The 115343-nt window shown below is 42.8% G+C and carries 111 protein-coding genes (2 of these 111 cut by a window edge); 48 read left to right on the top strand and 63 right to left on the bottom strand.

The annotated features are described in order from the left end of the window. Nucleotides 1-406: the beginning of an ABC transporter substrate-binding protein gene (locus PSU72_RS08640; protein ID WP_300431928.1), read on the bottom strand. Its footprint begins 1013 nt before the window's first position; 406 of the gene's 1419 nt are visible here — the first part of the coding sequence; it begins with the start codon at nt 404-406; the stop codon falls past the left edge of the window. A 557-nt stretch (nt 407-963) separates the two neighbouring features. Here PSU72_RS08640 and ccoN point away from each other — a divergent pair. From ccoN to ubiM, 7 genes are all read left to right on the top strand, one after another. Then, on the top strand, nt 964-2400 hold the full coding sequence (gene ccoN, locus PSU72_RS08635; protein ID WP_300431927.1) for a cytochrome-c oxidase, cbb3-type subunit I: 1437 nt from the start codon (nt 964-966) through the stop codon (nt 2398-2400). A 9-nt stretch (nt 2401-2409) separates the two neighbouring features. Beyond that, nucleotides 2410-3048, top strand: a complete 639-nt coding sequence (gene ccoO, locus PSU72_RS08630; RefSeq protein ID WP_300431925.1) for a cytochrome-c oxidase, cbb3-type subunit II — start codon at nt 2410-2412, stop codon at nt 3046-3048. Between the two features lie 43 nt (nt 3049-3091). Further along, nucleotides 3092-3229, top strand: coding sequence for a cbb3-type cytochrome c oxidase subunit 3 (locus tag PSU72_RS08625; RefSeq protein WP_013148599.1), 138 nt, complete (start codon nt 3092-3094; stop codon nt 3227-3229). Nucleotides 3230-3271: 42 nt separating this feature from the next. Continuing rightward, nucleotides 3272-4177, top strand: coding sequence for a cytochrome-c oxidase, cbb3-type subunit III (gene ccoP, locus PSU72_RS08620; RefSeq protein ID WP_300431924.1), 906 nt, complete (start codon nt 3272-3274; stop codon nt 4175-4177). Nucleotides 4178-4297: 120 nt separating this feature from the next. Beyond that, on the top strand, nt 4298-5815 hold the full coding sequence (gene ccoG, locus PSU72_RS08615) for a cytochrome c oxidase accessory protein CcoG (RefSeq protein WP_300431922.1): 1518 nt from the start codon (nt 4298-4300) through the stop codon (nt 5813-5815). 37 nt (nt 5816-5852) lie between these two features. Continuing rightward, nucleotides 5853-6107: a FixH family protein gene (locus PSU72_RS08610; RefSeq protein WP_300431920.1), complete on the top strand. Its 255-nt coding sequence runs from the start codon at nt 5853-5855 to the stop codon at nt 6105-6107. A 14-nt stretch (nt 6108-6121) separates the two neighbouring features. Continuing rightward, nucleotides 6122-7300 (top strand): 5-demethoxyubiquinol-8 5-hydroxylase UbiM, encoded by a 1179-nt coding sequence (ubiM, locus tag PSU72_RS08605; protein ID WP_300431919.1) that lies wholly within the window; start codon nt 6122-6124, stop codon nt 7298-7300. Here ubiM and PSU72_RS08600 read toward each other — a convergent pair whose 3' ends face one another. Together PSU72_RS08600 and fnr are read right to left on the bottom strand one after the other, a co-directional pair. After that, nucleotides 7301-8176, bottom strand: coding sequence for a radical SAM protein (locus PSU72_RS08600; protein ID WP_300431917.1), 876 nt, complete (start codon nt 8174-8176; stop codon nt 7301-7303). Between the two features lie 56 nt (nt 8177-8232). Continuing rightward, nucleotides 8233-8964, bottom strand: a complete 732-nt coding sequence (gene fnr / locus PSU72_RS08595; RefSeq protein WP_300431916.1) for a fumarate/nitrate reduction transcriptional regulator Fnr — start codon at nt 8962-8964, stop codon at nt 8233-8235. A 215-nt stretch (nt 8965-9179) separates the two neighbouring features. Between fnr and hemN the strand changes: the two genes are divergently transcribed. After that, a complete protein-coding gene (gene hemN / locus PSU72_RS08590; RefSeq protein ID WP_300431915.1) occupies nt 9180-10646 on the top strand; it encodes an oxygen-independent coproporphyrinogen III oxidase in 1467 nt (488 codons plus the stop codon). A 162-nt stretch (nt 10647-10808) separates the two neighbouring features. Here the strand turns inward: hemN and PSU72_RS08585 are convergent, their stop codons facing one another. From PSU72_RS08585 to PSU72_RS08545, 9 genes are all read right to left on the bottom strand, one after another. Further along, a complete protein-coding gene (locus tag PSU72_RS08585) occupies nt 10809-11483 on the bottom strand; it encodes an OmpW family outer membrane protein (protein WP_300431913.1) in 675 nt (224 codons plus the stop codon). 180 nt (nt 11484-11663) lie between these two features. Continuing rightward, entirely contained in the window at nt 11664-13040 is a 1377-nt protein-coding gene (gene rlmD, locus PSU72_RS08580) for a 23S rRNA (uracil(1939)-C(5))-methyltransferase RlmD (protein WP_300431912.1), read from the bottom strand. A gap of 103 nt (nt 13041-13143) precedes the next feature. Next, a complete protein-coding gene (locus PSU72_RS08575; RefSeq protein ID WP_300431911.1) occupies nt 13144-13914 on the bottom strand; it encodes a 3'-5' exonuclease in 771 nt (256 codons plus the stop codon). A gap of 53 nt (nt 13915-13967) precedes the next feature. Beyond that, nucleotides 13968-14477 (bottom strand): hypothetical protein, encoded by a 510-nt coding sequence (locus PSU72_RS08570; RefSeq protein ID WP_300431910.1) that lies wholly within the window; start codon nt 14475-14477, stop codon nt 13968-13970. A 151-nt stretch (nt 14478-14628) separates the two neighbouring features. Beyond that, entirely contained in the window at nt 14629-15048 is a 420-nt protein-coding gene (locus PSU72_RS08565) for a YdbL family protein (protein ID WP_300431909.1), read from the bottom strand. 83 nt (nt 15049-15131) lie between these two features. Then, entirely contained in the window at nt 15132-15326 is a 195-nt protein-coding gene (locus PSU72_RS08560; protein WP_300431908.1) for a hypothetical protein, read from the bottom strand. A gap of 97 nt (nt 15327-15423) precedes the next feature. Beyond that, nucleotides 15424-17217: a hypothetical protein gene (locus PSU72_RS08555; RefSeq protein WP_300431907.1), complete on the bottom strand. Its 1794-nt coding sequence runs from the start codon at nt 17215-17217 to the stop codon at nt 15424-15426. 30 nt (nt 17218-17247) lie between these two features. Beyond that, nucleotides 17248-18135 carry a cysteine synthase CysM gene (gene cysM / locus PSU72_RS08550; protein ID WP_300431906.1) on the bottom strand — a complete coding sequence of 296 codons (888 nt, stop codon included), beginning with the start codon at nt 18133-18135 and terminating at the stop codon, nt 17248-17250. Nucleotides 18136-18164: 29 nt separating this feature from the next. Further along, nucleotides 18165-18674, bottom strand: coding sequence for a disulfide bond formation protein B (locus tag PSU72_RS08545; protein WP_300431905.1), 510 nt, complete (start codon nt 18672-18674; stop codon nt 18165-18167). Nucleotides 18675-18779: 105 nt separating this feature from the next. Between PSU72_RS08545 and xseA the strand changes: the two genes are divergently transcribed. From xseA to PSU72_RS08530, 3 genes are all read left to right on the top strand, one after another. Continuing rightward, nucleotides 18780-20006, top strand: a complete 1227-nt coding sequence (gene xseA, locus PSU72_RS08540) for an exodeoxyribonuclease VII large subunit (protein WP_300431904.1) — start codon at nt 18780-18782, stop codon at nt 20004-20006. 98 nt (nt 20007-20104) lie between these two features. Then, nucleotides 20105-21634: a Ppx/GppA phosphatase family protein gene (locus PSU72_RS08535; RefSeq protein ID WP_300431903.1), complete on the top strand. Its 1530-nt coding sequence runs from the start codon at nt 20105-20107 to the stop codon at nt 21632-21634. Between the two features lie 78 nt (nt 21635-21712). After that, the gene (locus PSU72_RS08530; RefSeq protein ID WP_300431902.1) at nt 21713-22165 is read left to right on the top strand and encodes a hypothetical protein; all 453 of its coding nucleotides are present in this window, start codon (nt 21713-21715) and stop codon (nt 22163-22165) included. Between the two features lie 6 nt (nt 22166-22171). Here the strand turns inward: PSU72_RS08530 and PSU72_RS08525 are convergent, their stop codons facing one another. Then, nucleotides 22172-22645 carry a histidine phosphatase family protein gene (locus tag PSU72_RS08525; RefSeq protein ID WP_300431901.1) on the bottom strand — a complete coding sequence of 158 codons (474 nt, stop codon included), beginning with the start codon at nt 22643-22645 and terminating at the stop codon, nt 22172-22174. 54 nt (nt 22646-22699) lie between these two features. Then, nucleotides 22700-24769: a polyphosphate kinase 1 gene (gene ppk1, locus PSU72_RS08520; RefSeq protein ID WP_300432509.1), complete on the bottom strand. Its 2070-nt coding sequence runs from the start codon at nt 24767-24769 to the stop codon at nt 22700-22702. Nucleotides 24770-24937: 168 nt separating this feature from the next. On the opposite strand from ppk1, the gene PSU72_RS08515 reads away from it, so the two are divergent. Beyond that, complete coding sequence (locus PSU72_RS08515; protein WP_300431900.1) at nt 24938-25483, top strand: hypothetical protein; 546 nt, start codon at nt 24938-24940, stop codon at nt 25481-25483. 11 nt (nt 25484-25494) lie between these two features. Here PSU72_RS08515 and PSU72_RS08510 read toward each other — a convergent pair whose 3' ends face one another. The 11 genes from PSU72_RS08510 to PSU72_RS08460 all read right to left on the bottom strand — a co-directional run bounded on the left by PSU72_RS08510 (nt 25495) and on the right by PSU72_RS08460 (nt 34223). Next, nucleotides 25495-26277, bottom strand: a complete 783-nt coding sequence (locus tag PSU72_RS08510) for a tRNA threonylcarbamoyladenosine dehydratase (protein ID WP_300431899.1) — start codon at nt 26275-26277, stop codon at nt 25495-25497. Further along, nucleotides 26274-26663, bottom strand: coding sequence for a holo-ACP synthase (gene acpS, locus PSU72_RS08505; RefSeq protein ID WP_300431898.1), 390 nt, complete (start codon nt 26661-26663; stop codon nt 26274-26276). The genes PSU72_RS08510 and acpS overlap by 4 nt, the downstream gene beginning before the upstream one ends. 24 nt (nt 26664-26687) lie before the next feature. Then, nucleotides 26688-27416 carry a pyridoxine 5'-phosphate synthase gene (gene pdxJ, locus PSU72_RS08500; protein ID WP_300431897.1) on the bottom strand — a complete coding sequence of 243 codons (729 nt, stop codon included), beginning with the start codon at nt 27414-27416 and terminating at the stop codon, nt 26688-26690. A 30-nt stretch (nt 27417-27446) separates the two neighbouring features. Next, the gene (gene recO / locus PSU72_RS08495) at nt 27447-28184 is read right to left on the bottom strand and encodes a DNA repair protein RecO (RefSeq protein ID WP_300431896.1); all 738 of its coding nucleotides are present in this window, start codon (nt 28182-28184) and stop codon (nt 27447-27449) included. After that, on the bottom strand, nt 28184-28660 hold the full coding sequence (locus tag PSU72_RS08490; protein WP_300431895.1) for a hypothetical protein: 477 nt from the start codon (nt 28658-28660) through the stop codon (nt 28184-28186). The genes recO and PSU72_RS08490 overlap by 1 nt, the downstream gene beginning before the upstream one ends. 39 nt (nt 28661-28699) lie before the next feature. Then, nucleotides 28700-29623, bottom strand: a complete 924-nt coding sequence (gene era / locus PSU72_RS08485) for a GTPase Era (protein ID WP_300431894.1) — start codon at nt 29621-29623, stop codon at nt 28700-28702. A 21-nt stretch (nt 29624-29644) separates the two neighbouring features. Next, nucleotides 29645-30340: a ribonuclease III gene (gene rnc / locus PSU72_RS08480; RefSeq protein ID WP_300431893.1), complete on the bottom strand. Its 696-nt coding sequence runs from the start codon at nt 30338-30340 to the stop codon at nt 29645-29647. A gap of 29 nt (nt 30341-30369) precedes the next feature. After that, nucleotides 30370-30774 carry a DUF4845 domain-containing protein gene (locus PSU72_RS08475; protein ID WP_300431892.1) on the bottom strand — a complete coding sequence of 135 codons (405 nt, stop codon included), beginning with the start codon at nt 30772-30774 and terminating at the stop codon, nt 30370-30372. Between the two features lie 37 nt (nt 30775-30811). After that, a complete protein-coding gene (lepB, locus tag PSU72_RS08470; protein ID WP_300431891.1) occupies nt 30812-31591 on the bottom strand; it encodes a signal peptidase I in 780 nt (259 codons plus the stop codon). A gap of 33 nt (nt 31592-31624) precedes the next feature. Further along, nucleotides 31625-33415, bottom strand: coding sequence for a translation elongation factor 4 (gene lepA, locus PSU72_RS08465; RefSeq protein ID WP_300431890.1), 1791 nt, complete (start codon nt 33413-33415; stop codon nt 31625-31627). Between the two features lie 175 nt (nt 33416-33590). Continuing rightward, nucleotides 33591-34223 carry a hypothetical protein gene (locus PSU72_RS08460; protein ID WP_300431889.1) on the bottom strand — a complete coding sequence of 211 codons (633 nt, stop codon included), beginning with the start codon at nt 34221-34223 and terminating at the stop codon, nt 33591-33593. Nucleotides 34224-34448: 225 nt separating this feature from the next. Between PSU72_RS08460 and PSU72_RS08455 the strand changes: the two genes are divergently transcribed. Together PSU72_RS08455 and clsB are read left to right on the top strand one after the other, a co-directional pair. After that, complete coding sequence (locus PSU72_RS08455; protein ID WP_300431888.1) at nt 34449-35201, top strand: endonuclease/exonuclease/phosphatase family protein; 753 nt, start codon at nt 34449-34451, stop codon at nt 35199-35201. After that, nucleotides 35198-36376 (top strand): cardiolipin synthase ClsB, encoded by a 1179-nt coding sequence (gene clsB / locus PSU72_RS08450; RefSeq protein ID WP_300431887.1) that lies wholly within the window; start codon nt 35198-35200, stop codon nt 36374-36376. Before PSU72_RS08455 ends, clsB begins: the two co-directional genes overlap by 4 nt. A 92-nt stretch (nt 36377-36468) precedes the next feature. On the opposite strand, the gene PSU72_RS08445 is transcribed toward clsB, so the two are convergent. The 5 genes from PSU72_RS08445 to rpoE form a co-directional block, all read right to left on the bottom strand. Then, the gene (locus tag PSU72_RS08445; protein WP_300431886.1) at nt 36469-37881 is read right to left on the bottom strand and encodes a DegQ family serine endoprotease; all 1413 of its coding nucleotides are present in this window, start codon (nt 37879-37881) and stop codon (nt 36469-36471) included. Between the two features lie 100 nt (nt 37882-37981). Beyond that, a complete protein-coding gene (locus PSU72_RS08440) occupies nt 37982-38467 on the bottom strand; it encodes a SoxR reducing system RseC family protein (protein ID WP_300431885.1) in 486 nt (161 codons plus the stop codon). 72 nt (nt 38468-38539) lie between these two features. Further along, entirely contained in the window at nt 38540-39520 is a 981-nt protein-coding gene (locus PSU72_RS08435) for a MucB/RseB C-terminal domain-containing protein (RefSeq protein WP_300431884.1), read from the bottom strand. Then, nucleotides 39520-40095, bottom strand: a complete 576-nt coding sequence (locus PSU72_RS08430) for a sigma-E factor negative regulatory protein (RefSeq protein WP_300431883.1) — start codon at nt 40093-40095, stop codon at nt 39520-39522. The genes PSU72_RS08435 and PSU72_RS08430 overlap by 1 nt, the downstream gene beginning before the upstream one ends. A gap of 100 nt (nt 40096-40195) precedes the next feature. Beyond that, nucleotides 40196-40981, bottom strand: a complete 786-nt coding sequence (gene rpoE / locus PSU72_RS08425; protein WP_300431882.1) for an RNA polymerase sigma factor RpoE — start codon at nt 40979-40981, stop codon at nt 40196-40198. A 186-nt stretch (nt 40982-41167) separates the two neighbouring features. Between rpoE and nadB the strand changes: the two genes are divergently transcribed. Next, entirely contained in the window at nt 41168-42799 is a 1632-nt protein-coding gene (nadB, locus tag PSU72_RS08420) for an L-aspartate oxidase (RefSeq protein ID WP_300431881.1), read from the top strand. Between the two features lie 21 nt (nt 42800-42820). Then, nucleotides 42821-43318 carry a thermonuclease family protein gene (locus tag PSU72_RS08415; protein WP_300431880.1) on the top strand — a complete coding sequence of 166 codons (498 nt, stop codon included), beginning with the start codon at nt 42821-42823 and terminating at the stop codon, nt 43316-43318. Between the two features lie 493 nt (nt 43319-43811). On the opposite strand, the gene PSU72_RS08410 is transcribed toward PSU72_RS08415, so the two are convergent. Continuing rightward, nucleotides 43812-43964 (bottom strand): hypothetical protein, encoded by a 153-nt coding sequence (locus tag PSU72_RS08410; protein ID WP_300431879.1) that lies wholly within the window; start codon nt 43962-43964, stop codon nt 43812-43814. Here PSU72_RS08410 and PSU72_RS08405 point away from each other — a divergent pair. Both PSU72_RS08405 and PSU72_RS08400 read left to right on the top strand, forming a co-directional pair. Beyond that, nucleotides 43958-45556 (top strand): DEAD/DEAH box helicase, encoded by a 1599-nt coding sequence (locus tag PSU72_RS08405; RefSeq protein WP_300431878.1) that lies wholly within the window; start codon nt 43958-43960, stop codon nt 45554-45556. The genes PSU72_RS08410 and PSU72_RS08405 overlap by 7 nt on opposite strands. A 119-nt stretch (nt 45557-45675) precedes the next feature. Continuing rightward, nucleotides 45676-46155: a peptidylprolyl isomerase gene (locus PSU72_RS08400; RefSeq protein WP_300431876.1), complete on the top strand. Its 480-nt coding sequence runs from the start codon at nt 45676-45678 to the stop codon at nt 46153-46155. 98 nt (nt 46156-46253) lie between these two features. Here the strand turns inward: PSU72_RS08400 and PSU72_RS08395 are convergent, their stop codons facing one another. From PSU72_RS08395 to PSU72_RS08370, 6 genes are all read right to left on the bottom strand, one after another. Next, complete coding sequence (locus tag PSU72_RS08395; protein WP_300431875.1) at nt 46254-49889, bottom strand: DUF748 domain-containing protein; 3636 nt, start codon at nt 49887-49889, stop codon at nt 46254-46256. A gap of 126 nt (nt 49890-50015) precedes the next feature. After that, entirely contained in the window at nt 50016-52535 is a 2520-nt protein-coding gene (mutS, locus tag PSU72_RS08390; RefSeq protein WP_300432508.1) for a DNA mismatch repair protein MutS, read from the bottom strand. Between the two features lie 64 nt (nt 52536-52599). Further along, nucleotides 52600-54648, bottom strand: a complete 2049-nt coding sequence (locus tag PSU72_RS08385) for a site-specific recombinase (RefSeq protein WP_300431874.1) — start codon at nt 54646-54648, stop codon at nt 52600-52602. A gap of 29 nt (nt 54649-54677) precedes the next feature. Further along, nucleotides 54678-55484 (bottom strand): inositol monophosphatase family protein, encoded by an 807-nt coding sequence (locus tag PSU72_RS08380; RefSeq protein ID WP_013148648.1) that lies wholly within the window; start codon nt 55482-55484, stop codon nt 54678-54680. 230 nt (nt 55485-55714) lie between these two features. Further along, the gene (locus PSU72_RS08375; RefSeq protein WP_300431873.1) at nt 55715-56755 is read right to left on the bottom strand and encodes a rhomboid family intramembrane serine protease; all 1041 of its coding nucleotides are present in this window, start codon (nt 56753-56755) and stop codon (nt 55715-55717) included. Nucleotides 56756-56804: 49 nt separating this feature from the next. Continuing rightward, nucleotides 56805-57821, bottom strand: coding sequence for a TIGR03790 family protein (locus PSU72_RS08370; RefSeq protein ID WP_300431872.1), 1017 nt, complete (start codon nt 57819-57821; stop codon nt 56805-56807). 227 nt (nt 57822-58048) lie between these two features. Here PSU72_RS08370 and PSU72_RS08365 point away from each other — a divergent pair, with 227 nt between their 5' ends. The 10 genes from PSU72_RS08365 (at nt 58049) to fdx (ending at nt 66474) form a co-directional block, all read left to right on the top strand. After that, nucleotides 58049-58822 carry an RNA methyltransferase gene (locus PSU72_RS08365; RefSeq protein ID WP_300431871.1) on the top strand — a complete coding sequence of 258 codons (774 nt, stop codon included), beginning with the start codon at nt 58049-58051 and terminating at the stop codon, nt 58820-58822. Between the two features lie 100 nt (nt 58823-58922). Then, nucleotides 58923-59705 (top strand): serine O-acetyltransferase, encoded by a 783-nt coding sequence (cysE, locus tag PSU72_RS08360; protein ID WP_300431870.1) that lies wholly within the window; start codon nt 58923-58925, stop codon nt 59703-59705. Nucleotides 59706-59866: 161 nt separating this feature from the next. Continuing rightward, complete coding sequence (locus tag PSU72_RS08355) at nt 59867-60397, top strand: Rrf2 family transcriptional regulator (protein ID WP_300431869.1); 531 nt, start codon at nt 59867-59869, stop codon at nt 60395-60397. A 19-nt stretch (nt 60398-60416) separates the two neighbouring features. After that, nucleotides 60417-61571 carry a cysteine desulfurase family protein gene (locus PSU72_RS08350; protein WP_300431868.1) on the top strand — a complete coding sequence of 385 codons (1155 nt, stop codon included), beginning with the start codon at nt 60417-60419 and terminating at the stop codon, nt 61569-61571. Nucleotides 61572-61652: 81 nt separating this feature from the next. Further along, the gene (locus PSU72_RS08345; protein ID WP_300431867.1) at nt 61653-62906 is read left to right on the top strand and encodes an IscS subfamily cysteine desulfurase; all 1254 of its coding nucleotides are present in this window, start codon (nt 61653-61655) and stop codon (nt 62904-62906) included. Between the two features lie 12 nt (nt 62907-62918). Further along, nucleotides 62919-63314 (top strand): Fe-S cluster assembly scaffold IscU, encoded by a 396-nt coding sequence (iscU, locus tag PSU72_RS08340; protein WP_013148656.1) that lies wholly within the window; start codon nt 62919-62921, stop codon nt 63312-63314. A gap of 3 nt (nt 63315-63317) precedes the next feature. Next, entirely contained in the window at nt 63318-63641 is a 324-nt protein-coding gene (gene iscA, locus PSU72_RS08335) for an iron-sulfur cluster assembly protein IscA (RefSeq protein WP_300431866.1), read from the top strand. Beyond that, entirely contained in the window at nt 63638-64159 is a 522-nt protein-coding gene (gene hscB / locus PSU72_RS08330; RefSeq protein ID WP_300431865.1) for a Fe-S protein assembly co-chaperone HscB, read from the top strand. Before iscA ends, hscB begins: the two co-directional genes overlap by 4 nt. Before the next feature lie 29 nt (nt 64160-64188). Continuing rightward, nucleotides 64189-66078, top strand: a complete 1890-nt coding sequence (gene hscA, locus PSU72_RS08325; protein ID WP_300431864.1) for a Fe-S protein assembly chaperone HscA — start codon at nt 64189-64191, stop codon at nt 66076-66078. Between the two features lie 54 nt (nt 66079-66132). After that, nucleotides 66133-66474 (top strand): ISC system 2Fe-2S type ferredoxin, encoded by a 342-nt coding sequence (gene fdx / locus PSU72_RS08320; RefSeq protein ID WP_300431863.1) that lies wholly within the window; start codon nt 66133-66135, stop codon nt 66472-66474. Nucleotides 66475-66520: 46 nt separating this feature from the next. Here the strand turns inward: fdx and PSU72_RS08315 are convergent, their stop codons facing one another. From PSU72_RS08315 to PSU72_RS08280, 8 genes are all read right to left on the bottom strand, one after another. Then, complete coding sequence (locus PSU72_RS08315; RefSeq protein WP_300431862.1) at nt 66521-67159, bottom strand: carbonic anhydrase; 639 nt, start codon at nt 67157-67159, stop codon at nt 66521-66523. A 128-nt stretch (nt 67160-67287) separates the two neighbouring features. Continuing rightward, nucleotides 67288-68760, bottom strand: coding sequence for a putative porin (locus PSU72_RS08310; protein ID WP_300431861.1), 1473 nt, complete (start codon nt 68758-68760; stop codon nt 67288-67290). A gap of 294 nt (nt 68761-69054) precedes the next feature. Beyond that, nucleotides 69055-70428 carry an esterase-like activity of phytase family protein gene (locus PSU72_RS08305; RefSeq protein WP_300431860.1) on the bottom strand — a complete coding sequence of 458 codons (1374 nt, stop codon included), beginning with the start codon at nt 70426-70428 and terminating at the stop codon, nt 69055-69057. A 140-nt stretch (nt 70429-70568) separates the two neighbouring features. Next, nucleotides 70569-72113: a lysine--tRNA ligase gene (lysS, locus tag PSU72_RS08300; RefSeq protein WP_300431859.1), complete on the bottom strand. Its 1545-nt coding sequence runs from the start codon at nt 72111-72113 to the stop codon at nt 70569-70571. A gap of 2 nt (nt 72114-72115) precedes the next feature. Further along, nucleotides 72116-73220 (bottom strand): peptide chain release factor 2 gene (prfB, locus tag PSU72_RS08295; protein WP_300431858.1). Its coding sequence is split into 2 segments (ribosomal slippage): nt 72116-73138 and nt 73140-73220, totalling 1104 coding nucleotides; the frame shifts between segments, so codons are not numbered across the junction. A gap of 67 nt (nt 73221-73287) precedes the next feature. Next, nucleotides 73288-74382: a hypothetical protein gene (locus PSU72_RS08290; RefSeq protein ID WP_300431857.1), complete on the bottom strand. Its 1095-nt coding sequence runs from the start codon at nt 74380-74382 to the stop codon at nt 73288-73290. Next, nucleotides 74376-74792 (bottom strand): arsenate reductase (glutaredoxin), encoded by a 417-nt coding sequence (gene arsC, locus PSU72_RS08285; protein WP_300431856.1) that lies wholly within the window; start codon nt 74790-74792, stop codon nt 74376-74378. The genes PSU72_RS08290 and arsC overlap by 7 nt, the downstream gene beginning before the upstream one ends. Then, nucleotides 74789-75442 (bottom strand): MIP/aquaporin family protein, encoded by a 654-nt coding sequence (locus PSU72_RS08280; RefSeq protein WP_300431855.1) that lies wholly within the window; start codon nt 75440-75442, stop codon nt 74789-74791. The genes arsC and PSU72_RS08280 overlap by 4 nt, the downstream gene beginning before the upstream one ends. Before the next feature lie 184 nt (nt 75443-75626). On the opposite strand from PSU72_RS08280, the gene PSU72_RS08275 reads away from it, so the two are divergent. The 7 genes from PSU72_RS08275 to phoU all read left to right on the top strand — a co-directional run bounded on the left by PSU72_RS08275 (nt 75627) and on the right by phoU (nt 82068). Beyond that, complete coding sequence (locus PSU72_RS08275; protein WP_300431854.1) at nt 75627-76283, top strand: DUF47 domain-containing protein; 657 nt, start codon at nt 75627-75629, stop codon at nt 76281-76283. A gap of 10 nt (nt 76284-76293) precedes the next feature. Further along, the gene (locus tag PSU72_RS08270) at nt 76294-77295 is read left to right on the top strand and encodes an inorganic phosphate transporter (protein ID WP_300431853.1); all 1002 of its coding nucleotides are present in this window, start codon (nt 76294-76296) and stop codon (nt 77293-77295) included. A gap of 150 nt (nt 77296-77445) precedes the next feature. Further along, entirely contained in the window at nt 77446-78495 is a 1050-nt protein-coding gene (pstS, locus tag PSU72_RS08265) for a phosphate ABC transporter substrate-binding protein PstS (RefSeq protein WP_300431852.1), read from the top strand. A 103-nt stretch (nt 78496-78598) separates the two neighbouring features. Then, entirely contained in the window at nt 78599-79618 is a 1020-nt protein-coding gene (gene pstC / locus PSU72_RS08260; protein ID WP_300431851.1) for a phosphate ABC transporter permease subunit PstC, read from the top strand. Next, nucleotides 79615-80472: a phosphate ABC transporter permease PstA gene (gene pstA, locus PSU72_RS08255; RefSeq protein WP_300431850.1), complete on the top strand. Its 858-nt coding sequence runs from the start codon at nt 79615-79617 to the stop codon at nt 80470-80472. Before pstC ends, pstA begins: the two co-directional genes overlap by 4 nt. Before the next feature lie 17 nt (nt 80473-80489). Then, nucleotides 80490-81272 (top strand): phosphate ABC transporter ATP-binding protein PstB, encoded by a 783-nt coding sequence (gene pstB, locus PSU72_RS08250; protein ID WP_300431849.1) that lies wholly within the window; start codon nt 80490-80492, stop codon nt 81270-81272. 91 nt (nt 81273-81363) lie between these two features. Continuing rightward, a complete protein-coding gene (gene phoU, locus PSU72_RS08245) occupies nt 81364-82068 on the top strand; it encodes a phosphate signaling complex protein PhoU (RefSeq protein WP_300431848.1) in 705 nt (234 codons plus the stop codon). Nucleotides 82069-82144: 76 nt separating this feature from the next. On the opposite strand, the gene glmM is transcribed toward phoU, so the two are convergent. The 4 genes from glmM to rlmE form a co-directional block, all read right to left on the bottom strand. Further along, nucleotides 82145-83500, bottom strand: a complete 1356-nt coding sequence (gene glmM, locus PSU72_RS08240) for a phosphoglucosamine mutase (RefSeq protein WP_300431847.1) — start codon at nt 83498-83500, stop codon at nt 82145-82147. 53 nt (nt 83501-83553) lie between these two features. After that, nucleotides 83554-84411, bottom strand: coding sequence for a dihydropteroate synthase (folP, locus tag PSU72_RS08235; protein WP_300431846.1), 858 nt, complete (start codon nt 84409-84411; stop codon nt 83554-83556). Between the two features lie 69 nt (nt 84412-84480). Further along, nucleotides 84481-86376 carry an ATP-dependent zinc metalloprotease FtsH gene (gene ftsH / locus PSU72_RS08230; RefSeq protein WP_300431845.1) on the bottom strand — a complete coding sequence of 632 codons (1896 nt, stop codon included), beginning with the start codon at nt 86374-86376 and terminating at the stop codon, nt 84481-84483. 155 nt (nt 86377-86531) lie between these two features. Continuing rightward, a complete protein-coding gene (gene rlmE, locus PSU72_RS08225) occupies nt 86532-87152 on the bottom strand; it encodes a 23S rRNA (uridine(2552)-2'-O)-methyltransferase RlmE (RefSeq protein ID WP_300431844.1) in 621 nt (206 codons plus the stop codon). Nucleotides 87153-87208: 56 nt separating this feature from the next. Between rlmE and PSU72_RS08220 the strand changes: the two genes are divergently transcribed. After that, nucleotides 87209-87502: a YhbY family RNA-binding protein gene (locus PSU72_RS08220; protein WP_300431843.1), complete on the top strand. Its 294-nt coding sequence runs from the start codon at nt 87209-87211 to the stop codon at nt 87500-87502. Nucleotides 87503-87585: 83 nt separating this feature from the next. Here the strand turns inward: PSU72_RS08220 and PSU72_RS08215 are convergent, their stop codons facing one another. From PSU72_RS08215 to carA, 5 genes are all read right to left on the bottom strand, one after another. Beyond that, on the bottom strand, nt 87586-88032 hold the full coding sequence (locus tag PSU72_RS08215) for a DUF4149 domain-containing protein (protein WP_300431842.1): 447 nt from the start codon (nt 88030-88032) through the stop codon (nt 87586-87588). After that, on the bottom strand, nt 88032-88514 hold the full coding sequence (gene greA / locus PSU72_RS08210) for a transcription elongation factor GreA (protein WP_300431841.1): 483 nt from the start codon (nt 88512-88514) through the stop codon (nt 88032-88034). The genes PSU72_RS08215 and greA overlap by 1 nt, the downstream gene beginning before the upstream one ends. A gap of 121 nt (nt 88515-88635) precedes the next feature. After that, nucleotides 88636-91842 carry a carbamoyl-phosphate synthase large subunit gene (gene carB, locus PSU72_RS08205; RefSeq protein WP_300431840.1) on the bottom strand — a complete coding sequence of 1069 codons (3207 nt, stop codon included), beginning with the start codon at nt 91840-91842 and terminating at the stop codon, nt 88636-88638. A gap of 38 nt (nt 91843-91880) precedes the next feature. Beyond that, nucleotides 91881-92345: a hypothetical protein gene (locus PSU72_RS08200; protein ID WP_300431839.1), complete on the bottom strand. Its 465-nt coding sequence runs from the start codon at nt 92343-92345 to the stop codon at nt 91881-91883. 9 nt (nt 92346-92354) lie between these two features. Further along, complete coding sequence (gene carA, locus PSU72_RS08195; RefSeq protein ID WP_300431838.1) at nt 92355-93512, bottom strand: glutamine-hydrolyzing carbamoyl-phosphate synthase small subunit; 1158 nt, start codon at nt 93510-93512, stop codon at nt 92355-92357. A gap of 235 nt (nt 93513-93747) precedes the next feature. Here carA and PSU72_RS08190 point away from each other — a divergent pair, with 235 nt between their 5' ends. Beyond that, nucleotides 93748-95082, top strand: coding sequence for a glutamine synthetase family protein (locus PSU72_RS08190; protein WP_300431837.1), 1335 nt, complete (start codon nt 93748-93750; stop codon nt 95080-95082). Between the two features lie 25 nt (nt 95083-95107). On the opposite strand, the gene PSU72_RS08185 is transcribed toward PSU72_RS08190, so the two are convergent. From PSU72_RS08185 to bamE, 3 genes are all read right to left on the bottom strand, one after another. After that, nucleotides 95108-96349 (bottom strand): GGDEF domain-containing protein, encoded by a 1242-nt coding sequence (locus PSU72_RS08185; protein WP_300431836.1) that lies wholly within the window; start codon nt 96347-96349, stop codon nt 95108-95110. Between the two features lie 109 nt (nt 96350-96458). Beyond that, nucleotides 96459-97268 carry a 4-hydroxy-tetrahydrodipicolinate reductase gene (gene dapB / locus PSU72_RS08180; RefSeq protein WP_300431835.1) on the bottom strand — a complete coding sequence of 270 codons (810 nt, stop codon included), beginning with the start codon at nt 97266-97268 and terminating at the stop codon, nt 96459-96461. 92 nt (nt 97269-97360) lie between these two features. Further along, on the bottom strand, nt 97361-98395 hold the full coding sequence (gene bamE / locus PSU72_RS08175; RefSeq protein ID WP_300431834.1) for an outer membrane protein assembly factor BamE: 1035 nt from the start codon (nt 98393-98395) through the stop codon (nt 97361-97363). Nucleotides 98396-98483: 88 nt separating this feature from the next. Here bamE and fur point away from each other — a divergent pair, with 88 nt between their 5' ends. Continuing rightward, nucleotides 98484-98903: a ferric iron uptake transcriptional regulator gene (gene fur / locus PSU72_RS08170; RefSeq protein WP_300431833.1), complete on the top strand. Its 420-nt coding sequence runs from the start codon at nt 98484-98486 to the stop codon at nt 98901-98903. A 17-nt stretch (nt 98904-98920) separates the two neighbouring features. Here fur and recN read toward each other — a convergent pair whose 3' ends face one another. Together recN and PSU72_RS08160 are read right to left on the bottom strand one after the other, a co-directional pair. Further along, a complete protein-coding gene (recN, locus tag PSU72_RS08165; protein ID WP_300431832.1) occupies nt 98921-100597 on the bottom strand; it encodes a DNA repair protein RecN in 1677 nt (558 codons plus the stop codon). A gap of 7 nt (nt 100598-100604) precedes the next feature. Beyond that, complete coding sequence (locus tag PSU72_RS08160; protein ID WP_300431831.1) at nt 100605-101474, bottom strand: NAD(+) kinase; 870 nt, start codon at nt 101472-101474, stop codon at nt 100605-100607. Nucleotides 101475-101623: 149 nt separating this feature from the next. Here PSU72_RS08160 and hrcA point away from each other — a divergent pair, with 149 nt between their 5' ends. From hrcA to PSU72_RS08120, 8 genes are all read left to right on the top strand, one after another. Beyond that, entirely contained in the window at nt 101624-102640 is a 1017-nt protein-coding gene (hrcA, locus tag PSU72_RS08155) for a heat-inducible transcriptional repressor HrcA (RefSeq protein ID WP_300431830.1), read from the top strand. A gap of 26 nt (nt 102641-102666) precedes the next feature. Continuing rightward, nucleotides 102667-103773, top strand: coding sequence for a ferrochelatase (hemH, locus tag PSU72_RS08150; protein WP_300431829.1), 1107 nt, complete (start codon nt 102667-102669; stop codon nt 103771-103773). Nucleotides 103774-103809: 36 nt separating this feature from the next. After that, a complete protein-coding gene (rfaD, locus tag PSU72_RS08145; protein WP_300431828.1) occupies nt 103810-104799 on the top strand; it encodes an ADP-glyceromanno-heptose 6-epimerase in 990 nt (329 codons plus the stop codon). A 19-nt stretch (nt 104800-104818) separates the two neighbouring features. Beyond that, nucleotides 104819-106282 carry a bifunctional D-glycero-beta-D-manno-heptose-7-phosphate kinase/D-glycero-beta-D-manno-heptose 1-phosphate adenylyltransferase HldE gene (gene hldE / locus PSU72_RS08140; protein WP_300432507.1) on the top strand — a complete coding sequence of 488 codons (1464 nt, stop codon included), beginning with the start codon at nt 104819-104821 and terminating at the stop codon, nt 106280-106282. Further along, the gene (waaF, locus tag PSU72_RS08135) at nt 106282-107307 is read left to right on the top strand and encodes a lipopolysaccharide heptosyltransferase II (RefSeq protein ID WP_300431827.1); all 1026 of its coding nucleotides are present in this window, start codon (nt 106282-106284) and stop codon (nt 107305-107307) included. Before hldE ends, waaF begins: the two co-directional genes overlap by 1 nt. Nucleotides 107308-107477: 170 nt before the next feature. After that, nucleotides 107478-107699 (top strand): hypothetical protein, encoded by a 222-nt coding sequence (locus tag PSU72_RS08130; protein ID WP_300431826.1) that lies wholly within the window; start codon nt 107478-107480, stop codon nt 107697-107699. 17 nt (nt 107700-107716) lie between these two features. Next, nucleotides 107717-108283, top strand: a complete 567-nt coding sequence (locus tag PSU72_RS08125) for a DUF4337 domain-containing protein (protein WP_300431825.1) — start codon at nt 107717-107719, stop codon at nt 108281-108283. 19 nt (nt 108284-108302) lie between these two features. Next, nucleotides 108303-108989: a DUF1345 domain-containing protein gene (locus PSU72_RS08120; RefSeq protein ID WP_300431824.1), complete on the top strand. Its 687-nt coding sequence runs from the start codon at nt 108303-108305 to the stop codon at nt 108987-108989. 93 nt (nt 108990-109082) lie between these two features. On the opposite strand, the gene lpxO is transcribed toward PSU72_RS08120, so the two are convergent. From lpxO to edd, 4 genes are all read right to left on the bottom strand, one after another. Further along, on the bottom strand, nt 109083-109982 hold the full coding sequence (gene lpxO, locus PSU72_RS08115; protein ID WP_300431823.1) for a lipid A hydroxylase LpxO: 900 nt from the start codon (nt 109980-109982) through the stop codon (nt 109083-109085). A 111-nt stretch (nt 109983-110093) separates the two neighbouring features. Beyond that, the gene (locus PSU72_RS08110) at nt 110094-110756 is read right to left on the bottom strand and encodes an HAD family hydrolase (RefSeq protein WP_300431822.1); all 663 of its coding nucleotides are present in this window, start codon (nt 110754-110756) and stop codon (nt 110094-110096) included. A gap of 89 nt (nt 110757-110845) precedes the next feature. Next, nucleotides 110846-111472: a bifunctional 4-hydroxy-2-oxoglutarate aldolase/2-dehydro-3-deoxy-phosphogluconate aldolase gene (gene eda, locus PSU72_RS08105; protein WP_300431821.1), complete on the bottom strand. Its 627-nt coding sequence runs from the start codon at nt 111470-111472 to the stop codon at nt 110846-110848. 242 nt (nt 111473-111714) lie between these two features. Then, nucleotides 111715-113529 (bottom strand): phosphogluconate dehydratase, encoded by a 1815-nt coding sequence (edd, locus tag PSU72_RS08100; RefSeq protein WP_300431820.1) that lies wholly within the window; start codon nt 113527-113529, stop codon nt 111715-111717. A 176-nt stretch (nt 113530-113705) separates the two neighbouring features. Here edd and PSU72_RS08095 point away from each other — a divergent pair, with 176 nt between their 5' ends. Both PSU72_RS08095 and PSU72_RS08090 read left to right on the top strand, forming a co-directional pair. Continuing rightward, nucleotides 113706-114344, top strand: coding sequence for a CatB-related O-acetyltransferase (locus PSU72_RS08095; protein WP_300431819.1), 639 nt, complete (start codon nt 113706-113708; stop codon nt 114342-114344). 24 nt (nt 114345-114368) lie between these two features. Continuing rightward, nucleotides 114369-115343, top strand: the 5' portion of a protein-coding gene (locus PSU72_RS08090) for an O-antigen ligase (RefSeq protein ID WP_300431818.1). It continues 345 nt past the right edge of the window; the window shows 975 of its 1320 coding nt (coding positions 1-975); its start codon is at nt 114369-114371; its stop codon lies off the right edge, out of view.

Below are 115343 nucleotides of genomic sequence, written 5' to 3'. Positions count from 1 at the left end.
GATTCAGCTGAAACTCAACTGTGTCATTATCAATGACCGTAATATTTTTAATATTGGCAAACTCAGCAGTATTGGGCGAGTCTTTTAAAGTGGCTAATGAATCGTAAGTGGCTTTTACGTCATTGGCTGTCAGCGGCATTTGATTATGAAACGATGCGCGATTTTTATTCAAAGCAAATCGGAACACTGTCGGACTGAGCTCTACCCAAGTAGACAAGCTGGCGACCGGCTTTGATTGCGTATCAAAATCTACCAAGCTTTGATACACCAATCGGTTCACGCGCTCCGAAGCGGCGTCTGTGGCATAACGCGGATCTAAGTTAAGAGGCATTTGCCCAATGGCAAATACAATTTCATGTGAAGAAGTGGACGAATTTTGTTGAGTACAGGAGCCTGTACTCAACATTAGTAAAATCAAACAAAACTGCGCTAAAACTTTCAATGCCTTCATAGCATCGAAGTTTACTAGATTATGCGCTTCTTAGATGCTTAGGCTAAATGAATATTTAAGCTTAGCATTATTATCAAGCAGTATTATGATGAGCTAGCTTGGCTTTTACAGCACAACGCCTAAAAGCAAAACTTAGCAGAATGCTAATGAACAAATAGTTTTTATTTTTTAAGTACATATCGTAGCAATTCTTAAGCAGCCTCAATATAAACCGTCAGTTTTTAGTGGCTTTAAACAAATTATACTTAATTTAAAAAATCACTGAAACTTTGCAGTGAAAATTGTATCTATTTGTAACAGTTTTACTTGGGCTTAAATTCAAAAATCTTCTACGTTATCAAGCAACTAATTCTAGCTAAGAACATCCAACAGGGCTAGAATATCGACCTTTTAGAAACTAAGCTCAATTTCAATCTAATTGACATAAATCAATTAGATTTACTGGAATGTGCGACAAAATGTCACGTGTGAAACTCACAAAGAATTATCAATAAGTGCTATAGGGGAAACAAATGCAAGACCTTAAAACTCAAGCAATTACGTATGAAGATGGCGTCATACGGCAATTTTCAATCATGGCCGTAGTTTGGGGCGTTTTTGGCATGTTAATGGGCGTTATCATCGCCTCACAACTTGTCTGGCCAGAACTTAATCTAGGCTTACCTTGGACCAGTTTTGGGCGTTTGCGTCCACTACATACCAACGCGGTCATTTTTGCATTTGGTGGCTGTACATTGTTTGCCACTTCTTACTATGTAGTACAACGCACGTGTCAAACTAAGCTGTTTATGCCTAAGTTGGCATCTTTTACATTCTGGGGCTGGCAATTAGTGATTGTAGCTGCGGCAATTTCACTACCGTTGGGTTACACGCAAGGTAAAGAGTACGCTGAACTAGAATGGCCTATCGACATTTTGATTGCCATCGTTTGGGTGTCTTACGCGATTGTGTTCTTTGGTACGATTGGTACACGTAAAGTGAAACATATTTATGTCGCCAACTGGTTCTTTGGTGCATTTATCCTGACAGTTGCTTTGCTACACATTGTAAACAGCGCGGCAATTCCTGCTGGCTTCATGAAATCTTACTCAGCATACGCTGGCGTGCAAGATGCGATGGTGCAATGGTGGTACGGTCACAATGCCGTTGGTTTCTTCCTTACAGCGGGTTTCTTAGGCATCATGTATTACTTTGTACCTAAACAAGCTGAACGTCCTGTGTACTCATATAGCTTGTCTATCGTGCATTTCTGGGCATTGATTTTCACTTACATGTGGGCGGGTCCTCACCACTTGCATTACACAGCATTACCTGACTGGACTCAATCTCTAGGTATGGCATTCTCCTTGATTCTGTTGGCGCCAAGTTGGGGCGGTATGATTAACGGTATGATGACAATGTCTGGCGCATGGCACAAATTGCGTACAGATCCTATCTTACGCTTCTTAATTGTTTCATTATCTTTCTACGGTATGAGTACCTTTGAAGGTCCAATGATGGCGATTAAAACGGTCAACTCACTTTCACACTACACAGACTGGACAGTTGGTCACGTTCACTCAGGCGCATTAGGCTGGGTTGGTTTAGTCTCAATGGGTGCGCTTTATTACATGGTTCCACGTTTGTTTGGTCAAAAACAAATGTACAGCATTAAAGCCATTGAGTTGCATTTCTGGTTAGCGACTATCGGTATCGTGCTTTACATCTCATCACTTTGGATTTCAGGCGTGATGGAAGGTTTAATGTGGCGTGCAATTAACACTGATGGCACATTGACATACACATTCGTGGAAAGCGTAAAAGCAAAACATCCGTACTACATGATTCGTGCGCTAGGTGGCTTACTCTACCTTAGCGGCATGACGATTATGTTGTGGAATGTACTCAAAACGGCAAGCAGCGGTAAAGCTGCTGTTGTGAACATTCCAGCTGTTACTGCTCACGCTTAAGGAAAAACCATGTCTGACTTAAATAAAAACAGTGAAACAAAAAGTGGTTTTAGCCACGAAAAAATTGAGACCAATAACTTTCTAATGATTGTGTTGATTTTGCTCACAGTGGCGTTTGGTGGTTTAGTGGAAATCGTTCCACTGTTCTTTCAAAAATCAACAACAGAGCCTATCACTGGTCTACAGCCATACACGGCATTGCAATTGGCTGGTCGCGACATCTACACGCGTGAAGGTTGCTACAACTGCCATTCACAAATGATTCGTCCGTTCCGCGCTGAAACTTTGCGCTATGGACACTACTCAGTAGCTGGTGAATCAGTGTATGACCACCCTTTCCAATGGGGTAGTAAACGTACAGGTCCAGACTTAGCACGTGTTGGTGGTAAGTATAGTGATGACTGGCAACGTATTCATTTGAATAACCCACGTGATCTTGTGCCTGAATCTATCATGCCAGCATATCCATGGTTAGAAAAAACGCTTGTTGATGCGGATGCAATGCCAGCTCATATGCGTGCGCTTCGCACTGTAGGCGTACCTTACACTGACGCACAAATTGCGAGTGCTGTAGAAGATGTCAAAGGCAAAACTGAACAAGATGCTTTGGTTGCATTCCTGCAAGTTTTAGGTATTCACTTGAAATAAGCAAAATATCTTGAAGTAACCTCAATATAAGGAAGAACCCAAAATGGATATAACCACACTGCGCATTGCTGCGACAATTATTAGTTTTATTGTATTTGTTGGCATTCTCATCTGGGTTTGGCGAAATCGAAATACTTCAGACTTTAAAGAGGCAGCTAACCTGCCTTTTAAAGAAGATTAAAGTTAATAAAACTTCATACACTGAAGAATAAAGGAAAATAAAATGAGTGATTTTACTAGTGGCTTTTGGCCCATTTTCATTACAGTGATTGCACTAGGCGGCATACTTTTTTGCGTAATCATGCTATTGATTGCAAGCAGAATTAAAGTCGCGACTTCTGGCGTTGATAACACCAGTGATCATGTTTGGGATGGTGATCTTCGTGAAATGAACAACCCATTACCACGCTGGTGGGTTGGGATGTTTATTCTCACTGTAATCTTTGCCTTGTTTTATCTTGCGGCTTATCCTGGTTTAGGCAGTTTTGCAGGTAAATTAGGCTGGACTGCAACGAAACAATACGAGCAAGAAGTTGCAGCAGCAAACAAAGCGCTAGAACCAATGTACGCCAAATTTGCCGTGATGAAAACCGAAGACCTTGCAAAGAACCCTGAAGCTAGAGCCATTGGCGAGCGTATATTTATGAACAACTGCGCTCAGTGTCATGGTTCAGATGCTAAAGGCAGCCGTGGCTTTCCAAATCTAACTGACAACGACTGGTTACACGGTGGTAGTCCAGCTAAGATTGAAGAAACCATCACTGGTGGCCGTATCGGTATGATGCCACCAATGGCAGCAGCTGTAGGCACACCAGAAGATGTTAAAAACGTTGCTAACTATGTACTTAGCCTATCTGGCAGTATTTATGATTCTGGTCGCGCAGGTTTAGGTAAAGATAAGTTTGCAGCTTGCGCTGCCTGCCATGGCCCTGAAGGTAAAGGCAACACAGACATTGGATCAGCAAATCTGACTGACAATATTTGGCTGCATGGCGCAGGTGAAGCATCCATTATCAAACGTATCAATGAAGGTAAAGTCAACCAAATGCCAGCGTGGAAAGAAAAATTCACACCAGCTCAGATTCATGTTTTAGCGGCTTATGTTTGGGGTTTTTCAAACAATAAATAAGCTTAGCGATATTAAGCACAGTAACAAACGGTATTAAAGCACCCCCTTTAATACCGTGTAGTTTCAATACAGCGTAGTAAAAAACAAAGCAATTTAAGCTAGTTTTAGAAAGTTGGATGCATGAAAAAAGCACCAAGCGTTAAAACAACAGAGGCAACGATTCCTTTAAATGAAGTCGTGATTTCTTTGTACCAATCAGAAGATAAAATCTATCCTCGCAGTGTTTCAGGTTTTTTCACTCAATGGCGCTGGGTCATGATCTGGTTGACTCAGCTCTTCTTTTACGGCGTGCCTTGGTTAGAATGGGGTAATCGCCAAGCGCTATTATTCGATCTTGAAGCCAAACGCTTTTATATATTTAAATTAGTCTTGTATCCGCAAGATTTGATTTATCTCACTGCAATTCTAATTATCTCAGCGCTATCTCTATTCCTCTTTACTGCGATTGCTGGTCGCTTATGGTGTGGCTATGCCTGCCCTCAAACCGTGTATACGGAAATATTTCTTTGGATAGAGAAAAAAATTGAAGGTGACCGTGCGGCACGCATGAAGCTTGATGCAGCAGGAATGTCATCAAAAAAACTCAGCAGAAAAGTGGCTAAACATTTTGCTTGGATTGCATTTGCATTGTGGACTGGCTTTACCTTCGTAGGTTACTTCACGCCAATTCGTGAGCTTGCACACTCGGTGGTCAACGTGAGTTTAGGCCCATGGGAAACGTTTTGGGTTTGCTTCTACGGTTTTGCAACTTATGGCAATGCTGGCTTCATGCGCGAGCAAGTCTGCAAATATATGTGTCCATATGCGCGCTTTCAAAGCGCCATGTTTGATGACGATACGCTAATTGTTACCTATGATGAAGCACGCGGCGAACCTCGTGGTGGTCGCTCACGTAAGGCTGAAGTTAACACCAAAGCATTAGGCTCGTGTATTGATTGCAGCTTATGTGTGCAGGTATGTCCTACTGGCATTGATATTCGAGATGGCTTGCAATACGAATGCATAGGTTGTGGTGCATGTGCAGATGTATGCGATACCGTAATGGATAAAATGGGCTATGAGCGCGGCTTAGTAAAATACTCTACGCAAAATGCGCTAACAAATAATTGGTCTCATCAACAAATGTTTAAGCGCATACTCCGTCCGCGCGTACTCATTTACTCCGCAGTGCTTCTACTACTCATTACTGGCTTGTTAGCAAGCTTATGGTTTCGAACACCTTTCAGAGTTGATGTCATGCGCGACAACGCTGTGGTAGGACGCTTGAGCGATGATGGCATGTTAGAAAATGTCTACCGCATGCAGATTATGAATGGTACGGAAGAAACCCAGCATTATCGTATCAATGTAACGGGCTTAAAAGGTCTTGAAATAGACGCGAAAGATACTAAAGAAACTCAAGGCGATAAAAATAAATCCATAAGTAAAGAGTCTGAATCTGCTGAAAACACCAAACAAGCCAATGAAAATGATCATACATTTATAGTAAAACCTACAGAATCGCGCTGGGTAATCGTTGCTTTAAAAATGCCTGATGGTGCCGCCGAGTCTGGCTCGCATAAAATTCAATTTGTAATTGAAGCTATTGAAAGTAAAGAAATTGTCACTGAAAAATCTGTTTTTCTAGTGCCTAGGTAATCACTTAAGCCATTAAATTAAATATAAAGGATATGCTGTGGAAAAATTAGATACGAAACCTTGGTGGAAATATGGCTATGTTTGGCTAGTGATTGGAGGGCCTTTAGTGGTTGTTATCGCCTCTTTCATTACTTTATATCTAGCTATTACACGACCTGATGCGGTCATTGATGATTACTATCGCAAAGGGATGGAAATCAATAAAACCTTAAGCGCTGAGCATGATGGCATGGCGCCCGCAATGCAAGCACGCAACCATGCTGCAACTGGCATGAAACCAATAGAAAACTAATAACCAGTCCTGTCATGGTGACTAATGTGGATGTTGTTGTGATAGGTGCTGGTCCAGCTGGGTTATGCTTTGCTAAGTCGCTTGCTGACTCAGGATTACAAACAATAGTCATTGAACGCCAATCTGAACATAGCTTATCTTCTCCTGCTTTTGATGGTCGCGAAATCGCGCTAACGCATCACTCAGCACAACTCATGCATGAGCTAGGTATATGGTCATTTATATCGCCTGATGCGGTTTCACCTTTGCGAGATGCACGTGTTTTTAATGGCTCTTCATTATTTTCAATGGATATTGGTCACCGCGATACGCAAAAAGCTGAACTAGGCTATTTAGTTTCAAACCACCTCATTCGTAAAGCCGCATACGAGGCAGTTAAATCAGGCTCAGCCATCAGTCTTAGAACAGATGTAGAAGTCACTAACGTCAAAACTAACCCAAACAACACCCAAATTTCACTGAATAACGGCGAGGTTATTCAAGCTAAATTATTAATAGGTGCTGATAGCCGATTCTCCGAAACCCGTCGAACAATGGGTATCGCGGCTGACATGCATGATTTCGGTAAAACTATGATGGTCTGCGTCATGGAACACCCTATTTCTCATGAACATACGGCATGGGAATGGTTTGATTACGGACAAACCTTGGCATTGTTACCTATGAATGGATCGCGTTCGTCTGTGGTGATTACACTAGCACCGGATGAAATGAATCCTTTGATGAAAATGGATGAGGAAGATTTTAACCGCGAAGTCTCAGCCAGATTCAAGCATAGACTTGGTGCAATGCGCCTAGTTTCAACCAAACACGCTTATCCATTAGTCACGGTATATTCCAAGCGCCTTATCGGGCAACGCTTTGCGTTAATAGGCGATGCTGCGGTTGGTATGCACCCAGTCACTGCGCATGGCTTTAACTTTGGTTTAAAGGGCGTTGCAACTTTGTCGGCTGAAATCAAAGCAGCAATAGCATCAGGCAAAGACTTTGCCTCTGATACACTACTTCTACGCTATGAACAAAAGCATAGACGTGACACGCGCCCACTGTTTCTTGCTACTCATGCGATTGCTAAAATTTATAGCAGCAATAGCCCACCAGCACGACTATTCAGAGCTGGCGCGTTACACCTAGGAAATCGTATTGCACCGCTCAAACGTGCAGTAGCCGGTTTTCTAGCAGACGCGCGCTAACTATGGACTTACGTATACGGTGAGACCTAGCTGGCGTATACGTTGCGCCACGCCCTCCAGCCACTCTTCTGATAAACGGCTTAATCGTTCAGCTTCAGCCTGGTATGACGGGCGTGCAAGTCCGTAAAGATGGACGCCCGGCACAACATCCTTAACTTGGCTAATTAGCGCTAAATAAGCCAAAACATCAGCCTCAGCTGGAGGCTCGCCATCTAATCCAAACATGCAAGTTTGTATAAAAGTTGGGCACGCTGCCGCGCACTTTTTAAGCCGTTGAATATGACTTTCTGGATTCAGATTCACATCATTAACTCTTGCAATACCTTCTTTAGTACCCGCATCAAGCTTAAACCAAACCTCACCATTACACTTGGCTAGGTGGCTCACACTATCGAGTACAGCTTGTTTATCCATCAAACTACCATTAGTAATCAACCTCACTTTGATAGGATTTATTTGCTTGGTATTGCCGATTTCACCAAGCAAATTAAAGTCTCTCAAGACGTTATCCACCAATGTCACTACTTCGGGAAACTCTTTGGCGCTAGTAGGCTCGCCATTGCCTGAAAAAGCAATGTCTTTCAGATGTCTATCACCTTCAGCAACATAGCGCTCCATAAAGTCGCCATCCAGCGCATAGGTCAAAAAAGATCTGAGTTCTTTTTCCAATAGATCCAGTTCAATTGGCAGCGGCGTGCCGCGCGCAAGATTGGGTACTTGGCAATAGACGCAGCGCCAGTTACAAGCATTATTGACATTAAGATTAATACCAATTGAAACGCCGCCAGCGCGCCGAGAAACGACAGGGTAGATATACTTCATACCGCTAACATCACGGTTATGGTCAGATACGGTAAGTGTGTGTTGTAAAGTCATTCTAGGATTTGGAAGCTAGCGTTATCAATATTTATAACGCTAGAAATAATAAGATTTTAACTACAGGTTTCTGGGTTGAATATCTTTTTGAGCGCGTCAGTATTTAAAATACGTACATAACGTTGCTTCACTTCAATGATGCCATCGTCACTAAATTTAGAAAAAGCGCGGCTAACTGTTTCTAGTTTCATACCAAGATAACTGCCTATTTCCTCTCGTGACATTCTGAGCGTCAACTCTGTCTGCGAGAACCCACGGGCATGTAAGCGTTGTGTTAAATTCAGTAAAAACGCGGCTAAGCGCTCTTCTGCGCGCATATTGCCGAGCAACATCATCACACTATTTTCGCGCACAATTTCGCGGCTCATAATTTTATGCACATGGCGCTGCAATAAGGGAAACTCGCGGGATAAATCTTCTACGTTGGCAAAAGGCATCACACAGACTTCGGCATCTTCCAAGGCCACAGCATTACAGCTATGGTGGTCTGTAACAATGCCATCTAAGCCGATAATTTCACCTGCCATTTGAAAACCCGTCACTTGTTCGCGACCATCCTCAGTTGAAACACAAGTTTTGAAAAAACCTGTTCTAATCGCGTACAGTGAGGTGAATACATCGCCATTACTAAAAAGCATCTCACCTTGCTTCACTCTGCGACGCGTGGCGACCACTTCGTCTAGCTTCTTCATGTCATCGGTATTAAACCCGGTAGGCATACACAGCTCACGCAAGTTACAGTTTGAGCAAGCGACTTTTACAGATTCTGGGGTAATGGGTAGATTCATATTTTGATAAAACTTAAGGTGGCAGCATAAGCATAGCGCCAATCCCATCTGGTTACTAGGGATAATTCAAGATAATTATATTTTATCAACATGCCAATATTTCTAGTAAGCAAGGTTTCGTAAATATCACGTGTCATCGTTTGATTTGCATCAAGGAGTTACTCAAACAAAGCTGGCATAGTTCTATGCCTGAACTAGATTGTAGGAGTGGAATAATGTGCGCAAATAACATTTCAATTAAGCCTGTTGAAAATATAACGAGTATGAACCAGACAGCAAACACTAGTTATATCATGCCAGGCGTGACAACAGATATGTTGCAGAAATATGATGTGTCAGGCCCACGTTATACGTCTTACCCTACTGCGGATAGATTTGTAGAGGCCTTTACTGAAGACGCTTACAAATTAGCGCTGGAACAAAGAAGTGTTGCTGGCGCTGCCCTACCGCTATCGATTTATGTGCATATTCCATTTTGTGAATCCCTTTGTTTTTTCTGTGCTTGCAATAAAATCGTGACCAAACATCATGAACGTAGCGCAGAATATTTACGCTATCTAAACCGCGAAATTGATTTGCATATGGAGCATTTAGGTAGTAAAAGAGGCTCAGTACAAACCATTTCACAATTGCATTTAGGTGGCGGCACACCTACTTTTTTCTCAGATGATGAGCTGACTGAACTGATGAACATGCTGAAGCGCAACTTTGTTTTTACGCCAAACGGTGAGTATTCAATTGAAGTTGATCCACGCACCGTCAACGAACATCGCCTAAAGCATCTAGCCGAATTAGGCTTTAACCGCTTAAGTTTTGGCGTGCAAGATTTTGACCCAGAAGTACAAAAAGCTGTGCATCGCATTCAGCCTGCAGAACAGGTATTTTCTCTAGTTGAAGCCGCGCGCCGTCTTAAATTTGATTCTATCAATGTAGATTTAATCTACGGGCTACCAATGCAAACGCCAGAGTCATTTACTCGCACTTTAAACCAAATCGTTGAGCTTAGGCCTAATAGAATAGCGTTATACGGCTACGCACACTTGCCAGAGAGGTTCAAGCCACAGCGACGCATCAGCGAATATGAGTTACCTGCAGCGCAAGATAAAATCGCCATGTTATCGAATGCCCTAAAAACATTTATCGAGGCTGGGTATGTGTATGTTGGCATGGATCACTTTGCCTTACCAGATGATGATTTAGCCATCGCAAAACGACAAGGCAGACTGCATCGTAATTTCCAAGGTTATAGTACGCAACCAGATTGTGATTTAATCAGCCTAGGCGTTTCTGCAATAGGTCGCGTGGGGGCTACTTATAGCCAGAATGCTAAAACGATTGAAGAGTATTATGACTATCTAAACCAAGGTCGCTTCCCTGTGGTTCGTGGATTAGCACTATCTAGGGACGATTTAATACGCCGTGCAGTGATTATGGCCATTATGTGCCAAGGCGCATTGCAATATGAATCGATTGAGCTTGCCTATGTGATTGACTTCAAAACTTACTTCGCAAATGAACTAGCGCCATTAAAAGAGCAGCAAGCCATAGGCATGGTAGAACTGGATGATAGCAGTTTACAGGTAACCGATACTGGTTGGTTCTTTGTACGAGCGATTGCCATGCTATTTGATAAATACTTACAGACTGACCGTAATCGGGCACGCTTCTCAAAAATCATCTAATACTTTTTAATGATAAATATCCGATAGCATTTTCCTATCGGCTATTTTTTTGTCTACACTTTGTAAAATTTAATGATAAAAGTTTAATACATAAAAAAAGCCCCTACCGAGAACGATAGAGGCAAAGGTGGAGCCTTAAAATCTTTGTATTAATACTTGTTCTTAGAATTTTTTACCGATACCGATACCGAATACCCATGGGTTAATATCTAAATCATCGATTTTTGTCCATGTGTTAGGAGCAAGTTGTGCTTCTACATCTGTATTCATTGTCACGTACTTAACATCAGCATTAATTAACCAGCCATCTTTAAGGTTTATATCAAAGCCAGCTTGGGCAACGAAACCAAACATATTACGATCAATTCTAATTGGAACAACTCCACTTGCTGTCAAGTTATGATCAAAACTATGTGTGTAATTTACACCTGCACCAACATAAGGATCGAAAGTTTGATCTGGCATAAAGTGCCATTGAGCAGTTAATGTTGGAGGCAACATATTCACCGAACCTAAGTTTTGATTTCCTAATGCACCAGTATTGTTAGCAATATTTACATCATGGCGTGTACCAAGTGCCAAAATCAATTCAGCTGCAATATTTTTAGTAAAATAATAAGAAATATCCAGCTCAGGAATAACATTATTATCTACAGTTAACTCCGCATTCGGCGAAACCGCAACGCCAGCTGCATTAGCAATCTTACCCAAATCACTGCTTTCATTAGGTGCAACATCTACAGCGCGTAAACGTACAGCCCAATCACCCGCTTCTGCTTGAGCTAACGCAGGTGCAAAAGTAGCTGCAAGTGCTAACACCAATAATGTTTTTTTCATTTCAAAACTCTCCACATAAAAATAAATTGATTCGATGTGTGAATTTTACGAGGCGCTATGGATAAGCAATTTGATGTGTATCAACTAGGCATACAAAAATAGTTAAGCGTTGCTTTTTTACAACAACGCTTAACTCACCAAGACAAGCATGTCAGCTGAAGTTTTTATGGACTAAGGTTTTTATATACCGCGCGTAAATAGTGCAATAGACTCAACATGAGCCGTATGCGGAAACATATTAATGACGCCTGCCGCAGCTAAGGTGTAGCCTTTTTCATTGACTAACACCCCAGCATCACGCGCAAGTGTGGCAGGGTTACATGACACGTAAACAATTAATTTTGGTGCGGTTTCAGGCGTAATCGCTTTGACTAATTCAAAAGCGCCATCGCGCGGTGGGTCTACTAACCATTTATCAAAATGGCCAAGTTCAGCTAAGCTTGATTCCGTCATTTTAAATAAATCGGCGACGCCAAATTTCACATGTTCGATACTATTTAGAGCTGCACTTTCATTGGCTCTATCGACTAAATTCGCTAAGCCTTCTAGGCCTAATACCTTAGCACCACTGCGAGCAATTGGTAAAGTGAAATTGCCAATTCCGCAGAAGAAGTCTGCGATTCTTTCATTTTCTTCCGGAGCTAATAACTGCATGGCACGGCGTAACATGACTCGATTGATCTGTGGGTTCACTTGCGTGAACTCATTAGGCTTGAACGGGTAAGTTAAATCGAACTCTGGCAAGCTGTATTTAAGCACGGATCCGGCCAATGGATAAAATGGCTTAATCGTGTCAGGGCCTTTAGTCTGTGTCCAAATTTGGACAGCATGTACATCTGCGAAAGCTTTTAACAATATTTCATCATCAGTGTTTAGAGCATCCATAATGCGCAAGATCAGCACGATTACAGGGTGATCTTTTCCTGCTTCTAAGTCAGCTTCGCCAACTGCCAGCTCAATTTGAGGTAACTTGTCACGTATGCTTAATTGCAAAATCATATGCTGCAATGGTGCTATCAGTGCAGAAACTTCTGGCACTAATACCTCGCATGAATTCATATCCGCCACATATCGTGTGGCTTTTTCATTAAAACCAACCAATACGCGTTCTTTTTTTTCTACATATTTAACGCTTAAACGTGCTTTGTGGCGGTAGCCCCAGGTAGGACCATATAAAGGCGGTAGCATGTTCTCGGCCTTTACTTTGCCGATATGCCATAAGTCGTTTTCAAGTAACCGCTGCTTTGCCGCCACTTGCGCTGCAAAATCTAAATGCTGCAATTTACAACCGCCGCACAATCCAAAATGCGGACATTTAGGTGTCACGCGTTGATTGGATTGTTTTAATATCTCGACGACATTAGCAACTTCGTAACTCGGTTTAATGCGGATGGATTGATAGGTGACTTTTTCATTCGGCAGTGCGCCATCAATAAAAATAGTTTTACCTTCGACATGCGCAACACCGCGTCCCTCTTGGTCTAGCGACTCAATAGTCGCATGTTTTGTTTCGAGGATGGCTGGAGGTTTATTGCGATTTCTAGCGTGACGTGCCATGTGAAAGCCTGTATTTCTGAGTGAGGTGTGATTTTAACGCATTATTGGCACATTGTTAAAAGCTCAATGATATATGTAGTAGCTCCGCAGCTACAAAAGAGTACTACCAAGCCGCTAGAAACTCTGTCCAATGCGGTGCGCTGTAACTCGTCAATGTCTCACGAACAAGCTTAATCTCTGCTTCGTAGGCTGCCTGTGTCAGATTTCCACGCATGAGTTGAAATCGTAAAAATACCAAGTGCGTATTGGCGACGTCCGTCTCACAGTAATTGCGGATTTCTTCAATCTTGCCTGCTTTATAGGCATCCCACACTTTACTACCATCCATACCCAGCTTACCTGGGAAGCCGCACAACTTAGCTAAATCATCTAAGGGGGCATTAGCGCGTGCGTTGTACATCGCCATCACATCCATTAAATCTAAATGGCGCATGTGGTAACGGCTAATGTAGTTATTCCATTTGAATTCTTTGTCGTCTTCCCCCAAATCCCAATAGCGACTGGCGTTAATGCCGTGTATCAGTCCGCGATAATGCAACACCGGCAAATCAAAGCCACTGCCATTCCATGAGATGATTTGCGGGGTGAACTTATCGATACCATCAAAGAAACGTTGGATGATTTCAGCTTCTGTGGCATCTGCATCGCCAAGTGTCCAAACTTTAAAGTTATTACCTTCACGCAAGGCACATGAAATGGCGCAGATGCGATGTTGATGCAATGGTAAAAAGTCTGTGCCATTTTGCTGGCGACGTTGATGCAAGGCGATATTGGCAACATCGTCTGCTGAAGTTTCCGGTGGCAGGTTATACAAAACTCGCAGGCCATCCGTATCAGGAATAGTCTCGATATCAAATACTAAGGTAGGCGTCATGCCAAAAGCATACACGATACAACAACTAATGAGCAACCAGCCCGTGTGACTATTTAGGCAAACTCTGCTGCGTCTAATGTTGGGGCTTGTTCAGATTCTGCTGACTCTTCAGCTTTATGTATCAGTATTGGTGTCAGCATTTCACCGTCTACAAATGCTAGCATTGCGTAACGTACTGGCTCATCGGCTTGAACTGGCGTAAATTTACCAAAACCAAATTTTGAGTTTTTAATCACTTGCCATGCACCTCTGGGTTCGGCATATTCAGGCTTTGAAAAGTGCTGCCTAATTTGTGCGGAGGTCATGCTATGAAGCACGTAATCTGTACTTCCTATCAAAAGTGACCAGCGTGTCTCATCTTCATTCTCGGCGCTCTCCAACTGATATAAATACCAATCATCATGCTGATAAACCAATTGAAATATGCTGTGGATAGCCTGCGTTCGCGTATTGATGGCATAGTAAACACCTTGATCATCCAAGGTAATAGCCTTACCAAAAGAGGGAAAGTTAATCACGTTATTTGAGACACTGCTTGGCATGCTTGAAGAATGACTTGGCATTTTGCACTCCATTAACTTATCAAAGTTAAGCTTAGTGTATGCCTGTCATCATGAAGTCTAAACTGAAAATAACATTAGATTAATAGCTTATTTCAATCAAAACTAAACTGACTATAATAAATAAAGGCTGTCTAAGCAGCCTAGAAATTGACTATTTTTTCACCCAACCGCTGTCGCTTTGATAATACCAGCCGCTCTGCGCTTTATCTATCCAGCGGCCAGCAAACGTACCTTGAATATCGCCACGCCACTCTGGGTGACCGTTACCTGCGGCGATTTCTTTGTACAAAGCATTGCGATCAGCATTCTCAGCAGCCACTAGCGCATTAATGCCTTGTCTATCCTTGAGTGGCACAGCGGTGGTATCACGCACTGCAATCATGCCATCTTTGGTTAAACCAATAGCACCGCTGGCATAATGAGGCGCCAATTGATTGTGGCGCGCTTGCATGCTGTTTTTAATCGCCGAAATCGCAGGCGTATTAACCTCTAAATCTGGCACAGCATTTGCCAAACTGCTTGATAAAAACATCGCCATCATCACTATTAAGATATTCATTAGTTTTTGCATGTTATTTCCTTTTTTATCGGTTCGTTTCCAAGTGAATCTGTATAGATCCAACTTGAGTCGTGCATGTCGGGTTGAAACCCGACCTACTTAGCAATAGGAGCATCTGTAGGCTTGGTCGTTGTTTGCGCGTCATCTTTGAGTTGCCAGACATCGTCGATAATCTTATCGGCTGCTTTTTCTGCAGCTGCGGCGGGAAAGTAAATATTGATAGTCACGCAGGCAGATAAGCCTGCAATGACTGCTAACAAACTTATACTTTTGTTTAAATTACTTTTCATTGTTGTTCCTTATTCGATAGCACAATTCTAAATAAACCTAATTAATGCGCAAAACACTACCATTTGCACCTACTTCACTATTACTGCTTCATAATGACTACTTAACTATCACTTTGGTATTACCGTCAGTAATACGTTTTATTCTACCTAACAAATCAGACAAACTGATTCTTTGTGTATAACCATTTACATTCACCGCTGGTATACCTTTACCTTTAACGATGACATACCCTGTTGCGGTTGACTCAACGCCACCCATTTCGCAAACATCTTGACGCAACTTGCAGCTTAACCCTATTTTTTCGTAATTAAACTCTTTAAAGAAACGTAAAAAAGTCCGCTGCAAAGCTGCTGCTGTACCTTCACCACCTAAAGCGGCAATATTTTCAACCGCGCGTTGCGAGATTTTTTTAAGATGTTTGCCTTCGCTGGTTTGGATGGAGGCATCTAAACGAACAGGCTTCCAGTTTTCTAGCACCATACTTTTAACGTCACCATCCAATTTACCTTCAATATCGCCGAAGCTAAAGGTGCGCGTTAAATCACCCAAATCTAAATCACGCATCTGCAAATCTGCTTGCAACCTTGGCACCACGCCTAGCGGATCCTCAATTTTAAGGTTATCCATCCCAATAGTGCCATCAAATACATTAAAAACCATCGCCCCATCCATCACCAGCAGCTTACCTGCATAGGTCAATTGCGGTACGTGACCAGAAATTTTACCTTGCATGATAGGCCAACCCAGCGCCTTGCTAAACTCACTCATTGAAATTGGCGCAACATTCATGCCTACGTGCCAATACCAGTTATCGGCAATCATCGCCGCAGATAAATCGGTAAAGTTTAGGGCGCCATCTAGAATCGGCAATGTGAGTTGTGGTGTGGTGAATGAATATCGGTTAATCACCGCACTTAACTTCGTATCCCCCAAAGGCATTTTGAGCAAATGTCCGCCTTCATATTCAATGTTCACAGTTTTAGCGTTGTTGTAATCCCATGGCAAATGCGCATTCATGTGTTTGAAAGCAAACTTGCCGTTTTTATCCTCAATATTGGCATCGCGCAGATTCAACTCAAAACTACTCGGTTCTAAATTTTTAATCTCGAACTGCCAATCAGCTTTGCCCGATACCTCCAAATTACCAAACACAGATTTTTCAGCCATAGGCTTCAAAAATATGGCATAAAGCCCTGCAAAATCAACGTCTTTAGCGGTGACTTTAATATCCTCGACCACTTTAGTATCAGTGTTAATTTGCACACTTGAGCTCATCTTACCGACCTCATTCACCAGTAAGCTAGCATTCTCAATATTCAGCATAGGCTGCTTAAAAGTACCGTTAACTTCAAACCTATTACCCGCTTTGCCAAAATAAAATGGTTGCCAAAACAACTCGCCTTTGTCCCAGCTAATCAGGCCGTTCCATTGCCAAATTTTGTTGATATTTTTTGCGGCAAGCTTAATTTGACCAGTGAGATTTTCACCCGCATGCAAGCCTGACTCATCACTAAAACTAGCTGAGTTAAAGGCAACGTCGATTGCAAAATCGTTAGGATAACTCACAAAATTTACTGAAAATGGCGCCTTTACTTGCTTGGCTATAAAACTGCCATTCAAACAATCTATTTGCCCAATTTTTTCAGTATTGAATTGCGCACATTGCAGGCTGAAGGGAATGAACTCTTTTTCGTTGGTCGGCTTTACTTCTGCTTTCAAGCTTAGCGTCGGTTTCGTGCCTTTTAAATCTACCTGAAACTGTGCATTCTTGAGTTTACCCGCAGGTGCATCAACCTCGCCGACTTGAATTTGAATAGCACTAATGGCATAAGCCTGCTGATAAAACAAACTGATGCATACACTAAAAACAATGGCTAGCTGACGAAACATTTAAGCTGGAGGCATTGATGAAAGATATATTTACGAAGGAAACACGCCTGTAGATAAGTAACGATCGCCCCTATCGCAAACAATAGTGACGATCACTGCATTTTCTAGCTCTTTAGAAAGCTGTAGCGCCGTATATAAAGCACCGCCACTTGAGATTCCTGCGAATACGCCCTCTTCAGTAGCTAACTTTCTAGTGATATTTTCGGCATTTTTTTGATTCACATAGCGCAACTCATCTACACGGTTAGCCTCGTAAATCTCAGGTAAATACTCAACCGGCCACTTACGTATACCTGGAATCTGGCTACCGTCCTCTGGCTGTACTCCAACAATTTGGATATTTGGATTTTTCTCTTTTAAATAGCGCGAAACGCCCATAATTGTGCCTGTGGTGCCCATGCTCGATACAAAATGCGTCACTTTACCGCCAGTATCGCGCCAAATCTCAGGACCAGTGCCTTCATAATGCGCTAGAGGATTATCACTATTACCAAACTGATCTAATACGATGCCCTCGCCCTCTGCTTGCAGCTTCATCGCCACATCACGTGCAAGTTCCATGCTGCCATCTTTAGGCGTTAATATCAGCTCTGCGCCATAGGCTTTCATGCTTTGACGGCGCTCCATGCTTTGGTTATCTGGCATGACTAATATCATTTTATAACCGCGCATCGCCGCCACCATCGCCAACGCAATGCCCGTGTTGCCACTGGTCGCTTCAATTAGCGTATCCCCAGGTTTAATATCACCGCGTGCCTCAGCTCGAGCAATCATGCTGTAAGCTGGCCTATCTTTTACCGAGCCTGCAGGGTTATTGCCTTCGAGCTTAAGTAATATCGTGTTGCTGGTCTTGCCAGCCATGCGTTGCAGTTTAACTAAAGGGGTATTGCCGACAAAATTATCTAATGTTTTATACATTTACTTAGGTTTCTTTATGTGTGGTTTTATTATTTGTTTAGCTTGGCTAGATATAAAGCATAAACAGCCATGCTAATAAAGGCGATAAGTGCCATTTGCGGTATGCTCAAGCCAAGAAAAGTCCAATCGATTGAGGCGCAATCCCCTGTTCCGCGAAACACCAATTTAAGCGCTTTTTGTAATGGAAAATTCTCAAACATATAGTCGAAACCAACACCGCAATCGGCAATCATCGTATCGCGATGCGCTTGTAACCACCAATGTCTAATTGCCACGCCAGCGCCACCGAGTGCCGTTAGCACCTGTAATAAAGTAAATAACTTACTAAGAATAGTGGCAGGTTTAATGAATGCTGCAATTAAAAAAAGTACGCCCAAACCCATAAATACCATGCGCTGAGATATGCACAACGGGCAAGGATTTAGTTGATAGTGCGTTTGTATCGCCAATGCCAAACCGACTAAGCCAAAACAAGCCACAAAACCTAGCAAATAGCCGCGTTTACCACTGAGTAATTTATTTACCATTTCACATTTCATTTCAAACACCTTATATTTTGTTAGCTGCGCGATTTTGCTAGCTGTGCGATTTGTTAGCTGTCGCTTATAATTGACCCAATAAAACATTGTAATAGATAACGCCTGATGACTGAACCTACTTTATTGAATGAAAAGCAAATTCGTAACGGGAAAATTTTGACCGTGAGCGAACTAAATCGTTTAGCCAATCAGGTATTAACGCAAAGTTTTCCGCTTTTCTGGGTATCTGGCGAAGTTTCTAACTTAACGCGTGCAGCAAGCGGGCATTGGTATTTTTCACTTAAAGACAGCAGTGCTCAAGTACGCTGTGTGATGTTTAAAGGCCGCAACAGCTATTTAGATTGGGTGCCAAAAGAAGGTGATAAAGTTGAAGCCCGTTGCACTGTCACGCTGTATGAAGCACGTGGTGACTTTCAACTCACCATCGAGTTTTTACAGCGCGCAGGTTTGGGTGTTCTATTCGAGGCATTTGAAAAGCTAAAATCCAAGCTTCAACAAGAAGGTTTATTTGATGCTGCGTTTAAAAAGTCGCTGCCAACACACCCCAAAAAAATCGGCATAGTGACATCTCCTGATGCTGCAGCCTTACGCGATGTACTCACCACATTCAAACGCCGCATGCCTAGTATTCCGATTGTGATTTACCCCACACCAGTACAAGGTAAAGGTGTAGCAATACAGATTGCTGATGCAATTCAATTGGCTAATGAACGTGCTGAGTGTGACGTGCTGATTATTTGTCGGGGCGGCGGTAGCATTGAAGACTTATGGCAATTCAACGAAGAAATCGTTGCTAGAGCCATTGCAGAGTGCTCGATACCTACCATTAGTGGCGTCGGTCATGAAACTGACTTTACCATTTGCGACTTTGTAGCCGATGTGCGTGCCGCAACGCCAACAGCTGCTGCCGAGCTAGCCACTCCTTCCAGAGAAAATATACTAGCCGCACTCAATCAACTAAAGCAGCAATTAAGCCGAATGATGCAATATCAACTTAATCAGCGCGCGCAAGCCCTAGATTACTTATCGCGTAGGCTAATTTCACCGTCTCAACAAATTGAGCAGCAAAAATCGCAACTCGCGCAAATGACTTTGCGTTTGAATACTGCCATGAATCAGCAAGTAAAAAATAAGCAGCAAAATTTATTACGTGCGAGCCAGAATTTAACCCATCTTAACCCACAAGCCGTACTCACCCGCGGTTACGCTTTTGTACAAAATAAACTAGGAACGATCATCAGTTCAAGCCAGCAACTTCGACAGGGTGACGATGTGACGCTGACATTCGGTGCTGGTTCTGCCGAAGCCACTATCGATAAAACAAATCCCTGATATTTAATTTTACAATTGTCATCAAACTTTCAAACTATAATTACAAAATAAACAATAATATTGTTTTATAGAACATTCTAAAGTTTAAGTTGGCGACCATGCAAAATAACCTAATTAATTTACCAGTAATACCTGCCGACAAAACCTTGCTCGCGGCGATTGATTTAGGTTCAAACAGCTTCAGACTTGAAATCGGTCGATTGGATAGCGGCCATATTCAACGCGTAGAATACCTAAAAGAGGCCGTACGACAAGGTGGAGATTTAGACGAAAACCGCAATTTAACAGCCGAATCGATGGAACGTGGAATTCGCTGCCTAGCTAGATTTGGGGAGCGCCTACAAGGTTTTGACCCATCACATGTTCGTGCAGTTGCCACCCAAACCTTACGTGAAGCTAATAATCGTGATGTATTTATTAAGCTAGCTAAAAAAGCGTTGGGCTTTGATGTAGAAGTCATTTCGGGTGTGGAAGAAGCCCGCCTCATATACAAAGGCGTGAGCAGATTTTTACCGCAATCGAATGAGCGACGTTTAGTCATAGACATTGGCGGCCGCTCTACTGAGTTTATTTTAGGTCAAGGCTTTACATCACAGCATACAGCGTCACTGCATGTGGGGTCAGTTGCGTGGTCACTCAAGCATTTTGGTTCAGGTGAATACACCGAAAATGCTTTTACCCGCGCAGAAATTGCTGCTGAATCTATTTTTGATACATTAGGTACACACTTTAACCACACACAATGGGACATTGCCTACGGCGCCTCTGGCACTGTGGGCGCGGTAGCTGACGTGTTAGTGCAATATGGGCGACCAGTTAATACCATCACTAAAGAAGGTCTATATTGGCTTAGAGATGAATTATTACGAACTAAGCACGTAGATAAATTACGGCTACTAGGTTTAAAAGAAGATAGAAAGCCTGTCATTGCAGGTGGCTTATCTATTCTCATCGGTATATTTGACTTCTTAAAAATTGAAACGTTAAACGTAGCTCAGGGCGCATTGCGACATGGTTTGCTGTATGACATGCTCGCACGTGACAACGAAATGGTCGATTTAAGAAACGCCTCTGTTCAGCGTTTAGCACGTAAGTTTGATGTAGATGAACCGCACGCAAAAACTGTGGCCGACGTCGCTGGTAAGTTATTCGAGAAAATTAGTGAGAATATACATTTTGCAGCTGGCGAACAACAAGTGCACGCTCGTAAATTACACTGGGCTAGCTTACTGCATGAGATTGGCTGCGCAGTTTCGCCAATTGACGCGAATTTACATGGCGCATATATTCTAGAACATACAGAGCCAGCAGGGTTCTCCCAAAGCGAGCTTCATTGTTTAAGTCTGTTAACGCTGGGTTATAAAGGTAAATTAAAGCGCCTGGAAACTGACTTTTCTGACCGTATTTTCGTTATGCAGCTCGTGTGTTTACGTCTTGCAGTTATTTTGTGCCATGCGCGTCAGATGCCTAACCTACGTGGGTTCCAACTGCACTTCAAACAAAACAGTATTCAATTAATCATACCAAAATATTGGCCTGAAAAATTTCCGCAATCTTATTACCTATTAGATGAAGAAACTATCGCGTGGCAGAAAATTAACTGGCATCTAGAAATTTCAAATATTTAACATTTTGTCATAAAAAATTCACATTCAAACATTCTGTAACGGTATAAACTGTTTATACCGTTTATTTAGGAGACCATAATGTCAAAAATCAATCAGCTACAAGCTGCAGCACTAAAAGGGCCTGTTGAAAAAAACACTCCAGTGAAAACTGCAGTTAAAAAAACTGTTACCCCAAAACCATTAGCAGCTAAGGCTGTTACCGCAAAAGTAGCAACGCCTAAACCAGTTGCGACTAGTCCAGCTAAAGTTACACCAAAAGCAGTTGCGCCAAAAGTTGTAAAGACCAAACCAGTTACAAAAGAAAAAGCACCTAAATTAAAAATGGAACGTGACAGCTTTACAATGCCGAAAGCTGAATATGCACAGCTTTACGTGTTGAAAGAACGTTTAGCCAAACTAGGCAATCCTGCGAAAAAAAGTGAGTTATTACGCGCGGGCATTATGCAATTAGCTGCGATGACTGATGCCGCCTTAAAAGTGGCTATGAGCAAAGTGCCTACGATTAAAACAGGCCGTCCAAAAAAGAAATAATATCGCCTATAAATTAGGGTGTTTAACTGCGTATAAATAGTTTTGCATAACACCCTCATTCACACGTTGGCGCAGCCACCAAACTGCGCCCTTCTTGACTGCGCATGCACTCTCATTCATGCCAAGTAGCTTTGTAATTAACGTACCTAAATTGGGCTGGTGTCCAATAATTAAGATGGTGCGGCTACTATCATCATTGCTAACTTTGCTAGCAATGATCTCTGGCGTGCTATCTACACTCAGAAAGTCAGCCACTTCAACGTGAATTGAACACAGTGCTTGCAAAGCAGCTGCAGTCTGCAAGCAACGTATTGCCGGGCTGCAGTACACCTCAGTATTCTTAGGTAAATGCTGATTCAACCACTTCGCTATTTTAACGGCATCTTTATGCCCGCTCTTTGTTAAAGCTCTGTCAAAATCTGCGCCACTTTTACTTTGCACTTCAGCTTCGGCATGTCGCCATAAAATCAAATTTTCCATTGTATTTTCTGTGCTACGTTTTTACGCCACGTTCTCTATATTAAATCTTCTACATTAGTTTTCGTATTTTTTTAGTAACTGTTGCTGCGCGCTGAATTCGTTCTCTTTCGCTTTAGATTGAGGCAACGCAGGTATGCTCAAAGTATAAGTTCCGTCTGCGTTAAGTAACCATGAATTTTTGCTGTCATCCAAGTACATCTGGCAACATTCAAGCAAAATTCGCGCGCGATTATCAGCATCGACAATAGGCCAAGCAATTTCTACACGGCGCATCATATTACGGTTCATCCAATCGGCACTTGAAAGCCACATATTTTCTACTTCATCTACTTTAAAATAGAAAACGCGAGAGTGTTCCAGCAACCTTCCTATAATTGACCGCACCCTGATACGTCCATCTAGGCCAGGCGCATCTACAGGCAAGATACAGGCGCCACGCAATATCAAATCGATTTCAACGCCAGCACGCCCAGCATTGACTAAGGCTTGTACCAATGCAACATCGGTCAGTGCGTTCATTTTCAGAATAATACGTGCAGTTTTACCTGCTTTCGCAGCAAGCTCGGCAGTTCTAATTTTAGCTAACATTTGTCTATGCAAATTAAACGGCGCAACAAGTAGCTTTTGCATGCGAGGTAATTGTATTTGACTAGCAATGTGTCTAAACAAATACTCCATATCGCGAGTGATTTGCACATCGGACGTTAGCATACTTACATCGGTATATAAACGCGCTGTTCTTGGGTTGTAATTGCCAGTAGAAACATGGCCGTAGTGCTTTAAATGTGCCCCCTCACGTCGCATGACTAGCAACATCTTAGCGTGTGTCTTTAAACCCACGACGCCGTATACCACTTGCGCACCAACTGATTCTAAGTCTTCAGCCCAGTTGATATTGGCTTCTTCGTCAAAGCGCGCTTTAAGCTCAACCACAGCCATCACTTCTTTGCCACGCCTAACGGCTTCTTGCAGCAATTTAAGCATGCGTGGATCAGAACCTGTACGATAAATAGTTTGCTGAATTGACAATACATCTGGGTCATAAACCGCTTCACGCAGGAAATCAATGACTGACTCGAAGCTCTCGTAAGGCTGGTGAATCAATATATCTTTTTGTTTTAACTGGGTAAAAAATGATTGTCCAGAAACCAACTGCTCACTGCGCTTAGGCTCAAACGGCTTGAATTTTAAATCATCGCCTTCGGCTAAATCCGCTAACTGCATCAATCGAGCGAGATTCACAAGACCATTAACGCGATATAAAGACTGCTTAGGCAAGTCGAATTGCTGCAATAAGAACTTAGCGAGCTTTTCATCACAACCATGTGACACTTCTAAACGAACCGCATCGCCAAAGTTACGTTGCACTAAGCCTTGCCTTAGAGCTGTACGCAAGTTCTTCACATCATCTTCATCTACAGCCAAGTCGGAGTGCCTAGTAACCCTGAACTGTGAAAAATTAAGCACTTCGCGCCCAGTGAACAAGCTAGCCAAATGCGCTCTAATAACGCTAGATAAAGAAACAAATTTTTGCTGCTTATCACTTAGATTTTTAGGGAATTTAATTAAGCGCGGTAATACTCTTGGCACTTTAACAATAGCAATATTGTTATCACGGCCAAATGCATCGTTGCCGCCCAACAACACGATAAAGTTGAGTGATTTATTAGCAACTAAGGGAAATGGATGTGAAGGATCAAGCGCTACAGGCACTAGCAACGGGCGCACTTCAGTTTCAAAATACTTGGCCACCCATTTACGTTGCTCCGCAGTACGATCGCCATGCGAAACCAAATATACGCCGTGCTTTGCCAGCGCTGGCATCACCTCATGATTGAAAATTTGATATTGCTTATCAACTAAAGCATGAGCGGCTTCTGATATGGCCTCATAACTTTGCACATTAATCTCGCTTTTGCGCTCATCTTCACGCATTGCGTCAACATGCGGCGCAGCCCGTACTTCAAAGAACTCATCTAGATTCGAAGAAACAATACAAAGAAAGCGTAAGCGCTCTAGCAATGGATAATCAGGATTCTGTGCAAGACTTAATACACGTTGATTGAACGCTAGAATGCTAATGTCGCGATTAAGTAGTTTTAACGGTGGGTAGGTTGAGCGCATATGTTTTTCAGTATTAATATGCATAGGATATTATGCGCCGATTGTGACAAATTGATGAAATTTTGATGAAAAACAATCTACACGATAGAACTAGATTTACTGACATTTTTTTGTAATATTTCTACACCAAAATCCTTCTGTAGATTTTTATATAGAAAAATAATAAATATGGTGTATGAAAAATCAGCACTTGGATTCAATGAATTTATCAATCAAAATCGCACGCTAAGTGTAAGAGAGCGGCAAGTTTTGCTACTGGTCAATGGGGTTCGTAATGTTGATGAGCTTGAAAAGTTTTTTAAAAAAGAGCAATTAACAATCACTCTAAGTAAACTAATTTCAGATGGTTACATCCATCAATTCAACAACATAAACTCGTTAACTAAGAATAAAGCATCCAGTCATTCAACACTGACTACACTATCGTTCATCAACGCAATCAATGATGAGTTGCCTATCGACTCAGCAAAAATTGCGGCAATTAAAACCATACTTCTAGAGTCGACGGACGATTATTTAGGGTTGATGGGACACAGCATCAAGGTGTGCGTTAACTCGTGTAGCAATGAGTACGACTTGAGAAGTTGCATCTCTATGTGGCATATGGCAATGCGAGAATCAAAACTAGGTCGGGAATCTACAAGTTTTTTGCTAGAGCAAATTCACCAAACACTCGAAAACAAAATGTTAGATTCTGACATGAATACTCATTAGCTTCAGGCTCATTAACTCTTTAACAAGTCTCGAATTAGCAAGCCCGCTGCTGCAAATCCAAATGGCGCGGTCACACATACGCTAGAACCATATCCTGCACAGTTTAAGCCTGTGATTGCCGCATCATTTTTTTCACATACACGATCGGGCATGATAACTTCTTCATCTGAATAGATGCATTGAATGCCAAGCTTTGAAGGCTTATTTTTACCTGTATCGGCTTTTGCAAAACCATATTCACGGCGTAACAAGTTACGTACTTTTGCCAACAACTTATCGTGACTGACTTGGCTTAAATCTGCCTGCTTGATGCGGCTTGCATCCAAACGTCCACCTGCTGCGCCAGTCATGACTAATGGAATGTTCTTTTGCTGACAGAATGCAGCAATAGCGGCTTTGGCTTTCGCATCATCTATGCAATCGATGATGCCATGAAAATTGCAATTGAGTATTTCATTAGCGTTCTCAGTTGTCACAAAATCTTCAACTTCATGCACCACCGCTGCTGGGTTAATCAGTCGAATACGCTCGGCCATTGCGGTCACTTTGGCTTTTCCAAATACACCCTCTACAGCATGTAATTGGCGATTTACATTGGACTCAGCAATATTATCTAAATCAATCAATGTAATCGTACCCACAGCATTGCGCGCAACTGCCTCCGCGGCCCAACTACCCACACCACCGATACCGATGACACATAGGTGCATCGCTTGTAATTTAGCTAAGCTATCAACACCGTATAACCTTGAAACACCGCCAAATCGGCGTGCTGTATCTATCGTCTCTATCATGCTGTGTTATCCACTTCCAGCACCACAAATGCGGCGGCTAGATTCTTCTCGTCACTAATACTAATATGCATTTGCGTGATATTTTTAGATTTCAATAACGCTTGCAACTCGGACGCTAAAACCAACAAGGGCTTGCCTAAATCATCATGAGAAACTGCAATGTTTTGGAAGGTTGCAGGCGCTCGCAACCCCGTGCCTAAAGCCTTAGAAAAAGCTTCTTTTGCAGCAAAACGCTTAGCTAGAAAACGTGCTTTGATATGCGACTCAAAATAGCTGGCTAACTCACTCTCAGCCAAGATGCGTTTAGCGAAATCATCGCCAAACTGCTGAATCGAAGCCTCGATTCGAGCGACTTCTACGATGTCAGTGCCAATTCCAAAAATCATTTACTTGAGCTTCAATCCGTTGAGTTATTTATAACTAAACTCTTTAACCAGTGCCTTCATTTCACGCACCGCATTATCCCAGCCAACAAATAATGCATGAGCAACAATTGCATGCCCAATGTTAAGCTCGTCTATTCCTTCAATGGATGCGATTTCATGCACATTATGGTAATGCAAGCCGTGGCCTGCATTCACTACCAAACCTAATTTCAAACCGTGGCTCACGGCATCTTTGATGCGCTGCAACTCACGGGCTTTATCAGCTGAATTCTCCGCATCGGCAAATGTACCTGTATGCAGTTCAATGACTGGCGCACCAGCTTTTTTTGCTGCGTCAATTTGTGCTGCATCTGGGCCAATAAACAAGGACACGCGGATGCCAGCATCACTTAATTTTTTTACTGCTTTATGCACATTTGCAAAATTACCAATGACATCTAAGCCACCTTCTGTAGTGCGCTCTTCACGACGCTCTGGAACTAGGCAGACATCTTGCGGTGCAACTTCCAAAGCAATCTCTATCATTTCATCAGTTACAGCACATTCCAAATTCATGCGAGTTTGCAACAAGTTACGCAAAGCGTGGACATCCGCATCTTGCATATGGCGGCGATCTTCACGCAAATGTAACGTGATGCTATCTGCTCCCGATTGCTCTGCGCGCAAAGCTGCCTGAACCACGCTTGGATATTTGGTACCACGCGCTTGGCGGATGGTCGCTACGTGGTCGATGTTGACACCTAATTTAATCATGATTAACTTCTATCTTTAAACTTTATAAAATTATAAACCCTGCAAATCAATGAGCAACTGCCGCGTATGCAATGGTTTATCGCCTAAGTAATGGGCTAATAAGTAACGCATCAGTTGTTTACTCTGTTGCTGCGTTTGTCCATTACTGTAATCGTCACTCGCCATATCTATTAAGGTTTTGCCGAACAATTGTATGCCATTATTTATACGCGTTGGCGACCCATTTAGCCTTGTTGCACCATATTCGGCAACATAACGGTAATTGGCATCTTCTAAAATCTGTGCATTACTCACATCATGCTGTAGCGGAATTGCATAACCTAACTCTTGCAACAACTTCAGTTCAAAACGCCTAAGCGTAGTGGCTAAATCCTCACCGTTAGCTAGTATCTTTAAGGTTGCGCTGTAATACTCAAATAAGCTTTCATGCGGATCTTCACGTGGGAGCAATCGTAACAACAATTCATTCAGATAAAAGCCGCACATCAGCGCATCACCTTTAAGCAGCAACAAGCCTCCACCCCACTCTAGGCTATGCAACGTTTTAAGCTCTAACTTGCCAGACCAAGTGGCGAGTAAAGGCTGAAAAGACTGCAACATGCCACGCATGGCAGAGCGTGGCCGCCTTGCCCCTTTTGCCGTAGTGGCCACACGGCCAAAGCCGTGTGCAAATAACTCTACAACTAAGCTGGTTTCTTTAAACGGGTAGGTGTGAAGCACATAGACAGGTTGGTTATCTTGGCGATGTGAATTAGCACTAACCGCCATTATTGTTCAGGCTCAGCTAAACTTTGCAAGCTCTGATCATCCGCCTTTAAAATCAATAATGGCACCAACATTTCTGCACCTGAAAAAAGAATAAACGCAAAACGCACGTTCTCATCTGCGTTGATGGGGGTGAATTTGCCAAATCCATATCGTGAATTTCGCATAAGTTGCCAGGCGCCTTTAGGCTCCGCATATTCGGGCTTATCAAAATGATGCTTAATCTCTTCGGTAGAAACACTTTTTAAAGGGTAGTCACCATTGTCTGCCAGTATCACCCAGCCCATTTCGCCATTTTTACCAGTATTTTTTAACTGATATAGATACCAATCTTGGTCCTCTTTAGCATCACCTTCATAAACCAGCTGGAATACATTATTGATATCACCGGTTTTACGATTGATTGCGTAATAAATGCCTTGTTCATCTAGCTCGATTGGCTTGCCATAAACAGGAATGTTATAGACATTATTCGGCATACTGAATACTCTAAACTAATTAGCTTAATTACCGCCTAGTTAATAACCCAGACTTTTTAGTGCTCTTTCGTCATCGGCCCAACCGCCTTTAACTTTCACCCAAGTTTCTAGGTAAACTTTACCGCCAAATAATTTCTCCATATCTTGGCGGGCTTCAGTAGAAATCTGCTTCATTTTTTCGCCACTTTTACCAATGAGCATTGGTTTTTGGCTATCTTTATCGACAATAATGGCGACAAAAATACGGCGTAAGTTACCAACCACTTCAAATTTTTCAATTTCTACCGCGACGGCATAAGGAAGTTCATCACCAACCAATCTGAAAATCTTCTCACGCACTAGCTCGGCAGCTAGAAAACGTTCATTTTTATCGGTCAGTTCATCTTCAGCATAAATCGCTGCTTGCTCAGGTAAATATTTGCGAATCGTATGTAACAACTCATCTAAATTGAGACTCTTTTTTGCACTCACAGGCACGATGTCTGTAAATGGAAATTCTAAATCAAAGTCTTGAATCAGTGGTAACAAATTACCTTTATCACCCATCAAATCTGATTTATTCACCACCAAAATTGTCGGGGTTTTATCTGACAATAATGCTAATACTTTGCGGTCAGCTTCACCTAATTTCATAGGCTCAATCACAAACAGCACCACATCAACCTCTGTGAGTACTTGTGTCACGGTTTTATTCAAACCTTTATTCAGCGTATTAAGATGCTTTTGTTGAAAGCCTGGCGTATCTACAAACAAGAACTGGGTATCTTCTGTAGTATGAATGCCCAGCAAACGATGGCGCGTAGTTTGCGCTTTGCGCGAAGTAATGGCTAACTTCATTCCTAAAATATGATTTAACAACGTAGATTTCCCTACGTTAGGGCGGCCTACAATTGCAATGGTGCCGCATTTGAATGCAGACAAGGTGTCCACATCCAAATCTGAATCCAAGTTTGAGTCTGTCATTTTGGGGTATCCAATAATAATTTATGCGATTTGGCTTTTACCAAATCGAATTTTTTCTAACGCGAGTAATGCAAGTTGAGCTGCTTGTTGCTCAGCGATGCGGCGGCTAGTGCCTTCGCCTACGGTACGAATATCGAGTTTTTGTATGAAACATTCTACAATAAATACCTGTGCATGCGCTTCACCGCTAGTGTGAACAACAGCATATTCTGGCACAGCAATCTTTTTGCCTTGTAGAACTTCTTGTAATAAAGACTTAGGATCTTTATCAATAATTTTAGGGTCTATCGTGCTAAGTTTTTCAGTATAAAGCTCCAAAACCAAAGCCTCTGCCGCAAAAAATCCACCATCAAGATACACCGCGCCAATAATGGCTTCCAAAGCATCCGCCAGTATAGACGGCCTTCTCCAGCCGGCGCTTTTCAATTCGCCTTCGCCTAGCTTCAGTGCGTCACCAATATCTAATGAAAATGCAATTTCGCTGATGGTGGCTTCTTTTACTAATTGCGCTCGCAAGCGACTTAAATCGCCTTCAGCCAAACTTGGAAAGCGCTGATATAGCTGATTAGCTATAATGAAATTAAGCGCGCCATCTCCCAAATACTCGAGCCTCTCATTATTCTGAGAAGCGTAACTACGATGAGTCAGTGCTTGAGTCAGCAGATTTTTGTCTACAAACTTGTAACTAAGGCGTTTTGATAAATCCTGCTGAGTCATTGAATATGTTTGATACCTGTGTTTCTAACTTACTTACCGTCTGCCGAAGCATTAAAATCCATCATGACACTAATATTGCCAAAAAGCGGAGTGATGACTTGGTACTGCGCAGCAACTGTTGTTTCACCTGAGCTACTCTTGCCCATGATTAGATCTGTGCCGTGAATGACTGTGATATATGAGGTATTAGCTCGTCTATCAAAAGAATCCTGAATTTCTTTTTTGCTCATGCCACTTAAAGATTCTTTGTTCATAGCGCGTATAACTGTTTTAACCGAAAAATACTCTTGGTAAGCAGGAAAAATTTTCATTGCAATAATCGCAACAAAAAACAACATTGCCCCGACAAACAACATGCCGAGCAACGTCGCACCAGCTTGCTTCTTATGACTAGCCTGATGTTTCATTGGGTTTTTTATTTGAGGATTATGCATAAATTTCTCCATGTTTTAGAAAATTGAATGTTATAAACTAATGAATTGGATTACCGATTCGAGAACCTTTATCAAAATTCATCCAGATAAAAAACGCTTTGCCGACTAAGTTTTTCTCTGGTACAAATCCCCACACGCGGCTGTCTGAACTGTCATCACGATTATCACCCATCGCTAAATAATGTCCAGCAGGCACAGTAACTTCCTCATCATTTGCAAATTTTGCACCAATTGCATCAGAATCGTAACTATTCACCCATTCATTAATCAAAATATCATGCGTTACGTTACCTAACTGTTCATGATATTGCTTAGCTGTCACCATATTTAAACCTGGTTTCACATAGGCGTAATCACCAACATCCTGCACATCTAAAAACTTTCCATTAATCGTTAGTCGTTTATCTTGATAACGAATTTTGTCACCAGGCAATCCAACGACACGTTTGATATAGTCTACTGACGGTTCAGGCGGATAATGAAATACGAACACATCACCACGAGTCGGGTGGTTAATCTCAAAGAACGTATTATTTAAAATTGGCACACGTAGGCCATAGGTAAATTTATTCACCAAAATATAATCGCCTGCCAACAGCGTTGGCATCATAGAGCCTGAAGGAATTTTGAAAGGCTCAACGATAAAAGAGCGTACGAAAAACACTACAAAAATCACAGGAAAGAAGCTTTTAGCATACTCAACAGCGACAGGCTCTGCCGCGCCGACTGGACGTTTTTTCTTTAAGACCAAACTATCAAGTAACCAAATAAAGCCAGTTACTAAGAGTATCGCCACCATGAATAAAGCAAAATACATTATTTATCCTTATCGCCTATTATTTAGACTTACTTAATCTTCAATACGTAAAATAGCTAAAAACGCTTCTTGTGGAATCTCTACGTTACCCACTTGCTTCATGCGCTTTTTACCTTCTTTTTGCTTATCAAGCAGTTTGCGTTTACGCGAAACGTCCCCACCATAACATTTCGCAATCACGTTTTTACGCATCGCTTTAACGGTTTCACGCGCAATAATATTTGCACCTATCGAAGCCTGAATGGCTACATCAAACATTTGGCGAGGAATCAGTTCACGCATTTTAGCTGCCACTTCGCGACCACGACGCACGCTATTGCCTCGGTGAACAATCATGCTCAACGCATCGACTCGTTCGCCGTTCACCATAATATCAAGCTTGACTAAATCTGCCGCACGGAATTCCAAAAATTCGTAGTCCATTGAAGCATAGCCACGTGACACTGATTTTAATTTATCAAAGAAATCTAGCACCACTTCATTCAGTGGCATCTCGTAGCTAAGCATCACTTGCCTACCCATGTACTGCATATTCTTTTGTAAACCGCGTTTATTGTTACACAAGGTCATCACCGGCCCTACGTAATCTTGTGGCATTAATAGATTTACATTAATGACCGGTTCACGCGTTTCTTCGACACGCGACAACTCAGGTAAGCGTGACGGATTCTCAATTTGCACCACTTCACCACTTTTGAGTAATAACTCATACACCACAGTTGGCGCAGTGGTAATCAAATCCATATCGTACTCGCGCTCTAAACGCTCTTGTACGATTTCCATGTGTAGCAAACCTAAGAAGCCACATCTAAAACCAAAACCTAATGCAGTAGAGTTTTCTGGCTCAAATAGCAAACTGGCATCATTCAAGCTTAGTTTTTCGAGCGCGGTACGTAGCGCTTCGAATTGGCTTGATTCAACTGGATATAGCCCAGCAAACACCTGTGGTTTCACTTCTTTAAAACCTGCCAAAGCCTCTGTAGCTGGCTTACCCGCCAGTGTCACAGTATCACCAACCTTTGCAGCAGCGAGCTCTTTAATACCTGAAATCACAAAGCCTACCTCACCTGCAGAAAGCGAAGTTTTTTGTAATGATTTTGGCGTAAATACGCCGACTTGTTCGCACAAATACTCTGCGTGTGTTGCCATTAATCTAATTTTATCTTTTGGCTTTAATACGCCATCTATCACACGCACTAACATTACCACGCCAACGTAATTATCGAACCACGCATCAATTACCAAGGCTTTTAACGGTTTAGTCACATCGCCTACTGGCGGCGGTACTTTTTTGATAACAGCTTCCAACACATCACGCACGCCCAAACCAGTTTTGGCTGAGCAACGCACCGCATCACTTGCATCGATACCAATTACATCTTCAATTTCCTGCATCACGCGCTCAGGGTCGGCAGATGGCAAGTCGATTTTATTTAACACGGCAGTCACTTCAACGCCTAAATCAAGCGCGGTATAGCAGTTAGCAACACTTTGCGCTTCAACGCCTTGACTGGCATCCACTACTAATAGCGCACCTTCACAAGCTGAAAGTGAACGTGACACTTCATAGCTAAAATCCACATGACCTGGAGTATCAATCAGGTTAAGGTGATAAATTTGACCATCATCTGCTTTGTATTCTAGTGCCGCTGTTTGAGCTTTAATCGTAATGCCACGCTCACGCTCAATATCCATAGAATCAAGCACTTGCGCCTCCATTTCGCGATCAGCTAGCCCGCCACAGAGGTGAATAATGCGATCCGCTAGTGTAGATTTACCATGGTCAATATGGGCAATAATGGAGAAGTTACGAATATTTTTCATTTAGTCTTTTTTAAGCTTTTTAAAACTTTTAATGTTGCTTTATTAGGTTAATCCTGCTTTATAAATAAAGATAAGGCGCCAGAAGCGCCTTTTCACAATAGCCGTGATTTTACAACAAATGCTTGATTAGTTTGTAATTAATTGTGGAGTTACCTTCAAAATTGGCAATATGGACTTAATTTTTCACTTTTGCATTTTTTCGACCGTTGACCTGCATGACTTGTGTTAATTGTTTTATGCAAGCAGCCTCACTCTGACAAGAAGCAATTAAATCATCGTCGGCAAAAACACCTTCGACAATATAGTAATTACCAATCCATTTACCAGAATCTGCAAAGTCTTTGATATATGGATTATTGAGTACTAAGCTTAATTTGCCAAAACCGAATTTTTTATCTTGCTGAAACTCACCCGCATAAAAACTACCATCTACCCAGTAAATAGTGCCTTTGCCATCCATCAGATTATTTTGATAGTCGCCTTCGTAGCGTGTACCATCCGCCCATAGATAAGCACCTCTACCACTACGCAGATTATTCTGAAATTCACCTATATAGCGACTGCCATCATCCATGGCATAAGTGCCATGGCCTTGCATCTTACCAAGGACATAATCACCATCGTAACGACCTTCTGGGCGCTTGTTGAAAAACCATTGCAGACTGCCCGTGCCGTCAGCTTTACCGTTTTTGCATTGCCCAGTCCAGCTGATGGTATAGCCCACTAGGATTTTTGAGTTCCAAATTTTGCAGCCTGTTTCTTTATCACTAATTTCGCTATCTGCATAACTCAAAGAGTTCGCTGACATTAATATCAAAGCGAAAAGAAAAATTAAAGGATTTATTTTCATCATTTACCTCACGCCGTATATTGATAGATATATCTATGGATATATCCATGAAAGATATTTTATAACTTTTATATAGATAAACACAGAATATTCACTTATAGCAAATGTTCGCTAGCCAACCAACGCTGCCACGCTTTTAGAGTATGATAAAACTCATGAATAATATCAGTCGTAAAGTCAATTTTGCATAACACACTGCGTATCGCTACCTTCAACATTCACAAGGGTTTTACTCACTTTAACGCCCGTTTTTCTTTGCATCTTCAACGTGATATGTTACGAAAGCTACAGGCCGATGTGATTTTTTTGCAAGAAGTACAAGATGCACACACCAAACACACCGAGCGCTTTGCGTCTATGTCTACTTCAGGGCAAATGGAGTTTTTAGCTGATGAGGTTTGGTCTGATTACTCTTACGGTAAGAATTCAGTTTATCCTGCAGGTCATCATGGCAATGCAGTACTTTCCAAATTTCCCATTATTAAAACCAATAACCAAGATATTTCTGCGCATGCCACTGAACAACGAGGCATGTTACATTGTGAAATCAACATCCCGAATTGGGATGTGCCTTTACATGCAGTTTGCGTACATCTAGGGCTATTTGCACAATGGCGACGCAAGCAGTTAGTGGCTGTCTCCGAGTATATTGAACAACATATTCCAGCCGATGCCCCATTAATTATTGCGGGTGATTTTAACGATTGGGGCATGCGTACGGGGCAAGTTTTCGCCAAACGCTTACACATGCATGAGGTATTTGAACACCACGCAGGAAAACCTGCGAAGAGCTTTCCAGCTTGGTTACCCATGCTCAGGCTAGACCGAATTTACGTGCGTGGCTTTAACGTAAAGCATGTAGAAGTACATTCAGGTGCGCACTTTTTAAAAGTTTCCGACCATGCGATTCTTACTGCAACACTCAATAAAATATGACCTATTTTGTTGATGGCAATCAAATTCAATTATTACGCAGTGGGACGGAGTATTTCCCTGCGCTTTTGGCTGCCATTGAGAGCTCAACTCGAGAAATATACTTACAAAGTTATATTTATAAGGACGATGTCACCGGTATACAGATTGGTGAGGCTCTAAAAAATGCAGCTAGACGTGGCGTATCGGTCAACATTTTATTGGATGGCTTCGGCAGCAAAGATTTACCCAAAAGCTATGTAGAAGCGCTTGAAAAAACAGGTGTGCAAGTGATGTTTTACCGTCCAAAAATATCACCTTGGTCACTAAAAAAGAAGCGTCTGCGGCGATTGCACCAAAAAATTGCCGTAATTGATGGGCATATTGGCTTCGTTGGCGGTATTAATATTATTGACGATTACGACCTACCTAATAATGCTCCAAACAACGTGCCGCCTCGCGTTGATTACGCTGTGCGAATTGAAGGAAAGTTATTACCTATCATCCTTGCTAGCTTGCAAAAGCTTTGGCGCAGAATTGCTTGGATACATATACGAAGACCTAATCTAGTCATAACTAAAACCGTAAATTTGGTGAACTCGTCTAATCCTCAACAATACAATATTAAAGCGGCACTTGTACTACGCGATAATGTGTTGCATAGAAGTGATATTGAAGATGCCTACCTAGATGCCATCGACCACGCTAAATCTGAAATTATCATCGCCAATGCTTACTTTGTGCCTGGTAGACGATTTCGCCTAGCATTACTAGCCGCAGTTAAACGCGGCGTTAAGGTTAGATTATTATTGCAAGGACGTATGGAGTATTTCCTGATGTTCGCTACACATGCTTTTTATAGTGAGTTTTTAAGATCGGGGATTGAGATTTTCGAATATCGCAAAAGCTTTATGCACAGCAAAGTGGCGGTGATTGATAATACTTGGGCGACAGTTGGCTCTTCAAATATAGACCCTTTTAGCCTGTTATTAGCGCGGGAGGCTAATGTGGTAGTAAAAGATGCAGCATTTGCTCAAGAACTAAGAACCGACATTCAAGCAAGTATCGAAGATGGGGCAATTCGTATTGACCCACAACATTGGACGCGAGGCAATATATTCAAACGCTTTGCTTCTTGGATTGCCTACGGATTAGTGAGAGCATTTTTAGGTGTAATTGGTCACTCGAATGAAAAATAACCACCTATAAAATTAACTTGATTCTGGATTTCATCAGAATAAAAAAGCCGCTTGAAGCGGCTTTTTTATTGAAAAAACTAATAACTTACAAACTATTTAGTCACCTTTATTGGTACATACAGAGTGTTTTCACCCCTCAAGACTAATACAGCAATTGTCTTACCAACAGCGACAGCATTAATTTGCTTGTTGAATAAATCTACACTTTGCGATTCGCTATTATTTAAGCCTAACACTACATCACCACGGCGAATACCTGCTTGAGCAGCTGCCCCAGCGCTTTCCATCACTAACAGACCATTTTTTCCGTTTAGCTTTTTCTTTTGCTGTGGAGTTAACTCTTTTAAAGTGAGTCCAATCCTGTTAGCTTCAGCTTTTGGTACAGGTTTACTGTTTTGTACAGCTTCAGCTGTCTCAGTTGGCATTTCACCTACGCCCATACTAAACGTTTTAACTGCACCTTTACGCAACACTTCAACAGCGGCAATCTTACCTGGCTTAGTCGCACCCACAGCACGTGGTAAATCAGCTGAAGATGTAATCGCTTTACCGTCAAACTTAGTAATGATGTCACCCGCTTCTAAACCACCTTTATCGGCAGGACCGTTTTTCTCAACACTTGCGACCAATGCACCATTGGTGTTTTTCATGCCGAAAGATTCAGCAAGCTCTTTAGTAATCTCTTGAATAGCGATGCCTAGCCAGCCACGAGTAATTTTTCCTGAAGCTTTCAGCTGATTTGAAATATCAATCGCGACATCAATTGGAATACTGAACGACAAACCCATAGAGCCACCACTACGGCTGTAAATTTGTGAATTAATACCTACAACCTCACCAGCCAAGTTAAATAGAGGGCCACCTGAATTACCTGGGTTAATCGCGACGTCTGTTTGAATAAATGGTACAAAATTTTCTTGAGGTAAAGCACGCCCTTTCGCGCTGACAATCCCGGCTGTCATGGTATTTTCTAGACCAAATGGCGAGCCGATCGCAGCTACCCATTCACCCACTTTTAATTTAGCAGGATCGCCCACATTTACTTTAGGTAAACCAGTCGCTTCGATTTTTACCAAAGCTACATCTGTGCGCTTATCCACGCCGATAATCTTGGCTTTGAACTCACGTTTATCATACAACTTAACGATGACTTCATCCGCTTCATTGACCACATGCGCATTAGTCAGTATGTAGCCATCACTACTAATAATGAAACCTGAACCCAGCGACTGCGATTTGTAATCCTGCTGAGGGGCACCTTGCCCAGGCATACCTGGAATACCAAAACGCTTAAAGAATTCTTGCATCTGCTCATCACCTTCCATACCTGGGAAAGGCATGGCGCTAGGATCAGCATGTACATTTTGAGTGACGCTAATATTCACCACTTCAGCACCGTGCTTTTCAGCGAGCTCAGTAAAGTCTGGTAGGTCTTTTGCATAGGCGCTGGTATTTATCGCGGTAATTAATCCAAAACCAATGACAGTAATCCAATTTCTTAACATCTATTCACCTCGTTTAATATTTAGAAACATCATGAAACTTAATAACTTTAATTTTAAGTTACCAAACTCCAACTTACTCACAACTATAATTGGGGTAGCTTTAAGTTTTATCAAGCTTTGAATGATCAACCCCAGCCTCATCATCAGCTAAACGCAAAATAACCGCTTGATACTTTTTACTAAATGCCACGCCAGATTTATCATGGCCAATCAGATGACCTTTAACCCATAAGAAGCCCAGCACTAAACCCAACGCCGCACCAAGGATCACATAAAATTGATTTTTGAATAAGTAATCTGCGGCAAGCGTACCTATTAACAAACCGACTAATGGCACTACATAAAGAAAAAAAGCAGAACTAAGTACGGCTTGTTCATCAATTCCCACCACAACGCTATCACCCACCTTCGCGTTGATTTGATTTTCAGCAACAAAATCATGGCTATCATGCCCAAGCATCTTGCCCCAAGTGGCGTTACCACAACCATGCTTTTGGCCGCAAAGCCCGCATGCGGTACGCCGTTCTATCTCTAGCGTAGCTGTGGCACCTGCGGACTTTGTGACTATTGCGTATTCTTCTATCATGGCAATATTTTATTACTTTTTAATGAATTTTAACGAGGATTTAAGCTGTATTGATGGTGGATGGGTAATGAATTATTTAACAAATACTACCGAGTTTGCAATTGCTGCAACGGTAGCTTCTGGCACTTCGCCCAATACGGTAATTTGCAAATAACCTGCAACACTAGAATAAAAACTAGTATTGCCAACTACGCTATGACCCGCTCTAGGTTTCACACCGCTAGTTATAGGTTCGATAAACAGCGACACCGAAGCTAAACCATCTGAAAACACTACATGCGTGACCGGTAAAGGCTTACCATGCACCGTACGCAGCATCTGATCCACTTTACGATAGCCTGCTGGTAACTGCTTTAGCATCCAATGCGGACTAGGATTGTAATCAGCTTGCGCTGGCACCTCATCCTCCATCACATAATTTTTCTTACTGTCAATTTTCGGTTTAAACCAATCTAAATCAACAGTGTTCACTAAATTGAGCTGAGTAAACGAAATACTGTCCATCATTTCATTTCGACTGTTAAACATCACCGATTTTAATATAAGGCCATATTCAGTATCTATCCAAAAGCGGTAACTGTAACGTAAGTCATCTTTTGGCTCTAAAAATAGTATTTGTGCTTCACGGCCTGCAACACGCTCAATATCGCCAGTACGCACGGTGTAACTCTGTTTCACAGCCGCTAGATTTGCAGGCAAAACTGCCGGAAACATATTTTGCCCCCTGCGTTTCTCTATGACTATTTTTTCATTTTTAGGGTTATAAATGATTAAATCACCGCCTTGGCTAAGCACCTCACGAGGAGAGCCATCAAGCAGAACATTGCGGGCAAATTCATTTTGCCCATCAAAAAAATGTTTAATTTGAACAGATTTAGATTGTTGTCCAGACTGGCAAACGAAGATACCTTGATAACTTAGTGCATGAGCAGCTAAAGCCGCTTTTTGCAATATCTGCCACTTGTCATCATCGCTGGCAGCGAGTACGGTCTGACTCGCGCTAGACAAAGTGCTTGCGAACAAGCAAGCTAAAACAAACCCTTTAATGCGCATTACTCTGTATAACTCGCTGATTGAATATAATATGAACTCGCAGAAGGCGCAGAAGCTTGATGTGCCATTAAATACTCAGCTGGAACACCTTGCTCACTTGTTGCGGGTAATGTAGCCACCTCTTGTGAAAGTGCCGCTTGAGCAACCATAGCAGGTGCCGCTTGGTTGCCAACTTGAGTTTGCAATACCATCCAGCCCACCACCATTACCGCTGCACATGATGCCGCAACTGACCATACAACAGGCAAATGAGTCGCAGGTAATTTACTTTTCACATCTAAAGCTTGCTTCTTACTTCGCGCTTCGTTCAACTCATTTGCCTCGCTTAACACTTTCGGTTCGTTAACCCAAGCGGCATTGGGAGACAACACAGTAGGCTCTAAATCAATTTTTGCCATTAAGTTTTGTTTAAAGTTAGGGCTCAACGCATTTGCACCGCGCATTACGTCACCTATTAAATGGTACTGACTCCAGACCTCGCCCGCGTGGCCATTGGTTTGCATGCCTGCCATCAAATGCTCGGCATCTTCCAGAGCAATTTCATCATCTAATAGTGCGGATATTTGTTCGGTCATTTTTTACTCCAAAATCTCATGCGTTAATCTCAACCCTTGTATCTTAAAAAGCTATTTCACTTAATGCTAATTTTATGCTTTTTAAAATCTAAAAATCTCACTACCATCTTTTATTATCAGGCGTATCTAAAAGTGGCTTTAATTTAAGTGAAATTGTATCGCGTGCCCTGAAAATACGTGATCTTACCGTGCCGATAGGGCAGTTCATAATCGTTGCGATTTCTTCATAACTTAGGCCTTCAATCTCACGCAAGGTAATGGCTGTTCGCAACTCTTCAGGCAAACTGGCGACAGTGTCATTCACAGTTTGCGCAATTTGCTTAGTCATCATGGATGACTCTGGCGTTTCCATTGTGCGTAACTCATCGCCATCTTCAAAGTTTTCAGCATCTTCAATTTCGACGCCTGTACTTACGGTTGGCCTGCGACCCATAGAAACTAAGTAATTTTTTGCAGTATTAATACCGATGCGGTACAGCCAAGTATAAAAGGCACTATCGCCACGAAAGTTCGGTAATGCTCGATACGCTTTGATAAAGGTGTCTTGCACAATATCTTCAATTTCAGATTGATCGCGCACCATGCGAGATAGTAGACGCGCCAATTTACGCTGATACTTGTCGACCAACATACCAAACGCGCGCTTATCTCCACGCTGTGCACGTAGCACCAGCTCATGGTCAATTTCGCGATTTCCAGATATTGGATTAACGGACACTACGCTTAGGCTTCCTTTAGGTTTGGTCTGCTCAATTGCAAGCTCATTTGTGTTTTTCTTACTCACACTCTTTTCACTCTGCGCAGTATAACCTTGCACAGCGGGTTGTACTAAACTTTGTACCAAGTTTAGTTGAGTGAATTCGACTATATTACCTATACGCATCATTAAGTTTCCTCTCAGCAACGACACAAAACTACAATTCAATTGTTGACTACTGTTTTCCTATTGCTTTTACTAGGTTTATTTGAGCTTATCTATTGCCTATTTTAAAGACAGCGATACACTCTCATTAGTTCCAGAGTTTGTTTCAAAACAGCATTTCATTTATTCAAAATTTATACTAAAAATACTATGCAGCAATTTGATGTACTGATTATTGGCAGCGGCCTTGCGGGCTTAACTTTAGCGCTGCGAACCGCAGAACATAAGAATGTCTGCTTGGTCAGCAAACGTAGTATTAACGATACCGCCAGTGATTGGGCGCAAGGCGGTATTGCTGCAGTACTTAATGATGAAGATTCAATAGAAAATCACGTACGAGATACTTTAGTCGCAGGTGGCGGCTTATGTGATGAAGCCGTGACAAGAATGGTCGCGGAGCATGCTAAAGAGTCTGTTGAATGGCTAATTGAACAGGGTGTTGGTTTTACACGCGAACATGATAATTCTGGTTACCATTTAACCCGTGAAGGCGGGCATAGTCACCGCCGCATTATTCATGCGGCTGATGCGACTGGCCACGCAGTGCAAATGACGCTTTCAGATAAAGTGAAGCAGCATCCAAACATCACTTTAATGGAATATCACATTGCCGTTGATTTGATTACCACAAGCAAAATCAATCAAAATAAAGTGGATAGTTCCAAGATTGAACCCACAGATGACAACACCTGCCTAGGCGCATACGTGCTGGATAAAAGCACAGGCAAAGTACTGACCATTGCTGCACAAAACACTATTTTAGCCACAGGTGGCGCAGGTAAAGTATACCTTTACACCACGAATCCAGACATTAGTACAGGTGATGGCATTGCCATGGCATGGCGCGCCGGTTGCCGTGTGGCGAATATGGAGTTTATACAATTTCACCCCACCTGCTTATTCCACCCTCATGCCAAATCATTTCTGATTAGCGAGGCGGTGCGCGGTGAAGGTGGATTATTAAAACTTGCCGATGGTACGCGATTCATGTTTGATCATGATGAGCGCTTAGAGCTCGCGCCACGTGATGTGGTAGCCCGCGCCATTGACTTTGAAATGAAAAAGCGCGGTTTAGATTGTGTCTATTTAGACATTACCGATAAACCTTTATCTTTCATCAAAGAGCATTTTCCCAATATCTACAAACGCTGTTTAGAATTCGGCATCGACATCAGCAAGACACCCATTCCAGTGGTACCAGCCGCGCATTACACCTGCGGCGGCGTCATGACAGATGACAAAGGCCGCACAGACATTGCAAACTTGTACGCTGTGGGTGAAACCGCTTGTACTGGCTTACATGGTGCCAATCGCCTTGCTAGTAACTCGCTACTTGAATGCTTGGTATTCGGTCAAATGGCGGCAAAAGACATTCTCAGCCAGCCAACAAAACCATCGCCACAATTACCTTATTGGGATGAAAGTCGCGTAACCGATGCGGACGAAGAAGTGCTGATTACACATACTTGGGACGAGCTGCGTCGCTTTATGTGGAACTACGTGGGTATTGTACGTACCGACAAGCGACTAAGTCGCGCCCTACATCGCATTCACATGCTGCGTGATGAAGTCTATGAGTTCTACAGCAACTTCAAAATCAGCAACGACTTAATCGAACTACGTAACCTATTACAGGTGGCTGAACTCATTGTTGAAAGCGCCATTTCACGCAAAGAGAGTCGCGGCTTGCATTACAGTAAAGACCATACAAACTTGGAAGCAGAACCTATTCCCACAGTGCTTGAACCTTCCAACTATGACAGCCTACTAGACAATGAGTGAGTCACGCAAAGAGTCTCCACGTTGATTTCTAGAATTTGCTTCACCTGTATTTGCCTATGTCTTTCTATCACAACATGCCAAGCTGAAGAAAGCACTTACACAGTCACTTACGTGTATGACGGCGATACGGTTAAGTTGCGCCCTATCGCTTCTAACGACTCACAAGATGAATTCAAATTACGCCTAACTGGCATAGATGCCCCAGAGCGCAACCAAAGTTACGGTTTAAAATCCCGCCGCGCACTCATGAAACTATGTAAAGGCAAAAATATCATTGTCGCCGTACAAATATCTGGCATAGACAAATACCAGCGTTCGCTAGGCAAACTAGAGTGCAATGGCATTGATGCTAGTTATTATTTAGCCGAACATGGCTTAGCTTGGTTTTACACCCAATACTCTAGCGACACGACAATTGAGAACGCTGAAAAAAATGCACGTCGACACATGCTAGGGCTTTGGGCGGATAAAAAGCCTATTGCACCTTGGAATTGGCGACACGAACATCGATACTACTAATATTTAAACTTAATAATACTTGAACTTAGTGACAGATTTAGAGTTGTAACAATCAAGTAAATAGTTTGTAAGTGGTTGATATTACTAGAAGCCATTTTTTGAAAATTAATCAAAATTTTGCTAAGTTATTCACACCACTTAAAGTTTTACATTAAGTGTGCAAGATAAATCGTAGTAATCTAAACTATAAACGTAACACATTGATTTTATTGTATAAAATTAAATGATTACTATTTATACGATTTTTACAAAACCCTTATAGAACGCCATGTTACGATTGCATTTCACAGATAATCACAGAGTTATCCACAGATATTGTGGAAAGCACTTTTGTTACAAATGCAGATAAATTAGTCAATCATTTAATTAAACGATTTGCTAAATTTAAATGTTGATTTTTAAAAAAACTACATTTTCTTATACAAAAAACTAAACCAACATCTCGCTAGCTTTAATTGAAATTCACCGTATAATGCCTGTAGAAATACTAGCCCTATGCCAACCAATCAGCGTAGCGGTCCTGACGCTTAATCTTCTTGATTTTCAAATCACCTGAATGATTATTACATTTGCCTACCTCGATTGGTGTTGCTTCATAAGTAATAGGTCGGCTTAAATTCCAAGCTGGAGCTTTATACTTTGACAACTGAAACAATCCTTAACTTTAACGAGTTAGGCTTATCTGAACCCATTTTGCGTGCAATTAACGATGCAGGCTATACCACCCCAACCCCAATTCAATCTAAAGCGATACCGCAAGTATTAAGCGGTGGCGATTTACTGGCTGGTGCGCAAACCGGCACAGGTAAAACAGCAGGCTTTACCTTGCCGATTTTACATTTGCTTAGCCAAAAACCTTTGAGTGAAGTCGTAAAGAGTCGCCCGCGCTGCTTGATGCTCACACCAACGCGTGAACTTGCGGCACAGATTGAAGAATCTGTAAAAGTGTACGGCAAATATCTGCCGCTGACTTCTACCGTGATATTTGGTGGTGTGAATGCTAATCCGCAAATCGCACGTTTGAAAAAACCACTGGATATTCTAGTTGCTACACCAGGTCGACTGCTTGATCACGCCAACCAAAAGAACGTTGATTTGTCAGGCATTGAGATTTTAGTGCTAGATGAAGCTGATCGCATGTTGGACATGGGGTTTATTCGCGACATCAAAAAAATATTGGCGATGCTGCCTAAGCAACGCCAGAACTTATTATTCTCTGCAACTTTCTCTGACGAAATCAAAGCCTTAGCCGATGGCTTATTGCACAATCCTGGCTTTGTTGAAGTGGCTCGCCGCAATACTGCATCTGAGTTAGTAGAACAAACTGTACACATGGTTGCGCAAGGCCATAAACGCGAGTTAATGAGCCATCTCATTCAGCAAAATGATTGGCAGCAAGTATTAATATTCACTCGCACCAAACATGGCGCGAATCGTTTGGCTGAAAAACTGGTGAAAGATGGTATTCAATCCGCAGCCATTCACGGCAACAAGAGCCAAAGCGCACGGACTAAAGCATTAGCGCAATTTAAAGACGGCACGATGCGCGTGCTTGTAGCGACTGATATCGCGGCACGCGGATTAGACATTGACCAATTACCGCAAGTCGTGAATTTTGAATTGCCTAACGTACCAGAGGATTATGTACATCGCATTGGTCGTACAGGCCGAGCAGGTAGCAGTGGTGCTGCGGTTTCATTAGTAGATCGCGAAGAATTGAAGCTGCTTAAAGATATTGAAAAGCTGATTAAACGCGAGATTCCAAAGGTGCAAGTTGAAGGCTTCACGCCATCTGACAAGCCTGAACCAGAAGCGCCTCGTTCAACGCAAGCTCACGGTAGACCGCCACGCGGACATGGCCAAGGTCAGCAACGTAAGGCGCATGTGCCAGCTAGTACTGAAGGCAATGGCGCGACCCCTAATGCTGGTCGCAATCAAAACCGAGGCAATGGTCAGCGTAACGGCCAAGCACCAAGAAACGATGCAAGAACAAATACAGAGGGTCGCCCAGCACAAGGCAACAAAGCTAGACCTGCGCAAGGCGAAAACACAAGGAATATGTCAGAAGCTGCGCGCCACCAAGCAATGCCACAACCAGCTTTATTTGTTCCGCCAAGTCCAAGTCGTCATCAACCTAATCGACAAAATGCTGCACGCCCTAATGAAGGCCGCGGTAATGCCGGCAGAACGAACACTAACCCAAACAGCACACACAGAAGCGGTGGCCGAGGTCGTTAAGTTTAACTGTCACATTCAACACTTAAAATTAAACACGCTTTACAAAAATAGATTAAAATCTTACCCAATATTTTTTACAAACTTTGATTTAGAACTTTAGCTTAGGACAAGGATACACCATGCAAATTGCCATGAACACTGTAGTAACAATGACTTATGAACTTAAAGATGCTGATGGCAACGTGCTTGAATCCAGCACAGATCCAGTAGCTTACCTGCACGGCGGGTACGATAATATTTTCCCAAAAGTGGAAGAAGCCATGCACGGTAAAAATGTGGGCGACTCTGTGGTTGTGGATTTACAACCTGTAGATGGCTTTGGTGAGTACGACGAAGAGTTAGTGCAAATCGAACCAGCTAGCGCTTTTCCAGCGGATGAATTAAAAGTCGGCATGCAGTTTGAAGGTGAAGACGAAACTGGTGAAGTGATTCTATACACAGTCACTGAAATCGCAGATGGCAAAGTTGTGGTTGATGGTAACCATCCTTGGGCTGGTGAGCGTTTGATCTTTACAGCAACCGTCACTGATGTTCGCGTAGCAAATAAAGAAGAAGTAACGCATCAACACGTGCACGGCGCTGGCGGTCATCACCACTAAGAAGTTTTTAGACTTTGATGTTATAAAGTAGGAACAAATAAAAAAGCACTCTTGATGAGTGCTTTTTTTATTGCTGTTTAATATTAGCGAGACTTTTGCTACTCTGCTTTGACTGACACTTTTTGATTAACATCTAAGGTTAGCCTAGTATTTACATCTTTTGCATTCCCATCACCCTTGTGTTTTTCTGGTGCGTCTATATGCATTCTGTCTACACTAACGCCAGCCGCTAACAAGGCTCTTTGTATTGCTTCTCCACGAGATTTAGCTAATGTTTTTAAGTCAGCGTCTGATACTTGTATGCTGGCCGTCAGTTTCTCTAAAGCCTCTTCGTAATGCCCTTCTTTGGGTTTTTCTAACTTTGAGGCCAGTTTTTTCAATAAGCTCTTTTTAGTAAGCGTATCGTAAAGATTATCAATAGCTTTTTGTACCTTAGCATTATTCAAATCGATTGGTCCTGCAGCCTGACCTTCTGCCAATGTAAGTCCCATTTCTTCCGCCACCTTGCCACGCACTGCATGTTCTTGTATTGCAGGTATATCTAAGGCTTCATCATAAGCAGGCACGATGCCAAGTGCTAAGCCTTGTCTTTTTGCTAATGCAGTGCTGACCATTTTAATTTTTTCAAGCTCTGGCGGGCTAAGCACCGCCCCGCCAGCTTCAAAAGTAATCGCTTCTAGCTTATCACCACTACCGCCAAACAATTTACCTAAAGCGCGAAATGGCGCAGTGACGATTTTGCCAAGCACATTTCTAATGGCTTTCCATACGATACTTCCATAGCTAAATTGTGGATCATCCAAACTACCTGTGATAGGTAATTCTAAGTCGATGACACCGTCACTATCTTCTAAAATGGCAATGGCTAAATCCAGCGGTAAATCAGCAGCATCTGCACTTTTGATTTTTTCACCTAATTTTAATTTGTTAATCACAAATTTGTTTTCGCCTGCTAATTGGCGCTGCTTGATTTTGTATTCCAAATCAACCGAAAGCTTGCCTGAATCAATACGCCGACCTGCAAACTTTCCAGAATATGGCGTGAGCCGGTTCATTTCTATGTTGGTGAACGATAATTTCAAATCAGTAAAATTAGTGACGTTAAATGGTTGTAGAGAACCACGAATACGCGCCGCACCATAGTCGTCCACGCGACCGTCTAACTCCACTTGTGCGGTAGAAGCAGCGTTAGTTGACACTCCATTAATCACACCAGTGAGCGAATGAATATTAGTACCAAATTGAGGAACCAGTGACAGATCGGCAAACTCTAGTGCGGCATTGTCAATTCTGATTGTTTCGATATTGATAGGAAAGGCTTCCGCTTGCGCAGTAGCTGATAAAGGCGGTGGTGCAAACGATTTGTCATCTGCAGTTTTTCCTTTACTCGCAATCGAAGATTTAGCACTATCTAGCATACCGTCGCTAGCAGGCAATGCTTTATGTTCAGCTGCTACTACAGCGACTTTCGTCGGCGCAACTAGCACAGTAGCAGGCTGATTGCGCAGAAATTTTGTCACATTCAAACTTTTATCTTGATTGATAATAAACTTGCCTACAGGTTTGACTATTTGCAATTCAGCCAACTGTAGACGGTTGGGTGCCAGCGAAACTTGCAGACTACGACTGCCAAGACGATCCCAGCTTAAGAATGGTGCGCCGCTTGCCTCTTCCACAACATTCAGATGATTAACATCAAAGCCGCCATTAAAGCTAAGCGCTAGGACTTTACTATTTTTTACTGCGAGCTTACCTGTTAAATCTGCCGCACCTTGATTGAGTGTCAGCAAAGCAAATTGATTGACATACGGCGCAAATGGAATAAGTGAAAGCTGATTGAGTTTTACATCAAGATTAGCAGAAAATGGCAATGGCGTGAGCTTACCTTGCGTACTAAATTGACCACCTTGCTTAACTTTAAAATCAGCTTTTATAGGTAATACTCGCGTTAAGTCCAACGAACCATCACGCACCTCTACGTTAATTTTCTCAACATCCATCACTACTGGCGTAGTTAAACTGCGATCTTCAATATGAAGATTTGCATTTTCAAGTGCAACCTTTTTAAGCGATACGGCCCAATCAGCTTTATTACTTGTTTTATTTGCGACTGTATTATTAGCACTACTTGTTGCTGGTGCAAGTATCGTTTGCCAGTTAAGCGGCTTATTGGTTTCTTTAATAATCTGGGTTTTAAGGCCGCTAAAAATCACTGAAGGGATGCTTACTTTTTGTTCAGCCATCTTAACTTCGCCATCATAGAGCTGAATATTATCCAAGCTCACCACTTGCTTATTTGCAGCTGACTTCGCGCTAATACCCGTCGCTTTACTTTGAATCTGTGTGATTGCCACCTCACCTTTGGGCATAGCGAGTGCTAGGCTCAAATTAAAGTCCGCTACATTCGCTTGCAATGGATTTAAGTATGTTTGATCTAGATATGCAAGTTTCCAATGTTGCAACTGCACATCGGCTATTTCTAGTGTGAACGGCGCTTCAATGTCAGTGGTGTTAGCAGTTTTTGCTAGACTTGGCTGCGAACTAACTGCTTTAGCAGGCTCGCTTTCATTAGTAGGGGCAGCAAACGCTTGCTGCCAATTGACTGTGCCAGTTTTACCCATCACAGCACTAACTGAGCCTTGTGGCAGAAGAACTTGTCCTACCTTAGCATTACGTGCAGCTAAATCTAAACTGACATGATTAACCGCTACTTGCGGCAAAACTAGTAAAGACTGACTGCCGCTCTTGATCTCAAAATCTGCAAACTTCATGTTTAAATCTTGAAACTGTAGTTGCGGCGCATTGTTCATCACAAAATCTAAGCGCGGTATAGTAAGATTAGCCTGCTTTAAGCTGATTTTTGCATTGGGAGCATCGCCAACTATGTTATTCAAATTTAATGCAACGTTATTCAGTACAAGCTTAGGTTTATCGTTTGGTAGTGAGAAGTTATATTCAAAGCTCGTCTGCGCATCGCCTTGGCTCACTGTTAACGGCAAGTTAACGCCTTTAACTATGTTCATAAGCTTGGCTAGTTTAACGCCATCAAGCGCAACTAAACCCTTTGAAGCCACTGGATTTACGCCGATATTGCCTTTCCATTTAAGCGTACCACCCTGCTCCGGAAAATTAGCGGCGATCAAGTAATTACCTCTATCCTGCGGCAAGGTCGAAAATTGACCAAGTTCAAAATCTAAAGGGGTGATTGCAGCTTTAAGTGGTGTGGCTCGGCTAGCATCCACATAGTCGATATTACCCAGCTTGACAGAAAGCTGCTGAATAATTAATCGTGGAACCGTATCGTCAGGGGGCGTTTTATCTTCATTTAACTTGGCAATTAAATCTGTCCAATTAAGCTTGCCTTGTGGGGAGATGGCAATAAGTGCTTGAGGATCAACAAGATTGATTTCTTTGAATTTCCAAGCCCTTTTAAAGATGCCACTCGCTTCAAAATCAACAACCAGCTTAGTGAAACCAGCTAGAGGTGCCCCACTTTTCTCTGTTAGTTTGAAGTTTTCAATAGTCGCTTTTAAACGCAAAGGGTCAAAAGTCACCTTGCCAACACTGCCTATACTCGCTAATTTCTTTTCCGCTACCCAAGGAACAAGCTTCTTAGCCAAAGGGTTCACAGCAAAGTAGCCAAACAAACAATAAAATATGAACAATCCAGCAAAAATCTTGGCTGGAAGAGTCACTAAAAATTGTAATATTTTTTGTTTTACTAGGCTGAGCATGCGGAACCAAATTTTAGTTAAAGTAATTAAGGCGTAGATTCTGCGATTTACATAAAGATTCTAGTCATTTTTGAACAACATTACTAATGATTAAAAGCGTGTTATCAAAAAATTACAATTACACACTTAAACAAAGGTTTTTAGGTGATAAAGTACTTCCAAAGCCTGCTTAGGCGTCAAGTCGTCTGGATTAACGCCTTCTAATGCATTAACCACTGGATGCAACACTATTTCTGGCGCAATTGTTTCGCTTGCAAACAAATCTACTTGAGAATGGTTATTCCCCACATTTTGACTCTCAAGTTGCAGTAGTTTGCGCTTCGCACTTGCTACGACCGATTTAGGAATACCCGCCAACTGCGCCACTTGCAGGCCATAACTTTGATTAGCAGCACCCTCTTCAACCTTATGCATGAAGACTATATTATGACCATGCTCAACCGCGTCTAGATGCACATTAGCAGCTTGTTTAAACTCATCCACAATGCGCGTAAGTTCAAAATAGTGGGTTGCAAATAGCGTGTAACTGCGGTTCTTCTCTAGCAACTGCTTAGCCACAGCCCAGGCCAAACTTAAACCATCAAAGGTTGAAGTACCTCGACCAATTTCATCTAGCAGAACCAAGCTTTTATCAGTCGCATTATGCAAAATGTTAGCGGTCTCTGTCATTTCCACCATAAAGGTAGAACGACCACCCGCCAAATCATCAGATGCGCCGATTCGTGTCATAATGCGATCAATTTCGCCGATTTTAGCCGAACTTGCCGGAACATAACATCCGCAATGCGCCAGCAATACAATCAACGCGGTTTGCCGCATAAAGGTTGATTTACCACCCATGTTTGGGCCGGTAATGAGCAACAACTGGCGATAGGGATTTAACGCCACATCATTGGCAATAAAGGGCTGGGCGATACTTTCAACCACAGGATGGCGACCATTTACAATTTGAATGCCCGCTTCTGTAATGAATTCAGGAGCTACATAATTGAGCGTTTCGGCTCGTTCTGCAAAGCAACTTAATACATCTAAGCTAGCAACCGCACCAGCATTGGTCTGCAGGGCGACGATAAACGGCATTAGCTTCTCTAGCACTTCGGCAAAAAGCAGCTTCTCGCGCGCGAGTGCGCGGTCATTCGCGCTCAGTACTTTGTCTTCAAACGCTTTAAGCTCGGGCGTGATGAAGCGCTCAACATTTTTAAGCGTTTGGCGACGTCGATATTCTGCAGGGGCGGTTTCCGCTTGCGTACGACTCATTTCAATATAAAAGCCATGCACACTGTTGTACTCAACTTTTAAATTAGTGATGCCTGTGCGGGCTTTTTCGGCCGCTTCATATTGCAATAGAAATTCGCCATGGTTATTTTGCAAGGCCCGTAACTCATCCAACTCAGCATCGTATCCATCAGCAATCACGCCACCTTCACGCAACACAACGCTAGGCTCAGCTTTAATCGCAGTAATCAGCAAACTTACAACCGCGTTCGGTGCCGTTAAACTTGAACCCAGTGTTTGCAACAAACTGGTTTGTGAGCTTTGCAATTGTTCTTGCAGTAAAGGTAGTTGCTGCAAACTTGCAGTCAAGCCCGATAAATCTCTCGGCCTAGCTGTCTTAAGGGCAATGCGGGCTGTGATGCGCTCTATATCGCCCATATTCTTTAGCGGCAACATTGTGTAACTATTATTCTGAATCAGCTCAGCCACTGCTTCATGGCGTTTCATCACCAAATTTCTATCTTGCAATGGGTGATGCAACCAGTGGCGCAAAAGCCGTGCGCCCATGGCAGTTTGCGTGGTATTAAGCAATGAGTATAAGGTGGGACTAGCTTCTCCACGCAAAGTCATGTCAATTTCTAAATTACGGCGCGTGGCAGCATCTAGTTGAACGTAAGCACTTGTCACTTCAACCGAAATGGCGTTGATATGCGGTAAGGTGGTGCGTTGCGTGTGTTTCACATAATCAAGTAAAGCACCCGCCGCACAAATGGCTGGATTAAGACTGCCGCAGCCAAAACCATTCAGATCATAAGTGTTGAACTGTTTGGTGAGGGTATTAAACGCGCTGTCAAAATCAAACTGCCATGGGCTTAAACGCTTTTTAGCCACTTTGCTTAAAGCAATTGCCGTATGCTGAAAATCATCCGCCAGCAAAATCTCACTGGGGGCAATGCGCTCAATCTCTTGGCCTAATAACCCGACTGCAATCTCGCTTAAAATAAACGTACCAGAAGCAAGGTTCAAACGCGCCAAACCAATCACGCCTTCTGCTTGAAAGATGCTGAGTAACTGGTTATCGCGAGATTCGTCTAACAGCGCAGTATCGGTTAAAGTACCTGGCGTTAAAATACGAGCGACTTGTCTATCAACAGGGCCTTTGCTAGTTGCGGGATCACCTATTTGCTCACAAATTGCAACCGCTTCGCCTAACTTGGCTAACTTAGCCAAATAGCCTTCAGCCGCATGATACGGCACGCCCGCCATTTTAATAGGCTGACCGTTGCTACTACCGCGATGCGTTAATGTAATGCCAAGTAAGCGCGAGGCTTTTTCAGCATCTTCAAAAAACAATTCATAAAAATCACCCATGCGATAAAACAACAACATGTCTGGATGTTGTGCTTTTAAGCCAAGATATTGGCGCATCATTGGAGTGTGAGTCGAGGCGGTGTGACTAGCTACTGAATCCGCAGGGCTGGCAATTTGTTGAGTTTTACTCATGATGAGCAATAGTGTTATCAGTCGATTTTTTAGGCGGAAAAATGAATTCGCCTGGATGTTGATTTAATCTGGTTGCCAAATTACCCAACAATAATCGCCATTGCTTAAAACGAACCTTACGCGACTTCATAGCCACATAAAGCGCCAAACTGAAACTTACTGCAAGATTTACAAAACCGATTAACACCAAACTCAATGCAATATAGGCAACTGCTTGCCAACTTAACATAAAGTCTAAGCCAACAGCGGCATAACCAGCAAAAGCTGACGAGAAGGCAATGTGTCGAATATCAAACGGCAAACCAAATAACACGCCTATTGCGCTCATGCCACCTAACAAACAACCAAAATAAAAGTTACCAGCCAATGCGCCTAAGTTGTTTTCTACGTAATTCGCAATGCGATTAAGCCGTGCGACACCCAAAAGTTTTTGCATCCACGTCACGGCACGTAAGCGCTGAGGGATTTTGTTATAAATCGCTAAATTATCATGGTAGCCAGCAATTAAACCCGATAAAAACAAGCAAACACCCGCCACAGCAGCATAAAGTAAGGCGCCACTATGCAAAGGATCAATATCAGCCAATAGGCTGTGTGCTTTTTCTGGCGTAATAAAGTGTTGGCCAGTTAAGTGCAATGTGCCAAAAGCAATCAACATTGCGATAGGTATTGCTAATACAACGTTGCCACAAATTGCGACGACCTGGCTACGCATAGTGTTAGCAATCATCGCGACCAGATTATCCATTTCCTTAGACTTAATATCAGTCGCATCAATGCTGGCGGCAATCGCAGCGGCCGTCATAGCAGGCTGCTTAGTCGCTACAGTGAAATGTAATATATGGATTAAAATAAAACCCAAGCCATAATTTAAACTAAATGAAATGGCCTCAGTCAGCGGCGCCATGTGCTGTTTGGCAAGTGTGATTTTAATCATTGCCATGAAGGCAATAATAACGCCCGCTCCCATTGCTGAGCGCATTAATGCAAAGTATTCGCTACGATTGCCTGTGATGTAATGTTCACCTGTACGGCTTGCATTTTCAGTCACACGTAGCGCCATCACTTCCATATTCTCACGCCAGTGTTCACTAACGTCGTTTTTATGGCATTCGCTATAAACCAGCTCTTTGAAAAGCTGAACGATTTTTAGATTCGCTTTAGAGTGAGCATCTTTAGGCCTTGTCTCTTGATTTTTGTCACTAACATCACTGCTGGTGTGGTCAAGAATCTCTAATAGCGTTTCTAATCGGCTCACTTGTTGCGCCATTCTCTGCAACATAAAAGTCAATTGTATGCTGGTACCAACAACCGCACTATTACGTCGAATTTTCATGACCACTTCACTACACTGATTCAGCATCACTAAAATATGCTTGATATCAGTCTCGTTACTTTTTGAATTTAACTCATGAGTATCTGCATCTGGCGATGCCAGAAATTCAGCCAACTCTATTTGTTGCGCTATAAATGGTGAAGTATGTTGCTCAAGTTCAGGGTGATTGCGTAACAGCTCAGGCTCTAAGCCTAAAGCCGCTATTCGGTATGAAAGCACCTGAGTCGCGGCCAAAAAATTCTGTCGGCATGATTCAATAATAGGTTCCGTAATATCAGTAGTAGCCTCATTGAACCTTATTGCTACGATAAGCTGCTCCCAAACCTCATCAGGTACAGCCTGCACCCATAACTCATCGCTGGTTTTAGTGAAAAAACATGCGAATAAATCAATGAGATAAGACTCATCAACCGCTTCAGGTAAGAGCTTATGCCCTATGCGCCTCCGCATTTCAGTAAAGAACCCCGAAAAAGCGGAATGACGGGTTACTAAGAAGAGTGAAATAGGTTTATGTTCGCTTAATAGTCTTAATATCGCCTCACGCAACTGGCGCGCTTTTTCAGGGTGACTGTTGAGCAAATAACACAGCGCTTGAATCGCTTTGATGGCCGCTTCCACCTGATTTGGCTTTGACGGCCTAATTTCTGCAATTAAGCTTGCAATAAACTTAGCGGTTGATTGCGGCGAATGAACAGATTCACTCATATGCCGCTCGAACACGTGTTCTATCATCGTTATTTAGGTGTTTTTAAATCGTCAGTTAAATGCGGGCTTAAGGTTTGCAGCATTTGAGAGAATATTTTTGGGTTGGCAGCAACGATATTGCCTGTTTTAAGCCATGACTCATTACCTTCAAAGTCTCCCACAATACCGCCCGCTTCTTGCACGATTAAACCGCCTGCGGCGACGTCCCAAGTTGACAGGTCAATTTCCCAAAAACCATCATACCAACCTGCAGCCACGTAAGCCAAATCTAATGCGGCTGAACCTGGACGGCGAATCCCTGTGGTCTTTTTAATCATGTCTTTCAGCATATCTAAGTAGGTATCTAGATGCGTGAAATCACGGAATGGAAAGCCTGTACCGATAATAGTATCTTGCAGCTTTGTACGTTGCGACACACGAATACGCTTGTCATTTAAGAATGCACCGCGACCTTTGGTTGCGGTAAACAAGTCATTGCGATTTGGGTCATACACTACCGCGTGCGTCAATACGCCGCGTTCTTGCAAGGCGATTGAGATGCAATATTGCGGCATGCCATGTAAAAAGTTGGTAGTGCCGTCTAACGGATCAATAATCCAAATGAAATCAGCTTCAGAATTCGATTCGCCGCTTTCTTCACCCAAAAATCCGTGCGTTGGATACAAATCCTTCAGCATGTCGATAATGGCACCCTCTGCAGCTTTATCTACTTCAGTGACAAAATCATTGTAAGTTTTGGTTTGAATTTTGAGTGAGCCTACGTCTTCAGAGGCACGTGTAATAATATTGCCAGCGCGGCGTGCAGCTTTCACTGCATTGGATAACATAGGATGCATATTTTCTCGAATCTTTGTTGGTAGTCTGTTGCTTTAACCTGTATTGAATAAAATTTAGGCTAAGTATGGCTTGACCATTACTTAACCTTGAATACTTAAGTAATGACTCAAGCTTTAAATTCATGTTAAAGAACTGATAAGTCAGCATTTTAATACTATTTCACGTATTCACCAATTGCCATGAACGATATTGACCTGAGTAATTTAAAGTTTTGGCGCAAACAGATATTTTAAGGTTGCGGCAGCTGCATAATAGGTTTACTTCGCATTTTATCCGCCAGCACTTGTGACTCAGACTTTCTTTTTTCAACATACTGCAATATGTTTTTAAGTTTAGCGGCTGAGGGCAATGCCGGGTCACTCGGCAATTGTGATAATTGCTCAAAACTTTGTTCATAAGGCTCGCTAATCTCCTCATCTATATGATTCGCCAATGAATCAAACGTAGCTTCGCCTTTATTACCCTCATGCATAATTTGTAGCCAAGAGCGATTAATGGCCTGGTCTTTCAATAAAAACTCATCCACTTTCTTACGCAATAGCAACTCATCACTCCAGCGATACTTAGGTGCTGGAATATTCAGCACCAAAACCACACAGGCGAGCACAATAACGCCAGCAGCTAACAACTTAGTATTGCGCGATACAGGCTTAACCTCAATGGATTGCGAAAGTAAAATACTACTGAAAATACCCGTTAAAAAACCACCTATGTGGGCGGAATTATCAATCCCTGGCACAATAAAACCAAACACGATAGTCGCCACAGAAAACACCGAAGCGCCCCAGAACAACCAGCGAAACTCATAACGCGCAATCGATTCTCGTTCACGCCAGAGGAAAGTCAGCAGTGCGCCATAAACGCCAAAAATAGCGCCTGACGCACCGCCAGACACCGCAGCATTCCCTTGAATAACCAGTGACACTAAGTTGCCAGTTAACCCACTCAATACGTAAATGCCAGCAAACCGAAGATGCCCATACATGCGCTCAACCAGTTGCCCCGCATCCCAAAGCGACCATACATTTACCAGCAGGTGAATGATGCCAAAGTGCAGAAACATCGCCGTACATAAACGCCACCACTCGCCATCTTGCGTTGCTGGGCCGAAATTAGCCCCCCAAGCAAGTTGAATAGCATTGGGCGAATGCCAAAAACCTGCGCCTTTGGACAGCATGGCCACAAAAACTATAATGTTTGCCGCAATGATCAGCTTGGTAATCGTGACTTGTGGCACGCGTGATTTCAGCGTTAAGTGTAATGGCTGCAAATGGAGTCCTATGTGTCTAATGCTAATAACTCAAATACCAACTCAAACCTCACTGAACATTTTGCAACACTCTGCAAGAGTTACAGTATGGACTCGCTAAAGGCTCACCAATAAACAACCCCTGCGCTGGCCATGCAACACTTTTCCAGTAAGCTTCCACGGCACTTTCGCCTGAAAGATAATGCGCAAGCAGCACGGTAGGGTTAGGAAACTTTTGCCAATAATTACAAGGCTCTGACACGGTACCATAGCTAGCTGTAGCGCCAGCTTCCAGCCATTTCAAGCTACTCATTTGACCGCCTCCGAGCAGGTCTCCACCAAATGAAGTCAAATGGTCCGCAAGCGCGCCAGGAATAAATCCCAATGTATCCAGCTTTGGCACATGCGCAAGACCAGTTTCATACACCATGATGTCTTTCATATTTTCAATTGCGTCTAATTGCAAAGTTTGTATCTGTAGCTTTCTCTCAGGAATCTGCATAGATTTTGGGAAAAACTCAGCTCTAGAACTGCGCAGCTTGTCTGAGGTATTTAAATAATAAGCGCTCGCTTCACTCATCATAAATCCGCTTAATACGCCGCGATCAATCAATGCTTTTGCCTCATCCACCGATTCCGTGGGCATTATCATTGATAGCCTCAAACCCGCATCAACAGGCTGTGTCGTAGCACTATCAAAATAAGGACTCATTTTGCCAGGGTCGCAAGTTTTTTTGCACTGCTGCGCATCAAAACCTAATGTCAGTGCAGACGTAATTGCGTTACACTCCACCGCATAAGGCGCAGTCCAAACCAGCAGGATTACTTGCATCTCCGGTTTCAGTTTTTCATCAATAGCTTGCTTGAGCTGATTAAACTGCTCAACCGTGAGCTTTTTAGGATTTCCAGGGATGTTGACTTGAATAAGATTGCTCGACGGAATGCCGCGTGCTTTTAAATAATACTGGCCGATAGCCAGACTATTCTTATTAGCCGTATTTACGACTACCGCGACATTGCTTGGTCTAATCAGAGAGTCCGCTGCGAGTACCTTATTCACAAACAACGTACTTGAAAACATAATCATCGCAACGCTTAATAAAAAAATAAGTTTCTTCATCATCCTATGACTAAAATATTTGCACGAACCATACCCCAGTATACCTTTAACATTTAAACAATTTAATTTTTACAATATCTTTGCTGCATTAAAGTTTTAATCACGCTTCATGACCATACAGCAGATTTAAATGTTCAAAATCCATATAGTGCAGAGTTTAGAATGATAAAATGACACTTTAATGGTGATATGTCATGACAGCAAATTTAGACGCAATAAAATCAGACTCAGCAAAAGCTGAACCCTTACACAATGTACGTGTAGTGCTATGCCAAACCAGTCATCCTGGGAATATTGGCTCAGCAGCACGCGCAATGAAAACCATGGGGTTGAAGCATTTATATTTGGTCAAACCAGATAAGTTTCCAGACGCCCATGCCACTGCCCTTTCAGCTGGCGCGGCAGATTTACTCGAAAATGCAATCGTAACCGAAACTTTAAGCGAAGCATTGCAAGGCTGCGTGCTAGCTATCGGCATGAGTGCACGTAAACGTCAAATTTCGCATGAACTTGTAAATGTGCGTGAAGCCGCGCTGCGAGCCAGTAAAATAGCGGCTACTCAGCCTATTGCTTTGGTATTCGGCACAGAAATGAGCGGTCTTTCGAACGCTGAATTGGATTGCTGCCAACTACTTGCCATGATTCCAGCAAACCCTGAATATTCTTCGCTGAATCTAGCCGCCGCAGTGCAAGTCATGTGTTACGAAATACGTATGGCTGTGCTTGAAGGTAAGCTGGATGAAACCACGCCAACCGAATACGCCACCAATGAAGCGTTAGAAGGTTTATATGCGCATCTGGAAGATACCCTCATTAAAATCGGCTACCTCAACCCCAACGCTCCCAAGAAACTCAGCGAGCGTATACGTCGTATCTATGCCCGCGCCAAGCTAGAAAAAGAAGAAGTTAACTTGCTTAGAGGTATTCTAACGTTAACGATAGAACCGAAAAAACATACTAAGTATTAATTAAATCTGAGTTACACATCACTCAACATAAGTTCATCAATGCCAGCATATTCATTGCTTTTAAAGCAATCGACATTACAAGTTATGGCATAATATCGCTATGTTCAATCACTTAAAAGAAGACATCTCCATCGTGTTCGAGCGCGACCCTGCGGCGCGCACACATTGGGAAATCCTTACAACTTACCCTGGCGTACATGCGTTGCTGATGCACCGCCTATCACATTGGCTATGGAAGCAGCACTTATATTGGCTTGCGCGCTTTAATTCGCATCTAGCTCGCTGGCTCACAGGTATTGAGATTCACCCAGGCGCCACAATTGGTCGCCGTGTATTTATTGACCACGGCATGGGCGTAGTCGTTGGCGAAACGGCAGTGATTGGTGATGATTGCACGCTTTACCATGGTGTCACATTAGGAGGCACTTCATGGAACAAAGGTAAACGTCACCCGACGCTTGAAAGTGGCGTGGTGATTGGTGCTGGCGCAAAAGTGCTCGGTCCAATTACCGTAGGAACTGGTGCGAAAATCGGCTCAAATGCAGTTGTGGTTAAAGATGTACCTGCCAATGCTACAGCTGTTGGTATACCAGCGCGGATTTTAGAAGAAGAGAAAGCCAATAAAGAAGAGTCTAGCAAAAGCGCCAGCTTTACGGCTTATGCGGTAATTGACGATAACGATAAGTTTAATCATGAAGCAATGTCTAAGGCGCTACAGGTATTGCTAGAACACAGTGCAGCACAAGATGCTAAATTAGCTGAATTAACATTGCAGCTACAAGCGCTTAGTAATGATGAAACTAGTGATACTAAGGTTGCTACGGCATTTGATGTAAATCAACCAATAAAAAGCAGAGCCACTAAGAAAATCACGTCAGAATAATCACCTAGAAAAGTCACTAGTCATCAATAAATTTCCTTACATTTGGATTATTAAGCAACTTAAATGAGTTGTGTAATCGAGTGAACTTAAATGGGCTAATAGTTGACTAAAGTTATCAGGTATTATAAAATTGCCTGTAATTATATAGGTGCTATTTACTAATGAAACTTACAACAAAAGGTCGTTTTGCTGTGACTGCGATGCTGGACTTAGCCTTGCACGAGGCGCTAGCTAATAGCGAGAGTAAGATTGCAGGTAGTGAGCTTAATGAAATTAAACCCGTGACACTCGCAGGTATTAGCGAACGTCAAAGCATTTCACTTTCATATTTAGAGCAACTATTCAGCCGCTTGCGCCGTCAAGGCTTAGTGAACAGTGTGCGCGGACCTGGCGGCGGCTACAAGCTTGCAAAAAACTATGCAGATATTTCAGTAGCTGAAATCATCAATGCGGTAGATGAACAAATCGACGCAACGCACTGCGGTGGCCAAGAAAACTGTAAAGATGAAGGTCGCTGTATGACGCACGACTTATGGTCTACGCTCAACACGAAGATTTTAGATTACCTTGCCGGCGTAAGCTTAGCCGATATGGTTGCGTCACAGACATCAGATAAAAAAGTTACCATTATGCCGCGCACGAACAGCGCTTGCAGCCAGAAAGGTTCAGCTATCGAGGCTGCAGTCGTTTAGCACTCACGATACTTTAGCAATGGCCAATATCTATTTTGATCATAATGCGACTACTGCGCTTGATAATCGCGTATTGGAAGCCATGTTACCTTGGATGACAAACCAAGCAGGCAACCCAACCAGTCGCCATGTTTTTGGTCGTTCAGCGCGTGATGCCGTGGAACATGCAAGAGCTCAAGTAGCTGAAGCCTGTGGCGCCTATACCTCGCAAGTAGTATTTACTTCGTGTGGCACTGAAGCTAATAATTTTGCAGTAAAAGGCATTGCAGCAATTAAATCAGCGGCGACTGCACGACAAATTTTAACTAGCGCCATTGAGCATCCATGCGTGACTCGACCAGCGATAGCGATGCAACAACATGGCTATGTCAGTCAAAAAATTGTAGTCGATGCAAACGGAAAAGTGGATTTAGAGAAATTTAAACTACAGTTAAACACACCAACTGGCTTGGTTTCAGTCATGTTGGCAAACAATGAAACAGGTGTCATACAGGAGCTTGGCTCTATTACTGAAATGGCTCGAAGTGCAGGTGCGTTCATGCATACGGACGCAGTTCAAGCACTTGGTAAGATTGATCTGAATTTTGCAGATTTAAATGTAAATGCAATGACTATTTCCAGTCATAAGATTCATGGCCCACAAGGTGCCGCAGCACTGATAGTAGATAAGAAAATGGATATACAGCCACTATTGCATGGTGGTGGGCAAGAAAAAGGTTTACGCAGCGGCACAGAAAACGTTGCGGCAATTGTTGGCTTTGGTGCAGCCTGTGAATTAGCCATGAGTAATCGGGCGAATTTTGCGGCTCACACTCCAGCGTTACGCAATCAGCTTGAGCAAGGTTTACAAGCATTAGATGTCAGTATTTTCGGCAAACAAGTAGCACGCATACCGAATACGAGTTTTTTTGCGATTGACAATATTGAAGGTGAAACACTGGTCATGGCCTTAGATCGTAAAGGTTACGCGGTTGCTAGCGGCTCAGCTTGCTCTAGCGACAGTACTGAACCTAGCCACGTACTTTTGGCGATGGGCATACCGGCAGATTTGGCACGTGGCGCAGTAAGAGTTAGTTTTGGTGCACACAACACTGCAGCACAAGTGGCAAGTTTTTTGGCCACATTGAATAATGAAATTTTGAGATTAAAACAATTGACGGCGATAGCCGCTTAATTAAGGTTTTGTAGGTCGAATTTTTTAGCCGGCACTACACAACCCAAACCGATTTAATAAAATGCAAGGATAAATAAAAGAATGTCAGCTTCACTAGAAATGCCAGTTTCAAAACACGCAGAGGATAGTATGCATCCGATTTATTTGGATTATTCAGCAACTACACCTGTGGATCCACGCGTTGCCGCAAAAATGATTCCATATTTAACGGAAGATTTTGGCAACCCAGCTTCACGTAGCCATCCGTATGGTTGGACTGCTGAAAAAGCCGTTGAAAATGCACGTGAAGAAGTCGCCAAATTAGTGGGTGCAGACCCGCGCGAAATCGTATGGACGTCTGGTGCGACTGAATCAAACAACCTTGCAATCAAAGGCGCAGCTAATTTTTACAGCGGCAAAGGCAAACACATTATCACCGTAGCAACTGAGCATAAAGCGGTGATTGACCCAATACGTGAACTTGAGCGCCAAGGTTTTGAAGCTACCTTTTTAGAACCAGAACCAAATGGTTTAGTAGATTTAGAGAAATTCAAAGCAGCGATTCGTCCTGATACTGTGTTAGCGTCTGTGATGTTGGTCAACAATGAAATTGGCGTGATTCAAGACATTACTGCAATCGGCAATATCTGTCGTGAAAATGGCGTGATTTTTCACGTAGATGCGGCGCAAGCCACAGGTAAAATACATATTGATCTAGAAAAATTACCTGTCGACTTAATGAGCTTCAGTGCACATAAAACTTACGGCCCTAAAGGCATTGGCGCTTTGTATGTTCGCCGTAAACCACGTATTCGTATTGAAGCGCAAATGCACGGTGGTGGTCATGAGCGTGGAATGCGTTCAGGTACATTAGCAACGCATCAAATCGTTGGTATGGGCGAAGCGTTTAGAATTGCTCGCGAAGAAATGGATTTGGAAAACGCACGCATTCGCCGCTTACGCGATAAATTGTTGCATGGACTAGAAACCATGGAAGAAGTTTACGTGAATGGTGATTTAGAACACCGCGTGCCACATAACTTGAATATCAGTTTCAACTATGTAGAAGGTGAATCTCTGATTATGGCCGTGAAAGGCATTGCTGTTTCAAGCGGCTCTGCATGTACATCTGCCAGTTTAGAGCCAAGCTATGTATTGCGTGCGTTAGGTCGTACTGATGAGTTAGCACACAGTTCAATTCGCTTCTCAATTGGCCGCTTCACGACTGAAGAAGACGTTGATTACACAATCAACTTGATGAAAAGCAAAATTGATAAATTAAGAGAATTATCCCCGCTTTGGGAAATGTTTAAGGATGGCGTTGATCTTTCTAAAGTTCAATGGGCTGCCCACTAGAGGAGTACGAAAATGGCATATTCAGACAAAGTTTTAGACCACTACGAAAACCCGCGTAACGTTGGTACGTTAGACAAAAACGATCCAAACGTAGGTACTGGTATGGTTGGCGCGCCAGCTTGTGGCGATGTAATGAAATTAATGATTAAAGTGAATGATAGCGGCATTATTGAAGATGCTAAATTCAAGACTTACGGTTGTGGTTCAGCCATTGCGTCTAGCTCTTTGGTAACAGAGTGGCTTAAAGGCCGCACCATAGAAGAAGCTTATGCGATTAAGAATTCAGAAATCGCTGAAGAGTTAGCATTGCCACCAGTAAAAATTCACTGTTCAGTATTGGCAGAAGATGCAATTAAAGCAGCTGTTGCTGACATTAAAGCAAAACAAGCCGCGAAAGTGACTGCGTAATCTATGGCAATATCACTGACAGAAACCGCGGCTAACCGCGTAGAAAAATTCCTTGCCAATCGCGGCAAAGGCATTGGCCTACGTTTGGGCGTGAAAACTACAGGCTGTTCAGGTATGGCGTATACACTGGAGTTTGTAGATGAGATGCATCCAGAAGACACCACGTTTGAAAGTCACGGCGTTAAAGTGATTGTTGACCCTAAGAGCCTTGTTTACATCGATGGTACAGAATTAGACTTTACCAAAGAAGGCTTAAATGAAGGCTTTAAGTTTAACAATCCCAACGTGAAAGACGAATGTGGTTGCGGTGAAAGCTTTACAGTGTGAGTTTGAATTACTTTGAGTTGTTTGGACTTGAACCAATTTTTAATATTGAGTTAGCCGCACTAGAAAGCAATTTTCGCAAGATACAATCTGAGTCTCACCCAGACAGGTTTGTGACTGCTCCAGCAGCAGAAAAGTTAAGTGCCATGCAACAAGCAACGCTAGCAAATGAAGCTTATCTAAGCCTTAAAAATCCGGCTAATCGCGCTAAATATCTATTAGAATTGCAAGGCATCACTGCGATTAGCGAAACTAATACAGCCATGCCTACAGACTTTTTGATGCAGCAAATGGAATGGCGTGAAGCGACGGAAGATGCAGTATCGGCTAAAGATATCACTGCTTTAGATAGCTTATTAGCTGAAATTCGAGTTGAAGCAAAAAGCTTGCAAGATAGCTTAACTAGTTTGCTAGATGTGCAGAAAGATTATACCGCTGCCACTGATGCCACTCGTAAGCTCATTTTTATCGATAAAGTGTCTGAAGACATTAATCGCGCAATAGAACAAATAGACATTTAAGATAGCAATAAACTGATGGCAATTATCTAATGGCATTACTGCAAATATCCGAACCTGGCATGAGTGCCGCACCACACCAACACAAGTTGGCAGTGGGTATAGACCTTGGCACCACAAACTCTCTAGTGGCCACAGTTAAAAGTGGGATGGCTACTGTACTGCAAGATGAGCATGGTCATGCGCTATTGCCGTCCGTAGTGCGTTATATGCCCGAGGGTGACGTAGTTGTTGGACACGATGCGCAAGCTCAACAAAGTGCGGATCCTGTCAATACCATTGCCTCAGCCAAGCGTTTTATGGGACGCAGTCTAAAGGATATTGCAGACAGAGCACACATTCCATATAACTTTGTAGATAGCTCAAACGCCACCAAACTATTACAAATTCAAACCCGCGCTGGTTTAAAAACGCCAGTAGAAATCTCTGCTGAAATCTTGAAAACACTTAAAGCCCGCGCTGAGAAATCACTTGGCGGCGATTTAATTGGTGTAGTGATTACAGTGCCAGCCTACTTTGATGATGCACAGCGCCAAGCTACAAAAGATGCCGCACGCTTAGCTGGATTGAATGTGTTACGTCTACTGAATGAACCTACCGCTGCTGCTGTGGCTTATGGCTTAGACAACGCTGCGGAAGGCACATTTGTCATTTATGATTTAGGTGGAGGCACCTTTGATGTATCGATACTCAAGCTGACCAAAGGCGTGTTTGAAGTGCTTGCGACAAATGGTGATTCTGCACTTGGTGGTGACGATTTCGACCACCGCATTTATTGCTGGGTATTAGATAGAATTAGAGAAAGTACCAGTGACTTTAATCCTCTAAGTGAGAACGACACACGCTTGCTATTGACCAAGGCGCGTCAGGCAAAAGAATGGTTAACAGATAACCATGAAGCGCAGATTGTGTGCCGCTTGAATAATGGGTTGTTAGTTGATGTAACGCTTAGCGCGACTCAATTTGTAGAGTTCACACAGCAGTTGGTGATTAAAACGCTTGCACCTACTCGTAAAGCCATGCGCGATGCACAACTTACGCTCGAAGATATTAAAGGCGTTGTATTAGTTGGCGGTGCTACACGCATGCCACAAGTGAGACATGCTGTTGAAGAGTACTTTAAACAAACGCCTCTGACAAATTTAGACCCAGACAAAGTGGTTGCACTCGGTGCAGCAATTCAAGCGAATGCCTTAGTAGGTAACCGCAGCGAAGATGACTTGTTGTTATTGGATGTGACCCCGCTTTCTTTAGGTTTAGAAACTATGGGCGGCTTGGTGGAAAGAATTATCCCACGCAATAGCACGTTGCCCGTTGCCCGTGCGCAAGACTTTACCACTTACAAAGATGGTCAAACGGCCATGAGCATACAAGTGGTGCAAGGCGAGCGCGAGTTGGTAGCCGACTGTCGTTCCCTAGCACGTTTTGAGCTACGCGGCATTCCACCAATGGCGGCAGGCGCAGCACGTATACGCGTGACTTTTCAGGTAGATGCTGATGGCTTACTTTCCGTCAGTGCTCGTGAGCAAACGAACGGTGTTGAAGCGCATGTAGTCGTTAAACCATCGTATGGACTGAGCGAAGATGAAATCACGCATATGCTGAAATCATCATTCGGCAGTGCAGAAGCTGACAAAGTGGCACGTATGCTGGCTGAGGCTCGCGTATCGGCAGGTGCCATTATTAATTCAGTCACGTTAGCACTAGCAGCGGACAGCCACTTGATAAGTGAACAGGAAAAGCAAGCCATAGAAACTGAAATACAAAATCTGCAAACGATTAGCCAAGCTGAAGATGCTGCCGCCATTAATAAAGCTGTAGATGCTTTAAATCACGCGACCGAAGCATTTGCTGCAGCTCGCATGAATGCTAGCGTGAGCCATGCATTAAGCGGTAAAAACTTAGATTCAATCAACTTATAACGCCTTCATTTCCGCGCAGGTGGAAATAATGAAAAAATTTAGCAAGGAAACAAAATGCCTCAAATTATCATACTGCCACATGTAGAACTCTGCCCATATGGTGCAGCGATTGAAGCTAAAACAGGCGATTCGATATGTGAGGTATTGTTAAAAAACCATATTGATATTGACCACGCCTGTGACCAAGCCTGCGCTTGCACTACTTGCCATGTGATTGTGCGCGAAGGTTTTAAATCACTCAATCCATCAGATGATCAAGAAGATGACTTATTAGATAAAGCTTGGGGATTAGAACCTAACTCGCGCTTATCTTGCCAAGCGCTTGTAGGTACTGAAGATTTGGTGGTTGAAATACCTAAGTACTCAATCAATATGGCTAAAGAAGGCCACCGCTAGGCCTTCTATTTATTTGGCACCTTTTTCAGCTAAAAGCTTCAAGCTTTTAGAGTTTTAAGGTTTCTTCTAGAAAGTTAACTTGGCCTGTAGATATATCGTAAACAGCGCCAATCAAGCCTATTTTCTTCTCGTTGAGCATATCTTCAATAATGTCGCTGCTATGCAAAATTTGCTTAATTTGCACTCTAACATTCTGCGCACATACTTTAGCTACAAAATCTTCATTACTTGAATCACGCGACTCCAGCACCGTTTTCTCTTGACGAACAGCTGGACGAATATGATTAATAATCTCGCCAATATGGCCTTCCCTGAAATTATCGCAAGCCGCTTTTATCGCGCCGCAACTCGTATGGCCAAGCACCACAATTAGTTTAGAACCTAAATATTTACTTGCGAACTCTAAGCTACCAATCCCTTTATCTGAAGCAATATTACCCGCCAAACGCACACTAAACACATCACCCAAAGCTTGATCAAACAATAATTCCACAGGTGCGCGAGAGTCACTGCAACTTAAAAATGAAGTAAATGGATGTTGCTTATCTTTCGTAATTTCAATTAAAGACTGGTAATCTTTTTTTGAAGTTTGGTTATGAGTAAAGCGATGATTACCTTCAATCAAAATATCCAAAGCCTCTTGTGGAGACATCTTATCGCGATTAAGTAACGGGTGTTGGTACATGCGGTTTACCTTTCAAAACTATGTACGCGAATTATACCTGATTGTACTTTTTGAGATGTACATACGGTATGTCGCCAAACGAAAAAAAGCCCGTCACGAGAACGGGCTTTATATACTTAACTAACTAATTAGAATTTGTATGTTAGATCTAATTGAACTAAATCAAAATCTTTTAAGTTTAAAGCTAAGTCTTGTGCAGCACCAGCAGCGCCGTAAGTGTTATTTTTACGTGTTGCGTGGCCGTATGCAAAGTTAGCATAAACATTATCTGTGAAGTTATATTGTGTCTTTAAGATAGTACCTTTCATGTTAACGCGTGAGTCCATGAAGTCTGAATCAACGGCATTTGGGTCAACTGACCAAACACCAACGTCTTGGTACCAAATACGTGCAGACCAATCACCTTTGACCATTTTATTAGCTTCAAACGATTTAAAGTCATTAGCTGAACCAACAGCTACACCCAACATCCATGCAGTATCATCACTACCGTCTGAACCGTTAGCTGCTGCAGCTAACCCTGAATGCTTTGCACGGTCATCAGCGTTAGTGTTGTATACATAATCGCCAAATAAACGAACACCAATACTGCTGTTAGCCATGAAGTTAACTTCAGCTGGAATTTCTATCGTATCTAAATCATTTACACCAGAAGCAGCAATTGCATAACCTGGTTTTGCGGCAACAGCAGGAACAAAAGCTGTACCTGCAGCATTAACTGTACCTGGCACCGTAGCAGCACCCGCACCGTCAGTACCAGTTCCTGGTTTAAATGATGTATTGCTAGTGTTGTGGCTGTATTTAGTGTAAGTTAAAGCAGCTTTGGCTGATGTTGTGTCATTAAATAGATAGCGACCACCACCTTGGAATGCAAATAGTTCAGTAGTAATAGTATCACCTGTAGTACTAAAGTCTTTTCTATCACCTTGATATTGTGCTTGAGCTGCAGTGAAGAATAAATCTGCAAAGTTCATCTTGTAATTTACTTTTTCAGCTAAACCTTCAAAGTTCAAGTCAGCGTCCCATACCATAGGTGTTGTATATAGTGGGTTATTCATACGACCCGCTTCAATCGCTAACCAATCAGTAGCTTTGTAACCAACCATGGCGCGTTTAACAAACACTGTTTCTTTATCATTAATATTTGTAGTAGCAGATTTACCAAACGTAGCATTGTCTGAGCGCCCATTTGCGCCCATCGCTAACGCTAAGTCTGTATACCAATCACCAGATTCAGTTTTAACACCAAGTGTCAACTTATAGCGCGCTCGCTCTCTTGTCTCATCAACATCTGCGCCAGTTGTTGCGCCTGTACCTTGACGATCTTCATATCGAACGCGAATATCGCCATATAAAGTAGCGTTATCAATAGCATCTGCCATGCCCAATTTAGCTGCTTTTTTAACTTTTTTATCTGCTACTTGAATGTCATTTTCACGACCTTTCAACAATGGTAATGCTTCTTCCTCTGTCAATACGCCTTTAGCAACTAAAGCTTGTACTAAATCAAATGTAGAGTCAGCCATTGCACTTGTGCCAAAGCCCATTAAAACTGAACCTGCTAGCGTTGCGGCTACCATGTTACGTAATTTAAAATTCATCAAAAATCTCCTCATAAAATTAACTGCATCAATGTATTTTTTCAACACGAGCAGTTTGTTATTTTTTTATGACAATTTGATGACAAAGAACTAATCGCTGGGTAATTAGCAACAGCATTGTTGCATGCTTACAACAATAAACAACGCCTACTAAATTACTTTAGCGGGCGTTGTTTAGCTTTAGTAGGAGGGGCTTGCAGCCCCGAATGCTCCAGCGTGGGTCAGAGAGTAGATGGTCAAACATCGCCTTAGAGTTTACTCTTGGGTTGTTCGCGGCTGCAAGCCGCTCCTACATTAAGGTATAAGTAGGCTTTTACCTAAACGCACGACCCATGCTTTACTAGGGTAATTATTGGTATTTTCACCTACGCCAAAATCGTTATCATTACTTAGCACCACAACATTGGACGATAAAACCGCTAAACCTTCCAGCTTATCAGTATCAATTTTTGAACGCACATCGTGGCTATCGAATACTTCTCTTGTGCTAGCGGGTGTAATAGTGAGCTTACCTAACTTTTCGCCCTCCTTCTCAAATAGCAAAGTATTCATATCTATATGTGTAAGGATATTGGTTGCTAGGCTTAAATCAGCCTCGATTAACTTCACTTTATTGGTCGCGCGTTCTAGTAACAAAAGCTTATCTTGCGAAATTGCTACAGCATCGGAGTATTTCAGATCTTTTTGCTTATCTGTTTTTGGATAGGCTGATTTATCGCTTTGCAATACTACAAACATCCCAGTGACTTTTGCATCTGTAGGCTTTGTAATATCTAAGCGCAAGATTCTAACCAACCGACTTTTTTTATATGCTTTCTTGTTTTCGTTTCCCATCGGGCTTTGCAGGGTTGCGTAAGCGGTTTTGCCGTCTGGCGTGACACTGACATTTTCAAAGCCGTGGTTACCACGTCGCTCCTTATAGATTGATGGCAATATTTCTTTGACAGGGTAATTTACACCATCATAGGTCTTGCCAATAGGCACATAGCGCATCAGCACGTGACCGCTCGTGTCAATGACTGCAATACTAGGCCCGTATTCCTCTGAGACTAAAAAGTTACCGTCAGGTAAAAGTTGCAAAGCTTCGGTATCTAAGCCCGCGGGGTGATAACTCAATGGTGAGTTTGACTTGCCTGAGTATGGTTGCTCATCAACTTCATGATTGCTTAAACCAGTCACTGGTTTACCTTTGCTATCAACAATCGGGATGGCACGAATCACTTCAATCCGCCCAATTGCACCTTTGCCTTGAGTGAGCTTTACATGCACGATTGCTGGAGTGAATTTAGGTAATGGAAAAGTCTTACCATTCATGCTACCGAGCCAATTAGTATGGTCAAAATTCGGACCCCTGTCCGTTAACATGTAAAACTCACCTGGTTTATTCGGTATAGCAACAATCGCTGAACCAATACCAGGAATATGGCGATTGGGGTAACCGTTCTTAACTGCTTGAGCATTGTCGCCTAAATCAATATTAGGATTCAGCGTAGATATATCAGTGTCTGGCAGTTGGAAAGTAGCCAAAACACTTGCATGCTTATTAGCGTTTGGCTTTGTAGGTAGTGAAGACCAATCAAATTGAGCAGATTCTTGTGCCCTTAATGTGCTGCCAACGTTAACGAGCAACAAAGCTGCTAACAAACCTAATTGAAGATGTTTTGACATTGAGTGTTCCTAAAAATCTGAGTTACATCAGTTAACTTGTCTGGATATGAACTGGTGTCATTTAAAAAAATATATGACGTAAAAAAACCGCAAGCTAATTTTTTCAGCTTGCGGTTTTTATCATGTCTTCTACATCTAACTTAAGATTCAGCGCGCATGTGCGGGAACAAAATTACATCACGGATACTTGCACTGTCGGTAATCATCATGACTAAGCGATCAATACCGATACCGCAACCGCCTGCTGGTGGCATGCCGTATTCCAAAGCACGAATAAAGTCCGCATCATAGAACATTGCCTCATGGTCACCCGCTTCTTTGGCTTTCATTTGCGCATGGAAGCGTGCGGCTTGGTCTTCCGCATCGTTCAACTCGCTGAACCCGTTTGCAATTTCGCGACCAGTCACAAACAATTCAAAGCGCTCGGTGATTTCTGGATTTTTGTCTGAGGCACGCGCCAATGGTGAAACTTCAACTGGGTAGTCGATGATATAAGTTGGCTCCCACAATTGGCTTTCAGCAGTTTCTTCAAACAATGCCAATTGCAATGCGCCTAAACCAGCGTGATCAAAAGGTTTTGTACCATGTTTAAGGATTTCAGCACGCAAGAAAGCTTCGTCGTTTAACTGCTCAAGCGTGTATTGTGGTGCGTATTTTTGAATAGCGCCAACAATCGTTAAGCGTTGGAATGGCTTGCTTAAATCTAGCTCACGACCTTGGTATTCCAGCACTGCAGTGCCGCGTGCTGCGATGGCTGCGGTACGAATACAGTTTTCAGTAAAGTCCATCAACCATTGGTAATCAGTATAAGCCGCATAAAATTCCATCATGGTGAATTCTGGATTATGACGAACGCTCAAGCCTTCGTTACGGAAGTTACGATTCACTTCAAACACACGCTCAAAACCGCCAACAACTAGGCGTTTCAAATATAACTCTGGGGCGATACGCATGTACATTTGCATATCTAAAGCATTGTGATGCGTAATGAATGGCTTAGCTGAAGCACCACCCGGAATCGGGTGTAACATCGGCGTTTCAACTTCTAAAAATTCATTTTGAATCATAAAATTACGAATCGCAGAAACGACTTTGCTACGTGCAACAAAAGTCGCACGTGTTTCTTCGCTAGTAATTAAATCTACGTAACGTTGACGATATTTAACTTCTTGATCTTGCAAACCGTGGAACTTCTCTGGCAACGGGCGTAAAGATTTTGTCAGCAAACGGATTTCAGTGACTTTGATTGAAAGCTCACCAGTTTTAGTTTTAAATAAATGGCCCGTTGCACCTAAAAAGTCACCCAAATCCCAATGTTTAAATTGCTCATAGACTTCCTCGCTGATCATGTCTTTGGCGACATAAAGCTGAATACGGCTGCCTGCATTTGCGCCGCTACCATCTTGTATGGTTGCAAAGCTAGCCTTACCCATCACACGCTTCAACATCATACGACCAGCCACTACAACGTTAACTGGTGTAGCTTCAAATGCCTCATTTTCTTGATTTGCATAGGCTGCGATTAAATCAGCTGCTTTATGTTGCGGCTTAAAATCGTTAGGAAACGCTACGCCACCTGTGGCTTCACGAATGGACTTTAGCTTCTCACGACGCTCTGCAATCACGTGGTTTTCGTCTACGGCGACTACTTCATTATTTTGCTGGTTATTCTCTTGGCTGCTCATTCTTAAACTCCCTGCTTCAAACTGACTTGTATAAATGGGTCAAGGTCGCCATCAAGCACGCCTTGCGTATTACCAATTTCTACATTGGTACGTAAATCTTTAATGCGGCCTTGGTCTAACACATAAGACCTGATTTGATGCCCCCAACCAATATCGGTTTTAGCATCTTCAAGCGCTTGTTTGTCTGCATTGCGCTTGTTTAGTTCTAGGTTATACAACGCGCCCTTAAGCATATTCATCGCTTCATCGCGATTGCGATGTTGTGAGCGGTCATTCTGACACTGCACCACAGTATTAGTAGGAAGATGGGTAATACGCACCGCAGAATCAGTCTTGTTAATATGCTGACCACCCGCCCCACTGGCGCGATAAGTGTCGATACGCAAGTCAGCTGGGTTAATATCAATTTGAATTGAATCATCGACTTCAGGGAAAATCTGAACGCTGGCAAATGAAGTGTGGCGTTTGGCGTTGCTATCAAACGGTGATTTACGCACCAAGCGATGCACACCATTTTCTGTTCTTAAAGTGCCGTAAGCATAGTCACCAGTCACCTTAATCGATGCGCCTTTGATGCCTGCTACATCGCCATCAGACTCTTCTAGCACTTCAACTTTAAAGCCTTTGCGTTCGCAATAACGTAGATACATACGGAGCAGCATAGCCGCCCAATCTTGCGCTTCTGTACCACCACTGCCCGATTGAAATTCGATAAAACAGTTATTTGGATCTAACTCGCCAGAAAACATACGGCGGAATTCCATCTCAGCGACCTGTTTTTCTACCGCTTGTGAATCGACATCTACACTTAATAAAGTGTCATCATCGTTTTCTTCACGCGCCATTTCAAATAGCTCGCGACTATCGTTTAAACTGCTTTCAACTGCCTGTAGACTGTGCACGACAAGCTCTAATGCACGCTTTTCTTTACCTAATGCTTGGCTTTTTTTGTTGTCATCCCAAACTTTCGGGTCTTCCAACAAGCCATTAACTTCTTCTAGACGCTGAGACTTAGTCTCAAAGTCAAAGATACCCCCTAAGGTCGTTGTTGCGCTCGCCTAAGTCGATTAGACGATTAGCGATGATATTGAGTTGTTCGGCTTCCATAATGGTTTCTACAATGACTTGCGATGCGATTGAAAGCGAATATTATACAGCAAAACACACCCCTTTTTTACTCTACTCCGACGCACCAAGCGCCATCATGATAAACCACTTGCTCGTCTAAAGTGACTCGTTCAGTGACGGCAAATACATCGATATGATACTTTCCATCACCGCGTTTAAAGTTAGGTTTGCCATAAACGCCATGTTTAGCGCCTAATGACAAATGCACGCCGCACATGCGTTCATAACTACCGATGTCACTCACAGCGCGGTCTTTGGTAAATGCACGATTCAACCCAAAACCAATTTCGCGTAGCCAGACGACTTGCTCGTCAGCGCGAATATTAGCCAATACAGCATCAAACTCTGGTGTGCTATCTTCAGTGGCGACTACTTGTCCATTTTCAACAATCAAAGTGATGGGTTTATCTGGACGATTGACTATGTACTGCGTGTCGCCAAAAGCGAAAATGCGAACACGACCGTGCACAGCTTCTAGGTCAAGCGCCTCGGTAAATACTTCACCGATGGGGAATTGCCCGCCTACATTCTGCATCTCGCTGTAATCGCCTATATTGAGCTTGGCAGATTCAAACGCTGAACCAAACATCAAGCGAGCATCCAAAAACTGATCTCCGCCGCTGTCTAGACATCCATACTGAGCTTTGTCAATGATAGCTTTGAGTTGCTCACCTACTCCACGAAAATATACAGGATCATACGCCAGCGCATCAATGTAGTAGCCCATTTCAGCGCCTACCATACGACTCAAATGCGGATGCTCAATAACTTTGAGTCCGCGCTTGAATAATTCAACACGAATGCGAAAAGCCTCCAGCCTGAAGTTGGTCGATTGAACGAGCACAACCAAGTCTGAGGCGACTAAACCAGACAATACAGCTAACACGGCATCTGGTGTGTGTGTGTCAAAGTCAATCAATTGTGCATTTGGCAGGCAACGTCTATAAGCCTGTGTCAAAGCAATGGCTAGTTCGCAACGTGTATCAAATACCACCACCGCATTGTGTGGCGCAGCGTGGTGGAATACATGCGTCAATAGTTCGCCGATATTGTTTTCTGCTACGCAAGCATTGTCCGCAGCCAAACTATAACTCTCGCCATCAATCGAAGAGCTCACAATAGTGCTTGGATTGACTAACAAGTTTTAGTCGCCATGCTAATTACTTCACCATCTTCTTTAGTAAAAGTACCAATATTTGGATTTTCCAGAATATCGAACACCAATTCAGATGGGCGGCATAATTTCACACCTTTATCAGTCACCACAATTGGTCGGTTGATGAGAATAGGATGCTGTAGCATGGCGTCTATCAAAGCGTCATCCGACAAGCCAACATTATCTAAACCTAACTCAGCATAAGGCGTACCCTTTTCGCGGATAAGCGCACGTACGTTACCACCCATGGCTACGATAAGCTCAACTAAACGCTCGCGACTTGGCGGACTCTTGACATACTCAATCACTTCAGGCTCCGCACCACTGGCGCGTATCATAGCCAAGGTATTTCTAGAAGTTCCACAGGATGGATTATGGTAAATAATGACGCTCATTTAAAGTTAACTTTCATGATGATAAGCATTAACAATACCGCCACAATCTGTGCAGAAATAAAGACCCCAACATCTGCAGGCTGAATACCGACAAAGGTATTGGTGAGGCTTCTGGCGACGGTCACCGCTGGGTTTGAGAAAAAAGTGGATGATGTGAACCAGTATCCAGCAGTCACAGTTAAAGCAACTAACATAGGCACTTTGTCGCTGGCGTACTTAACTCCTAAACGAATCACTGTAAGCAATATCAATGTAGCAGTTAACTCACTAAGCCAAATACCAAAGCCAACACGTGGCTTGGTGGAGATTTGAATGAGCGGTAAAGTAAACATCATATGCACAAGCCACACACCGCTAATCGCCCCTAAAAATTGGGCGGTCACATAATTAAAGAGTGCTGAAAGACTTAATTTACCCTCACTCCAAAACATAATGCTGACCACGGGATTAAAATGCGCGCCCGAAATAGGCGCTAATAAGGTAATCAGCACATATAACCCACAGCCAGTGGCAATGCTATTGCCAAGCAAAGCAACGGCAGCATTACCAGCCGAAAGTGTGTCACCCATAATGCCAGAACCCGTAACTATCGCTAACAATAGCGCAGTACCAATAAACTCTGTTAAAACCAACGTTACTTTTTGATTCATAATTTCTCTATAGTCATTTATCTGTCATTAGTGTAAAAAATTTGAATGAATTATATCGTAAGATATTTAGTTATTTATGACATTAGCGCTCGCGGATTTAATCGTGGGCGGTTAAAATAGCAAAATAATAATTTTGAAATAAAATTGCAATAAATTTGTAATAAAAATATTGGGAGAATGAAGTATGGCAAATGCTGTTTTCGGCCGATTAATGGCTGCAATATCACCACGCAACGACAATTATTTTGTGTTGTTTAACAATTTAGCAGATAGCGCAGTGAAAGGCTCCAAAGTACTTGCCATGATGTCGGCAGTGAACGATCCAACTAAATTCGAAGAACATTTTGCTGAAATCAGAGCTATCGAATCGCAAGCGGATGAATACACCAAAGAAATTCTTCTCTCACTTCATAAAACTTATATTACTCCATTTGATCGCCGCGAAATTCGCGAGCTAGCCATGGCGCTAGACGACATTATCGACTACATGGAAGACATTCCACAAAGTTCTAAAATTTACGGTCACAGTGACTTCACCCCTGAAATGGTGGCATTAAGTCAAATCCTGTTACGTGCCTCCGAAAAAGTACGTGACGCCGTGAATATGCTTTCTGACATGAAAAATGCAGAACGCATTTTACGCACTTGTGAAGAAATCAGCGCGATCGAAGGTGAAGCAGATCACGTCATGCGTGCCGGTATGCGCCGCTTGTTTGATGAAGAATCTGACGCACGTAAACTGATTCGGTCAAAAGAACTTTATGATTTATTTGAAATGGCGGTTGATAGCTGTGAAGATGTAGCCGATGTAATCCACGGTGTCGTGCTAGAACGCATTTAAGGAGCACGGTATGGATCACGCAATCCTCATCATGGCGATGCTGGTGTTCGTTGCCCTCATATTTGACTTTATGAACGGCTTTCACGACGCGGCAAACTCCATTGCACTTATGGTTTCTACCCGCTTACTCACGCCGCAGGCAGCAGTAGTTTGGGCAGCATTTTTTAACTTAATCGCCTTTTTGTTTTTTGGGCTACACGTCGCAAACGTTGTTGGTAAAGGCATTATTTCTAAAGAAATTATTGATAACGCTGTGATATTTGGCGCACTAAGCGGCGCCATATCCTGGAATCTGATTACCTGGTGGTTTGGTATTCCATCTTCGTCATCGCATGCATTAGTGGGTGGCTTAGTTGGTGCTGGCGTGGCTAAAGCAGGTACTGGCGCTATTGTTGCCGAAGGCCTGATTAAAACATCAGTCGCTATTATTCTTTCGCCTTTATTCGGCATGCTGCTCGCGCTGATACTGATGGTGCTAGTGTTATGGATATACGAAAAATCATCGCCCTACCCAACTGAGCGCATGTTTAATAAGCTGCAGTTTGTATCATCATCACTTTACAGTTTAGGCCATGGTGGTAACGATGCACAAAAAACCATGGGTATTATTGCAGTTTTACTTTATGCCAACGGCTACATTCAAGGTGATTTCCATGTGCCATTCTGGGTAGTCATTTCTTGCCAGATTGCGATGGCATGCGGCACGCTGTTTGGTGGCTGGCGCATAGTCCGGACTATGGGGATGGGCATCACACGTATTCGTCCTTCTGGGGGATTCTGTGCACAAACGTCTGGTGCGATTGCCTTATTTATAGCCACTTCGCTTGGTATTCCTGTATCAACTACGCATACGATTACTGGTGCGATTGTGGGTGTTGGGCTATCAAGACGCGTTTCCGCAGTGCGCTGGGGTTTGGCATCTCGCATTGTTTGGGCATGGGTACTTACTATCCCTTGTGCAGGTTTAATTGCCGCAATTAGCTATCATTTTGGTAGCACATTCTTAAAATAAGTATCATTTAGTTTATTAAATTAAAAAGGGACTCTCAGAAGTCCCTTTTTTTATTTATAACGTTTCTTCAATTTGTCATTAAATTGTCATATTTGATTTCTAGAATGGTCATCAAGTTAAACCTACTCATGAAACAAACAGGAGAAATTAATGCAAGTTAGCAACTTTAATCTTAAGGCAGCTCTTTTAGCAGCGGGTCTTATCATCGCCCCTAGCGCATTCGCAATTGACATTACTGGTGCTGGTGCTACTTTCCCATACCCAATTTATGCAAAATGGGCTGAGTCATACAATGTTAAAACTGGCGTTAAATTAAATTACCAATCTATCGGTTCTGGCGGTGGTATTAAACAAATCACTAACAAAACAGTAGATTTTGGCGCTTCTGATAAACCATTAAAACCTGAAGAGCTAGAAAAAGCGGGCTTAGTGCAATTCCCAGCGGTTGTTGGTGGTGTAGTTCCTGTAGTAAATGTACCTGGCGTTACTGATGGCGAAATGCGCCTAAACGGTGAAGTACTTGCTAACATTTACTTGAAAAAAATCGTTAAATGGAATGACCCAGCAATTAAAGCACTTAACCCAAGCTTAGCATTACCAGATACAGCGATTACTGTAGTGCATCGCTCTGATGGTTCAGGTACATCTTTTGTATTTACTAACTATTTAAGCAAAGTTAGTAAAGAGTGGAGCGATAAAGTAGGTGCTGATACTTCAGTTGCTTGGCCAACTGGTTTAGGTGGTAAAGGCAACGAAGGTGTTGCTTCATACGCACAACGTATTAAAGGTTCAATTGGTTATGTTGAATATGCCTTCGCTAAACAAAACAATTTACCTACAGTAAGCTTGCAAAACCGTGATGGTGAGTTCACTAAACCAAGTATCGAAAGTTTCCAATCTGCTGCTAAATACGCTGAGTGGGAAAAAGCACCTGGCTTTTACGAAATTCTTACTAACGAACCAGGCAAAGCAACATGGCCTATTACTGGCGCTAGCTTCATCTTAATGCACAAAATACAAGATAAACCACTTAATGGCGCTGAAGTGCTTAAGTTCTTTGATTGGAGCTACACTAATGGTGCTTTGATGGCAAAAGGTTTGGACTACGTACCTATGCCTGACAACGTTGTAAAATTGATTGAAACTAGCTGGAAAACAAACATCAAAAGCAAAGATGGCGCTGCAGTTTGGACTAAATAGTTTTAAAGATAATAATTAAAAGTAGTCACTAAAGTTGGCAGGTGGAATATTAATTCCGCCTGCCAACAATATCAACTTAAACTCTGCTGAAGGAAATATAAAGATGGATACGTACGCCCCTTCAGCAGTTTTAAATGAACAAAACATCATTCGAGAATCAATTTCAATGCCGAATAGTCCACAAAATAAGAACATCGGAGCGACGCTAGATAAGCTGTTTCGCTACACCACCATGTTTTTTGCTTTTCTAGTTTTCATCTTACTGTTTGGCATTATTATTACCTTGTTAGTGGGTAGCCTGCCGGCATTAAAGATGTTCGGTGCATCTTTTTTCACAAGTACCGCATGGAATCCAGTCACAATTGACTTTGGTGGTGTGGTGCCTATTTACGGCACGTTTATCACCGCTTTAATTGCCATGCTCATCGGCATTCCAGTGAGCTTTGGTATTGCTATATTCATCACAGAACTCTCTCCTAATTGGCTTAAACGCCCGATTGGCGTAGCGATTGAACTACTAGCAGGTATTCCAAGTATTATTTATGGTATGTGGGGTTTGTTTGTGTTCGCACCTTTGTTTGCTGACCACGTGCAACCTTGGATGAACGATAACCTTGGTGCCCTACCTTTAATCGGCGCTTTATTTCAAGGCCCACCTATGGGTATTGGTATGTTCACCGCAGGCTTTATTCTCGCTATTATGGTGATTCCATATACAGCTTCAGTCATGAGGGATGTGTTCGAAATTGTGCCTAGTATGCTTAAAGAGTCTGCCTATGGACTAGGTTCCACCACTTGGGAAGTTATTTGGAACGTGGTACTTCCCTATACTAAAATTGGTGTGGTTGGTGGCGTCATGCTTGGTTTAGGTAGAGCGCTTGGTGAAACAATGGCGGTGACATTTGTCATTGGTAATGCCCACGAACTCTCCGCCTCACTCATGATGCCAGGTAATACGATTTCATCTGCGTTAGCGAACGAGTTCACTGAAGCAGTTGGTGATATTTACACCTCATCACTCATTACACTAGGTTTAACATTATTTGTGATCACATTTATTGTGCTGTCACTGGCTAAATTGTTATTGATACGCTTATCACTGCGTGAAGGGAAACAGTCATGAAAGGCCTTGATAACAAGCGCTACATGCGTCGTAAATTTGTCAACGGACTCACACTCAGCTTATCTGTTGGCACTGTCATCTTCGCACTTACATTCTTAATATGGATTTTATGGACATTGTTCAGCCAAGGTTTTAGCTACTTAACGCTGGATGTATTTACCAAAATGACGCCACCGCCTGGCAGCTCAGGTGGTTTGTTAAATGCCATCGTTGGTAGTTTATATATGGTGTTTTTTGCTACCGTCATCGGTACACCTGTAGGTATATTAGCGGGAACCTATCTTTCAGAATACGGAAAATCAGGCTGGTTAGCACCAACAACTAGATTCATTAACGACATCTTGTTATCAGCACCATCAATCGTCATCGGCCTATTTGTGTATGAAGTAGCCGTACATAGTGTTAACCACTTCTCTGGTTGGGCTGGCTCATTCGCCTTATCACTATTGGTGGTACCTGTTGTAGTGCGTACTACAGAAAACATGATGTCATTAGTGCCTAGTACACTGCGTGAAGCTGCAGCAGCACTTGGTGCGCCTTACTGGAAAGTCATTGTGAATGTCGTTTACAAATCAGCAAGGACTGGGATTTTAACAGGGCTACTACTTGCAGTTGCTCGCATCAGCGGCGAAACCGCACCGCTATTATTCACTGCGTTGAATAATCAGTTCTGGAGCACTGATATGAACCAACCAATTTCAAGTTTAGCGGTTGTGATTTTCCAATTCGCAATGAGTCCATATGAAGACTGGCAGCACCTTGCATGGGCTGGCGCATTACTCATTACCTTATTCGTGCTTGGCCTTAATATCTTGGCTCGCACGGTGTTTCGTCAAAATCAATCTCACAGTTAGTTTAGGATTACTTAAATATGTCCACGAGCATGTCAACGCAATCGCTTCAAGCGAAGATCTCAGCCAAAAACATGAATTTCTACTACGGTAAATTTCATGCGCTTAAAGATATCAATATTGATATTCCAGCAAGCCAAGTAACCGCTTTTATTGGCCCATCTGGCTGCGGAAAATCAACCTTGCTACGTACCTTTAACCGTATGTATGAGCTTTATCCTAAGCAGCGTGTGGAAGGAAAAATCTTGCTTGATGGCAAAGATATTCACTCAGCCGAACAAGATTTGAATTTACTACGCGCAAAAGTTGGTATGGTTTTTCAGAAACCGACACCATTCCCAATGTCTATTTATGACAACGTGGCCTTTGGTGTGAAGCTTTACGAGAATTTATCAAAATCCGAGATGAATGACCGTGTTGAATGGGCGCTGCAAAAAGCCGCCATTTGGAATGAAGTAAAAGACAAACTTCATCAAAGTGGCTCTGGTCTATCTGGTGGTCAACAACAGCGCTTGTGCATTGCCCGTGGCGTAGCTGTAAAACCAAATGTATTGTTGCTTGATGAACCATGTTCTGCGCTAGACCCAATTTCTACAGCGCGTATTGAAGACTTAATTCATGAGTTGAAAAAAGAGTACACCATCGTTATCGTGACGCATAATATGCAACAAGCGGCACGTGTGTCAGATTACACCGCATATATGTACTTGGGCGAGCTGATGGAGTTTGATCAAACCAATACGATTTTTACGCGCCCTAGCCGTAAAGAAACAGAAGATTACATCACAGGTAAATTCGGCTAATTTTTAGTCGCTCATTTGTTTAGTTATAAGTTGCCAAACCAATGATATTTTTAATATGTTTTATCGAGCAAGGTTTTTAAAGGAATAAGTGATGGTATCTGAACATATCTACAAACAGTACGACTCAGAATTAGAATCAGTACGTGCCAAAGTACTTGAAATGGGATCACTAGTTGAGCAGCAGATTGTTGATGCTTTGGAGGCATTAACCACATCAAACGCCAAGCTAGCTAAACGAGTCATTAATAACGACCACCAAGTTAACGCGCTTGAAGTACAAATTGACGAAGATTGCAGCCATATTATTGCCTTGCGCCAGCCTGCTGCTGGAGATTTACGCATGGTACTGATGATGATTAAAACCATTACAGACTTAGAGCGTATTGGTGATGAAGCTGCAAAAGTTGCACGTCTAGCATTAAAATCAAGCGAAACTGACCGCATGTGGACGCCACGTTTTGCAGAAATCAAAACTATGGCTAATCTAACGCGTGAAATGTTGCACATGTCACTCGATGCATTCGCGCGCTCAGATGCTACAAAAGTTTTACCGATTGCGCAAATGGATGAGCAAGTGGATGGTCAGTACCAAATGACTATTCGTCAACTGATTACATTTATGCTCGAAGACCCACGTACTATTTCAATGTCACTAGAAGTGTTATTTGTCTCCAAAGCGATTGAACGCATCGGCGATCACGCAAAAAACATCTCTGAATATGTTGTTTACATGGTAAAAGGTAAAGACGTACGCCACACTACAATTGAACAGATGGAAGCAGACGCGAATAGCTAGTCTCGCTAACAAACGTCATTAAAACGGAGTTTGGCTAATCACATTAGCCAAACTCCAATCTACAGTTAAGTTTCTTTTAACTCGCCACAGCCCTGACTACTTCAGCAATTTCTTCCGCTAATTTTTGTACCAAAGCGCTATCTTGCCCTTCCACCATCACTCGAATTTTAGGTTCCGTACCTGAAGCTCTGAGTAAAACACGACCTGTTCCATTTAACTCATCCTCAGCTTTTTTAACAGCATCTTGAATTTTTGGTATCTCTAAATCAAGCTTAGTCTTAGTGGTAACATTAATGAGCACTTGAGGATAAAGCACCAGCTCCGCGTTCATTTGAGTGAGCGTTTTACCGCTTTGCTTTAAGGCATGCAACACTTGCAGCGCGGCGATAATCGCATCGCCACTGGTGTGCTTATCCAGCGTGAGGATATGGCCTGAGTTCTCGCCGCCTAACTTCCAGTTGTGTTCGTTCAACAACTCCAACACATATCGATCACCCACTTTGGCGCGAGCGAATGGAATTTGATGTTTTTGCAAAGCATGCTCTAATGCAAGGTTGGTCATGAGCGTACCCGCAACGCCGCCGTTTAACGCACCCTCTGCTTGCAAACCTACAGCAATAATGTAGAGCAGTTGATCGCCGTCTAATAAATCACCTTGTGCATCGACCATCATCACACGGTCACCATCGCCATCAAATGCTATACCTAAATCTGCTTGATATTCAAGTACTGCCTTCTGCAATGCTCGCGGGTGCGTTGTGCCGACCTGCTCGTTTATATTAAGCCCATCAGGCTTATTGCCGATGCATACAATTTCTGCACCTAGCTCATGAAATACATTCGGTGCCACATGATAAGTCGCACCATGTGCGCAATCCAACACGATTTTTAAACCGCGCAAGTCTAAATCGTTAGGAAAAGTACTTTTGCAAAACTCAATATAGCGCCCTGCTGCATCGTCTATACGGCGCGCTTTACCTAGCTGGGCTGACTCCATCACCTGCATAGGTTTTTCTAGCTCAGCTTCAATGGCATGCTCAATATCGTCGGGCAGTTTTGCACCTTCACTTGAGAAGAACTTGATGCCGTTATCGTAATAAGGATTATGCGATGCTGATATCACTATGCCAGCCTGCGCACGCAATGCGCGTGTGAGATAAGCGACAGCAGGCGTTGGCATTGGTCCGGTAAGCAATATATCCACGCCAGCGGCGGACAATCCAGCCTCTAATGCGGCTTCTAACATATAGCCAGAAATACGTGTATCTTTGCCGATTAATACAGCGGGATGTGCGCCCTTTGCAAGATTACTATTCACAGAAGTGAGTACTTTACCTGCGGCATAACCCAGACGCATCAAAAAATCTGGAGTAATGGGATGTTCGCCTACCTTGCCGCGAATGCCATCAGTACCAAAGTATTTTTTACTCATTATGTATCCTACTTTATTTTAGTTTTTAGAGCGTCTGATTAACAGCGTTTTATTTATTGAATAGCTGTCACAACTTTAAGCGCATCTACGGTCGCCTTCACATCGTGTACACGTAATATTTTAGCGCCTTTCATAGCTGAAATGACTGAGGCCGCAATGCTTGCATATAAGCGCTGCCCTTCATCTGCACCAGTAATAGAACCAAGTACAGATTTACGTGATAATCCAACGAGTAAAGGCAAGCCGATTGCATCTAACGCATCCAAATGTTGAATGAGTGCAATATTATGCGCGCGTGTTTTACCAAAACCAAAACCAGGATCTAGCAGAATACGGTTTTTAGCTATGCCATGTGCCAGTGCTGCATTCATTCTATCCATTAGAAACTGCTTAACTTCGCTTACCACATCAACATAATGCGGCTCTAACTGCATGGTTTGAGGTGTGCCTTGCATGTGCATCAAACAAACGCCTACGTTGCTTTGTGCCACAATCTCTAGCGCATTCGGCTCTTGCAGAGCACGCACATCATTCACGATGTCAGCACCTGCCGCAATTGCTTGGCGCATGACTTCGGGTTTATAGGTATCAATTGAAATAGGTACGTTGCAAGACTTGCTTAAAGCTTCAATCACCGGAATCACGCGCTTGAGTTCTTCGTCTAAACTAACAATTGCCGCACCCGGACGCGTAGACTCACCGCCTATATCTAAAATATCAGCGCCTTCAGCTATAAGCTTTAAAGCATGCTCAACAGCTAAATCAGTGGATGAGAATTTTCCGCCATCAGAGAAAGAGTCAGGCGTCACATTCACAATACCCATGACATGTGGGCGATTAAGCGTAAGTTGATACTTGCCGCATGAGAATTCTTGCTGTGGTCGAATGTATGATTGAGAGTCAGATTGCATACAGCATTATACTTAAATTTTTGAACATAAAAAAAGGGCTAGAAATCTAGCCCTTTTTAATTTTACCTCTTACTCGTTTTTAGCTGCAGGCTGCGGTGTAGGTTTTGCACCTAAACCCGCTGAACCAGAATCACGCGGTGGGTTAGCTTTGCTTTGCGTAGGCTTAGGCGGGCGCACTGCAATACCCGCCATAATGTCGTTAATTTGGTCAGCATCAATCGTTTCATATTCCATTAAAGCAGTTGTCATCGCTTCCACTTTATCGCGATTATCTTCTAGCAACTTACGTGCAATACCATATTGCTCATCTAAGATGCGACGAATTTCCGCATCCACTTTCTGCTGCGTAGCTTCAGAAACCGTTTTTGAGCTCATGCTACCAAAGAAAGAATCTTGCTCATCACCCGCATACACCATAATACCAAGCGCATCACTCATACCGTACTTAGTTACCATAGAACGCGCTAGCTTAGTCGCCCGTTCAAAGTCGTTTGAGGCGCCAGTAGACATTTGATGCATAAAGATTTCTTCAGCAATACGACCGCCAAATAAAATAGAAATTTCTTCCAGCATCTTATCTTTATAGTTGCTGATACGGTCAAACTCTGGCAATTGCCATGTTAAGCCTAATGCCCAACCACGTGGCATAATCGTTACTTTATGCACCGGGTCTGCTTTTGGCAATAGTTTGGCCACTACCGCATGACCAGACTCATGATAAGCAGTATTGCGACGCTCTTCCTCACGCATCACCATAGATTTACGCTCTGGGCCCATGTAGATTTTGTCTTTTGCATCTTCAAAATCTTGCATATCCACAGTGCGCTTGTTACGGCGCGCTGCAAATAATGCAGCTTCATTCACTAAGTTAGCTAAATCCGCACCTGAGAAGCCTGGCGTACCACGCGCTAAAATGTCTGCTTTTACATCCACATCAATTGGCACTTTGCGCATATGCACCATCAAAATTTGCTCACGACCTTTAATATCAGGCAATGACACCATCACTTGACGGTCGAAACGACCCGGACGTAATAAAGCTTTATCTAGCACATCTGCACGGTTAGTCGCAGCAATCACAATCACGCCAGAGTTACCTTCAAAGCCATCCATCTCGACCAATAATTGGTTTAATGTTTGTTCGCGCTCATCATTGCCGCCACCTGTACCAGATCCACGGCTACGACCTACCGCATCAATCTCATCAATGAAAATAATGCACGGTGAGTTTTTCTTCGCATTCTCAAACATATCACGCACACGAGATGCACCGACACCCACGAACATCTCTACGAAGTCAGAACCTGAAATAGTAAAGAATGGTACTTTAGCTTCACCCGCAATTGCACGAGCAAGCAACGTTTTACCCGTTCCTGGAGGGCCAACCATTAATACACCACGTGGAATACGGCCACCTAGCTTTTGGAATTTAGTTGGGTCACGTAAAAACTCTACAATTTCCGTCACTTCCTCTTTAGCTTCATCACAACCTGCAACATCAGCAAATGTTGTGGTGTTATTAGTTTCATCTAATTGACGTGCTTTACTTTTACCAAAAGAGAATGGACCACCACCTTTGCCGCCACCTTGCATTTGGCGCATAAAGAAAATCCAAACGCCAATTAACAATATCATTGGGAACCATGAAACAAAAATGCTCATCAATAATGATTGTTCCTCATCTGGCTTGGCTTCAACTGTTACATTGTTCTTCAATAAGTCAGAAACTAACCAAGGGTCAGAGGGTGCGAAGGTGTTGAATTTTTTACCGTCGTGCGTAGTGCCATGCAAGACACGTCCGTCAATTTGCACTTTATCGATTTGACCGTTTTTGACTTGCTGAATAAATTGTGAATACACAACTTGGCTATCTGCGCCATTTTTAACGCCAGACACATTGAAAATTGCCAATAACACCATGGCAATCGCTAACCAAATGGCAATATTCTTAAATATATTGTTCAAAATATCGTTCCTTTTTTGAAAGGGAATTATCTTATGTAGCTAATTCACTACTTTATGACTACTTGTTTAATTCACTACTTGCTAATTTTATAGTTACTATCTTACGCTTTTTACAAAAATTGTCTTTAGGATTAACTACAAAATAGTGCTCTTAATTAGGCTTTACGACCTAATCCTAACAAATACACTTCGCTACTTCTGCCACGTGACGCCTTAGGTTTACGCGTCACAACTTTATCAAACATAGTCCGCATATTTTTTACAATGTCGTCAAAACCTTCGCCTATGAATACCTTGACCAAAAAATTTCCACTTGGTTTCAGCCATTCTTTACTAAACTCCAAGGCCAGCTCTGTTAAATACGCTGCACCTGCTTGGTCAACAATAGTTATACCTGACATATTGGGTGCCATATCGGCAATTACAAGGTCTACTTGCTTACCATTTAAACTTTTTTCTAATATTTTTAGTATAGCTTCATCACGAAAATCGCCCTGAATAAATTCTACGCCTTTAATTGCCTCCATTTCGAGCAAATCTAAAGCAATAATACGTCCCTGACCCTTTAATCGCTGAACGGCCACTTGCGACCAACTGCCTGGCGTTGAGCCTAGATCTACGATAGTCATTCCAGGCTTAATCAGCTTATCTTTATCGTCAATTTCCGTAAGCTTATAGGCCGCGCGCGCTCTATAACCTTCCTTTTGCGCACGTTTTACAAACTCATCATTGATATGTTCATGTATCCAAGCTTTGCTGGAAGGTTTTAGTTTCATCTGTTAAACTGCTCGCCTATATAAATCAATAAGATAACTCAAGAAGACATACCGCCGTGAACTCAAAACAAATTAGCTACTTACGTGGCCTTGCACACAATTTAAATCCAGTAGTCATGATAAGTAATAAAGGCTTATCAGAGGCTGTATTAAAAGAAATCAACCTGAACTTAGATGCGCATGAGCTGATTAAAATCAAAGTTACGGGTGATGATAGAGAATTACGTGCGCAATTGTTGGTAGATATTTGCGCGCAAACCAATGCAGTAGCCGTACATCATATTGGTAAACAATTAGTGGTGTATAGAAAATCAGCTACTAAGCCAAAAATCGTTGTTCCAGTCAAATAATTAACTTGTGTAGGAGCGATTTTTAAATCGCGAAGTTATTAAACATTGCTTTCGCGATTTAAAAATTGCTCCTACAAATACTATTATTTTTTAACAACCACCACAAAACCTAACAGGCATTGCACCACATACGCAATGCTTGCCACGCCATGCCAAGCTTTAAATCGATTAGCAAACACGCTTTGCATAACATCTGCAGGAAAAGCATCTGCTTTCAGTTGCGCCAATATCGGTTGAATACCAAAATGCCCAACCAATACTAATAGCAACATCACAAAAAGCGCCCAAAAGTAGGACTGTTTAAGCGCCTGTGTACCATGACCTAACAAACGGTGAATCAGCAGATAAAACGCTGAAAACAATCCTAAGTAAGACACATAGGTAAAAAATTGCCCCGCTAGCTGACCTGCCAATTGATTATCTTGCAAAGTGTGAAATAGCGAATACGCTACTGCGCCTATTGTCCACAAAGCGCCGACCCAGAAAGTGATTAGTATTAAACTAAATTTATCTAGCCAATGATTTGTCATTAGATGTATTGCACCTCTAAAATTTCATATTCTTTAACACCGCCTGGTGCCACAACTTCTGCTACATCACCCTCTGATTTACCAATTAAACCACGTGAAATCGGTGAGCTCACGGAAATTTTACCATTTTTAATATCGGCTTCATCGTCACCAACAATTTGATAGGTGATGATGCTACCGCTATCCAAGTCTTCGATTCTAACGGTTGAGCCAAATACACAACGACCATCAGCATGCAGCGTTGATGGATCAATAATCATGGCATTTGAAAGTTTAGCTTCAACTTCGGCTATGCGACCTTCAATAAAGCTTTGGCGTTCTTTAGCGGCTTCATACTCAGCATTTTCAGACAAATCGCCCTGCGCGCGTGCTTCTGCAATGGCCTGAATGACCCATGGGCGGTCTACGCTGCGTAAGCGCAAAAGCTCCTCTTTTAGTTGCTCTGCGCCTTTAACGGTAACGGGTATTTGGGTAACTGCCATATTGCTAAACCTTATCTAAAATCTATTAAGCTAAAAAAATAAACCACACTCATATAGAGTGTGGCTTTTAAAACACACACCAAAAATTAAGTGTGGTTATGAATTAAAAATCTAGTGTATTTTAAGAAAGCTTTTTATGCAAGTCTTGAAGTGACTCAACTGTCAATTCTTGCATATGCGCCATACCTACACATGCCGCTTTAGCACCAGCCAGCGTTGTGTAGTAAGTCACTTTATTTTGCAACGCGCTACGGCGAATTTCGTAAGAATCAACAACTGCACGCTTGTCTTCAGTCACGTTCACAATAAAGCTAATGTCACCATTTTTAATCATATCAACAATATGCGGACGGCCTTCAGCCACTTTGTTCACTGAAGCTACTTTTAGACCATTAGCTGTCAATGCAGTTGCTGTGCCTTTAGTCGCGACTAACTCAAAACCTAAGTCATGCAAAGCATGGGCGATTTCAACCACTTTATTGTAATCTTCTTTACGCACGCTAATAAACGCTCTGCCACCTTCAGGCAACTTAGCCGAAGCACCAAGCTGTGACTTGAGGAAAGCTTCTGCGAATGTTGCACCAACGCCCATCACTTCACCCGTAGACTTCATTTCCGGGCCTAGAATAGTATCTACGCCAGGGAATTTAATGAACGGGAATACCGCCTCTTTGACTGAATAGAATGGAGGCACAATCTCGCGCGTCACGCCTTGTGCTTTAAGTGAAGTCCCTATCATGCAGCGCGCAGCCACTTTAGCCAATTGCAAACCACAGGCTTTAGAAACAAACGGCACTGTGCGTGATGCACGTGGATTTACTTCTAACACAAATACTGTTTTTCCTTGAATAGCAAACTGCACATTCATTAAACCTACTACGCCCAAGGCACGCGCCATTTGTTTAGTTTGGTCACGCAACTCATCTTGCAGTTTGGCTGATAAGCTAAACGGCGGTAACGAACAGGCTGAGTCGCCAGAATGCACACCAGCTTGTTCAACGTGCTCCATAATGCCGCCGATAATCACGTCACCGGTGTTATCACATAGCGCGTCCACATCAACTTCTAGCGCGTCATTCAAAAACCTGTCTAACAATACAGGTGACTCATTCGACACTTTTACCGCTTCACGCATGTAACGCTCAAGTTGAGATTGCTCTTGCACAATCTCCATCGCACGACCACCCAACACATATGAAGGACGAACTACGAGCGGATAACCAATTTCCAAAGCTAAGCGTATCGCTTCATCTGGCGTTCTCGCAGTGCGGTTTGGCGGTTGTTTTAAACCAAGCTCTTGCAACATTTTTTGGAAGCGTTCGCGATCTTCTGCCATATCAATCGCGTCTGGCGTTGTACCAATGATAGGCACGCCAGCTTTTTCTAAATCGCGCGCTAGTTTAAGAGGCGTTTGGCCACCATATTGCACAATCACGCCTACTGGTTTTTCTAACGCTACGATTTCAAGCACATCTTCCAACGTCACCGGCTCAAAGTACAAGCGATCTGAAGTATCGTAATCAGTTGAAACCGTTTCAGGGTTACAGTTCACCATAATGGTTTCATAACCGTCTTCACGCATGGCAAATGCAGCATGCACACAGCAATAATCGAACTCAATACCTTGACCAATACGATTCGGGCCACCGCCCAAAATCATAATCTTCTTTTTATTGGTTGGCGCGGCTTCACACTCTTCTTCGTATGTTGAATACATGTAAGCAGTGTTGGTCGAAAACTCAGCTGCACAAGTATCTACGCGTTTGTAAACTGGGCGCACTTGTAAAGCTTGTCTGTAAGCACGCACAGCGTGCTGGTCGGTATTAAGCAATGTGGCCAAGCGTCTGTCAGAAAAACCACTGCGCTTTAATTTCAGCATAGCTTGTTTATCTAAATCAGCGATTTGCTTGCCTTTAAGCGCCTGTTCCCTATCGATTAAATCTTTGATTTGAACTAGGAACCAATGGTCAATTTTTGAAATATCGAATACTTGTTCAACGCTCATACCCATTCTGAAGGCATCGCCGACATACCAAATACGCTCAGGGCCTGGTACGCCCATTTCTTTGGTAATAGTGTCTAAATCTGTTGTTTTTTCATCCAAGCCATCAACGCCGACTTCAAGACCACGCAAGGCTTTTTGGAATGACTCTTGGAAGGTGCGACCGATCGCCATTACTTCGCCCACAGACTTCATTTGCGTAGTTAAACGTGAGTCTGCTTGTGGGAATTTTTCAAATGCAAAACGTGGGATTTTTGTAACTACGTAGTCAATACTAGGCTCGAATGACGCCGGTGTTGCACCACCAGTAATCTCATTACGTAACTCATCTAGAGTAAAGCCAACCGCTAACTTAGCAGCCACTTTTGCAATTGGGAAACCAGTTGCTTTTGAAGCCAATGCTGATGAACGCGATACACGCGGGTTCATCTCAATCACAATCATACGGCCATCATCAGGATTAATGGCAAACTGTACGTTTGAACCACCAGTATCCACGCCAATTTCACGCAACACGGCAAGTGAGGCGTTACGCATGATTTGATACTCTTTATCACTCAGCGTTTGCGCAGGTGCTACGGTGATTGAGTCACCAGTATGCACGCCCATAGGGTCTAAGTTTTCAATTGAGCAAATAATGATGCAGTTATCCGCAGAGTCGCGCACAACTTCCATCTCATATTCCTTCCAACCCAATAGCGATTCCTCAATCAGCAATTCATTGGTTGGTGAAGCATCAAGACCGCGTTCGCAAATTTCTACAAACTCTTCACGATTGTAAGCGATACCGCCACCGCTACCGCCCATAGTGAATGATGGGCGAATAATCGTTGGGTAACCAATGCTTGCTTGCACTTGCAAGGCCTCTTCCATGCTATGAGCTACAGCAGAACGCGCTGAACCCAAGCCAATTTTAGTCATGGCTTCTTTAAATTTTTGACGATCTTCAGCTTTATCAATCGCCTCTTTTGAAGCGCCAATTAGCTCAACTTTATACTTTACTAATACGCCATGTTTATCTAAATCTAATGCGCAATTCAGCGCGGTTTGGCCGCCCATCGTTGGCAACAAAGCATCTGGACGCTCTTTAGCAATGATTTTTTCAACCACCTGCCAAGTCACAGGCTCGATATAAGTCGCATCGGCCATTTCAGGATCAGTCATGATGGTGGCTGGATTAGAGTTCACCAAAATCACGCGGTAACCTTCTTCACGAAGCGCTTTACATGCCTGCGCGCCAGAATAGTCAAACTCGCAAGCTTGCCCAATCACAATTGGACCCGCGCCGATGATTAGAATAGATTTAATGTCTGTACGTTTTGCCATTCAATTTAACTTTATAGATATTTAATTTTTTAAAACTACTATTTAACACGCCCAGCGCGCAACATTTTATAACCAATGTAGAACAAAAACGCTGACGGTAAAAACAACCACCAAGCTGTAAAGGGATTAAGTATGATTGAAGCAATAATACCTAGAAGCCCTAAAAAACACGCAATCAATGCGTATATGTAATCAGCAACCACATGCCCCAACTCAATCACGTGATAAATCTTATCTACAATTGACCGCGTACTCTCAGGCAGTTTTTCCCGACTTTCTGCTTTAATCTGCTGGAAGCGATCTAGCCACTGCATTGGGCTGTACCACTTCACTTCAACCTTGCCACTTTGCGCCACGGACTCTTGTCGCGCAACTTTATAAATAACAATCAATAAAAATGATCCAACAATCCACCAATAGTAATGTGTTAGCCAAAGTTGCCAATCTCTTGGCAGCTTACCAAACCAAACATTCAACCACTTGCTTAGCTCAATAAACTCCATTTAAAGCTTTTACTTTCTTGCACCTTGCTTTTGCGCTTCCATAGACTGCACAAATTTATCAAACAAATAGCTCATCTCGGTTGGACCTGGGCTTGCCTCTGGGTGGCCTTGAAAGCTAAATGCAGGTTTGTCTGTACGCGCAATGCCCTGCAAGCTACCATCAAACAATGAAACGTGCGTGGTTTTGATATTAGCGGGTAAATTTGCTGCATCTACCGCAAAACCATGGTTTTGACTCGTAATGTATACACGCTTAGATTCAACATCTTGCACAGGATGATTTGCACCGTGGTGACCAAATTTCATTTTATGCGTTTTAGCATTGCTCGCTAACGCCAACAGCTGATGACCTAAACAAATACCAAATGTTGGAATACCAGTTTCAACGATGCTTTTAATGGCAGAAATAGCATAATCACATGGCGCTGGATCACCAGGGCCATTTGAAAGAAACACGCCATCTGGCTTATAAGCCAGCGCTTCTGCCGCTGAAGTTTGCGCAGGTAGCACAGTTACTTTACAGCCACGAGAAACTAGCATGCGTAGAATGTTTCGTTTAACACCGTAGTCGTAAGCCACTACGTGAAATTTTGGTGTAGCCGCGTAAGTAAAACCTTTGCCTAACGCCCACTCACCTTCAGTAAATTCATAAGGCTTGTCACAGCTCACCACTTTAGCTAAATCCATGCCAGACAAGCCTGGGAAACCAGCAATCGCAGCTTGTGCCAACTCAATCGCCTTAGTTTCATCAGCTTCACCCGCGATTATCGCACCAGTTTGCGCACCTTTTTCGCGCAACATTCTGGTTAACTTACGCGTATCAATATCAGCAATCGCCACGACATTGTTAGCATTTAAATACTCTGAAAGTGACTGAGTTTTTCTAAAGTTGCTATGCGTAAGTGGCAAATCACGAATGATCAAACCACTGGCGTAAACTTGACCAGACTCTACGTCTTCAAGATTCACGCCATAATTACCAATGTGTGGATAAGTCAGCGTAACGATTTGTTTAGTGTAAGATGGATCTGTGAGAATTTCTTGGTAGCCAGTCATTGAGGTGTTGAATACAACTTCACCCACTGTTTGGCCAGAAGCACCGATTGATGTTCCACGAAACACAGTTCCATCTGCAAGTACTAGTATGGCGGGCAGGTTTTGTGACACGGTAACTCCTTGGATTAGAACATTAATTAATTTTTTAGTGCTAAGTTCATTATAGTATTCATCATGAACAAATGGCAGATACGCAAAACGGGAGGAGCTTTATACTCTTCCCGTTTCAGAATTAACGAATCATACCGAAAAGCGGCTTGCTTTTCAACTTTTGATTGTAACTTGATTGTAAAAAGCCGCTTAGAATTTTAAAGTAGAAGTAAATAAAATACGTTAAAGGTTAGCTATGAACAAATCGATTTCCCAACTTATCACTGAAAACCACATCCATGAAATTGAGTGCGTGATACCCGATATGACGGGTATCGCACGCGGCAAAATACTACCTAAAGATTTGTTTTTAAGCGCAGGTGAAATGCGTTTGCCTAAAAGCGTGTTGTTGAATACAGTGAATGGTCAGCAACCTGATAACGGGCCTTATGTGGGAGATACCGACCCCGATATGATCTGCAAGCCAGACATTTCAACCTTTAGAGTTGTGCCTTGGGCGGCAGAGCCTGTGGCCGTGATTATTCACGACTGTTTGGAATGGGATGGCACACCAGTAGCGCTTTCGCCGCGTGCTGTGCTGCGACGTGTGATCGACCTTTATACGCAACGTGGATGGCGCCCTGTAGTAGCGCCTGAAATGGAGTTTTTTCTGGTTGCGCGCCAACAAAACCCGCATGAACCTCTACAACCGCCTATTGGTCGCACAGGCAAGCCTGAGGCTGGCAGACAGAGTTATTCAATTGATGCGGTAAATGACTTTGACCCATTCTTTATGGAGCTGTCTAAATTCTGCGACGTGCACAGATTGGGCGTTGAGACTTTGATTCATGAAGCTGGTGCAGGGCAAATGGAGATCAATTTCACGCATGGCGACCCACTAGAACTTGCTGACCGTGTATTTTTATTCAAACGTACGGTGCGTGAAACGGCTTTACGTCACGGCATATTCGCCACATTTATGGCAAAACCGATGGAAGCCGAGCCTGGTAGCGCTATGCATATACATCAAAGCGTTATTGATGCTGACGGCATCAATATATTTAGCAAAGCCGACGGTAGCGCTAGCCCTGAGTTTTTCCACTATATCGCAGGCTTACAAAAATATGTTCCGCAAGTGATGCCAATGTTTGCACCTTACGTAAACTCATATCGTAGACTAGCGCCATTTATGTCAGCCCCTACTAATGTGCGTTGGGGTTATGACAACCGCACTTGTGGCATACGTGTACCTAACTCTGATGCAAGTTCAAGACGTGTTGAGAATCGCGTACCAGGCGTAGATGTAAACCCCTATTTAGCGATTGCCGCCACGCTAGCTTGTGGTTACCAAGGCATAGTTGAAGCGCTGCAGCCAACTGAAGCACTAACAACTAGCGCATGGAATATGGCGGATGACCTGCCACATCATTTAGAAGATGCGATTGAATTGCTGCGTAATTGTGAGCCTATGCATGAGCTTTTTGGCACAAAATTTGTTGATGCTTTTTGTGCGGTTAAAGAATTAGAATATGGCACCTACAACCGCGTGATTAGCTCGTGGGAGCGCGAGCATTTATTGTTACTGGTATAAATCTATAATGAATTTGACAGCTGGATTAGATTTCGCTCGACGTTAATATATCGTCTGCGTAAACAACAAACATATTGCGGCCAAGGCGTTTAGCTGAGTACATCGCTTCATCAGCACACTTCAATAAATTAGCTGGCGTGGCGCCTGACTTAGAGTAAATCGCCACACCTAAGCTGCCGCCAATTTCTAAGACTTTACCGTCAATCTCAAAGGGTTTAGTCAGCGCTTTAATGATTTTTTCTGCAGCCACCGTTGCTTGCTGCTCATCTTCCACTTTTGGCAATAGAATCACAAACTCATCGCCGCCTATTCTAGCGACGGTGTCATCTGTGCGGAGTAACTCTTTTAAACGCCCCGCAACACTGACTAACAATCGGTCACCTACCTCATGCCCATAATCATCATTGACGGCTTTAAAGTAATCCAGATCCAAGAACATAATAGCGACCATTTGTTTGGAGCGCTTAGCGGCTTTAAATGCTTGCGCTGCTCTGTCATCTAATAATCTACGATTTGGCAAGCCAGTCAATGCATCATAGTAGGCTAATTCTGAAAGCACAGTGGTTGAGTCAAATAACTGCTTGAGTAGGTTTTCCACATACTCGTTTCTAAGAATCAAGCCAGTTAAAATTAATAAAAAGAATAGCGTTAGCAAGGCGGGAAACAAAGTTTTACTTAGCAAACGTTTATTCCAGCCCTTTGCAGCCACATCTACATTCAACATGACAAAATTTGGCGTTTTAACCGTCACAGTCACGGGTACACGTGCACTAATCCATGAGCCCCAGTGGTCTGTGACTGGACCTTCTACAATTGGCGCTCTTATTTTCATCACGCGCTTTAGTTCATCACTCGCCTCGGTAAATATCTCAGCGAGTTTGGATATTTCTGAGGGCGGCTGAGGGCTGGCATCAAGTAAAAATCGAACCTGTTTTTTGCTTTGAGTTTTATCTAAATACAACAGATAAATAAAGTGACAATCCACATTCACTCTACATGCGCTATTCAACTTAGAATTAAGTTCGACTAAATCCTCTACCTTAATTAGATCTGGATCTGTATTTAGCGTCTTAGCAAACGGTTGCCAGTCGATAGATTTCTCGATAGTTCTAGCATAGGTAATTAAATTGCTACGCATTTCCTCGTCTTGTGCTTGCTTGGTATGTATGACAAACAGCACACCAGCAGCCGAGGTAATCGTAAATAACAGGATATAAAAGAATCTCGAGCTACATAAAAAGGATTTTAATCCGGCGAACTTAATCATGAAAATTTCGTTTCTGAATTCTGAATGGACTCTTGATTTGAAATCAAGATATGTGGCTAGAGGTGCTGCAAGCAGTGTCTTTTAGGGTTCCAAGGTTAACTAAATGTAACTATCTCAACCCTAAAACATCTTGCATATCAAAAAGTCCAGTTTGCTTGCCAATTAGAAATTTTGCAGCGCGTAAAGCGCCCGATGCAAATGTAGCGCGGCTGCTGGCTTTGTGCGTCAACTCTACGCGCTCACCTAAGCCCGCAAACAATACTGTGTGATCGCCCACCACATCGCCGCCACGTACCGTAGCAAAACCAATGGTGTTAGGGTCGCGCTCACCCGTTACGCCTTCACGGCCATAAACGGCACACTCTTCTAAGTTGCGACCCAGCGCACTTGCTGCAGCTTCACCCAAACGCAAAGCCGTACCAGATGGAGCATCTACTTTGAAGCGATGATGCGCTTCAATAATCTCGATATCGAAACCTTCATTCAACACTTTAGCTGCAGACTGCACTAAGTTAATCAATAAAGATACGCCAACACTGGTGTTCGGCGCAAAAACAATGGCTATATTTTTAGAAGCAGCCTCAATCAGCAACTTTTGTTCCGCAGAAAACCCTGTCGTGCCGATAATCATTTTGACATTGTGTTTTTGGCAGGCAGCTAAATACATTAAGCTAGCTTCTGGGCGGGTAAAATCGACCAAAATATCCGCATTTTCCAAGGCTTCATCTATATTATCGGTAACTTTTACACCTGAAATTTTGCCTTGTTGTTCGCCCGCATCGCGACCAAGCTGAAGATTACCTGAGCGATCAAGCGCACCATGCAACACTAAGTCCGCATCAGCAAATACACATTCAAGAAGAGCGTGACCCATTCGACCAGAACAGCCCGCGATGACCACTTTTAAAGGATTTGCCATGATTCTAACTACCTAATAAATCTATAATATTTTAAAAAAAATGTTCTCGTCATTACCTAACAACGTTTTGCGAGTTAGTCTGCTCTGAAAAACTAGAAACCAATTTTCTCTAGCATTCTGTCAAAAAAACTTGGTTCACCTTCTGGAGGTAAATCTTTTGGCTTAGGTACAGATTTATTACCTGCACGTGGCGCCGCTGGCGCTGGAGCGGCTTCTACTTCAGCCTCTTCAGGCAACTTTAGATTTCTATCAAACTTCATACCTGCAGTTGATTCATAAGGCTTGATTGGTTCAGCTAGAGTTTTAACAGGTTCAGTTTTAGCTTGCGTAACAGTAGCTTTTTTTTCGGGTGCAGCTTTCATTTCAACTACTGGGCTAGATTGCACAGGTACAACCTCTTTTGCAGGCTCAACAACTGGTGGCACTTCAGCTACAGCAGCAATAGTAGCAGTCGCTTCCACAGGTATAGATGCTGCAGTAGGTACATTCATTGGCAATGCCTCTAGTGGCACAGCCATCATTGATTGCGGCTCATCTGACTTGGGCTCCTCTATAGGCGTTGCAGATTTCCTAGCCAGCTCATCTTTAGCTTGCTCTACTGCACTTTTGGCAGCCTCTTCAGCCTCAGCTTTTGCTTTAGCAGCCTCTGCTTCTTTAGCTAGCGTTGCTTCGTCCTTTTGCCAAAACTTCAACTTATTGAGCACGCCTTTTTCTGCAGGTTTTTCTGTTGGGTTTATGACGCGCGTACCGCTATTTGTAGAACCTTCTTCGGTTTTTGACTCGCTACCTTTTGGAATCACATCACCACGCACTGTTTTTAAAGCCTCACCGTCAAAATCTAAAATCACACGACGCTGCTCGGTAATCTTACCTTTTTCGCGCATTTGATAAACGTAATCCCAGCGATTACCGTGAAAGCTATCTTGAATTAAGGGCGTACCCATAATGAAACGTACTTGCGACTTGGTCATACCAGGTCGCAATTGCAATAACATTTTAGAAGTCACTACATTGCCTTGTTGCACATCCAGCTTGTAAGGTTTTATCGTTGGCAATGCTGTGCCGCATGACGCGCAGAGAACTGCGAATAAAATAACTATGTACCGCAAAGTAGAAAAAATACGCATATTATGACTTTAGTTTGAATTAGCGTTAATATAACACGTAGACAGCGAACCAAAAAACACTGTGATTATTAAATGTGAGTAAACAACGATGCAAGATCAAAAAGACTTAAAAAACGCAGGCCTGAAGGCTACATTACCTAGACTTAAGGTATTGAGCCTGTTTGAAAATAGTAAAGAACGCCATTTGTCTGCCGAAGATATTTATAAAGTGATGCTAAACTCTGGCGAAGATGTTGGCTTAGCGACGGTTTATCGAGTGCTCACTCAATTCGAGCAAGCTGGTTTGTTAATACGCCACCATTTTGAAAGCGGCAAAGCCGTTTTTGAGCTGAATCATGGCGGCCATCACGACCATATCGTTTGTGTGAAATGTGGCCGAGTAGAAGAGTTTTATGATGCCGAAATCGAAAAAAGACAAGAAGCTGCTGCCGCGAAATTTGGTTTTAAAATGCAAGACCATTCACTCACTATTTACGGCATTTGCGAAAAACAACCTTGCGATAAGTAAAACGTAATAAATTAACCTTAGCGCGCCAGCATCTCTTTAGCATGTTGGCGTGTGGTTTCAGTAATCTCAATACCGCCCAGCATGCGTGCTATTTCCTCTATACGCGCTCCATCATCTAAAACGGTAATTGTACTGAGCGTTTGCGCATTCACCAGTGATTTACTTACACGTAGATGATGCGTGCCTAATGCCGCCACTTGTGGCAAGTGGGTAATCACTAACACTTGACGTTCAGTTAAGTTTTTGTCGTTTTGCTGCTCCCCTAACTGCTTCAACAGTTGCCCCACGACTTCAGCGACACCGCCACCTATACCAACATCAACCTCGTCGAATATCATGGTCGGGATAGTTTCTTTTTGCGCCGTGACTACACGAATGGCTAAACTAATACGTGAAAGCTCACCACCAGAAGCCACTTTGCCAAGTGGTCTGGCAGCCACTCCTGCGTGACCTGCAACCAAAAACTCAACCTGCTCAAGCCCATTGACTGTTGGCGCTTGCTCTGCGAGTGCCACTTCAAACTTACCGCCGCTTAAAGACAAGCGCTGCATTTCCATGCTGATTTGAGCGCCCAATTTCGCCGCTGCAGATTTACGGCCATCACTCAATTGTTTAGCCAACTGCATGTAAATAGCCAAAGCTTGAGTTTCCTGCTTGGCAAGTTCACCATCATTTGCAAACAGCTCTAATTCAGCCATACGCGCTTGTGATTTAATCAACAAATCTGCTAACTCTTCTGGTTTAACACGGTTTTTGCGAGCAGCATTATGGATGTTCTGAATTCTAGAATCCAACTTTGCAAGCCCAGCAGGGTCTAGCTCTGCGCGTTGAAGATACCGATTTAAAAAACGCGAGGTTTCTTCAAGCTGAATAAGAGCCGAATCAAGCGTTTCAGCCGCTTCAGCCATTGCTGCGTCATATTCACACAGACTTTGCAATTTATGCTGCACCTGAGTCAGCAAGCGCATGGCAGATAGCTCGCCCTCGCTCAATAACTCGCGACATTCCTCACCGCCTGTAATCAAGCCAGCGCCATTCGATAAACGCAAATGCTCTTGCTGTAACTCCTCCCATTCGGCAGGGCTTAGTGAAACTTGCGCTAACTCACGCGTGTTATCGCGCAAATCTGCCAGTTCGTCAGCATACGCACTCGCATTTTTTTCGACTTCTAAACGTTGCTGATTAAGTACATGCCATACTTTATATTGGGTGCTAACTTGTATTGCTAAGCCTGACAAGCCGCCGAAGTTATCTAACACGTTGCGTTGAGTGGCAAGTTTTAACAATGAATGATGCGCATTCTGGCTGTAAATATCCACCAGCAATTCGCCTAGCTCTTTGAGTTGAGCAACCGTGACTGTTGCGCCATTGATAAAAGCACGCGAACGGCCATCAGCGTACATCACTCGACGTAAAATCAGTTCGTTCGCTTCATTTTCCATTTCCGCATCGACTAACCATTGCTTAGCTTCTAAGTTATTTGTAATAGCAAAAATGGCGCTAATTTCAGCTTTGTCACATCCAGCGCGGGTGACGCCGCCCTCCGCGCGTGCACCTAAAGCTAGCGATAAGGCATCAATTAAAATTGATTTACCAGCGCCAGTTTCACCTGTCAGCACGGTAAAACCCGCTTCAAAATCTAAATCAAGTTGATTGACGATGACAAAATCACGGATAGATAGGCTTTGTAGCATAAAAAAATTAGCCCCAGTTCAGTTTGTTGCGGAGCATGTCAAAATAACAATAGTCGCTTGGATGCAATAAAGAAATCGTCTGCTTTGCACGATTGACAGTAATTTTATCGCCAACTTCCAACGTCACCTGAAATTGACCATCAAAGCTCAAGTGCGCCTCGTCAAACTGCATCAAGGTAATTTCAATTAAGCTGTCACTATGTACGGCAATTGGTCGATTACTGAGCGTATGCGGACAAATTGGCACTAATGAAATCGCTTGTAAATTAGGATGTAAAATCTGGCCGCCCGCCGAGAGTGCATAAGCGGTAGTGCCCGTAGGTGTGCTAATAATCAAGCCATCAGCACGTTGTTTATGCACGAATTTGTGGTCGATAGTCACTTCCAACTCAATCAATCGCAAAGCACTCTTGATTACCACGTCATTCAATGCAAAATTGTCATGGACTAATTGTCCGTCACGCACCACCTGTGCGGTTAGCATCACACGCGGCTCTTCAATAAAATCACCTGATAGAATTTTATCAAGCTGCTCAAGCATGTCCTCGGCGCGTAAATCGGTTAAAAAACCAAATCGTCCGCGGTTAATACCTACAAGCGGCACATTATGATCAATTAGATTGCGAGCAACGCTTAACATAGTGCCATCACCCCCCATGACTATCACCAAGTCAACATTGCTACCTATTTTTTCTAACGACTCCGTTTTAAAGCCGGTCAGATCAACATATTGAGCTGTGTTATTTTCTATCCATATATCGAAATCTTTTACAGCTAAATGATGCACCAAATCTGTCAAATCACTCTGCATCAATTGTAGAGCCGATTGGTTCATGTATTTGCCAATGATGGCGATAGACTTAAATGTTTGATTCATGGCGAAATTAAATCACAGATGCCTTTTTGCGCCAAGTGAAAGCTAAAGATATAGCGAAAGCTAAAGATTATTGTAAAAGCGTATTATGCGAACAAATTAGCTAGTTATCTGTATGACGAATGCCATAAATCGGGCAAAATACTACAGTCATGGACAAACGCGCACAGATATTATTAAAAACCTTGGTTGAACATTACATTAGTGATGGTCAACCTATTGGTTCGCGCACGCTATTGCAGCATTCTGGCTTAGATGTGAGTGCGGCAACCATACGCAATGTAATGAGTGATTTAGAACAAATGGGCTTTATCGCCAGTCCGCACACTTCGGCAGGTCGCATTCCGACACAAAAAGGTTATCGCCTGTTTGTAGATTCACTTCTGACTGTCCGACCATTAGAAACTCAAGCACTACAGCAACTCAAAAGCGGCTTATCTTCACCCAACCCCACCGAACTCATTGCCAGTGCTGCAGACATGCTCTCGCAGCTCACACAGTTTGCTGGCTTGGTCATGATTCCTAAGCGTAAGCGCGTGGCTTTTAAGCATTTGGAATTTTTACCTTTATCTGAAACCCGAATATTAGTCATCATCGTTACCAGCGATGGCAATGTGCAGAATCGCATCCTGATGGCAGAAAAGAAATATTCGCAAAGTGAGCTGACTCAAGCCAGCAATTACTTTAATGCAAATTTTTCAGGTCAAACTTTTGAAGAAGTGCAACAAAAACTGCATATTGAGCTCCAACAAATGCAATCTGATATGAATCGCCTCATGGCAGCGGCGCTTGAAGCAAGCAGCAAAGCAGTTGATAGCAATAAAGATGGTGTTGTGATTGCAGGAGAACGTAATTTGCTTCAAGTGGATGAGCTCTCTACTAATGTAAGCAGCTTACGTAAGTTATTTGAAATATTTGAGCGCCGCACTTCGCTGATGCAATTGCTTGATAATAGCCAACGTGCTGAAGGCATACAAATATTCATCGGCGGCGAAAGTGGGTACTTACCTTTAGACGAATGCAGCATGATTACCGCACCGTATGAAGCTGATGGTCAGGTAGTCGGCACGTTAGGCGTCATTGGTCCAACGCGTATGGCTTATGAGCGTGTGATACCGATTGTAGATGTCACTGCTAAACTATTATCAAATGCATTATCAAATAATTAAATAGAAAAAATACTTAGAAACCATATATGGCTTACTACAACGCAGAACCAAAGTACGAACACGGCGACCAACTTAAAGTTGGTATTTTATTGGCTAATTTAGGCACACCAGATGCGCCAACAGCCCAAGCTTTACGCCCCTATTTGCGTCAATTTTTAAGCGACACTCGCGTAGTAGAAATCCCACGCGCTATTTGGTGGTTTATTTTAAATGGCATCATCTTAGTTATACGCCCAAAGAAATCAGCTGAAAAATATGCGCAAGTCTGGCTGAAAGAAGGCTCGCCTTTATTGGTGCATGCGCAAAAACAAACTACTTTATTACGCGGTTTCTTAGGTCAGAAAATTAAATCACCCTTTGCCGTTGAATTGGGTATGAGCTACGGCAACCCCAGCATGCAATCTGCCATTGATAAGTTAAAAGCTCAGCACTGCGACCGCATTTTAGTGTTTCCGCTTTACCCTCAATATGCTGCCAGCAGCACAGCGTCAGCTATGGATGCGGTGTTTCGCGTATTACTCAAAACACGCAACCAGCCAGCAATTCGTAGCATACGTAATTACAACGATCACCCAGCTTATATCGCCGCATTGGCCTCTAGCGTGCGTGAGCATTGGAGAATCAACGGCAAACCAAGCAAGTTAGTGATGAGCTTTCATGGCGTGCCTAAAGTACATTTAACCAGTGGCGACCCTTACCATTGCCAATGCCACAAAACTGGTCGCTTATTGGCAGAAGCTTTAGAGTTAGGCAAAGATGAGTATTTAATCGCATTTCAATCGCGCTTCGGTAAGCAAGAATGGTTAAAACCTTATCTTGCTGGCATTCTGGAAGATTTAGGCAAAGCTAAAACGAAACGCATTGATGTTATCTGCCCAGGTTTTAGTAGCGACTGCCTAGAAACGTTGGAAGAAATCGCCATGGAAGGCAAACACATATTTCAAAGTAATGGTGGCGGCGAGTATAACTACATCCCAGCATTAAATGAAAACGAAGCTTGGATACACGCCATGACAGCAATTGCACTAGAAAATCTGCAAGGTTGGGTTTCAACTGAGTGGGATAGCGATTTAGTAAAGAAAAGTAACGAAATGACTAAATTACGTGCTCAAGCTTTGGGTGCCAATCAATAAGCGTTATACTTTTGCTTTAAGCTCATTAAAGAAACTATGATAGTAATTACTGGAGGCGCAGGGATGATAGGCTCTATCATCGCCTGGCATCTCAATACAAAACTTCAACGTGATGATATGGTGATTGTTGACCGCATCACGCATGAAAACCAATGGCAGAATTTGGTTAAACGCCAATATGTGCAATATTTGGATAAAGACCAACTCATGCCATGGTTGGAAGGCCGTCAGGATATTGAAGCAATCATCCACATGGGCGCTATCAGCGCAACAACTGAGCGCGACTTTAACAAGCTCGTTGAAGCCAATATTAATTACTCACAAAATCTGTGGACATGGTGCGCTAACAATAACGCAGCTTTTTTCTACGCAAGCTCAGCCGCCACTTATGGCGACGGCGAGCATGGTTATGATGATGTTTCTATTGAAAATCTTCGTCCACTGAATGGCTATGGTTATTCCAAACACTTCTTCGATCAATGGGCCTTACAACAGGTAAACAAGGGCTTGGCAGCACCATCAGCCTGGGCTGGTTTCAAATTCTTTAATGTTTACGGTCCAAACGAATATCATAAAGAGCGCATGGCCAGCGTGGCGTTTCACAGCTTTAACCAATTTAAAGCAACTGGCACTGTTAAGCTTTTCAAAAGCCATAAAGAAGGTTATTCGGATGGCATGCAGTTACGCGATTTTGTATATGTGAAAGATGCCGCCGCTGCCGTTGTGCACTTTCTAACCGCAGCCTTAAGTGGCAAAGCCTGCACTAATGGCATCTATAACATTGGTACTGGCAAAGCGCGCGCATTTAAAGATTTAGCCACTAGCGTGATGTCCAGCATGGGTAAATCGCCCAACATTACCTACATTGATATGCCTGAAGATCTACAAGGTAAATACCAATACTTTACCGAAGCTACCGCAGCTAAACTACGTGCAGCTGGTTTTACGCAGCCGTTCTGCAGCTTAGAAGAAGGTGTACAAGATTACGTACAAAACTATTTAATGCATGATGATGCTTATTGCTAAGTTAAAGTAAATGACCTATATGAATTCGCAATTAATCGACACTGTACGTCAATTCACAGGCAGCAAAAAATCTATATTAGTCATCGGCGACGTGATGTTAGATCGTTACTTAATGGGCAATGTAAATCGCATTTCACCTGAGGCGCCTGTACCTGTCGTGCTGCTTAAACAATCAGAAGATAGAGCTGGCGGCGCAGCCAACGTAGCCGCAAACTTATCTGGCTTAGGGCTAAACACCGAAATCATCGGCTGTATCGGTGACGATGTGACTGGCAAAATTCTAACGCAAATAATTGCGGACTCTGGCATAGGAGTCGCGAACATTATGACTTCTAAGTTACGTCCAACCGTCTCAAAAACTAGAGTGATGAGTGGCAATCAACAAATTGTGCGTATTGATGATGAAAGCGCTGCAGCTTTTAGTGTTGAAGAAAACCAGCAGCTACTCAACAACGTGGCTCAAGCCCTAAACAACAAACCTGCCATGGTCATTTTGTCTGATTATGCTAAAGGCGTGTTAAGTGACAGCACCTGTAAAGCCATCATCGAGCATTGCAAGCATCTGAATATACCCGTGATTGCTGACCCTAAAGGCCGTGATTACGGCAAATATAAGGGCGCCAGCACGCTCACCCCCAACAAAAAAGAAACTGCCGAGGCCTGTGGCGTCGATATCAATGAAACAGAAGCATTACTGCATGCCGCCGAACAGTTGAAAAATCAGCTGAACTTAGACTTTCTTGCCGTCACTCGTGGCGAAGAAGGTATTTCGCTTATTGACGATAAACAGATACAACATATTCCAGCTACTGCAAAAAAAGTATTCGATGTTTCAGGTGCTGGTGACACGGTAATTGCCACACTGGCTGCAGGTTTAGCGCATGGCTTAAATCCACACGATGCCTTACAACTTGCGAATATTGCCGCAGGTATTGTAGTCGGCAAAGTCGGCACTGTACCTGTTTCAAAAGCCGAACTACTAAAAGCATTAGTGAGCGAAGATGGGCAATCGCAGGCTGATAAAATTTGTGACGGCACTCAATTGGCTGAACTTGTGAGCCGCTGGAAAGCCAATCAACAGAAAATAGTCTTTACCAACGGCTGCTTTGATTTACTACACGCAGGTCATGTGACCTATTTAGAAGCTGCAAAAAAAACTGGCGACAAACTGATTTTAGGTTTAAATACAGATCGCTCTGTCAGCGCCTTGAAAGGTCCAACGCGTCCAGTGGTACATGAAGGCGATAGAGCGCGTGTATTGGCCGCATTGGCTTCAGTAGATGCGGTCATTTTGTTTGATGAAGACACGCCGTTACAACTGATTGATGCCATACGCCCAGATGTCATTGTAAAAGGTGACGATTACACAGAAGATCAAGTAGTAGGCGGCACTGAGGTTAAATCGTGGGGCGGTAGTGTCAAATTGATTCCATTGGTGCAAGGCCGCAGCACTAGCAACATCATCAAAAAACTAGGTGCGTAGTGGCGAAGTTGCAATCAACTCAATCAAAAATATTGGTACTTGGCCCATCATGGGTCGGCGATATGGTGCTTGCACAAAGTCTGTTCAAAACGCTTAAATTAAACGACCCTAACTGCATTATTGACGTTGCCGCACCCGCATGGACATTACCTCTCATAGAGCGCATGCCAGAAGTGAATAAGGGCATCGCCCTGTCCTTCAAACACGGTCAGTTTGCTCTGTTTGAACGTATTAAATTTGGTAAAAGTCTGCGCAATGAAGCCTATACCCAAGCAATCATTCTGACCAACTCCCTTAAATCTGCCATCTTGCCCTTTGCCGCAAATATTCCACAACGTACCAGCTTTTTAGGTGAGTTTCGTTACGGTTTGGTCAATGATGTGCGCAAACTGGATAAAATCAAGCTACCACGCACAGTAGATAGATTTGTTACCTTGGGTTTGGAAAAGAACACTCCATTACCTGACAACATCCCCAATCCATCGCTCATAGCCAACAAAGACAATGCGCTAGCAACTTTACAGAAACTAGGCATCCCATCGCCATACAGTAAAATATTAGGACTATGCCCAGGTGCAGAATATGGAGAAGCTAAACGCTGGCCTGCAGAATACTATGCTGAAGTTGCGCGTGAAGCTCTAAGCAAAGGCTGGCTAGTCTGGCTATTTGGTTCTGAAAAAGATATTCCAGTCACCACTGCCATCAATACTCTAACCAACAATCGATGCGTAAATTTAGGCGGAAAAACTAATTTAAGTGAAGCGATAGATTTAATGTCGCTTTGCGAGAACGTCATCAGTAACGACTCTGGACTCATGCACGTTGCTGCTGCATTAGATAAAAAAATGGTCGCAATATACGGCTCATCTAACCCTCACCATACTCCGCCAATGAGTGATAAAGCCGTTGTTGAGTATTTAGGGCTGGCATGTAGTCCTTGTTTTAAACGTGAATGCCCACTCGGTCATTTGAACTGCCTAAAAAAAATATCCCCGCAACAAATCATCCATCACATCAGAAATTGATTTACATCACTTGTAGAAATCAAAATCAATTGCAATAAAACTCAAACTGGCTCAAAGAAAAATTAAATACCTTTAAGATGAAGATACTGTTTTTTCAGTGTCAGCTGCTTGTAAGGAAGCATCCTTAATATGCAGATATACTATATTACATATCTGCATAAGGATTACTCATGAAAGTAAAGTTACTCATACAATTAGCCGCATTACTTATACCAATCTCATTTACAGCTCCAGCGTTCAGTGCTGAAGACGCTTCTATGCATCAGGTTTGTCTCGCAGCGGAGGCAGGCAAATCCAATGAAGCACAGTCCATGATTGACAAATTGCTACATGACAATCCCACTAGTGCCGAAGCACATTATGTTGAGGCTAATTTAGCTTTATTATATTAATAAAAACAGAGGTCAAAATGAGCGAAGAGTTTGAGGTGAAAGGTCCGCACGAAGAAGTTCTAGAAGCCAATGAAGAAAGCCGTGGCTTTAACGGCAGGCTTGCTGTGATGACAGCAGTAATGGCAACTATAGGTGCGATTTTATCGTATGAAGCCAGCGTCACGCTTGGTGAGGCCATTATTTTTAAAAATGAAGCTTCCATCCAGAAAACCAATGCGTCAGATCAATGGAATTTTTATCAAGCTAAAAGCAATAAACAAAGTTTAGCCGAACTCGCAGCAAAATTAACATCAGGCAAAGACCAAGTTGATAATAAGAATGATGCTTTGCGTTACGCGGCTGAGAAATCTGACATCAAAAAGAAAGCTGAGAAATTTGAAGAACTGAGTCATAAGGCCGATGAAAGCTCTGAACACTCTATGCATCTTCATCATCGTTGGGCCACAGGAACGACTGCATTGCAGATTGCCATCTCACTTGCGGCAATAGCCTTGCTAACGCGCAGAAGATGGTTACAATATGCAAGCATGTTCTGCGCCTTAATTGGATTAGGTTTCGGCATATGTGCTTGGTTTGGAATTTAATCTTATCTAGCGACCAAAAATGAACAGCTCCTCAACAACATCAAAACCACCTAAATTATTTCGCATAATTCTGTCACGACCAAGACTATTCAGTTCGATTCTAGCTGGAATTCTCATCGCAATTTTTTTACCAAAATCTTTGGCGCTACACCCTGTTACCAGAGCAATCATCGGCTGGAATGCAGGCGCTTGGCTCTATTTGATATTCGCAGCTCGAATGATGTTCTGGACTACCCATGACAAGATACGTACGCGAGCCATAGCACAGGATGATGGTAGATATGTAGTTCTAGGTATGGTGATTATTGCAGCTGTAGTCTCTATAGGCGCCATTGTTGCTGAGCTATCAGTTGTCAAAGACATGCACGGTATGCTTCGGTCGGCACACATCACGCTTGCTGTGCTCACTATTTTATCTTCTTGGACATTTACTCAAGTAATGTTTGCATTACATTACGCCCATGACTTTTATGTTACCAAAACACAGAGTGATTCAGGGGGATTAGAGTTCCCAGGAACACCTATGCCTGAATATAGTGACTTTCTTTATTTTGCCTGTGTGATAGGCACTTCAGGGCAAACTGCTGACGTAAGTTTCTCTAATAGAAAAATGCGTAGAACAGGCTTGGTGCACTGCGTTTTAGCTTTTTTCTTTAATACTACTTTAGTGGCTTTAACAATCAATATTGCTTCAGGATTAATTTAGACTTTCTACTAATCTTGTTACGCTATATCCGTTTAGGAAAGAAAGACTTTAGCTTCGATTCAATCATTGGCATAGCATCACAGCACTTTTAAACTATATTTTCCAAATTAAGTAAATCACCAAAACGATTAAAGAAAATTTGGTGATTTTATAAACCGTTTTATTCCAACTTTTAAAACGACGGCGATACTGCCCAATTACCCAAGCAATATAGAAAACCTTATTAATAAAACCCGTTTGATCACCATCATCATTGGGCGAGCTTGCCGCCGTAACAATATTTTTGGCTAAAAAGCGGTTAACGGCCTGCGCCCAGCGGTAACGCATGGGGCGCTCAACATCACAAAACAGAATAATCCGATCTTGGTCTGTACGGTTATACGCTTCGTGTATGTAAGTTTCATCAAACATCACGGCTTCGCCATCCCGCCAGCTATAAGGCACGCCATCTACATTAATAAAGCACTCGTCATGATTCGGCGTGGTTAAACCCAAGTGGTAACGTAGTGATCCACCGTATGGATCACGGTGCGGATTCAATTTCGCACCAGGCGGCAACTCTGCAAACATCGCCGCTTTAATACTTGGGATTTTGCTTAAAATTTCCACTGTTTTAGGGCAGTAAAGTGCTGCAGAAGGGTGTTGCGCGTCATACCATTTTAAATAGAACCGTTTCCAGCCAGTTTTAAAGAATGAATTAAAACCTGCATCATTGTTGTTTTTTGAAGCTGCGATACGCTCTTGTTCGCGCATATTGAGCGCTTCTTCGCGAATAACCTGCCATGAATCTGTTACCGCTTGCATTTCAGGAAAATGGCTTGCGGACAAGTACGGCGTGGTCGGCACTTTAGAAAATATGTACATAAACAAATTGAATGGCGCGACAAAAGCCGAGTGATCAAATAACTGTTTAAGAATAGGATGACGAACTTTTCCACGGAAATGAATAAAGCCTACCGCAGTTAAGAACAATGCAACTATGAAGTATTTCATACTAAATATACTTAACCTTATGATTGAACTGCTGATTATTATACTACCGTGATCAAAGTGATAGCCAAATCAGCATAAACGATATGTTTATTTAAACTTAAAACAAATTACTTAGCTAATTAATTGAGCAATATTATTTAGTACAGTTAGCTTATTTTCTTGGCAAAATGCTTGCCAGTCTGGCACTTCAGTCCAATCACTAAGGAAAATAAAATCCAATCCTGCCCGATCTGCAGCCTCAAAGTCATACTTACTATCACCTAGGAATAAAGCTGGAAACTGGATATTAGCGCTAGATTTCTCACGTGCCAATACCTCATCTTTATTATCGGGGCTGCCAAATAAACCGCCATCGAACATATGGTCAATCTTGCGCTTAGCAAAAAGTGTGCGAATTTCTTGCTGATCGCCACCTGAAAGTATCATCCAATTGGCATTCTGTGTAGCTGTTCGCAAATCAAATAACCCTTTTGCTAGATCGCATTGCATTAAGCCAACTTCCAGCTCCTTACTGAACCCATCTAATAAAACTTGAATAGCACTATCTGTGACGGGCTGATGCAAAATCTCACGTATGTAATAATCAAATTTATGGTATCGCGAAATACCGCCTAAATTAACGTGATAATCCACTAGCGCTTGAGCCTCGGCATCTGTCGCGCCTAAATTCTTTGCAGTACGAAAGTAAGCCTCTGTTTTAACAACATTGGAATCAAGTACGACACCATCACAGTCAAACACGATGGTCTTATATTTTGTAATATCAATTTTCAAAAAGTATTCCTAAAGTCAGAATGACAAAGTCTTATAAACAAAAAGGGCTAGGCAATTGCCCAGCCCAGTTGAATTTAAGTTAAATAAACTTATGCGGCTTTAATGGCGCTTGCTTCTTTAGCCAATTTTGTAATATGCGCCCAATCTTTACGCGCCACAGCATCCGCTGGAGTAAGCCATGTGCCGCCACAAACTACAACGTTTGGTAACGCTAAGAATTGAGGTGCTGATTCAACAGTTACACCACCTGTAGGACAGAATTTCACATCGCCAAATGGACCAGAAAAGCCTTTAAGCAAATTAATACCACCCACAGCAACTGCTGGAAATAACTTTAAGAAGTAATAGTCATCTGCGTTTGCCATCATGATTTCAGAGCCTGTAGAAACACCTGGCAACAAAGACAAACCAATTTTACGTGCGAATAGACCAAGCTCACTTGTGTAACCAGGACTCACTGCAAATTTACAACCGACATCAAGTGAGGCTTGTGCATCTTTTAAGTTTCGCACTGTACCTGAACCCATAATGGCATCTGGTACGTGTTTAGCGATTTGCTCCATCGCTTGTAACGCACAAGAAGAACGCAATGTTACTTCCAACACGCGAATACCACCTTCAAGTAATGCTTCAGCCATTGGCACAGCATCTTCAACGTTATTAATCACAATCACTGGAATAACTGGGCCTTGTTTGGCTAAATCTAATGTGTTCATATTTCTTATCTACCTAGTTAATTAAAATTGTTATGGGTACTTTCATTAAGTGGGATTTCACCCTCACCCTAACCCTCTCCCTAAAAGGTAGAGGGGTATCTTATATTGAATATTATTTAGTTTAATTGAGCTTCAAAGCGGATTCAAACTTTGATAATCAATCGAGAACTAGGCGCATAAACCCAGACAGTACGATTAGTACGGCAAGTGAATGCAACGACGTTATCGGTTGATTTGCAAAGTTATAACCAAGTAACTGCACCTTCTTCGGCTGAGAGCACATTCCTGCGCATCCCACCAAACAATTCACGCCCAAAGCCATGTGCATTGCTATGACGCTTAGTATCAGATAACTCTTCCACTTCACGTTCCGCCCACTCATCTTCATCTACCAGCACGTTCACCATACCTACTGTTGCATTTAAGCGAATAATATCGCCAGTACGCACCTTAGCTAATGGACCGCCTGCTGACGCTTCTGGTGTTAAATGAATTGCCGCTGGAATTTTACCCGATGCGCCGCTCATACGACCATCTGTAACAATTGCCACCATAAAGCCTTTGTTTTGTAGCACTGCAAGCGGAGGTGTGAGTTTATGTAACTCTGGCATACCATTCGCTTTAGGTCCTTGAAAACGCACTACCGCGATAAAGTCTTTTTCCAGCTCTCCGCGATCAAACGCGTCTAACAACTCCTCTTGCGCATCAAAGACAATCGCTGGTGCTTCAATAATATGGCGGTCTGCAGGCACAGCTGAAATTTTAATCACGCTACGGCCTAAATTGCCTTTAAGTAAACGTAAACCGCCCGTTTCACTGAACGGATGTTCAACAGTACGAACAATGGTTTCATCACCACTTTCTTCAGGGAATGATTTCCAAACTAATTTACCATCTTCTTTAGTTGGCTTTTTGCCAAAATCATGCAAGCCTCCTTTAGTGACGGTAAATACGTCTGGGTACATATAGCCACCCTCAATCAACTCGCGAATCACAAAACCCGGGCCGCCAGCCTCTTGAAACTGATTAACATCCGCTTTACCATTAGGGTAAACGCTTGCCAATAACGGCGTAGTTTTGGCTAAATGGTAAAAATCTGTCCAGTCGATAATAATGCCTGCAGCGCGGGCAACTGCAACCCAATGAATTAGGTGATTAGTTGAGCCGCCAGTAGCCAGCAAGGCCACCATTGCATTTACAATCACATGCTCATCAACTAGACGACCAATTGGCGTGAAGCTTTGTGGTTTGGTCATATCCAATACCAATCTCACAGCTTCACGCGTTAAATCTTCACGCATGCCATCAGCGGGGTGAATAAATGCGGCGCCTGGTACATGCAAGCCCATTGCTTCTAGCAACATTTGATTGCTGTTAGCAGTACCGTAAAATGTACAAGTACCTGCTCCGTGATAAGCGGCAGATTCAGAAGCTAACAACTCCTCACGCCCAACCAAACCTTGCGCATATTTTTCACGCACTTTAGATTTAGCTGTGTTGTCTAAGCCGGTACTCATTGGACCAGCAGGCACAAATATGCAGGGCAAATGGCCAAACTTCAAAGCACCAATTAGCAAGCCAGGCACGATTTTATCGCACACACCAAGCAACATTGCCGCATCAAATACATCATGTGAAAGCGCGATAGCAGTACTCATCGCAATCACATCACGGCTGAATAAGGACATCTCCATGCCGGGCTCACCCTGCGTAATACCATCGCACATAGCAGGCACGCCACCTGCAACCTGCACCGTAGCACCATACTTATGCGCCTCATCACGAATAACATTAGGGTAATTAACATAAGGCTGATGCGCAGACAGCATTTCATTATAAGCCGTGACAATGCCAATATTAGGCGCTTTTTCTACCACTACACGCAATTTATCATTCGCTGGCATCGCCGCAAACGCATGCGCCACATTGGCGCAACCTAATCGATCAGCGCCACGCTGACGATTGGCAATGTCATCTAAGCGGTTTAAATAGGCAGAACGCGTAGGACGACTAACCTCAATAATACGTTCGGTAACTTCTATATGGGATTGCTTCATTTTATATAAGACCAGAAAATTAATGTACTGACTCAATTATCCTCAATGCAGGGCTTATCGTCAAACGAATGGTGTCTTCTATTAGCCAATATCTAAACAAACACCCTGAAATTAGGGCATAATTGATGCCTAGATTCTATTTAGACTAGGCATCTACGACATATACTGCGGCAATAATGTTTAAAAACTATTTAAAAATAATTTGGGCAAGTTTTACTAACTATAAAACTGACAAAAGTAAACTCCAAAACCATGCTCGCCAGCAAGAAAAGTTTAAAAAACGCTACCCTAATTATACGGTCGGCACTGCGAGCCACGGGATGCCCATTGTTCATGACAACAATGAAGGCAGCACATTAAAAATTGGTGCATATTGCTCCATCGCAAGCAATGTACAAATATTTCTCGGGGGACAGCATAGAACGGACTGGGTAAGTAATTACCCATTTCCGTTTTTCTTTGAAATGGATGCCCAATATAAAAAGGGATATATAAAGGGCGGTAGCCGCGGAGATGTGGTTGTTGGCAGTGATGTATGGCTGTGTGCAAACTGTATTATTTTATCAGGTGTCACTATTGGTCATGGCGCTGTCATTGCTAATGGGGCAGTTGTTAGCCGAGATGTTGAACCTTATGCTGTAATGGCAGGCAACCCCGCTAAACTAATAAAATGGAGATTTGATGAAGCAACTAGAAATGATTTACTAGCTGCAGCTTGGTGGGATTGGCCTCAAGAAGAAATTAGCAAAGTGATGGACAAACTTTGCACTCAAGACGTTTCAGATTTACTTGCATACGCTAAATCCCGAACTTAGATCAATTAACCACAAATCTCGCCTATGCTTAAAAACCAAATCAACGCTCTTGACTCAATCAAAAACGTATCTGCTGAGCAACTTTTCACACTCAGCCTAGCAATATCTCCACTGTTTCTACTTACAGTTTCCGGCTGGATGACGCGAATAGTTGCCGTATGCGCACTACTTGCTATTTATGTTTTTTTTAGAAATAAAAGCTATATTCTCAAATCGGCTGATTCCTATAAAAATGCTTTCGATATTAAATTACTATCAATCACTTTCTCACTTCCCATTATTGCGATTCTATTGGGGCAATCCTTTAGAGGGCAATTCGCTTGGGATTACTATGATAGCCCTTTGCACATTTTAATTTGCATTTTTGTGATCTGGGCAATGTTAAAAAACAGCCCTCGTGTAGTTGAACTTTTAAGCTACATATTTCCAATAGTAACCCTATTAGCACTAGCGAATATAGTAACTCACCCGAACTTGTTTTGGGGTGCAACTCGATTATCTACTCAAGCTGTTGATCCATTAGAGTTTGGCAGCTTAAGTCTCACATTTGGTTTGATGAGTTTAATTTCTATAAAATTACACCGTCATTATTCTAAATTACTCATTTTATATAAATTGATTGGATTTGGTTCAGGCATCTATCTATCCATTGCTTCAGGTAGCAGAACGGGATGGCTGGCAATTCCAATAATTGGGCTAATTTGGATCTATTTTGATAATGGAATATTTACTTTTAAGAAAAAATTTATTGCTGGCATAGGCATCATTACAGTAATCATTTTCAGTTACTTTTTATCTACAACAGTCCAACAGCGTGCGGAAATGGCCGCTAACGAAATCTCAAATTATCACTGGAACGACCAAAATAAAGACAGTTCGGTTGGCGCTAGAATATCCTTCGCAAGGATTGCAGTTTTTTTACTTGAAAAAAAGCCGCTAAGTGGTTGGGGTGATGGTAATTTTGAAAGTGTTATTAACGACTCTGCGCTGGACTTTGCA

Source organism: Methylotenera sp. (assembly GCF_029945535.1).
Classification (GTDB): domain Bacteria; phylum Pseudomonadota; class Gammaproteobacteria; order Burkholderiales; family Methylophilaceae; genus Methylotenera.
Note: the sequence above shows the minus strand (reverse complement) of the source record. Positions and strands in the feature narration are given on the sequence as shown.

Excerpts from the sequence above, each read along its gene's own strand:
- ccoN (WP_300431927.1), top strand. The coding sequence starts at position 964 with ATGCAAGACCTTAAAACTCAAGCAATTACGTATGAAGATGGCGTCATA.
- ccoO (WP_300431925.1), top strand. The coding sequence starts at position 2,410 with ATGTCTGACTTAAATAAAAACAGTGAAACAAAAAGTGGTTTTAGCCAC.
- PSU72_RS08625 (WP_013148599.1), top strand. The coding sequence starts at position 3,092 with ATGGATATAACCACACTGCGCATTGCTGCGACAATTATTAGTTTTATT.
- ccoP (WP_300431924.1), top strand. The coding sequence starts at position 3,272 with ATGAGTGATTTTACTAGTGGCTTTTGGCCCATTTTCATTACAGTGATT.
- ccoG (WP_300431922.1), top strand. The coding sequence starts at position 4,298 with ATGAAAAAAGCACCAAGCGTTAAAACAACAGAGGCAACGATTCCTTTA.
- ubiM (WP_300431919.1), top strand. The coding sequence starts at position 6,122 with ATGGTGACTAATGTGGATGTTGTTGTGATAGGTGCTGGTCCAGCTGGG.
- PSU72_RS08600 (WP_300431917.1), bottom strand. The coding sequence starts at position 8,176 with ATGACTTTACAACACACACTTACCGTATCTGACCATAACCGTGATGTT.
- fnr (WP_300431916.1), bottom strand. The coding sequence starts at position 8,964 with ATGAATCTACCCATTACCCCAGAATCTGTAAAAGTCGCTTGCTCAAAC.
- hemN (WP_300431915.1), top strand. The coding sequence starts at position 9,180 with ATGTGCGCAAATAACATTTCAATTAAGCCTGTTGAAAATATAACGAGT.
- PSU72_RS08585 (WP_300431913.1), bottom strand. The coding sequence starts at position 11,483 with ATGAAAAAAACATTATTGGTGTTAGCACTTGCAGCTACTTTTGCACCT.
- rlmD (WP_300431912.1), bottom strand. The coding sequence starts at position 13,040 with ATGGCACGTCACGCTAGAAATCGCAATAAACCTCCAGCCATCCTCGAA.
- PSU72_RS08575 (WP_300431911.1), bottom strand. The coding sequence starts at position 13,914 with ATGACGCCTACCTTAGTATTTGATATCGAGACTATTCCTGATACGGAT.
- PSU72_RS08570 (WP_300431910.1), bottom strand. The coding sequence starts at position 14,477 with ATGCCAAGTCATTCTTCAAGCATGCCAAGCAGTGTCTCAAATAACGTG.
- PSU72_RS08565 (WP_300431909.1), bottom strand. The coding sequence starts at position 15,048 with ATGCAAAAACTAATGAATATCTTAATAGTGATGATGGCGATGTTTTTA.
- PSU72_RS08560 (WP_300431908.1), bottom strand. The coding sequence starts at position 15,326 with ATGAAAAGTAATTTAAACAAAAGTATAAGTTTGTTAGCAGTCATTGCA.
- PSU72_RS08555 (WP_300431907.1), bottom strand. The coding sequence starts at position 17,217 with ATGTTTCGTCAGCTAGCCATTGTTTTTAGTGTATGCATCAGTTTGTTT.
- cysM (WP_300431906.1), bottom strand. The coding sequence starts at position 18,135 with ATGTATAAAACATTAGATAATTTTGTCGGCAATACCCCTTTAGTTAAA.
- PSU72_RS08545 (WP_300431905.1), bottom strand. The coding sequence starts at position 18,674 with ATGAAATGTGAAATGGTAAATAAATTACTCAGTGGTAAACGCGGCTAT.
- xseA (WP_300431904.1), top strand. The coding sequence starts at position 18,780 with ATGACTGAACCTACTTTATTGAATGAAAAGCAAATTCGTAACGGGAAA.
- PSU72_RS08535 (WP_300431903.1), top strand. The coding sequence starts at position 20,105 with ATGCAAAATAACCTAATTAATTTACCAGTAATACCTGCCGACAAAACC.
- PSU72_RS08530 (WP_300431902.1), top strand. The coding sequence starts at position 21,713 with ATGTCAAAAATCAATCAGCTACAAGCTGCAGCACTAAAAGGGCCTGTT.
- PSU72_RS08525 (WP_300431901.1), bottom strand. The coding sequence starts at position 22,645 with ATGGAAAATTTGATTTTATGGCGACATGCCGAAGCTGAAGTGCAAAGT.
- ppk1 (WP_300432509.1), bottom strand. The coding sequence starts at position 24,769 with ATGCGCTCAACCTACCCACCGTTAAAACTACTTAATCGCGACATTAGC.
- PSU72_RS08515 (WP_300431900.1), top strand. The coding sequence starts at position 24,938 with ATGGTGTATGAAAAATCAGCACTTGGATTCAATGAATTTATCAATCAA.
- PSU72_RS08510 (WP_300431899.1), bottom strand. The coding sequence starts at position 26,277 with ATGATAGAGACGATAGATACAGCACGCCGATTTGGCGGTGTTTCAAGG.
- acpS (WP_300431898.1), bottom strand. The coding sequence starts at position 26,663 with ATGATTTTTGGAATTGGCACTGACATCGTAGAAGTCGCTCGAATCGAG.
- pdxJ (WP_300431897.1), bottom strand. The coding sequence starts at position 27,416 with ATGATTAAATTAGGTGTCAACATCGACCACGTAGCGACCATCCGCCAA.
- recO (WP_300431896.1), bottom strand. The coding sequence starts at position 28,184 with ATGGCGGTTAGTGCTAATTCACATCGCCAAGATAACCAACCTGTCTAT.
- PSU72_RS08490 (WP_300431895.1), bottom strand. The coding sequence starts at position 28,660 with ATGCCGAATAATGTCTATAACATTCCTGTTTATGGCAAGCCAATCGAG.
- era (WP_300431894.1), bottom strand. The coding sequence starts at position 29,623 with ATGACAGACTCAAACTTGGATTCAGATTTGGATGTGGACACCTTGTCT.
- rnc (WP_300431893.1), bottom strand. The coding sequence starts at position 30,340 with ATGACTCAGCAGGATTTATCAAAACGCCTTAGTTACAAGTTTGTAGAC.
- PSU72_RS08475 (WP_300431892.1), bottom strand. The coding sequence starts at position 30,774 with ATGCATAATCCTCAAATAAAAAACCCAATGAAACATCAGGCTAGTCAT.
- lepB (WP_300431891.1), bottom strand. The coding sequence starts at position 31,591 with ATGTATTTTGCTTTATTCATGGTGGCGATACTCTTAGTAACTGGCTTT.
- lepA (WP_300431890.1), bottom strand. The coding sequence starts at position 33,415 with ATGAAAAATATTCGTAACTTCTCCATTATTGCCCATATTGACCATGGT.
- PSU72_RS08460 (WP_300431889.1), bottom strand. The coding sequence starts at position 34,223 with ATGTCAGCGAACTCTTTGAGTTATGCAGATAGCGAAATTAGTGATAAA.
- clsB (WP_300431887.1), top strand. The coding sequence starts at position 35,198 with ATGACCTATTTTGTTGATGGCAATCAAATTCAATTATTACGCAGTGGG.
- PSU72_RS08445 (WP_300431886.1), bottom strand. The coding sequence starts at position 37,881 with ATGTTAAGAAATTGGATTACTGTCATTGGTTTTGGATTAATTACCGCG.
- PSU72_RS08440 (WP_300431885.1), bottom strand. The coding sequence starts at position 38,467 with ATGATAGAAGAATACGCAATAGTCACAAAGTCCGCAGGTGCCACAGCT.
- PSU72_RS08435 (WP_300431884.1), bottom strand. The coding sequence starts at position 39,520 with ATGCGCATTAAAGGGTTTGTTTTAGCTTGCTTGTTCGCAAGCACTTTG.
- PSU72_RS08430 (WP_300431883.1), bottom strand. The coding sequence starts at position 40,095 with ATGACCGAACAAATATCCGCACTATTAGATGATGAAATTGCTCTGGAA.
- rpoE (WP_300431882.1), bottom strand. The coding sequence starts at position 40,981 with ATGATGCGTATAGGTAATATAGTCGAATTCACTCAACTAAACTTGGTA.
- nadB (WP_300431881.1), top strand. The coding sequence starts at position 41,168 with ATGCAGCAATTTGATGTACTGATTATTGGCAGCGGCCTTGCGGGCTTA.
- PSU72_RS08400 (WP_300431876.1), top strand. The coding sequence starts at position 45,676 with ATGCAAATTGCCATGAACACTGTAGTAACAATGACTTATGAACTTAAA.
- PSU72_RS08395 (WP_300431875.1), bottom strand. The coding sequence starts at position 49,889 with ATGCTCAGCCTAGTAAAACAAAAAATATTACAATTTTTAGTGACTCTT.
- mutS (WP_300432508.1), bottom strand. The coding sequence starts at position 52,535 with ATGATGCGCCAATATCTTGGCTTAAAAGCACAACATCCAGACATGTTG.
- PSU72_RS08385 (WP_300431874.1), bottom strand. The coding sequence starts at position 54,648 with ATGAGTGAATCTGTTCATTCGCCGCAATCAACCGCTAAGTTTATTGCA.
- PSU72_RS08380 (WP_013148648.1), bottom strand. The coding sequence starts at position 55,484 with ATGCATCCTATGTTATCCAATGCAGTGAAAGCTGCACGCCGCGCTGGC.
- PSU72_RS08370 (WP_300431872.1), bottom strand. The coding sequence starts at position 57,821 with ATGATTATGTTTTCAAGTACGTTGTTTGTGAATAAGGTACTCGCAGCG.
- PSU72_RS08365 (WP_300431871.1), top strand. The coding sequence starts at position 58,049 with ATGACAGCAAATTTAGACGCAATAAAATCAGACTCAGCAAAAGCTGAA.
- cysE (WP_300431870.1), top strand. The coding sequence starts at position 58,923 with ATGTTCAATCACTTAAAAGAAGACATCTCCATCGTGTTCGAGCGCGAC.
- PSU72_RS08355 (WP_300431869.1), top strand. The coding sequence starts at position 59,867 with ATGAAACTTACAACAAAAGGTCGTTTTGCTGTGACTGCGATGCTGGAC.
- PSU72_RS08350 (WP_300431868.1), top strand. The coding sequence starts at position 60,417 with ATGGCCAATATCTATTTTGATCATAATGCGACTACTGCGCTTGATAAT.
- PSU72_RS08345 (WP_300431867.1), top strand. The coding sequence starts at position 61,653 with ATGTCAGCTTCACTAGAAATGCCAGTTTCAAAACACGCAGAGGATAGT.
- iscU (WP_013148656.1), top strand. The coding sequence starts at position 62,919 with ATGGCATATTCAGACAAAGTTTTAGACCACTACGAAAACCCGCGTAAC.
- iscA (WP_300431866.1), top strand. The coding sequence starts at position 63,318 with ATGGCAATATCACTGACAGAAACCGCGGCTAACCGCGTAGAAAAATTC.
- hscA (WP_300431864.1), top strand. The coding sequence starts at position 64,189 with ATGGCATTACTGCAAATATCCGAACCTGGCATGAGTGCCGCACCACAC.
- fdx (WP_300431863.1), top strand. The coding sequence starts at position 66,133 with ATGCCTCAAATTATCATACTGCCACATGTAGAACTCTGCCCATATGGT.
- PSU72_RS08315 (WP_300431862.1), bottom strand. The coding sequence starts at position 67,159 with ATGTACCAACACCCGTTACTTAATCGCGATAAGATGTCTCCACAAGAG.
- PSU72_RS08310 (WP_300431861.1), bottom strand. The coding sequence starts at position 68,760 with ATGAATTTTAAATTACGTAACATGGTAGCCGCAACGCTAGCAGGTTCA.
- PSU72_RS08305 (WP_300431860.1), bottom strand. The coding sequence starts at position 70,428 with ATGTCAAAACATCTTCAATTAGGTTTGTTAGCAGCTTTGTTGCTCGTT.
- lysS (WP_300431859.1), bottom strand. The coding sequence starts at position 72,113 with ATGAGCAGCCAAGAGAATAACCAGCAAAATAATGAAGTAGTCGCCGTA.
- arsC (WP_300431856.1), bottom strand. The coding sequence starts at position 74,792 with ATGAGCGTCATTATTTACCATAATCCATCCTGTGGAACTTCTAGAAAT.
- PSU72_RS08280 (WP_300431855.1), bottom strand. The coding sequence starts at position 75,442 with ATGAATCAAAAAGTAACGTTGGTTTTAACAGAGTTTATTGGTACTGCG.
- PSU72_RS08275 (WP_300431854.1), top strand. The coding sequence starts at position 75,627 with ATGGCAAATGCTGTTTTCGGCCGATTAATGGCTGCAATATCACCACGC.
- PSU72_RS08270 (WP_300431853.1), top strand. The coding sequence starts at position 76,294 with ATGGATCACGCAATCCTCATCATGGCGATGCTGGTGTTCGTTGCCCTC.
- pstS (WP_300431852.1), top strand. The coding sequence starts at position 77,446 with ATGCAAGTTAGCAACTTTAATCTTAAGGCAGCTCTTTTAGCAGCGGGT.
- pstC (WP_300431851.1), top strand. The coding sequence starts at position 78,599 with ATGGATACGTACGCCCCTTCAGCAGTTTTAAATGAACAAAACATCATT.
- pstA (WP_300431850.1), top strand. The coding sequence starts at position 79,615 with ATGAAAGGCCTTGATAACAAGCGCTACATGCGTCGTAAATTTGTCAAC.
- pstB (WP_300431849.1), top strand. The coding sequence starts at position 80,490 with ATGTCCACGAGCATGTCAACGCAATCGCTTCAAGCGAAGATCTCAGCC.
- phoU (WP_300431848.1), top strand. The coding sequence starts at position 81,364 with ATGGTATCTGAACATATCTACAAACAGTACGACTCAGAATTAGAATCA.
- glmM (WP_300431847.1), bottom strand. The coding sequence starts at position 83,500 with ATGAGTAAAAAATACTTTGGTACTGATGGCATTCGCGGCAAGGTAGGC.
- folP (WP_300431846.1), bottom strand. The coding sequence starts at position 84,411 with ATGCAATCTGACTCTCAATCATACATTCGACCACAGCAAGAATTCTCA.
- rlmE (WP_300431844.1), bottom strand. The coding sequence starts at position 87,152 with ATGAAACTAAAACCTTCCAGCAAAGCTTGGATACATGAACATATCAAT.
- PSU72_RS08215 (WP_300431842.1), bottom strand. The coding sequence starts at position 88,032 with ATGACAAATCATTGGCTAGATAAATTTAGTTTAATACTAATCACTTTC.
- greA (WP_300431841.1), bottom strand. The coding sequence starts at position 88,514 with ATGGCAGTTACCCAAATACCCGTTACCGTTAAAGGCGCAGAGCAACTA.
- carB (WP_300431840.1), bottom strand. The coding sequence starts at position 91,842 with ATGGCAAAACGTACAGACATTAAATCTATTCTAATCATCGGCGCGGGT.
- PSU72_RS08200 (WP_300431839.1), bottom strand. The coding sequence starts at position 92,345 with ATGGAGTTTATTGAGCTAAGCAAGTGGTTGAATGTTTGGTTTGGTAAG.
- PSU72_RS08190 (WP_300431837.1), top strand. The coding sequence starts at position 93,748 with ATGAACAAATCGATTTCCCAACTTATCACTGAAAACCACATCCATGAA.
- PSU72_RS08185 (WP_300431836.1), bottom strand. The coding sequence starts at position 96,349 with ATGATTAAGTTCGCCGGATTAAAATCCTTTTTATGTAGCTCGAGATTC.
- dapB (WP_300431835.1), bottom strand. The coding sequence starts at position 97,268 with ATGGCAAATCCTTTAAAAGTGGTCATCGCGGGCTGTTCTGGTCGAATG.
- bamE (WP_300431834.1), bottom strand. The coding sequence starts at position 98,395 with ATGCGTATTTTTTCTACTTTGCGGTACATAGTTATTTTATTCGCAGTT.
- fur (WP_300431833.1), top strand. The coding sequence starts at position 98,484 with ATGCAAGATCAAAAAGACTTAAAAAACGCAGGCCTGAAGGCTACATTA.
- recN (WP_300431832.1), bottom strand. The coding sequence starts at position 100,597 with ATGCTACAAAGCCTATCTATCCGTGATTTTGTCATCGTCAATCAACTT.
- PSU72_RS08160 (WP_300431831.1), bottom strand. The coding sequence starts at position 101,474 with ATGAATCAAACATTTAAGTCTATCGCCATCATTGGCAAATACATGAAC.
- hrcA (WP_300431830.1), top strand. The coding sequence starts at position 101,624 with ATGGACAAACGCGCACAGATATTATTAAAAACCTTGGTTGAACATTAC.
- hemH (WP_300431829.1), top strand. The coding sequence starts at position 102,667 with ATGGCTTACTACAACGCAGAACCAAAGTACGAACACGGCGACCAACTT.
- rfaD (WP_300431828.1), top strand. The coding sequence starts at position 103,810 with ATGATAGTAATTACTGGAGGCGCAGGGATGATAGGCTCTATCATCGCC.
- hldE (WP_300432507.1), top strand. The coding sequence starts at position 104,819 with ATGAATTCGCAATTAATCGACACTGTACGTCAATTCACAGGCAGCAAA.
- PSU72_RS08130 (WP_300431826.1), top strand. The coding sequence starts at position 107,478 with ATGAAAGTAAAGTTACTCATACAATTAGCCGCATTACTTATACCAATC.
- PSU72_RS08125 (WP_300431825.1), top strand. The coding sequence starts at position 107,717 with ATGAGCGAAGAGTTTGAGGTGAAAGGTCCGCACGAAGAAGTTCTAGAA.
- PSU72_RS08120 (WP_300431824.1), top strand. The coding sequence starts at position 108,303 with ATGAACAGCTCCTCAACAACATCAAAACCACCTAAATTATTTCGCATA.
- lpxO (WP_300431823.1), bottom strand. The coding sequence starts at position 109,982 with ATGAAATACTTCATAGTTGCATTGTTCTTAACTGCGGTAGGCTTTATT.
- eda (WP_300431821.1), bottom strand. The coding sequence starts at position 111,472 with ATGAACACATTAGATTTAGCCAAACAAGGCCCAGTTATTCCAGTGATT.
- edd (WP_300431820.1), bottom strand. The coding sequence starts at position 113,529 with ATGAAGCAATCCCATATAGAAGTTACCGAACGTATTATTGAGGTTAGT.
- PSU72_RS08095 (WP_300431819.1), top strand. The coding sequence starts at position 113,706 with ATGTTTAAAAACTATTTAAAAATAATTTGGGCAAGTTTTACTAACTAT.